The following is an 83,039-nucleotide window of genomic DNA, read 5'->3' on the forward strand; positions in this document are numbered from 1 at the left end:
CGATCAGTACTACTGGGGAAAAGCTAAACTCTGGCACGATTCAAAATGTATTGTTTCTTGTGGTGGCGCACCATTGGAAACTGTCAAGCAATACATCCAAAATCAGTCCGGTGGTAGGTTGTAAAAGAATGGGGTATCGGTCTTCGCAGCGGTAGCGCCTAGCGTAGCGTTAGCGAGGGACGAGCGTCGGAACGAGCGTCACCCCATTCTTTTGCCGCTATCCATCCCCACCGTAAGACGGGTGGGGAATTCCGCGAATTGGTTAAAGGGGGAACGTCAAACCGACAACAAGTAAGTCGGCGACAGAAGTTGAATGTATATAAAGAAATGTGAATTGACGTAGGACAAGGGGCAAGCTGGAAAAGCTTAGCAAGCTGTAACGCACCTTGAATTTATGACGGTGCGTTGCACTACGCGACAAAACACCGAAGATTAAAATAGAAAAGTTGTCCTTAAAGTACCGATGACGGTATCAGGATTATTGCTTTCCTGATTAGGCGATGTTAACCAAATCGTCCCAGCGGTCAGAGAAATATTATCAGTTAACTGATGTTTATAAAAGCCTTCGATATGAAATGGTAGCGAACGAGGGAAAGCAACCCGATTACCATTTAGATAAAATCCTGTGAGGTAAGGTTCTATACCAACCAGTAACCCGCCAAGATTACCTTTTTTCCCTAGATCTGGAAACGCTAAACCTAGTGCATAAGACCATGTATAGTAGTAGTCAGAAGATCCTTTCGGAATGCTAAAGTCCCGACCATTCGTAGTTGTCACCCAGCCATTAATTCTTAAGCTAGGGCTAACCTGATAAGACGCGGCTAAGCCGAAAGAATTATTGTAAGTATTTTCCGGTACAAAAGTATTAGCACTTGAAATTTTTGTACCAGTGATTCCAGCAAAATTAGTATTAATATATTGGGTCAGATAAGTATAGTTATAAGTTAAACCCAACGAGAAGCGATCGCTAGGAGTAATCGTTAATTGACCTAGTACAGAGAAACTACCGTCAAATAGTCCTGCTTTATCAAATGGATAATTTCCTGTACCATTTGCCAAATATCCTAGTGATATCGAAAAAAGTCGATTTAATTTGGTTGTAATACCAACTCCCGAACCAAACTCACTACCCATGCGATAAATTGGGCTGCGTTGGGCAAAGGTAGACAAAGCACCACTACCACCATCAAAGTCTTCAAAGTAAGGATTCAGTGTAGGAGTGTAATCTGCGTGTTCTCCACCATTAGCTGCAACTACTACTTTAGTGCTTCTCCCAATGGGAAAGCTATACAAAAGCGAGTCCAAAACCACGGAGTTGTTATTGGTAGAGCTAAAGGTAGGATTAGGGTTAACACAACAAGCTCTATTATTGGGACGATTACTAATCACGTTAAAAGTTTGGCTGCCTTCAAGGGTTTGAAAAACACCATCAGAAGCAATGGCAAAGCCAGGAAGATTAAAATTACCTGTTTGCAATCGTAGTTTGAGTGAATCCCGACCAGAAAAGCTAGTATTAAGGTTTAAACGCACCCGATTAGCAAAAACAGCATTTTGGCGAGGAGTAGTATCTGTTGTTGCACTATTGACACGGGTAACACCATCATCCCCAGCTAAAATACCGGTCAAGGCAAAGATTACTTCACCTGTCAACTTGGTAGTAGTAGAAAATTGCTGTGCTTCTAGTTTATCTGTGTGGTATTGTAAATTATCCACCCTGCCCCGTAGACTAGCTAGTTCAGTAGCAAATTCTGTTTGCAGTCGCTTCAAAACTTCTAAGTCTTCTTTTCTGGCAAAGTCACTGGTGGTATTTGCAACTAGCTCTTGAATTTTATCTAAACAATTGTTGAGTGCCGCCGCAAATTCGTAGCGAGTTAGGGCGCGATCTCCTCGGTAGGTTTGCTTAGGGGAACCAGCAATACACCCATATCGCTCAACTAGAGATTGCAGTGATTGAAACGCCCAATCTCTTGGTGTAACATCTGAAAGTTGAGAAACTGATGTAACTTGAGCTAATGGCAAAGCATTAGCATCTTCAGCATTATTCTCGTTAAGAACTGCGTTGCTAGGTAATGCTCCCACCACATCAGGGATTCCCATTACTATCCCCAACGCTACTGAACCGATTAAAAACAATTTTAAACCCACTAGATTATTCCTCACAGATAAAAAATCTTTCAGGCTTCCGAGTGATCGATCATGTATTGCCAACTAATAGGATTCCCAAAAAATCCTGTTAATCATCAGTAAACCAAAAAGTTTTTTATAAGCCTTACCATGTGAGGATTCCAGATCAATTGAGTGCGCCCTTGACTGTAGCAGCTTTCAAAAAACCGCTCTGTACAAAATGAGAAAAGTAAGTACTGAGAAGTTTACTATCAATATGTGGGCAGACAATAGAAGTTTCTTCAAGCCCTTTGAGAGTATTTTGACAGTCAAAAGCTTGAGAGGTTAGCAGGAATGTTTCCAAATAGGTCATCTGGGTTCGAGAATTCTTCTCAGTAAAAAGCGATCTAATTGGGATCAAAACATTTTCCTCGGATCTTTCTAACTTGAGTAGCTCTGCTTTCCATGTTTCGTGTGGTAGTACTTGAATTGAGTAACCCAAATTGCGAATTTCGTTTATAAGCTGTTTCCAGGGTAATGGATGAGGATTGGCGATATGGAAAGCTTTTCCTAGAGATTCTCGTTGTTTAGATAGATGTACTATTGCTTTACTGGCATAGTCTATAGGAGTTATATTCACCCATGCATCCAGATCGGGAGCACAGCCAAGTTGAATGATACCTTTGATTATTCTTGCCATCAGGTCGTTTGTGTGATAAGCGCCTGTTTTACTGTCACCTGAGATCATTCCTGGTCTGTAGATGGAAATAGGAATTCCCCGATATTGGGCTGCCATTAGTAACTGTTCGGCAACCCATTTACTTTGGGTGTAACCTCTGGTTAACTCTTCAGGATATGCCAAGCGCTCATCTTCTCGGATCATTTTCCTCCCATGAAAGATAAGAGGCTTCAGTACATCAATTGTTGAGATAAAGTGAACAGGGGTGATTGTGTGATGAGAAGCTAATCTCAAAATTTCTTGGGTTCCCAAGACATTGGTAACTTTTAATGTACTGTAAGGATAAAGGAGGTTCACGAATGCGCCTACATGATAAATCACATCCAGCTTACTAGCTAGCTCTGTGAAATCTTCGTGAGTTAATCCTAATAACGGCTTTGATAAATCTCCTAAAATGGGAACGATTCTAGAACTCAACTCGCTACTCCAAAGCATGTAACGTTCTAGATTCATTTGAATTTTTTGCTTAGCTTCTTCAACACTAGAAGCACGAACAAGGCAGTAAATATCTGCTGGTGTTTGCTGCACCAGCTCGTTTAGGAGAAAGGCTCCTAAGAAACCTGTCACTCCTGTTAAAAGGATAGAATCTAGCTCAGTTACAGGTTCTACAAACTTCTCCTCACAATGAATTGTTGGATCTAATATAACTTCACTGTGCCAGTCTATCTGAGTTTGTTCTTTTATGAAACAGGCATAACCTGAGGATTTAAATAGATCAATGGCTTTGATGAATCCAGCTATTGTCGGCTCCTTGACAATATAGGACAGAGGTAACTCTACCTGCATTGCTCTTTCTATCTGAGACAACAACTGAACTATCAGTAGAGAATGACCTCCCAGATCGAAGAAGTTATCGTGGATCCCAATCGGTTCAATATCTAAAACTTCAGACCAAATTTCAGCAAGGTGCTTTTCTAGCAAAGTAGTGGGTGCAATGTAGGGTTCTGTTAACATTGCTCGATCTTTTCTGGGCTTGGGAAGCGATCGCCGATCAATTTTCCCGTTTGGTGTCAGAGGTAGAGTCTTCATGACTACAAATGCTGAAGGAAGCATATAGTCGGGCAGATTTTTCTTGAGAAAGGCTCGTATATGGGGGACTAAATTAATTTTCTCATTTATTTGGAGAGGATTATTAGCATAGTTATTCCAAGACTTCAATTCTACTGGTTGCTCTGGGATGACAAAAATATTTCTTCGGTCTGTTGTTTCTGACTGGCTTTGCAGTAGCACATCGTAGGTACCAAGATTACTATACTCAGAGCAAGTAACATCGGCACTATAAGGTAGATCTTGGCTGATATTCCAAAATTTTTCAGGATGTACTCCAGTTTGTTCAGTAATTTGTCTCAACGATTCTCGTAATTCTCCTACTGTTTCTAGTCTGTTAGCATTGGCTAATAATTCCACTGCCTTTAGATCGGCAGCAACACGAGCATCAGGCACATTGATAATTTTGAGATTTTTTGGTTGTTTCTGTTGAAGGAATTGGCAAATTTTTGCTAATGTTAGATCTTGTTGTTTCCAATCCCAGCATAGATGCTCTTTATCTGTACAGACATTCGTGTCTACATAAAGAATGACATCAAAGCGGAACTTAATTAATTCGTTTTGAGAGTGACCTCGCTTTAGTAAGGTTTGAACATGAGTGATGCGGGGAATATAATGTTTCAAAGCATAAAAGAATTGTGGATCGATCACAAGTTCTTTGTCACCCAACATTCGTTCTCTAATTTGGTGTTGGAGTTGCTCGCTGGAAAGAGAATCAATAGCCTGATTGAGTTGAACTACTGTATGGAAAGTTTCTAATAAAGGTAAACTGCGAACATCTCCAATAAAAATCTGCCCCCCTGGTTTGACCAACTTGGTACTCTTTTCTATAACCTGGAATAAATAATTCACACTTGGAAAGTACTGAATCACTGAATTGATGATCACCGTATCAAAGCTACCAGGTTCTAATCCTTCAAGTTCATGAGCAGATTTCTCAGAGACTGTTACATGCGACCACTGGTCTTGGCGGTGTCTTAATTGCTGGTCAATATGGAGAATAGCTTCTGATGAAATATCTGTTCCTACATAAGAACTACAGTGTGGAGCAATCGGAAACAGAAGTAATCCTTTTCCACATCCGATCTCTAAAACTCGTTGAGGATGTAAAGATAGAATACGATCAACCGTGCTATCTACCCATTCACTCACTTCCTCGGCTGGTATGGGTAGACCAGTAAAACTATCATTCCAGCCTGCCCAATCGTCTGGTGAATTACAGTAGTTAGCATTCCAAACCTTCTTCCATTCCTGAAGTTGCTCAGAAAAAAAACGAGAACGATCAATTGGTCTTAATGAGTGCAACTCATCTGAGTCAGTTTTAGGAACAACATAAGCAACCAATCGTTTATTTCCGGGTTGATCCTCTCTAGCAATGACTACTGCTTCTTTTATATATGGATACTGACTTAGAGCTGCCTCAATATCTCCTAATTCAATTCGAAAGCCACGGATCTTAACTTGATAATCAATTCGACCAATGAACTCAATATTGCCATCTGGTAGATAACGAGCTAAATCCCCAGTTTTATATAAGCGATCTTGTGGATCATCACTAAAAAGATCAGGAATGAAGTTTTCACGAGTTAGTTCTGGACGGTTGAGGTAACCTCGTGAAACACCATCACCACCAATGTAGACTTCTCCTGGTACACCAACAGGAACGAGTTTAAGTGGATCATTTTTGCGGCGTGCTGGCTCTTTTAGCAGATAGATTCGTGTGTTAGCAATGGGGTGACCTAAGGGTACGAAGGTGCTACCAGGTTCTACTTTAGAAATCATTGACCAAATAGTGGTCTCGGTAGGTCCATACATATTCCACAAACAACCACCCTTTTCCAGCAGTTGATTAGCAAGTTTTGGGGTTAGGGCTTCTCCACCACATAGCATCTTCAGCTGCTTATTGCCTTCCCATCCGGTTTCCAGAAGGAGACGCCAAGTTGCTGGGGTAGCTTGCATGACTGTAGCGTCAGATTGAGCCAAAATTTGTGATAATTGTTTGCCATCAGCAACAGCTTCACGGCTAACCAATATTATACGAGCACCTACAATTAAGGGTAAAAAGATTTCTAAGACTGCAATATCAAAAGAAATTGTGGTAACTGCTAATAATACATCGCTTTGGATCAATCCTGGTTCTTCGCGCATAGAATTCAGGAAATTTACGACCGCACGATGAATAATCTGAACGCCCTTGGGTTTCCCTGTAGAACCTGAAGTATATATGGTATACGCTAAATTATTAGCACTTACTTGACTATCGAGATTTTCTTTGCCATATTGGGTAAAGACTTGCCAATCTGTATCAATACACACAATTTTTACATTTCCCAACTGTGGTAATCGCTTCAGTAAATGCTTTTGAGTCACAAGTATTGGCATTTGTGAGTCCTCGATCATGAATTCCACACGGTCTTGGGGATAGGTAGGATCAAGGGGTATATAAGCTCCACCAGCTTTCAGTATGCCAAGCATTGCGATCAACATTAAGAGCGATCGCTCAACACAAACCCCAACTAAAGTTTCTGGTGTTACCCCTAAGCTTCTCAGGTGATGTGCTAGTTGATTAGCTTTCTGATTGAGATCTTGATATGTTAATTGTTGGTTTTGAAAAATGGCTGCTACAGCATCAGGGGTTTGTGAGACCTGAAATTCGACTAATTGGTGAATACAACTGTTTTTAATATCACCGAGCATAGGTTTTTCTATGTAACTAGTGTAGAGTTGGAAAACTATCGCTCTTGCACCAGTCTTGGAAAAAGAATAAAATTTCCTTATTTCAGGTAACAAAGAATTAAGGTTTCACTCCAGAGTGACCGAAGAGCGATATATACGGTTCATATGGTTAGAGCCTCAAATAACTTAGGAGCGCAAATTTAACAATTTACAATTCTGATATAACGTAGAATCGTGCGTTATGGTCTGTTAAGGAACCCTAATTTTGAACTTTATTTAATGCACATTCCTGAGTTCCGTTTATGCTTCTAAACGATTCAAGGAAAATGAAAAAGTTTAAAATCACATAAGGCCTTATCTATCAGTAACATCCCTGTGGAGATTCAATAAATAAAAGCACTATAGCCGTGTAAGAGCTTTTTGAGCTTGGACAGCCTCTTTGATTAGGTATCAGTTAAACAATTCATTAGACGGAATATGCGCTTTTGTTTTCTGGGGCTATTTATTAGAGGCTATACTAAATCACCTTCAAAATAGCTCAAACCCCTTGCCCCGCAATAAAAATGAATATTATTTACTTATATCTGAGGGATTTGGCAGTGCTTTAAAGTTTTCACCTTAATTTTGAAGGCAAGTTTTGACGTTTAACTAAAAATTGAGCATAACAGATAGTAAAGAATTTTTTGAACATTTTTAGAAATCTATTTACATATTATTTGTATGCTTTACTTGATAGCAATAGTAAATATACTATATGAAAATGAAAATATTTTAATGTACGCTTTTTATAGGTGCTTTTATGATTTTGTCGTATTTTCACAATTATAAAAATCCAATTTCTCAAAAAAATATGAAATTACTACAAAGACTCTTAAATCTTTAAATTTTCCACATCCTCTGAAAAGTCAGCTTACATTTAGAGTTTAGTCGCCGATGAAATTTCAGTTCAGTACTACGAATGAAAATCCTTATCTCTTCTACTTTCTGCGGTCGCATAGCTTCCTTATTTCCAGAATAGCCTAAACAATCTTAAACGCTCTAGTGCTGCTGTGTTAAGCAATCATGAAGATTACTTGAATTCTTTTTTTTATCTAAGTCTTATGTAAGTTAGTTAGGCTCCAAACAGCCCAAAATCTTTAAGGTTAGTAATTTATATATTTATTCAAGATAGTCTTAATTTTATACTCATAAATACGGAGATTGCGGATTTCTAATGAAAGTAGTTATATCACGGATGCCAATCGAAGCAGTCAGAAAATATATTGGTTAAACATAGAAAAATATCACTTAGACAAATTAGAGAGTCTTTAAGTATATCAGGATATGATTTTTGTGAGAACTCTTATGAAAAGAGAACTGCGTGGGTGCTTAACAACACAATTAAATTTAAAAAATATTAATTTTTTAGAAGTTCATTTTTAAAGAGTTTCTGGGGCTTCAAAGAAATTAATATAATCTGGTCTCATTGTGTCTACTGACTTAGAAACAAATATCAATATTAATTGATGACTAAAAATTTTAATAATTTCAGGGAAAAGTTCGTGCAAACTCGAGAAACAAATTTAATATTGATTGTGGATGATACGCCCACAAACCTAGAAGTCCTTTCAGAAGCTCTGGCTGACGCCAATTTTGAAGTTGCAGTTGCAACTAGCGGAGAAAGTGCTATTAAACAAGTTGAATACGATCCACCAGACCTAATATTGTTAGATGTAATGATGCCAGGAATTGATGGATTTGAAACTTGCTATCGGCTTCAGCAAAATCCACTGACAAAAGACATTCCAGTCATTCTTATGACTGCTCTTAGTGATACGGTAGATAAAGTTAAAGGTCTTTCTCTAGGTGCCGTAGATTATATTACCAAGCCATTTCAGCAAGCAGAAGTCTTAGCTCGTATCCAAATCCATATTAAATTGCGACATTTGAATGTCACACTAAATAAGCAAAATATTCTTCTACAACAAGAAATCACAGAGCGTAGTGCTGCAGAAAAAGCCTTACAGCAGTTAACTCAGGAATTAGAGCAAAAGGTTATAGAACGAACTCAAGCACTTTCTGAAGCGTTGTCTAATCTGCAAAAGGCTCAGGTTCAGCTTGTACAGACAGAAAAGTTAAACACACTTGGTCAGCTCGTGGCAGGTATAGCTCACGAAATTAACAATCCAGTTAATTTTGTACACGCAAATCTTGAATATGTCATTGATTATGCTGAGAACTTACTGGAGTTATTGAAGCTTTATCAAAACCAATCTCCTCATCCTAGCCCAGAGATTTTAGCTTTAGCTAAAGAAATAGATCTGCAATATTTAAGCGAAGACTTACCTAAAATCCTCTGTTCTATGAAAGTTGGAACTACACGAATTCAGAGTATTGTCCAGTCTCTGCGTAACTTCTCCCGCCTTGACGAAGCTGAACTCAAAGTCGTCGATATTCATGAAGGTATAGAAAGTACACTTATGCTTTTTGGTAGTCACTTAAAGTCAAAACCAAACAAACCAGCCATTCAGGTTGTCAAAGAATATGGTGACTTGCCTAAAGTGGAGTGTTATGCCGGAAAAATGAATCAGGTGTTTATGAATATTCTCAGCAATGCCATTGATGCTTTAACAGAAGCTATGGAAAAAAATCATCCCGATTGTATCCACTCACCTATGATTCGGATTAAAACAGAGGTTCTCTTAAGAGATCAGATTAGTATAAGAATTTCTGACAATGGTGTAGGAATACCAGAAAATTTTCAAAAGCGAGTTTTCGATCCCTTCTTTACAACTAAACCAGCAGGTAAAGGTACAGGATTAGGGATGTCTATCAGCCATCAAATTGTAACTGAACTACATCATGGCTCGTTGCAATGTGTTTCCAAGCCAGGCAAAGGCACGGAATTTGTCATTGAAATTCCTATTCAGCCGTTACAGGTTCCTTGCACCAGTTTAGTACAGAATTTTGTTAATTGGTAGCTAATTAAGAGTACAGACTTAACTTGGGCTTGTCTTATGTTAACCAATTATAAAAACTTAGTCAATATAAAAAAGCAACGTCATGTAGTTTCCGCAGAGCAGTAGCTATGGAAGTTCAGAAAAAACTCATACATAACTCTATTGGTTCTAGGCTATTTTTTTATGTATTAAGTGGTGCCTTGGTAGGATTAGGTAGTATGTCCTACTTCTTCTATCAAGCGCTAGAAAGTCGAGCTAAGAATGAAATTAAAGGTAACTTAAGTACACAAGTCAAGTCAGTTGAAGGGTCACTCGCTAGAGTAGAACAGTCTATGCGCAACCTATCTGCTGCAGTTAAAACTATGCAGCATCAAGGAATCAAAGATCCACAAGCTTATAAACAATTAGTTTTTGATGTATTTCAAGAGCGTTCGCCTCTAACAACGGGTCTTGGTATTGGTCAAACACCTTACAAACTTGTGCCAGATACTCAATGGTATTGGCCATACTTTTATATTGATCAAAAAAGTCCTGGTCAAATAGGTGAAATTCTCCCACCACCTTATAGTCATATCCGTTATGCAGAACTTTTTAAGGAAGATAACTATGAGAAGCAAACTTATTATCAGACAGTTGTAAAAGCAAGAAAAGATATATGGTATGAGCCTTATAAATGGTATGGACTGACTTTAACAACTTACACAGGCCCTATAATTACTGATAATAACAATTTAATTGGTGTAACGGGATTAGATATTAATGTAACAGCTATAGGCGAAAAAGTAAAAGTGCCTGTGACAAAAGGCGGTGGTTACTTTGTCATTATCAGTGAACATGGAAATTTGTTAGCATATCCTCCAGCACCAGAAAAAGCTAAGTCATTGGCAACATATAAGGACATACCAGAGTTAAGGGATATATGGCAACAGATTGAAACCAATGATGATGGCTTTATTCAAGCAAAGGGTAAATACTGGGTATTCCAAAGAGTCAAAGGTCCCAACTGGTTAATGCTAGCAGTAGTGCCTCAGTCAGTTGTAGTAGTACCTGTATTATCTATTGCAGTTGGTGGTGCTTTAGGTGCTGGGATGGTACTAGCGTTAGTTGTTACCTTGTTCATCCGTCAACTTAATAAGCGTTTACAACCGATTCTTGAAGAGTGCCAGAAGCTGGCAGAAGCTGATGCTCAAAGGGCACTTCGTTTAGGCCAAGACGCTACAGCAGTTAATAATAACTATAAATTTGAAAATTTTGAATCGCAAAATGCTGATGAAATAGAAATTTTATCACAATCTTTTAATCAAATGGCAGCCCAATTAAAGGAGTCATTCGAGGATTTAGAACTGCGCGTTGAAGAACGCACAATTGAACTTAAAGAAGCGAAAGAACTAGCTGATAGTGCTAATCGAGCTAAGAGTGAATTTCTTGCGAACATGAGCCATGAATTAAGGACACCCCTGAATGGAATTTTAGGCTATGCCCAAATTCTACAAAGCTCAAAAAATATGTCCGAAAAACAGCATAAAGGTATTAATATTATTAATCAATGTGCCTCTCATCTTCTGACATTAATTAATGATATTCTTGACCTCTCGAAAATCGAAGCCCAGAAAATGGAATTGTATCCTACAAGTTTTCATTTTCCTTCTTTTCTCCAGGCAGTCTCTGAAATTTGTCGAATTAAAGCTGAGCAAAAGGGTATCATTTTTGTTTATCAACCCGATGAACTACTGCCAACAGGTGTTCAGGTTGACGAAAAAAGGTTACGCCAAGTTCTAATTAATCTATTGGGTAATGCTATCAAGTTTACTGAAAAAGGTAGTGTCAAATTTATAGTAAAAGTCCTGGAGATTAAAAATAGTTATTCGGGTGAACCATCTACCTACCACCTACGATTTATCATAGAGGATACTGGTGTAGGTATGACTAGTGAACAAATAAAGAAAATATTTTTACCCTTTGAGCAGGTAGGTAACGTTAAAAAACAATCTGAGGGTACTGGATTAGGTTTAGCTATCAGTCAAAAAATCGTTGAAATGATGGGCAGCACTATAGAAGTAAAAAGTCAACCAGAAAAAGGGAGTATTTTTTGGTTTGATATAAAAATTTCTGAATTAATAGAATGGGTAGATAAATCTAAGATTTCTCAACATGGAAAGATTGTTAGTTTTAAAGGTGAAAAACGAAAAATTTTAGTAGTGGATGATCGTTGGGAAAATCGCTCTGTTTTAGTTAATTTATTGGAACCTCTTGGTTTTGAAATTGCGGAAGCAGAAGATGGTCAGGAAGCATTATTAAAAATTGCTGAATCTATACCTGACTTGATTATAACAGATATTAATATGCCTGGAATGAATGGATTAGAGATGATACAAAGTTTGCGAAATTCTTCAGATTGGAGTCATTTAAAGATAATTGTTTCATCAGCAAGTGTGTTCGACTCTGACAAGCAGAAAAGTTTAGATGCAGGTGGCGATGACTTTCTTCCTAAGCCTGTACAAGCACCTGAGCTATTTGAAAAATTACAGATTCATCTAGCATTGGAATGGGTTTATGAAGACACTATAACATCATTACCAGTGGCAAAAGAAACAGTTATTCCTCCATTGGAAGTACTAGAACAGTTGTATGAACTGGCGTTAAAAGGCCGAATTAAATCTATTCAAAGTGAGTTGAGCAAACTAGAACAAGAGGATATTAAATTTAAACCATTTATTCAAGAAATTCAAGATTTAGCTCAAAATTTTCAAATAGAAAAGATCCAAAATTTGATGCAAAAATATATCAAATCTTTGTAAGGGCGAACGCCTAAGCATCACTTAATGCCCCTACAAACTCTATCTGTCGCGGTCTTCTAGAGAATTGGTATTACTCCTACAATATTAAGGTGATGGAACTGCTGTTCTATTGTCAGGGACAATCTGTGGTTGATATGAAAAGACCTCTCGGCTACGAGATTTTACAGTCACCTTCAGCCAATGCACTTCGTTGTTGCCGTTCCCCTGATTATCACCAAATGTCTCAACACGAGTAAAGTTCTCGATACGTCTACCTTGAGCATCTTGAAATGGTTTGTCAACACGGTAGTAGTGCGAGTCGCCGTGTACATAAGCAACTGGTTTACGGAAAGCAATTACTTCTTCGCGCAACGCTAATAAAAAGCTTTGAAAGCCATCAGGTTGTCCATCTGTTTCAGCGAGTGTCTTCGGATCTCGCAAAGGTGCTCTGGTTCCGTCGCTTAGATCCCACCCTGGATCACCTTGAGTGATTAACATAACCGCTACAGAATTACGTGCCTTTGCTACTTGAAATGTTTCTCTCAACCATGCAATATTAGCTGCATTTCGCGCTGCATATTCCTCTGGATCAGGTCCTGTGTCACATAGGTTATTGCACGAACCTTGGACATTGAGTGTTGCATAAGTCACCTTACCAACCGTCCAACGACGGTTCTCAACACAGGGGACAGAGGTGTTCTTTGCACTCAAGCATAGCGGTGCAGTCTGCACCTCCTGAACTAGCCGACGCTGTCCAAGGGAAAAATTCGTGCTGAAGAATACTTGACGCTCGTAGTCGAGACGCTCACGTGAGTTGAAGCCACCGTTTGATGGGCGATCGCAATCAGTCCAATCGTTGTCGCCTGGGGTAAAAGCTGCTGGTGCCTTCAAGCTATTGAAGTAGCTGAGCGCCTGAGAATAAACTGCATTGCTACAGGTGGTTGGTGTGGTTGAGCCGTCTGTAGAGTTGCCTGCCTTGATATCGCCGTCGTGAACCGTGAAGGCTAAGTTTTGGGCATTCATATCAGCGATGAGGTTCGGAACTCCAACCGTCGCTTGAAGATCTGAGTACGGCAAATCGCCCCATAGTCCGATCTCATAGCTATCGTTTTCACCCTCGTACTCATTCTTGCTGGCAGTCGCCACATTAGCTACGGAACTTGCCAAGAACGGTACAGTCAAGGCTAATAAACATATCTTACGCAGCCCACTCACGGAGGTGACGCGTTGAAATAATGAGTACTTAGAGTTTGTCATCATCTATATCCTTAATCATTCTTCGGATCCGTGAGCAGATTTTGGACGATTAGTCCTAGCTCAGGCGATCTGAGTCAAAGAATTAGATTACTGGATGGTCGATGAAGGACAGTTTATAGAGCGGTTAAGAGTTCGGTTTTTTGCACGTACTTTACAGACACTTTACAGAACAGGATGGAAATTCATCTCGGCCAGACTCTTGTAATTCTCGTTCTAGTTCCAGCAAGGTTGGTGTGAGAATAGGGAGAAAAGCTACTTCCCTCAATCGTCGGGCTGTTCCACTCGGCTTTAAATAGGCGGTATTGCCCTTTGCTTCTAACTCCAACCACACTGAATCTAAAGCTAGTCTGAAAAGCCCTAACCTTAGTTCTAATAATTCTCGTAAATCAGAGGTTTTAAAACTTGATAAGCTGCTCAATTTCCAAATTTGGGGCTCTATTTGAGTTAGGGTGAGGGTATTATACTTTAACCGATTAGCTAACACGTCTTCGTTAGAACCGTCTATACTCTGCAAAGTTTCCTCAATTGATCGCCGTGCTATCCCCAGTCCCAACCCGCACTGCAACATGAGAAATACTGGACGAATCTTCGACAAGAACGAATCAGCATCTTCACTAATAATCCACTTACGAGACAAACGCACCTGATTGAGATGTAAGGTACTAGTCAATGACCCTTGCAATCCCAACAATTGTAAGTCTTCTCCCCGTTCCAATCCTTTGGCTTCTGAGGGAACAGCAATAATAAGTTTTTCTCCAGTGCTTGCTTGCGCTGCGATCGCTACCACAAAATTATGAGGTTGTAGATTCGATACCCACGGCACAACTCCATCCAGAACAACTGTCTGTCTATCTAAGGATGCTTTAACTTGCAGTGGTTCAAGTCCTACTAGATGTTTCATTGGATTGGAAAACGCCACAGTTCCGGAGCGATCGCCTTGAAGTATTTTTGGTAGTATTTGATGCTGCAACCAATTATTTGAACTCGACGAGAGGATCTCAATAAATGTTCGCTGACACCAGAAGACGAACCCACTGGTCAAACATTGTTCTGAAACCTTAGAAATTTCTTCGATTGCTCCTAGTAGTCTTCCACCACTCCCACCCAAGCTCTCTGGTACACCATAGGTTAGCCGCCCTACCTTTCCAAGTAAAGCCAAAGACTCTGCCACGCTAGATCCAGGTGTCCCATCATTTAACCATCCAGCCCTTTCCGCTAAGGATAACTCTATAGTCCCGTGCTGGCTAAGCATTACGTCTCTCCTCAATATACATTTAGGATTTCACTCAAACGAATGGCAGAAAGCCGATCAATATTAAAGAACAAAGGTGGGGGGTTTTGACTATCGCTTTTGCCTTGAACTTTAACCTCATTCCTCATTCCACTTTAAAATACATATTTTCGGTAGATTTTTAGTACATTATGATATGTACTTTGCCATGGATTCCCTAGAAAAGCAAGTAGGTCAAGCAAAAAAAACTTTGCCTGCACAGTAGACATAAAAGTTAACATTACAAAACTCAATTAAACGTTGTCTATGTACCTCTGTTATGGGATACTTCTTTTTATAAATACGGCAAGCCGCTAAATTTAGCGTATCTTACTAGATAAATAGCCAAAAAGCAACAGTAACGGGTTACGCAATCTGTACTTTTTGTTTACGATGCTGGTTGATTGCTGTCTTTAGCTCATTAACATTAAGGAGATTCAAACAATGGTGTTAGATGCATTTACAAAGGTAGTCTCTCAAGCTGATACCAGAGGAGAATACCTCAGCGATAATCAGTTGGATGCTTTGCTGAACTTCGTTAGAGAAGGAAATAAGCGCATTGATGTTGTCAACCGCATTTCCAGTAATGCTTCGACAATTGTTACTAATGCAGCACGTTCTTTGTTCGAAGAACAGCCTCAACTGATCGCTCCAGGAGGAAATGCCTACACCAATCGTCGTGCAGCTGCTTGCTTGCGAGATCTGGAAATTATCCTGCGCTACGTTACTTATGCTATCTACACAGGCGATCCCAGCGTATTGGATGACCGTGCTTTAAATGGTTTAAGAGAAACCTATCTAGCACTCGGAACTCCAGGTGCTTCTGTTGCTGTGGGCATTCAAAAGCTCAAAGAAGCATCAATTGCGATCGCTAATGATCCCAATGGCATTACTCGCGGTGATTGTAGTGCGCTAATTGCAGAAGTCGCAACCTATTTCGACCGGGCTGCTTCCGCTGTTGGCTAATCAATTCTGATTGAGTCATTGCGATCGCTCATACGACCAATGACAAACTTCAATTCAACAAAACCTTTCTAGAACAACATTAAGGAGAACAGAAACTCATGTCAAAAACACCTTTAACTGAAGCAGTTGCAAGTGCAGACTCCCAAGGTCGTTTTTTGAGCAGCACCGAATTGCAAGTTGCTTTCGGACGCTTTCGTCAAGCAGCAGCTACTCTAGAAGCAGTTAAAGTCTTGTCAAAGAAAGCCCAAACTCTTGCTGAAGGTGCAGCAAATGCAGTTTACCAAAAGTATTCCTACACCACTCAAATACAATCTCCCAACCATGCCTATGACAATCGAGGAAAAGCAAAATGCGTCCGTGATATAGGCTACTACTTGAGAATTATTACCTACGCATTAGTCGCTGGTGGTACTGGTCCAATTGACGACTATCTAATTGCGGGTTTGGCAGAAATCAACAAATCTTTTGAGCTATCTCCTAGCTGGTATATCGAAGCACTCAAATACGTCAAGGCAAATCATGGCTTAAGTGGTGATCCTGCTGTTGAAGCCAATTCTTACATCGACTATGTAATTAATGCTTTGAGCTAGAGTTTCTTTGAAAGGTTTGTAGTGACTCTGCTTTAAAGACTGAAGTTTTGCTTGCAAATGCATCTATTGCGTAGTAAGTCTTAGAGTAGTTGCTCAGATTCTGACTCCACAATGTTTTGGCTAAGCAGTCAGCATTGGCTAAAATATTGTGGAGTCTAGATTTAGTGGGCTACTCGGCTTGCTAGGCAATTTTCTTGTTTGTGTAGTTTTTTTGCAATCAAAAGCAGTAAGATGGTTAACGACTTTATAACCAGGAAATTTGCAACTATGTCATGTCAATCCTAACGGACAAGAAAAAGCGCAATTTATTTATAAAAATTCTTTTAAGTATAGCCCTAATATTTATAATATTTTTCCCTTTTGTCGTAGTCGATGCTGGGGAAAGAGGTGTCTTAATGAAATTTGGCGAAGTCCAAAACAAAATACTAGGAGAAGGATTACATTTAGTAATCCCTATACTTAACAAAGTTCAAAAATTAAGCATACGTGTCCAAAAGCAGCAAATTTCGGCAGAAGCATCTTCAAAGGATTTGCAAGAAGTGTATACCGATGTGGCACTGAACTGGCACATTATTCCTAAAGAAGTAAATTTACTTTATCAAGAAATTGGTAACGAAATACAAGTTATAGACAAGATTATTAATCCAGCAGTTGAAGAAGTATTGAAAGCAGTAATGGCAAAATACACTGCGGAAGAAATTATTACTAACCGGGGAGAGGTGAAAGCTGGTGTAGATGAATTATTAACAAAGCGTTTGGTTAATTATCATGTAGCAGTTGATGACATCTCCTTAGTTCACGTTCATTTTTCTCAACGTTTTAGTGATGCAGTTGAAGCCAAGCAAATAGCAGAACAAGAAGCCAAAAGAGCGGAATTTATTGCTTTAAAAGCCATAAAAGAAGCAGAAGCAAAGGTGAATTTGGCAAGAGGAGAAGCAGAAGCTCAAAGGTTAATTAAAGCAACTTTGACAGAGGATATTTTGCGAAAGCAAACAGTCGAAAAATGGGATGGTCGATTACCTCAAATCTTAAATGGTGGACAACTAAAGTTTGATGTGAGTAAGTATTTGAATTGAATAGGGCATAGGGCATGGGGCATGGGGCATAGGGCATGGGGCATGGGGCATAGGGCATGGGGCATAGGGAAAAGCCCTCGCATCTTGCTTGCTTAGCATATTAAAGTGGTGTTCAGCTAGATTGTATAAGACAAAAACATAAAATTATTGTAGTGCGGGCCGGACAGCCCGCGTCCCATATAAAAATTAAATGCGCAACGGTTTATTGTATCTCTTGCTTTTCATCAGTGACGAGATTAAGCGCACTTGAAGGTGGGTTAATTACAATATAAACTCCTATTACCCAAGCTAGAGACACCAACCATCCGGCTAAAATATCACTGGGAAAATGAACTCCTAAATATAATCGTGTCCAAGCAATAGTTGGTACAAATAAAATCCCAAAAACCAAAGCTACTAAACGCCAACGCGTTTCCCAAGCTAGAATAACTAAAAGTGCAGCAAATGTCATACTTGCCATTGCATGACCGCTAGGAAATGCAAAACCAACTTTGTGATATGTTGACTCCCAAAGATGGGGACGCGCACGATGTATAAATTCCTTGGCTGCGAAGTTAATAATGGTACTCCCAAGACCTGTGGTGATAAAATAACTACCAAGTCGCCATCTCTTTTGGAAAAATAACGTTAAAGCAATTAAGAGCAAAATTGGGGTGAGCGTTTTTGGTGAACCTATCTTAGCTAAGATAACTGCTAATACATCCAGGTAAGGCTGTGCTGTTTGATGTATTGCAAGTAATATTGGTATATCCCAAGGAAAACCAGCTTCATTCTGCCAAATTTTGGCAGCGAGAAGTTCAAATATTTGTAAAGGTAAATAAACCCCTAGAAAAAGTAATAATAAAGAACTCCATTTTTGAACCCATAACTTACCAGTAAATTTAGTTCCAGCCTCTATTTTATTTTCTATAGTTTCTGAGTGAGCTTTTAGTTCAGGCAAATTGTGGTTGTCGATATTCATGATTAGCTATAATTAGAGTAATAAAAATTCGATATGAATTCGGAATGTTGAGTTATGAATAACTTATTTTTGTTAGGAATGGTATTCTTAACCATTTCGGTAATCGGACAATCAAAATTGTTCTTTTTAGAAATAAATCCAGGATGTTTTGGTAGATTATTAGCTTTAGTTATTGGGGTTGTGAGTTTATATTTTGCTTTAACTCAAGGAGCGATTGCACTTCCGAATTTTGACATTTTAGTAAATTTCATACAAAACCTAATACCAGATTTGACAAATTTTCTGAAACAAATACAATTGAATGATTGATGATTTAGGCATGAGAAAAATGTGATATAAATAACGAATCATTTTGCTCATGCCGAGTTTAAATACAAGGATATTTAGTCAATTCCATCCATGTACAATTAAATGTAAGCTCCTACAAGACTATAGCTTAAGCAACTTAATACTAATAAGGTAATCATAACATAAATAAAATTTCGTACCCACAGGAAAGCCAACAGAGAAATTATGACCCGCAAAATAGGAGTTGCCACAAGTAGCAATAATCCTAATTGAATAATAGCTCTATCACTGCCCGCTAAAACGGCTTTCACTACAGCAATCGGAGAACAAAATTGTGATGGTTCTCCTCTAAAAAACCTATAAGTGACTGGTTGATCCCATTGATGAACTAAGTATATTATACCTCCGAATAAAACTACAGCACTAGCCAGTAGAACCCCAAGCTTGAGTAAATTACTCAGTAAATTTTCTAGCTGCTCTTGGTCTTGCGTTTTAGTAAAATTTTTATTATCATAAAACACAAACTCCGCATTATTTACTGTTTTTCTTAATGCTTCTACTTCGGTATCTACTTCCTCTGGGTGTAAAACTAAAAGATCAACTTCATCTTTAGAACTTGTTGAAGACACAGGACGCCAGAACAAATCAAAGTTAGCCATTAATTACACCCCTATAAAACTGTTGTAGACCATCTTCAGAGCCATTGCAACTAATACAAAACTAAAGATAATTCTTAAAACTTGAGTGTTTGCACCAACAAGAATTTTTGCCCCTAAAAAAGCACCAGGTAATACACCTAACATTACAGGCATTGATAAACCGGGATCTATGTACCCTCTTGTTAAATAGACTCCTGCTGATGCTGCTGCTGTCACCCCAATCATAAAATTGCTAGTAGTTGTAGACACCTTAAACGGGATACGCATGACGTTATCCATTGCCAACACTTTAAATGCGCCTGAACCAATCCCCAGTAAGCCTGAAACTATCCCAGCAATAAACATCACAATAAATCCACCGGGAACAGCATGAACTTGATAAGGAATTAATCCATCGGCAGTAGGATAAACACTATTTAATTGTAAATAATTTGCACAAATATCTTGAGATTCATTTTCTGGTTCTTCGCGTTTAGGTCTTTGGGAAAGATATGCAGAATACAGCAAGATAATTGCTAGCACAATTGTGAGTGATTGTACAGAAATTCTTGTTGCAATTAAAGCTCCAATAACCGCTCCTACGGTTGTAGCCACTTCTAGAAACATTCCCAATTTTAAATTAGTATAACCCTGTTTTATATATGTAGATGCTGCTCCTAGAGAAGTAGCAATTACTGATACCAAAGAAGCCCCAACCGCGTAGCGAATATCAACACAAAATACTGAAGTTAACAGAGGAACAATAATAACTCCACCACCTAAACCTGTTAATGCACCGATTAAACCAGCAGTAAATGAACCAACCCACACTAGTAATGAAAATTCCAGAATGTTCACACTTCCAACCTCTTAAGAAGATTCTGTTTGTAGAGACGTTATATCAAATAGAATTCAGGAGTCAGGAGTCAGCAGTCAGAATAAATACTGGTTTAAAACCTCGTCTGCTCGTTACTGAGACAGGAGTTGAAACTTTTCTTAAAAGATCGTCCCTTTATGGGTAAGCTGTTGCGCATTTAATTTGTATATGGGACGCGAACAAGATGCCCGCACTACAATAACTTTACGTTTTTGTATTATACAATCTAGCTGCACACCAGCTTAGTGCATTCTGACTCCTGAATTCTGTCTCCTGACTCCTTTTTATTAACGTCTCTACATTTTGTAAATCCTAATCAGCTTCTTCCTCGCTATTCACAAGAACATCAGGAATTCTTGCAGCAATATTTGTTTCTGAGACATTAGGGATATACCAGTTAATATCACCAGCTTTGAAAACTTTCTTAGGAGTTATATTTAACTCTAATGTACCCGTTTCAGAGTTACTTTTGGCTATCAATTGGGTTCCTTTTGGAATTTTGATCGCTGCTGCACCAGTTATGTCTTCAGCATTTGTACTTAAGCCAGCAATTTTGCTGTCCTTAGCCAGGTAAATACCTTGACAATCCCATCCTCTTGGTGTCGTCTCACCAGAACTGAGAAAATAAAGTGCGTTATCAAACTCAGATTTGGGTTTTTCTGGTTTGGGACCGTAGATAGCAATTGTCTTTCCTGTTTCATTACGACACTGACCCCAGTTAAATCCTCTTTCTAAAGCATACTTCTGAAAGGACAACTCATCTATTTTTTTTTGGATGTCTTGGACTGGGATAGATTCTGTCAGGGTTTTTCCAGATTCTGCTGCTGATAGTTGGTTTTGCAGAGCCTTAAGGGATTTTGTAACCTCTATATAATAAGGACTTTTTGTGATTTTTGGTGCATCAGCTAATGATGGTCTAGCAAAAAGAAAGTTCAAAGCGATGATTAAGATAACTAAAAGGTAGTTGAGTAATTTCATGGCTGTTTACTTCTAGATCAAAAATTTTACATTTCTACAACCCAGTTAATCTTCTATGGGGGCGTTGGGAATTTGAGTGCTAATATTTGTGGCTGTTAGGTTAGGTATTAACCATGTAGTTTCGCCGGTTTTAAACACTTTTACAGGAGGGATATTTAACTCAATTGCACCTGTATTGACATTTGTTTTTGCAATTAATTGAGTTCCAGGTAAGATTTTTAAGGCTAAGGGTTCTGTTAGTTCTTGCAGTTTCGTATCTCCTGGAATTGAACTGGCAAGTTTGACTCCGGCTGGTAAGTAAATACCGTCACAATTCCAATCGTCATCTGTTATTTTTCCATTCCCTAAATAATACAGGGTAGGCTGTTGATTGTTCTTAGCTTTATGGGCGTAAACTCCTAACGTTTGACCTGTCTGGTTACGGCATTGAGCCCATTCTAAAGCTGTTTCTAGTATATACTTCTGTAAATTTAGCTCCCCTATTTTTTGCTCAATTTGTTCTGGGGTATATTCTGTTTGTTCTGGTGCTGCTTTGGCTTGAATAAGATCGTCAAGTGACTTAGTAACTTCTGCGTAATCAGGAGTTTGTGTCAGCTTTGGTGATCCTGCCCAACAAGGTTGGGCAATGAGAAAATTAACAACCAGAGTACAAACTACTAAAAGTGTTTTAAAAAGTTTCATCTTGATTCTCCTAAGGTGATGAAAAATGTCTTGATGTCGAAAAGTGACGTTATCTAGTTGTGGGATAGTGATATCATGGTGTTTACTTACTACAAAAGATACAACAGATGCAATTGCAAATCAATGTAAGTTTTAAGATTTACATATTACCAAATTATTTGGTAACATACATTAATTCTCTTCGCTCTCTGCCGTTGGTTTATATTTTTTGACTATGCCCATGATACACAAGCAGCTAGCCAGTAAAGCTAGTGGATGTAAAGCCTCACTTTCTAAAATAATAAATACTCCTAGTCCTACCAATACGAAGGGAACAAAATTATTACCGTATCGGTTTAAAATATCGGCGATATTTTTTTGACTAATGAGTTTATAGCTGGTATAGCACCAAACTCCTACCAGCAAGAAGAAAATGCAGAGAATAATCACTAGTCTGATGAGATGACTATTTGCAAATAGCGGTACGTAAATGCTGATATTATCACTGCCATTGGCAACCGTAATCGCTGCTACGCTATAAGTTTGTGGAGAAAGAAAGCTAGAAAAAGGAGAGCTTTCTCGCTGTGTTAGTACATCATTGGCTTCCTCTGACTCATCACTATCTTGATTTAACCAACTATTTAAACCAATTGCAATTGGTGCCAGTCCCAGCAAACCTATCCAGTGGTCTGGTAATACTAAACCACCGAAAAATCCAGGAAGACTTGCAATTACTAAAACACTAAACCCAAGAAATTGACCAATAATGATATGCCGAATACGAAAGTTATTATTTATTTGTGAAAACCACAGCGATAAAATCAGTAAATCATCTAAATTTGTGGCTGTAAATGCTGTTATTCCCGTAGGAATTGCGGTAATTAATTCTTCCATCGAACCATCTTGGATTAGTTAATAGTAGGGTGTGTTAGCGAAGCGTAACGCACCTGTTCGCGAGGTGTAACGCCTAAGTTCTCGCAGCGTTACAAACTTCGTTTGTCGCACCGTACAAATCAATTTTTATTGATCGTCATCGAAGCGGGTATGAATTGCATCGATTGCTTTGACCATTTTCTTAACCATTTTGGGCGATCGCGCTCTTTGGAAAATGAACCATCCACAAGCTACAGCTAGGTAAACGAGAAACATGTAAGGGAACAGGTTATATGGTGCTTCGGGAACTGGAAATAAGGTACTACCGGGAATACCAATGCTACCTAACAAGGGGATGAACATGAAGGCGATGGAAAGTAGTGAACATACGATATCTCTACGATGTAACTGATTAATCCTGTAGAGGTAGATTGGTGCGGCGATCGCCATCAAAATATAAACAGTGACAAACCCAAAACTGGCGATCGCACCTAAATATCCCATGCTATCAAACAGCTTGATGTTGAACATTGACATCACTGCTGGAACCAAAAAAGTCAGGAAAGAACTCATCGTCACAGCGATATGAGGAGTTTTGTTGGCTACATGTGCATTTCCTAACTTTGCATGGAATAAACCATGGCGCGCCATCAAAAAGAATATTCTCGCAGCCGGATTTATACTACCCAGAACGCAAGCAAAGAAACTCGCAAGTGCACCTAACGTGACTAATTCACCCAGCCAGCCTAAACCAATTTGTTGTGAAAGATAAGTAAGGGGTTCTTCGGCATGGGTAATGTCTGCTCCCGATCTGTGGAATGCGAAAACTTCAACGTAGGTTGTGTAGATAAAGAATAAACCTGCAAGAATCACGCTTCCTAAAACTGCTCGGGGAATCGTTTTCAGTGGACTTTTTGCCTCATCCCCCAAAGTGGTTGCACTCTCAAACCCTGAAAAGGCAAACATCACCAATACTAACCCACTGCCAATACTTCCTGGTTTTACATCCTTTAAACTCAACTGGGCTAAGTCTATAGCAAAACCGTGATGAGCCCAGATGATGAAACACAAGATACTGATCAACGCGATGGATAAACCTTCCAGCCACAGCATTGCTACTGCTGAAAGCTGAATATCTCTGTATCCCGCATACCAAGCGATCCCCGCACCTAATGCCAGTAAAGTAATACTGGACGGATGAACCCCTAAATGACCAATAAATGCACCACTAAGGTTTGCAAACCCGCATAACACTGACATTGCGGTAAACAGATAAGCTAGCACCAAACACCAGCCACAAATTACACCTGCGGTAGGACCTAAACCTTTGACAATGTAAGAATACAACGAACCAGGAGAAGCAGAACGGCTGGCAAATTGATTGATGTTGATACTAACAAACACCAACCCTATCAAACCAATAACCATACTCAACCAAGTACCATTACCGGAAAGCGCGACAATCAAGCCGATATTGGATGCTGCTATAGTAGTTGGCGCGATAACAGCAAAAGACTGGGCGAGAACTTCCCCAAAAGAAAGACAATGCGACTTTAAGCCATGAAAACTCTGTACCGGAACTCTTTTCCGGTCAGCATTAAAATTAAATTCTGTAGACATCAGAAATTCCCTTGAAATTCCCTTCGTAAGTCTGTCGAACTATCAGCAGCGGCATCGCTATTAGTTCTTAAGGTCTAATGTAACTCCTGTAAAAAATAAAATCAAACACTCTTGCTTTTTATATTAATAAATAAAAGTAATTGAACTTAGATGCATCTTATGATCAAAAATAAATTTTTTTCATAACAAGCAAATAATCGTTAGCTAATGGGCTTTCGCGGTGTAAACGACACTGAAAAAGCCAAGAAAATATGAACGGAAGATAACAGTTTTCTGCTTTATAAGCACATATATTCTATGTATTATTACGCCAGTATAGTTGCTGCATTTTCAAAGTGAACTATCACTTAGCCTTCATTGACAAAAATCTGGGTATGTACGGAATGTAGAGAGCAACTACTTTGAATTTTTTCAGGTATATAAAGAATCACTTGTATTACTCGAAAAAAACCCTAAGTTAATACACCTGTAACGCCAAATACATCTTCTTAAATGCAATCGCAATACTGCACGGGTTTTGCCGAAAACTTAAATTTAATGTAGGTTGGCTTGAGGAAGGAAACCCAACATTTATAAGGATTTGTTGGGTTTCGCTGTCGCTCTACCCAACCTACGATTTTCCTTAACTGTAACGCCAAATACATCTTCTTAAATGCAATCGTGTGTTTACGAATAGATTCTTAAACTTATTTGTAATAAACCACAGTAATACAGTCAAAAATATGTAATTTTACTCGGAAACACCCAACCTATTCCCTAGTCAACCGCTAGGGAATGCAGACATACATTCTACACTTTTGTTTGGAATTTTCTTGTGTAGGTATATCCGTCTGAGGTTGGGCAAGAAAAAATTTATTGATGCTGATAAAGGGTAAGGCAGCCCCGATGAAAATTTTTTCATCGGGGCTGCCTTAATACCATTTTCTGTGTTGATCACCAAAATTGGACAAGAACCTATCTATGTTGATATTTGACATCTGTTATTAGGTCGAATGGAGGACGAAAACTATCGATTTAGCTTAGGTTAGATGCCGTTCGCTAGCTAAAACGTGCCTAACTCTATAAGCGCTACCAATAACCGTAAGATTTTGACTTTTAAAGGACCGGCCTCTAAGATCTTGCCCAGAATAGTATAGAGCCATACTTTGTCAAAAAGATACTAACATCTGCATTTTGATACAAATCCTGGTATGAATATTCTGAATTTTAGGAAAAATCTACAATTAGAGACAAATTTATATCAGTGTCTACGCTCTGCTACGAGCATTTGCCCGGACAGTTTAGCGGGCTAGAGATTGGGCTATGATGAAGTCCCTGGGATACATCCATGCGAGTCCCCTATGTAGGTTGCCTGAGCCAGGAAGTCACCCTCCTAACTGCGCTACAAAACGGTGCATGAAGTCTTTAAATTCACACGGATCATCAGTAACTTGGTGTTTGTGAAACACACACGATAACCTAACGTGCTTCTATATTTATCATTGCTATCGCTACGCTACCCTCTATACATTTATGCTCTCTTCTATAATTATGAGCGATCGCCAGGACAAAATAGCGACGGGTTTTCATATAAAACTAAAAATCCACAAATTAACAGTAGTATATATTTATTTTACTCATTTAATCCAAACAAATCTCATAAATCGGTAGAGAAACAGAATTAATTTTAAAATGAATTTATGTAAATAGTTCCAAATTTAAATAAGTGGGTGTTTCTAGGGATTTTCCAACTTATCTGGATTCACCCAACGATCAACAAACTCGTTGTTCTTTTTGCGCACTCTGACTAGTACTTTCTTTGAGCCTAGCTTCACTACTTCCACAACAATTCTCTGGACATTGCTAGAGTTTGCACGAGGTTTATAAAGCCAAACGATTTTTTGCCCTACCAAATAGTTAGGATATTTGCTGCCGTCTGTAACTTCATCTGCCAAAGTGTTTAAAGGGCTTGCTAGATTGATTAAAAGCACCAAGACGACGAAGGCTATTTGGACAAGTTTCATAAAAACTCACGATACGTCTGAAAAATGTTCACGTAAGCGTCACCCAAAGACGAAGCTTTCACCTTTAGGCTGGGGTACTGACAACCGTTACATTCGTAACAGGGTATTCAACGGTAACTCGATGTCATCATCCCGACTTATATTCTTGGCCAGTGCGATTAATTAGATTTAAGATTTTGTCCTTAATCTTATGATTTTCCTCGGATAAGAGCAATTACTTTTACTTATTTATATAATAAATACAATTTATCAAACACGCCTCTTTTAGCTTAAACTGACCAGAGCCATATCTAATCAATGCGTTTGGATTAACTAAGAATAAGTGGCGTTTGCAAATTCATTGTTATTACTCGGTTATCTGCTTGATCTACTTCCTCTTCTCAAGAGACAAAGATTCTAGCTGAAAGATTATACTGAGTTTTGGCATTCAAATATTTTTACAACCAATCACTTATATTTATGATTTTAAAAAAAAAGAATATTTGATTGTGCTCTAGGGAAAGCGTATGTTTAAAGTATCAAGTCCAATATATAGTCAATAAACTAAAAACGTGTAGATTTTAGTGATTTGTAGTTTCCCTAGAAATTGCACATATAAAAGAACACTACTTTAGACAGTGCTTACGCGATCTACTAAAAGTACAGCAGTAAGCCTGCTAATAACTTTTAATTGATTTAGCAATAATCTGATTCTGTTTATCTCGACGGGCTTAGGTGCATTTATTATCTCAGGCAGAACTTTGCTGGCTCCAATCGCTTTGACAGTTATATTTAGTTGTTTATCTTTAATTGTGACTAACTCAAAATGATTTAAACTTCTAGATTTAAGACTTCAATCATATAAAAGATATGAAAATTTATCCTCTTTCTTTTGCGGTGTTAGTGCTTATAATGAACTTAGTAGTAGCTTGCCCATCTTGGGCTACAACAAACCTTTCTTTAGTTAATCATCCTGACTACTTTGAAGTCGGGCAAAAAGTCATTTGGCTTTACAAAGCTCGTCCTGATGCTGCTGATGTTCAAAAAATTCCGGCTGAAGTGGTCAAGTTAAGCTCCAAGCAAGTCCAAATTAGAGTACGCAGAAACAGTAGCGAGTTCGTCAATCGATGGGTCAATCCTAACAAACTTGAGAGCTTTCCTCAGATAGAAGACTCAACATTGCAGTAAATCGAAACCTATGCAAAAATTATGGAAAAATTTCCCTAGATTCTGGTTTTTTACCGTTTTATGTAAACGTTAAGCAGGTATACTTTCAATATGTATAAATTGCAAGCAACGGAACCCTTTGAAAAGGTGTGATACCTTATAATCTTTCAACATTTGTCGTTCATTTCAACATTCAGATTACCGTGTACGCAAGGGATAATACCTTTTTTCCGATTATTAAAAATCTCAGACAAAGGAGAAAAATATGCAGTTCATCAAAATTATTCTTGTTGCTCTAGTCTTTATCTTGAATCTGATAATTGTTCAACCTTCTTGGGCAGGTAAGGATTTTACCAAAGGGGCTGACTATATTGAGGTAACTCAGGCACTCAATCAACTTTTAAGTGTTAAGAATAACCCTGAACAAGCAGGCTATACACCTGAAGAATTTCAAGAACGACTATCACAATTGCAGTCTCAGAAGTATGTGATGGAAACCGCTAAAAAGCGTGCGCAATGCCATAATGAAACAGGTAGAACTTTGGGTATTTATGCCAATAAACCAAAAAAATACCCAACGCAACTCTACTTTTTAGCAGCAGGGCAAACCACTGATGATGACTGGGATTGCGATGGCATATACTTACCCGCAGGTTCTCAAGTAGTTTTAAGTCCAAATACTCAAGTACAAGAGTTAACTGAACCAATCGCTGTAAAGTTTGTCGATGGTACCCAATCATTTGCTAGAACCAATCTAGCTACCGGTGCAATTGAATTCAGTGTTCCACCAGCGAAAGTTTTTAAGGTTGGCGAAGTCAACTGGTTACTTCCTACATTATCTCAGGCAGATATTGACGTGCAAGTTCCCAGTCCACAAATCATCGACTAATACTTGTCAAGCACACAATTTTGATGGGATAAGTTCATCAGTCTAATTACCTCATAATTTCTAATTCCTCCTGAGCAGTAGGGATTTTTTATTAATCTAATCTACAATCTACTGTGCTTTCAATATGTTTTATGCACTTGTACATTTCCCAGCGATTATCACCAACGATATCAATCAACTCAGGAAGGAATACGATCCACAAGTTAATTGGATTGCTCCCCATATTACAGTTGTGTTTCCTATAGAAAGCGTCCTAGAGGATGAACAGCCTCTCATTGACCACGTTGAAAATGTTTTAAGAGCGTGGAAGCCATTTCCTATTCATCTCCAAGGACTTGCGGAGTCCTCTGATAATTATTTATATTTAACTTTGCAAGAAGGAAATAGTGAGGTAGTGACCTTATAAATGTTGGGTTTCGTTCCTCAGCCCAACCTACATTAAACTTAATTTTTTGGATTAACCGAGTAATATTGACAATCAATTCACATTTGTTCATATACATTGAATTTTTCTCCCCAACTTACTTATGTCCTCTCGACTCAGCCCCTGCACCAATAGACGCAGATATCACTTGTCTGATCAAGCAAATGTAACATTAGTTCTTACAGATCAAGCATAACATCACATTTTATTTCAAAAAGTGACCATGTGTGGAGAGGTTTTTGGTTTTCCTTTTTCTCTTCCCCAAACTTCCTGATCTAAAACTCCTAATGGCACCCCTTCAATAGTTGCGGACAACACTGTATGTACATGCAGTCCGGTTGCTACTGGGCTACTGAGCGATCCTCAATCTCTTGTGCTTTTGTGAGTGCTGTAATCAAGTTCTGTTGTATCTTGTATCGCCAAAATCATTGCATACTGTTTTATCCGCTCTATTGTGCTTTCAATATAGACCCCATTTGACATCTTATGAGGTTTTGAATTAAGGTACTTCTTACCATCCAAAATCCAATGCTAATGGGCTATTCCAGCGACCTTACTGATGCAGAATGGGAAATTTTTGAACCCTTATTGCTTGAGAGATTACCCACTAAGAAGCAGACTAGACCGACCAACTGGACAAAGCGAGAGATTTTCAATGGAATTCTCTATCAACTGAAAAATGGGTGCAATTGGCAAGACTTACCCAAAGACTTCCCCCATATTCTACCGTCTATTGGCACTTGCATTCAGTGGCGAGCCGGTGGGGTATTCGAGGAACTGATGAGTGTCTTACATGGACAAGTGCGTGAACAGGTAAAAAAAACCGCGCTGGACGACGCCCGTCATCATTGACTCCCAGGCAGTGAAAAATACCTGCAATGCCAGTGTTGAGTCAGCCATGTTTTTGCTTCTACAAAGCCACCAACGGTATTAAAAGGCATCTGGCTATTGACACCCTTGGATTTCCCTTCTTTACACACTGCACTCGCGCCAATGTCTCAGACGATACTGGCTTAATTGAGACGTTGACTCTCAACATCGAGTACTTCAAGTCAAAACAAGAGCGATATTCCCAAGAACACCATCCTGTTAGATCACGGTATCACCCAGAATATTTAACTCAGGAGTTAGAGCGGATTTACCCAGAGATAATGACCAAAATCCAATTTCAACTTTCTACGAAACCCTCAAAACAAGAGAAAGCAGCACAAGGAAAATCTGGATTTGTTCCGGCAATAGCCTTTCGGGGTAATCGAGCGCTCCAATCCTTGGATGGAGCGTTGTAAAATTCTGGTTAAGAACTTTGAACGAAAGAAAGGCTAGTGCCACTGCCAAACTCAACCTCTGCTTCATCAGGCTAATGATTAAGAGGCTTGCAGATCCGGACTAAGATGTCAAATGGGTTCTATACGGTCGCAAAATTGCTGACGCTTGATTCGCCGATTTGCCCAAAATTCATATATTGCTTGAACTGCTGCTGGATCTCTCCCTGCAAGTGGGATACTCTCGTTCGGTTGCACTGATAAATCTTCGACAATTTTTATGAATCGCTGATTTCGCCTTTTATCTGCCAAATTAGCGGACTTTAGCTCTTCTAATACCCAAATTATCTTTCTTTCCTCACTTTTCAAGGTTTTGTCTATTGTTCATTCTCTTTAGACTTCACCCTGAAACTCCACCCAACAGCACCCTTATGAGATCAGCAAATAGCCATCACGCTCCCTGCGATGCTCATGCACACCGCCGCCAGATTGCGATCAGCGCTTCGCGATCACCCCCAAAAACAACAGCGTTCGATTCTCTCAATCCTGGATGACGAGGATTCTAATCCTTTAATCCCTTCTATGCACATTTATCTAATCCTTTAATCCCTTCTATGCACATCCAGTTCAATCCCATTCTATCCCGTTCACTTCCTCCCCATAATCATTCACTCACCAATTTGTATACTTTTGTTTCTTTTTGCGAAGCGAAGTCAGCCTCAAATCGTTACTTCATCGAGCTTCCACCTTTTTGTCACCCTAATTTTCTTCTTATAAGCTAATTGTTACTTCTGTTTGCACTAGTCTATTTAACTTTACTTTTCTTCGTATTCTCTTGACTTTTCCAAACTACTTCTGCTGCCTCGTTCTCCGAAAATCGCTGTTTGTGCTTCCACTGTTTTGACTACAACTCCCGCAGCATACCCTTTTTCGCCTTTCCCTTACTTTGTTACGAAACATGTGACTAAAGCATAGCCTCACAAAATCGCGTTGCTCGCCGAAAGCCTTAAGTTGAAATTAACTTGCCAAAGTTGCCTGGTGTCAGCTAGTTAAAATATGCAAACTGTATTTGTATAAGAGCTACAGAGTTATTTGCTAAATAACTCTTAGTGTGACCAGTTATGCTGCTAATGAGCAACCAGTAACTGAGATATCGCGAATTAGAGCTACTGTTATTAAAAAGTAAAACACGGTAAAAACTCATATGTATGATGTTGTGATTTGTGGGGGGGGGGCTGGCTGGTCTCAGTTTAGCGAGACAATTAAAGATGACCATGCCGGAACTGTCGGTTTTGATTTTGGAAAAAACATCCGGTGAGGTGCCAGTGTCACCTTACAAAGTTGGTGAATCTCTAGATGAGACCAGCAATTTTTATCTGTCAAATATTTTGCAACTTGAATCCTACCTCCAGGAACATCAACTGCATAAATTAGGACTGCGGTGGTTTTTTGGCGGTGGTAACCTACCTCTAGAAACTAGGCCCGAAATTGGGCCTCCTGAATTTCCCAGTATTCGCGCCCGTCATGTGGATCGCAAGGCTTTAGAAAATCACTTGGTGCAGCTAAATAAAGAAAGTGGTGTCGCTCACTTCACAGGTGTATTAGTCAAGGACATCCTCTTATCTGAGGATGACTCACCTCATGAGGTTCTGTACACCCAGCAAGGGGGTAATCATTTCACCGTCAAATGTCGCTGGTTAGTAGATGCAACGGGGCGTCGGCGGTATTTACAGTCTAAACTCAACTTGACCCAGCCCAGCGGCCATCGCGCTAATGCGGTATGGTGGCAACTTGAGGGTAAACATAGCCTAGATAAGATGGCAGACGATGCTGATTGGCTATCACGTAACAATCACCAAAGATGGTTCTCTACTAATCATTTGATGGGTGATGGCTATTGGGTATGGGTCATCCCTCTCATTACGGGCAATACCAGTATTGGTATTGTTGCAGCAGAGGAGATGCACCCCTTATCCAAACATAGCAATTATCAATCAGCAATGAAGTGGTTAGAAGAACACGAACCACACTTTGCCAAATTCATCCAAACTTCTACTGCTCAAAACTTCCTCGCGGTGAAAGATTTCTGTTACCACTCCCAGCAAGTTTTCTCTGAGAAGAGATGGTCTTGTGTTGGTGATTCTGCTATCTTTACGGATCCTTTTTACAGTCCAGGGGTAGTCATGCTGGCCTATAGCAACTGCTTGACAGTTAAAATGATCGAACTGGATCATCAGAATCAATTAACTGCAGAGATTGTCCAGCAATTCAACAACCTATTGCTACGTGACATCGGCCATAATTACCTGCAAATTTATCAGGATAATTATCCAGTATTTGGTTCATTCAATGTGATGTCAATCAAACTATTTTGGGATGCGGTTTATATCTGGTTTTTCCCAGGAGCGTTATTCTTCCAACAGCACTTTACAAATCTAGAAGTGTTGAGCAATTTTTCCCGCATAGCTCAGCGTTATTTGGCCTTGAATCAAAGGGTGCAAAAACTTTTCCAAGATTGGGGTCAAGCCATCAAATCCCAAAATTTTCCTTGTTTTTTAGCTTATGATATTAGCTACAAACCAACCTGCCTTGGGAAGCCACGAGCGAATGGAAAGCGGTTCTTCTTTGACATTTTCAAAGAAGCTCATTTTAGCCTGGTGGAGAAAAAGGATACGCAGCAATATTTGGCTGACTTGGAGGTACAAATGCAGGAATTGGAAATCTGGGCGCAAGTCATCTTTCGCCATGCATTGAACCAAGTTATGCCAGAAAGATTGAGTCAATTTCCCGAACCCTTTTGGGTTAATGTCTGGGCAATTGGTCTAAATCCAGAAAAATGGGAAGAAGATCGCTTATTCCAGCCTGAAACTGAACCCCAAGTAGACCTGCGAAATTACATCCTGGCGGAACTACCTGACGATCATTATCCGCCAGGTGCAGAACCAGTAACTACTTCTAGTGTTGATAATCCCGCTTACGTCGCAGCCGTCAATTAGGGTGAAGTGATTAAAGCAATGCGAGTTCGACAAATATAAAAAACCCCTCTCCAAACCTCTCCCCTGCGAGCGGCGTCTGTGCCAACTTGTAGCAAGTGGCTTTAAAGGCTAAATTTTCGTTGGTAATCAAGAGACATCTCCGAAAATGAATCTAGAACCTTTGTGCAGCTTGGGCTGATACCTAATTTCTGGAGATGTCTTGTCTAAGGATATTTCTGACCCTTTCAGCGTCGGAGAGAGGTTGGGCAAAGGTTCACCGAATTCACTTTAAAGCAATCACCTTGGTAAAAACTCGGATAACCGCTACAACATCCTTGTTAACCTTTTTTCTAGCCAACCTAGGAGATACTCATGACCCTGGAATTACAATCTTCCATACAATCAAAAAGCATAATCACACCGCCTGGTCCACGTGGATTACCCTTAGTCGGCTCCTTGGCTCCCCTACTGGGTAAACACCTACATGTCACCTTGAATCAACTAGCCAAAGAGTACGGTAACATCTTCCAGATTCGCATGGGTATCCGAACTGTGGTTGCACTCAACGGAATTAAGACCATCACAGAAGCTTTGATAAAGCAGCAGAAGAATTTTATCAATAGAGCGGATTTTGAATTCTTTAGCATACCAGCTGATGGAGGATTGTTTGAGGCTAAGAGTGGGCAAGCCTGGGAAAAACATCGTGGTATAGCAGCTAAAGCCATGCGTACTTTTGTGATTGATAAGTCAGACCGTGTTGAACATCATATTATGGAAGAAGCCGCCAAACTAGCAGATAGCTTCTTAAACTATGACGGTCAACCTTTCGATCCTGATATACCCTCATCTCTAGCTGTTGGGAGTATTATTCACAGAGTATTATTCGGCACAAGAGGTTCTTCTGAAGATCCGGATTTTGTTGCGACTGCCCGCATTCTCCAGCTCTTTCCTCCCGTTACTCAAAGAATCCTCATTAGCGAATTCTTGCCGAAAATACTTCGACCAGTATTTTTTATCTTCAATCAAAAATCATTACAAGATTTTCAGGATGTTCCTGCTACGGTAGACAAATTGGTTTCAAAGAATATAGAGCAGCATCGTAACTCATTCGACCCCGACAATATACGGGACATGACCGATGCGTTTTTGAAAGCTGCCAACGATCTAAGTGAGTCTGACAAAAAAAACTTCAATTTAAGCGAAAACCATATTCTTAGGGGAACATTGATGCAGCTAACAGGAGCTGGATTGGAGCCTGTGTTAATTCAGTTGATTTGGGCTTTACTTTACATGATTGCCTATCCAGATATTCAGGCGAAAATTCAGCAAGAACTAGATGAAGTGGTTGGCTTGGGACAACAGCCATGTTTAAATCATCGTGGCAAATTACCATTTACTGAAGCTTGTATTAATGAAATTCTTCGCCACTCTTCTATTAGTCCTATTCCCTTCCTTTATGCTTCCACCACTGACACGACTATCAATGGTTACTCTGTTCACCAAGGTACTCCTGTAATTATAAACCTTTATAGTTTGACACGGGACGAACGCTATTGGCAAAACCCTGATAAATTTGATCCGGATCGATTTTTAGATGAAAATTGTAAGATTAGAAGCGATCTTCTCGATAAGTTTTATCCGTTTGGTATTGGACAACGTCGATGTATGGGAGAGTATCTAGCGCGTCTTGAAATCTTTATATTTTTTACGACTCTTATGCATAAGTGCAAACTTGAAAAGGTGCCTAGAGAGAAGTTGAGTTTGGAGCCAAAACCAGGATTCTTTATGCGTCCACAAAAGTACAACATTATAGCTAAATCCCGCTTCTAAGCTAACTTGCGTTGAGTTTTCACGCACAAAGATTGTGAAAAATCAACTTTAGTCTAATTGTCATTTACAGCACCTAGAAATGAGTAAATCAGAAAATCTAAAAGATGTAGAAATAGAAGTTGAGAAGTTGGAGGGAAGGCACCGACGGATATTTGCCCAAATCCAGATTTCTTATCCATTAGAACAAGTCTGGCAAGTTATCACGGACTATGAAGCTTTTGCTAAGTTCATGCCCAATTTGAAGGAGTGCCGACGTTTAGAGCATCCGACTGGAGGCATTCGCTTAGAACAAGTTCGCACTTTAAGCTTTCTGGGCTTGAATTTTTCTGGTCGATCTGTTTTTGACATCGCAGAGGAATTTCCTGACAAAATTCATTATCAGCTAGTTGAGGGGGACTTAAAGGCTTTCTCCGGTGACTGGCGATTAGCTCCTGCAAATCTAGGCGAAAAAGCTGGAGTTGTTCTCACGTATAACTTTTCAATTTTGCCCAATCCCTTGCTCCCAATAGTGGTAGTTGAGCGCGTCTTCAGCCATGACGTGCCAGTGAGTCTGCTGGCGATTCGTCAGCGAGTAGAAGATTTGTTTGGATCCGGATCGAAGTAAATCAAAGTGAAATAGTACCAGAACAGGAGGAAAATTATGAAAGCTATTCTACAGTTAATTCTAGAAAAAAGACAGGAATTTGAGAAGCTACCTTGCTTTGAATTTGTTCGGGATGAGACAATTAGCCCAGAAGAACGACTAATTCTTTATCCATGCATTGCGGCCTTCGCTTTGAATTTTCGTGACCTCAACCGATATGATTATCGTGATGATAATTCGAGCGACTACTATCAAAAAATAATCAACATCCATACTCAAGAAGACGCAAAGCATTGGGAGTGGTTTTTGAACGATCTGGAACTACTTGGATTTGATAAAACCATGCGCTTTTCAGAAGCCTTGCGCTTTGTTTGGAGCGATGACCTGCTGCACACACGCCGATTGTGTCACAATATAGCGGTTCTCTCGCACGACCTAGAACCCGTTATGAAAATGGTCGTTATTGAAGCTATGGAAACCGCCGGCCTTGTTATCTTTCATGCTCTGGCAAAGCCAGGGGAGTCCATAGCCAAGGCAACTCGACGGAAATACTTGTATGTGGCTGACTCGCATGTGGAAGTCGAAACCGGTCATGCTGTGGGCACTGAGAATATAATAACCATCTTAGAACAAACGCAGTTGTCCAGTGAGCAAGAGGAAAAGGCTAAAGAGATCGTGAACAAAGTATTCCAATGGTCTACTAACTTAATAGGAGAGTTCGAGCGATACGTGAAAGCTCACCGCAGCGAGAAAGCACAGCCGACCGCAGCTTATTAGGCAATACAATTCAGATAAGCCCAAAACCCTGATTTAGAGTTAGAGACGCGATTTATCCCGTCTTCAAAGACCAATTATCTACGCCAATAACCCTTAACTGAACAGTTAGGGGATTTCACGAGTTTTTAGCCGGCGATGGAGCTAGGATTACCTATCGTAGGATCGAGTTACCCCGAGAAGACATCTTCGATGGACTTAAACAGCAGTTCGTCTATGTCTATACGTCGGATGACATAGACAACACGCAGCTTTTCACTCGAAGCTCCCCTGGCGTTGTGGTTCTGGATTATAACGACGATGGCGATGAAGTCTTTTTCCTCAACGAGATCAGCGTCTTTCTACATGGGTCTGGGGACAGTTTCCATTGACGAGCGAGTACGGTTCGTTGTTTAGTCCTGTAAGTAGCAAGTGTACAATAACTTACGCTAAGGCTGTAATCAAATCACAGCAATGGTTTCAGAAGCTATGATTTGTAAAGTGTCGTCTAAAAAAGAACAAACAATATTTGAAGGTAGAAGATGACCCATCATCCCCCAGAACCATTTCGGATCAAGATGGTTGAACCCATCAAACTGCTTGATCGCGATGCCCGCAAAGCTGCTATACGCCGTTCTGGTTACAGCCTGTTCGGTCTGCGCTCGGAGGAAATATTCATCGATTTTTTTACAGACTCTGGCACCACCGCGATGAGCCAGACGCAATGGTCAGCTATGTTTGAAGGTGATGAAGCCTATGCTGGGGGAAGCTCCTATTTCCGGCTGGCAGAAGTGATACATGACATTTTCGGCTTTGACTATTTTTTGCCCACCCACCAAGGTCGCGCAGCAGAAAATATTTTGAGTACCTGTATGGTCAAACCAGATCAATATGTACCTTCTAATATGCACTTTGATACTACCTATGCGAACATCCGCGCACGGGGTGGTCGCCCTATTAACTTAGTCATTGACGAAGCCCACCATCCTGGTTCTTATCACCTTTTTAAAGGGAATATGAACATTCAAAAATTACGAGCCTTTATCGAAGAGGTAGGACCAAACCAGATCCCTTTTGGCATGATCACAGTGACAAACAACGCTGGAGGAGGTCAACCCGTTTCGATGGAAAATCTAAGAGCAGTCTCCCAGACATACAAAGAGTTTGGAATTCCGTTTTTCATCGATGCTTGTCGCTTTGCAGAGAATGCCTACTTGATCAAGCTACGGGAACCAGACTATGCAGATAAAACACCGCTGGAAATCAGCCGTGAAATGTTTTCTCTAGCTGACGGAATAACCATGAGTGCCAAAAAAGATGGCATGGTAAATATCGGTGGCTTCATCGCCATGAACGACGAATTACTGTTTGAGCAGGCACGCAATGAGTTGCTCCTGCGTGAGGGTTTTCCCACCTACGGTGGACTGGCGGGTCGGGATTTAGATGCCATGGCGGTTGGTTTTCATGAAGTACTCCAGGAAGATTATCTTGCCTATCGTTTGGCACAAACAGCTTATCTGGGAGACCGTTTACGGGAATTAGAGATTCCAATTGTTGAGCCTCCTGGAGGACATGCAATATATATAGATGCTGGACGGCTATTACCTCATATCTCCCAAAAAGAATTTCCTGCTCACGCTCTGACAGTGGAACTCTATTTAGAGGGTGGAATCCGCACAGTAGAAATAGGCTCACTCTCTTTTGCTTATCCTGACCCAAAGACCAACCAGATGGTATATCCCAACTTAGAGTTGGTTCGTCTAGCGCTCCCAAGACGAGTATACACCCAAAGCCATTTGGACTACGTGGCTGAAACATTAGGCAAAACCGTGACGCGGTGCGCTCAAATACCTGGCTACCGAATAACCTACGCGCCTAAGGTGTTGCGCCAATTTACTGCTCAGCTTGAGCCTATAAAATTAGACGCTCATCCGTCAGCAACATTGTAGAGACTTCTATGTTTCCAGATTAACCAAAACTTCCGAGAATTGAACAAGACAGTCCCGATGAAAAAATTTTCACCGCCAGGCATGTAAGAGGAATATTCCCTACTCCCTCTTACAAGTCAGAAGGCGGGAGGCAGAGGGCAGAAAGTTCCGTACATTCGGCGATTCAACGCCACTTGAACCGGAGCCACCAAATTTCCAATTTGGTGGGGGTCTTAAACCCTTGGTCCTTTCAGTCGCGCAGAGGGTTCGGGTATTCAGAGAAGGGGATGAATCTCTTCTGCCCTCTACCTTTCCTTGAAAATTCTTCTTAATAGATGAGTAAGTGAGGTAAAACCTAATGTTAGAAGTTTGTATTATTGGCTTTGGATTTAGTGCGATTCCTTTGGTTCGTGAACTAGCTCGTACCCAAACAGAGTTCCAGATCATTTCTGCAGAGAGCGGCAGTGTATGGGATCGTTTGAGCGAGAGTGGACGTCTAGATTTCAGTCTGGTGTCCAGTTTTCAAACCAGTTTTTATTCATTTGACCTGGTAAGAGATTATGAGAAAGATTACTACCCGACAGCTAAACAGTTTTATGAAATGCATGAACGATGGCGTAGCGTTTATGAAGAAAAAATTATTAGGGATTTTGTTACTAAAATAGAGAACTTCAAGGACTATAGTCTGATTTCCACCCGTTCAGGAAAAACTTATGAAGCAAAGCATGTTGTTCTTGCGACAGGCTTTGATCGACTCATGAATACATTCTTGAGTAATTTTGATAACCACGTCTCCAATAAAACTTTTGTGTTTGATACAATGGGAGATTCGGCTAATTTGCTTATTGCCAAACTCATACCCAACAATAATAAAATTATCCTGAGAACCAATGGGTTTACTGCATTAGATCAGGAGGTTCAAGTACTTGGAAAACCATTTACTTTGGATCAGTTAGAATCTCCCAACTTTAGATATGTTTCGAGTGAGCTTTATGATAGGTTGATGATGAGTCCTGTCTACCCAAGAACTGTAAACCCAGCAGTTTCATATAATCAATTTCCCTTGATCAGACGTGATTTTAGTTGGGTCGATAGTAAGTCGTCGCCTCCAAACGGTTTGATTGCTATAAAATATTGGCCCATTGATCAGTATTATTATCACTTTAATGACGATTTAGAGAACTATATTTCTAAGGGGTACTTGTTGAATGATATAGCGATGTGGCTTCACACGGGTAAAGTGATTCTTGTTCCCTCTGATACCCCAATCAACTTTGATAAAAAAACTATTACTTACGCAGGGATTGAGAGATCATTCCATCAATATGTTAAAGGGGATGCTGAACAACCTAGACTCCCCACCATCCTGATCAACGGAGAAACCCCATTTGAATATCTGTACAGAGATACCTTTATGGGTGTCATTCCTCAACGGTTGAATAACATTTATTTCTTGGGATATACTCGCCCATTTACAGGGGGGCTTGCAAATATTACTGAAATGCAAAGTTTATTCATTCACAAACTTATCACTCAGCCCCAGTTTCATCAAAAGATACATCAAAACTTGAGTAAGCGAATTACGGCTTACAATCAGCATTACTATGGTGCCGCCAAACCCCGTAAGCATGACCATACAGTTCCCTTTGGCTTTTACACAGAGGATATTGCAAGGTTAATCGGGATTCATTATCAACCCAACGAGTGTCGTTCTGTCAGAGACCTACTCTTCTACTATGCTTTTCCCAATAATGCCTTCAAGTATCGCCTGAAGGGAGAGTATGCTGTTGACGGAGTTGATGAGTTAATTCAGAAAGTCAATGACAAGCATGACCATTATGCCCAGGTTTTTGTTCAAGCCCTAAGCATTAGAAATATGAACTCAGACGAAGCTGCCGAGTGGGATCATTCAGCCAGACGTTTTTCCTTCAACGATATGAGACACAAAGAAGGCTACAGAGCATTTCTTGATACTTACCTCAAAGCCTATCGTCAAGTCGAAAATATATCTGTTGATGACACTGTTGTAGATGAGGAGTGGAATTTCATGGTCAAAGAGGCTTGTCAGGTTAGGGACAAGGTTGCTCCTAACATTGAGGAAAAAACTCACTACTCGAAAGATGAAGACGTTAACAAGGGAATCCGGTTGATTTTATCTATCCTGGATTCAGATATTTCATCTCTGCCTGACTCCAACGGTAGTAGGGGTAGTGGTAATTTGAAGGAGGGTGATCGCCTATGTAAGTTTGAAGCTCAAAGTATAGAGTTCATCCGGAGGTTGCTTCAACCTAAAAACTACGAGCTACTTTTTATTCGTGAATCGACGGTGTCTCCTGGTTCACACAGACATGGAGAGACTGCATAACGAAAACCCACTCCATGTCGCTCGATCCCTCATTGCTGAGTTGTGTTAACGCTCTTTCATCACTTTCGCTCCTAGAAAAATACTAATTTAACAAAAATTTATTGTCTAATTTATGACTCCTGCTTACGAGTTACAACTGAGGGATTTTGTGGAAATTCACCACTATCTTTGGCTAATTTAATCGACATTCAATACTGCTCGGCTAAGCCCTTTGTGGTCATCATAGACAACGATATTTCAAGGTTTTCAGGCTACTTTATTTCCTTAACCGAGCAGTATTGGAATCACTATTATCCTCCGCACTTTGGCACTCAAAACGATATGTTGATCCAAATGTTACAACACCATCCCACGAAAAGTTATTTACTCTTTTTTGGTATAAAAATACACCAAAAAATACTCGGCTTTTCAGACCTTTAGAATGTTAAGAAATATTTCGCTAACAGTATCCATTACTACTCGCCCCCCTTAACCAATTGTTGTGTCACATATTCCATCACGAACGGTTGCAGAAAAAAACGATCGCCGCTTTTTTCAATTAATGACCTTTGCAATAAAGATTTAATTGCCGAGGGTACGAGATGCTGGTAAGTAAATGTGACTGTATCAGCAGCTATCTCGGTAAGGGATACTGGTTCTCGATTGATTGCCAGCCAATACATTACCTCTTTTTCTACCACTGACAAACGCTGGAACTGACTTGACAACAAGTTACCGATCTGCTCAAAAATTAATATCCCTTGTTCCACATACTGCAAAACAGGGGTAATCTTACCATTGAAGAGTTGTTGAGTTCCGGCTGCGACTATTTTTAATACCAGAGGATTACCCCCATAATGGTTGATGAGTACTTGCCATTCTTCTTCTGTACCTGTGAATTGTCCTTTGTGCTGAAATAACTCTTTTCCTGCAGTAGACTCTAATCCTTTTAATTGGAAAGATTTTACTTTTGATCTATCTCCTTCTAGCAGTGCTATTTCTTGGGGTTTTTCTCTGGAAGTCACCAAAACACAACTACTATGCGTGACTTCGCCAATACACTTGAGTAGTTGACCATATCCCTCATAGTCTGGGCAATATTGTTCGTCTTGAGTACTAGAAAGAATTGTCTCTACATTGTCTAATATCAGCAGACATCGGTGCAATCGCAAACATTCCATCAGCTTTGATAGTTTTCCATCAAAACTTTCAGGTAATACCATTTTTTTTCCTAATGCCCTCAGACAAAATTGCAGTATGTTTGTCAATTGCTCCTCTACTAGTGGTGCATTCTGCAGACTGCGCCACACCAGCACTTCAAATTCACTTTTAATTTGCAATCCTAACTTAACAGCTAAAGTGCTTTTACCAATCCCACCAATTCCCAATAACGCGACTAAACGACATTTTTCTTCTAATATCCAATGCTGTAGCTGCAATAATTCTTGACTGCGACTATAAAAGACAGACACATCTGGGGATTTTTGCCAGTCATACTGGTGATTCGTGCCTCGCACTTCCAAATTTTCAGGTGCGCTTGGTCGAGTATAATCATCTTTACACAACACCAAATTAAAGGCAGCGAAGATAGACTGCAGCGAACTTTTGTCTACAGTTTCTAAACGCCTTAATATTTTGGATATAGTGTGCAATGCTAAGTGTGTGCAATCGCTCAGTTCTTCTAAAGAAAAACTCTCTCCAGCATTGTTTTTCCACTCTGCTTGAGCTTTGGCTGTTTGAAGTTTATTCCAGCCTTTGAGGGTTAAGATTACACCTCGATTACGTCGACATTTTTGGTGTTGCATTACTGATTAAAAATGATGATGCACGGGTTTTTACTTTAGGTGATTTCCGAGAAAGAAAATACCTGGGAAGTGCGAGTTGCGACTTCGCTCAACTCACGATCTCTCAGTTGGTTGAGCGAAGTCGAAACGAACTGCTGCGGTATATTTATTCCTGTAAATCAGCTTATTTTATCCAAAAAATCTCTGCTATTCTCCCTCCCCCAACCGCTGTATGCGCCCAGTTGGTACCCTGTAAAAGAGTTTAAAGAGTGGTGATGCTGCAACCGTTGTGACTATGGCCATAAGTACTAATATGGTAAACAATGTTGGAGAAATCAAGTGATTCTCTAAACCAATATTGGTTAGAATTAACTCGATTAGACCACGAGCATTCATTAAAGCACCTATCATTGCTGCTTCTCGAAAATTTCCGCCACCTCCCAAGAAGGTAGCTAAGGAACAGGCTCCTCCTTTGGAGACAAAGGCGATGGTGATAGTTATGACGGTGACCCACAACAGGGATGGTTCGACAAGTAATCCAATCTGCGTATTGAGACCGGAGTACACGAAAAATATTGGAAGTAGGAGTGCTGCATCTAAATCCTCGATCAACCGACACACTTCATTTGCAAACTGTCCCCGTGGCATGACTGCACCCACCATGAATGCGCCAAATATCGAATAAATACCAATCACGTCCGTAAACCATGCACCAAGCATTAAAATCAAAAACAACACACTCAATATTCTTCTAGTGTTGTTTTTGATATTTGGGTGATCAAAAAGCCGAAATATCGGACGACCAAAAAAGAGCATAGTTACTGTGAAAACTATGCCACCTCCAATAGCTAGCACAGCAATGGCTGGAGAGTTTTTTGCAGTGGCTAGGACGATAGCAACCAAGATCCACGCTACGGAGTCATCAACTGCTGCTGCACAGAGAGTTAAAGTGCCAATTTTTGTGTTGGCAATACCGCTTTCATAGATAATTCTAGCAAGCATCGGAAACGCAGTTATCAACATGGCAGATGCCATAAATAGTGCAGCCTGCCATGGTGCAATGTTGGCTGGGAAGAGTCTAATATCGTGCGATAGAATAAAACCTAGCGTTCCTCCAAATAGCATAGGAGTTAAAATGCCTGATATGGAGAGGGTGCTAGCCTGCTTGAGATGTTTAGATAATAAAGCAGTATTTAATTGCAAACCAATAATGAACATGTAAAGTACAAGTCCAAGTTGGCTAAGGGCAAATAAAATAGTCATCGAGGGATGAGTAATGCTGGTTCTAGCACCATCAAAGGTGAGTGTGAGGGAAGTTGGAAATAGTGATTTTTGTAGGCTAGGTGCGATAAGACCAAAAAAAGATGGTCCCAACAGGACTCCAGCTATCATCTCGCTAACTACTTGTGTTTGTCCCAAGTAACGTAGCAGTAGACCAGCTCCTCGACTGACACCTAAGATGACTACAAGCTGTAAAAATAGGCGCATAGCCAGTTCTTGATTGGATGGCATATCAAAAATCCGGTAGTGTTATCAAACTGACGGAACGACAAAGTATGCTGAAAGGTTTGAAATGCAGAGAGTATAGTAACTTATGGTAAAAAAAGTAAATCTAGCTTTTTCAACAAGACCCACTTTTTGATAATGTTAGTAATATTTTACCAAAAACATCTGCAAAATTAACTGAGTGCCACAGAATATTTGTTGCTTCAGATGCTCATTAATCTTCTACAATCGATTAAAACAGTTAGCGTAGAAGTCATAGCGACATCAATGCCAATGCCCATTTTATTTGAAAGTAGAAGGAAGAAAATACAAAGATTTTTATCATTACCAAACCTTTCAATAGAAGATCTCTGGTTTCCAATTGTTACAACTTGGTTGTCAACATATTGTGAACCAGAAAAAATCGTTTATGTGGTAATAGATAGGACTTCTTGGAGCCGGATAAATCTCTTCGTAGTTAGTGTCCTTTAAGACAAAAGAGCATTCCCAGTATATTTTTCTCTATTACCGAAATTAGGGAATAGTAATCTTGATAAACAGACAGAGATTTTATCACAAGTCTTACCAATTTCTCAAAAATATAAAATACGCTTGAGTAATAATTCTCATGATCAAGCCAACACAAGATATCCTATGCTCAGCAAATCGCATCCAGGGGTGTTTTGTCAAGCCATTTGGAGAAAAATCTCTCTCTTGATACACAACTACTCGCATTTTCTGTAATTCATATTTCGGTAAAGATTCAGGTCAAAAGGGTATTGATAAGTGTGACATCTAAGGCAGACTATGCTCCCACACATTTTAAAGTGGGCGAACCGGGAGTTATTACCCGTGAAGTATTTTTACAACCTGATGCTCAAGGGATTTCCTCTGATACGATGAAAATAACTGCTGTAGAAGTTTTCCTCCGAGGCTAGGAGATTTCTCAACTCGAGACTGACATTTCCATTTCTGATAGGTATTCACACAATATTTCTCGAGATAGATTAGTTTGTTCAGGTACAAGCAGTAAGCACCACAAACAATAAAAATTGCAATACTCTAGCTAGCCTACAGGCAATTTTTGATTAATCAAATTTCAGATTCCAGAGTTCATCACCACGAAGTCGTTATGACACAAATACAGCCCCAAGAACTAGACAAAGAGACTCAAAAGCAACAAAGTCCTCCTAAAAACGGGGGAAAGCAACTATACAAAAAAGATCGCCAGGTAGACAAACCTCACAACAAACATAGACCTAAACCATTGTTGCTTTTGGGGGTGATCGCACTCCTCGCTGGTCTAGGGTACGGTGTCTACCGGATATTTTTTTCTCACCCTGATCCTGGCTTATTTTTAAGCGGTCGAATAGAGGGTCACGAGACCGACGTATCAGCAAAAATTGGTGGTCGGATAGCCAACGTAGCCGTCAGAGAAGGAGATATTGTTAAGCCTGGCCAGCTATTGGTGCAAATTGACGATGCTGATCAGCTTGCACAAGTACGAGGATCAGAAGCAAAAGTACGATCGGCACAAGAAAGCTTAAAGCGTTATCGCCAACAGTTACCAGTATTAGAAGCTCAACTAGAGCAAGCTAATTTGACTACGCAGCAAGCTAAACAAGATAGTTTGGGTAAAGTCAAACAAGCACAGAATTCACTAGCTGTATCTCGTGCTCAGTTAGTGCAAGCCCAGGCTAATTTAACGTTAGCACAAGTTAAACAACAACGGTACAAGAGCTTAGCAGCACAAGGAGCAGTAGCAGTTCAAACCCAGGATGAGTATGATACTAGCGCACAAACAGCGCAAGCCACTGTTAATGCTGCTCGTCAACAGGTACAGTCTGCGGAAGGGACACTGATTCAAGCCCAAGCAACTCTCCGCAATCAACCAATCAAAGCAGCAGCAGCATTACAGATCGAGAAACAGATTGTTCAAGCCCGCACTGATATCGCCAAACAAGAAGCAGACCTCCAAGATGCCCAAGCTACACTGGCACAGAGCAAAGCAAATTTAAATTACCTCACTATTAACAGCCCATTGACTGGTAGCGTCATCACTCGCTCCGTAGAACCAGGAGAAGTCATTGCAGCAGGCGCACCATTGTTGACAATTGTCAATACTAACTATCTATACCTGCGTGGTTTCATTCCTGAAGGAGATATTGGTAGAGTTAAAGTTGGTTACCAAGGCTTAGTTTATTTAGACGCCTTTCCAAAACAACCATTACAAGCAACAGTCACAAGAGTAGATCCCAAAGCCAGCTTTACCCCAGAGAACACTTACTTTAAAAAAGACAGAGTAACTCAAGTCTTTGGTGTGGAACTCACTCTAAAAAATAACCAAGGTTTAGCAAAACCAGGAATACCTGCTGATGGACGAATTTTAGAATCAGGAGTCAGGAGTCAGGAGTAAGAATCCATCAAATGGCGATTTCTTCTCAACAAGTCTGAAAACAGCGTGTAAGCGATGCGACTTAAACTCCTTTGTTTCTCCATATGTTTCGTGAAAATGATGTAATAATTCTGACTCCTCATTTATGGCAACAATTATTCAACCTAGTCCCCAACAAAAGGGTATCAAAGTACCTGTCATTTCTGTTCGAGATCTGCGCCACTTTTATGGCAAACAAACCAATGAAGCTGTAGCTGGTCTTAACTTAGACATCTATCAAGGCGAGATTTTTGGGTTAATTGGACCAGATGGAGCAGGTAAAACTACGACGTTTAAGATTCTATCAGGTGTCATGCCGCAAAAGAGTGGTATTGTTGAAGTTCTTAATTCCCAAGCCAGAGATGTCCGCTTGCAATTGGGCTACCTCACCCAGCGTTTCAGTCTTTACCAAGACATGAGCATTCTAGAAAACTTACGCTACGCAGCAGGTTTGCATGAGGTGAGTGACGCAGCGTTCAAAACTCGTAGCGAACGCTACCTAGAGTTATTGGACTTAGCACCGTTCAAAGAACGTTTAGCTGGTCGGCTTTCAGGAGGAATGAAACAAAAACTTGCTCTGTGCTGTGTACTCATTCACCAGCCAAAAATTTTGCTCTTAGATGAGCCGACTACAGGCGTTGATCCAGTGTCGCGTCGCGAGTTTTGGGATATATTAGCACAGCTTGCTATGACTGAAAATATAACTACAGTTCTCGCTACCCCATACTTGGATGAAGCAGAACGCTGTTCGCGAATTGCTTTAATGTATGAAGGCAAAATACAGCAGTGTGATACACCTGCTAACGTGAAAGCGAGTTTGGGTGTGCGACGGTTAGAGGTTTATCTACCCATCGCCCAATTAGATTACGCAGCAGAGATTTTGAAGAATAATGTTGATTTGCAGGATACAGTTTCTGATGTACAACGGTTTGGCGATCGCTTGGATGTGCTGACAGCCCAACCTCAAGAAACGACAAAGCGAATTAAACACATCCTAGAACAGCAACAGATGGAAATCCAAAATTGTGTGATCGATAGCCCAACGTTAGAAAATACCTTTGTTGCCCGCCTGCGGGAACTCAAAGGTGAGAATTTTGCTGGTGACTATCCCCGAATTTTCGCAGCAGAACAATTGACAGGAACAGCGATTGGTGCAGAAAATCTCAATAAAGTTTTCGGTAATTTCCGAGCAGTAAAAGATATTAATTTAGACATAAAATATGGCGAAGTCTTTGGTCTTTTAGGGGCGAATGGTGCAGGAAAGACTACCACAATCAAAATGCTTTGTGGATTGCTCAGTGCAAGTTCTGGAAAAGTAAGTCTAGTGGGAGAAACAGGTCACTTGCGTAGTGCTAGCGTACGCCAGAAACTTGGGTACATGTCACAAAAATTTACTCTCTACGACGACTTAACAATAGGACAAAACCTAGAGTTTTACTGTGGTGTTTATGGTATACCCCGCCGCCATCGCCGAGTTAAAAAAAACTGGGTACTCCAGATGAGTGACTTAGAAGGTCAAGAAGATAGACTAACAGCCGACTTACCAGGTGGTTGGAAACAAAGAGTAGCTTTTGGTGCAGCAGTCATGCACGAACCAAACGTAGTGTTTCTTGACGAACCAACCTCTGGTGTTGACCCCCTAGCAAGACGAGAATTTTGGCGTTGGATTAACCAGTTTGCAAGTGAAGGGATGGCAGTTTTAGTCACTACCCACTATTTAGAAGAAGCCGAACAGTGCCACCGTTTGGGATTCATGGTAGCTGGAGAACTTGTGACACAAGGAACCCCACGCCAAGTCAAGCAAGAACAACCAGGACAGTTAGTCGAATGGGAGTGCGAACCCATGCAACAAGCTTCAGATCTCCTTAAGCAGAAACTTGACCGCAGACGTGTATCTATTTTCGGTTCTCGTTTGCATACAATCTTAGATGATCCACAGACTGAGATTCCTCAAGGAGAAAATTGGCTCAAAGAAGCAGGAGTAAAAGTGCAAAGCCATCGAGAAATAAAATTTTCTCTTGAAGACGTATTCATCAATGTAGTCGAACAAGCACGCGAACGTGGTTTAGATGTACCAAAAGATTAACAAATTGTTATTGGTTAGTGGTTAGTTATTGATTATTCTTGATTATTAACAACAACCAATAATTAACAACCAATAATTAACAAAAAACTATGCGAACAAAACGCATCTTTGCTCAGACTATTAAAGAGCTAACACAATTAGGACGAGACAGACTGTCATTAATAATGGCACTCTTGTTGCCATTAATACTACTATTGCTGTTTGGCTTTGGGTTCTCATTAAAGGTGAATCAAATTGACTTTGCGATTCAGGATCTAGACGGTACACAAATTAGCCGAGAATATATTGCTACCTTTGAACGCACCACCAAATTCAACATAGTTGCCTATGGACCAAATATTAATGTGCTGCAACTGTTAAATCAAGGAAAAATCGCAGCCGGCTTAATCATCCCTCCAAAGTTTACGCGAGACTTTCTACGAGCGCAGCGTAGTTCTGAAGCACAAGTTTTGCTAGATGGGACAGATTCCAACACTGCAAACATTGTGAGAGGATATGCCAACGCAGTCACTAATGCTTTTGTCGAAAACCAGAGGGGTAGTAATGTTGTTCCCGTAAGTCTTCAGTCACGCCTATGGTACAATCCAGGGTTAGAAAGCTTGAAATACATTGGTCCTGGAGCTGTAGCGATTACCGTCACCCTATTTCCTGCACTTCTGGCTTCTTTAGCAATAGCTAAAGAGTATGAACAAGGAACTATCCTCCAAGTTTATGCATCTAGCCTAACAAGTATTGAATATTTACTTGGTAAAGTAGCAGCATTCTGGCTAGTAGGAATGGCGGAGGTATTGTTAGTAAACTTAGAAGCATGGTTAGTCTTTGGTCTGCGGTTTGCGGGTGACCCCACCCCTATGATTATTAGTTCAGCTATCTACATTGCTTGTGGAGTTTTTTGGGGTATCCTTCTTGGCAGAAATACTCAAGTACAAAGTGCTGCGATTCAAGCTGTTTCTTTTACTGCTTTTTTGTTGTCACTCCAACTCTCCGGCTACATCTACCCAGTATCAAATATCCCAATCGCCATTCGTTGGATTTCCTACTTAATACCAGCTAGACACTATATTCTCATCACTCGTGATGCTTATGCTCGTGGTGTAGGCTGGTTAGGAGTTTGGTTTCCAGTCTTGGCTTTGGCGCTGCTGGCTAGCTTATTTTTCTTTTTGGCTTGGCGTCGATTGGAAAGTATGCAAGTCGATTCTTAGAGGTTGACAGGCGTTGGCCCCTACCATGGGCGGGAACACTCTCATGTGTGGAAAATCTTTCGTTGAAGCGCTATTAATTCCTACTTCATATCTGATGATTTCTGTCAATGCGTATTTAGATGGTAGCTTTATTTGCGCCAATCTCTACTATAGCAGTGCTAAATCATTCGTGAAAAAAACGAACACACCTGTGTATACGTATATATCTGTCTTACCTCTTCCCTGTTCCCTCCCTAAGCCAAGAATTTTACAACTCATTTAGGATTGCTATAGCCCTCTTCTGTCACTCTCCGAAAACTCTTGTCATTTCTGAATTCTGGAGCTTTTGTATGGCAAGCGATCGCGCGATTATTTTCTAATACTAAAGACAAGACCCATTTTTCTCTAAAAGAATAGCTTGTATTGATTGCCTCATGAGGGTTTTAGAGGCTATTTATAAAGTAAATCTTAAGCATCGTTAGCACCAAAAACCTTTAATTTGCCTAGGTTGGGTTGAGGAACGAAACCCAACATTTTTAGGATTTTGTTGGGTTTCACTCCGTTTAACCCAACCTACAGAGTCTTAATGTTTACTTTATAAATTATCTCTTAGCGATCGCCCTCCTGGAAAGTGACAGAAGAGGGATAGATTAAAGCATTTTTACATCAGGCTGAAACTATAGCACAGGAGCAAAGATATGATAAAAAAAGGATTTACAAACTTTATAGACGCGATTTTAAGCAGTCGATTCTGGGCTTTATTTCAAAAAGAATTTAGTCAAATATTTCGTAACCGTCAACTCCTCATTCAAATGCTAGTACCTCCTACTGTCTTTTTGATGTTGTTTGGCTTTGCTCTCAATCCTAAGTTTCAAAACTTGAACGTTGGTATCACTGATTACAGCCACAGCAGCACTTCCCGTGAATTTATCGAAATATTCCAGCAGACTGATGCTTTTGTTATCAGTCATTACTACACTGCTCAACAAGATTTGCTTACTGATTTAGCAAAAGGCTCGCTCACTGTTGGGATCATTATTCCGCCTGAATTTAACTATGACATTGCCCAGAGGCGTACAGTTGAAGTACAAGCACTATACGATGCTGTTGATGCTAACACAGCAACCATTGCCTCTAGTTACGTTAGTCAATTGGTAAGTGACTATAATACACGTCAATTAAATAATGCACCTCAATTAGCTAAATCTTTACGTCAAAGAGTGACTGGTTCTGGAGTTTCTACCAATAATGCTTTGTTGAGTCAAAGCATCACTTCTAACTCAACAACTAACACACAACAAAATAGCTCTCTACAGCGCCAACAAGTTGAAGTTACGGCAACAGCGTTGTATAATCCCGGTCTGGAAAACTCTTGGTTTATCGTGTCAGGGATATTTGGGGTTTTACTTACGGTTATTGGTTCCCAAGCTGCTGCATCATTAGTGGTGGCTGAAAAAGAGGCAGGGACTATCGAGCAATTAGTTATGACTCCAGCTTCAAATACAGAAGTAATCCTTGCTAAGATCAGTCCATTGGTTGTTCTGCTAACAGTCGATCTTTTCATTGCTCTTACCATAGCAAAACAGGTCTTTGGTATACCATTTCGGGGTAATTTACCAGTGTTCGTCGTAATTGCCGTACTTTACTTCTTGGTGGGAATTAGCATTGGTATCATAATTGCGACCTTCTCAAAAAGCCAGCAGCAGACACAGTTGTCAGCTTTTTTTATCAATCCGCCTTTAGTTACTTTATCTGGAGCGATCAGCCCAATCTCTTCAATGCCTACGTTTTTGCAGTGGCTGACTTATCTCGACCCTCTGCGTTATTTTATCGAAGTTTGTCGCGGAGTGCTGCTCAAAGGAGTTGGTCTTGAAACACTTTGGTTTCAAGTACTAATGTTGCTCATTTTCGCCATAGTTTTGATGACCTTAAGTGTCCGTCAGTTCCGAAGTCAGTTAAGCTGAAGTTACCCCTCTTCTGTCACTCTCCGAAAACTCTTGTCATTTGTGAATTCTGGAGCTTTTGTATGGCAAGAGATCGCGCGATTATTTTCTAATACTAAAGACAAGACCCATTTTTTTCTAAAAGTATAGCTTGTATTGATTGCCTCATGAAGGTTTTAGCGATCGCCCTCCTGGAAAGTGACAGAAGAGGGGTAAGTTAGCCAAAAAGCTGATTCTCTGTTTTTTAACTCCATAGGCTACTCCGACAGGGAGATTGTCCACATTAGCTGATAATGCTAATAACAGCGATGAAAATACGTGTCCCATTTAAATCATCCTTGTTTGAGGTACGTAGATGCGACAGTGCAGGAAGTTGCAATTTATATTTAAAAATCAGCAAAATCTTTGTGTTGTGCTTTGTCCCTTGTCTTTAGTCGTTATATTTTCTTCGAGATGTGTATTAAAACTTAGTTTTACTTTAGGTTTATAATGAGTATGAATCAAATACTATTTTTTATCAAAATAATAATTAAAAGTAATTGTCTATAAGTACCACAATAATAGCCGCTCAGAGGATTGTAGGGGAGGCTGTTTGCGGTATAGATTTTATTCTGCTGTTGTGTTGTCGCACAGTGCAACGCACCATTCCAAGCTTTCGGTGCGTTACGCTGCGCTAACACACCCTACAACACTACTGAGATTTTTTCACAAATCAAACCGGATGCCTGTACATTGAATTTTTCTCGCCGACTTACTTAAATGCAAGTTATTGTTAGTTTTAAATAAGACACATGTTAAAGTATTAGAAAAAAATAACTTTATTGATAGGCTAATAAAACCGAAGACAAGCGATAAAAAAATGTAATTATTCTGTTCACGAATAACATTTATTCTAAAAAAAATTAAAATAATCTTTAGTTTATCTAAATATTAGTTTATCTAATATTTAGATAAACTAACATTGGTAAGTGAATTACATCTCATAGCCGTGAGGGGTTAAGATTAAGATATCCCTCATGCAATTAACCCTGGCATAACAGGTCTTGCTGAAAATACATGATGCGTCAGTTTTACTTGTTTTGTATTCATCTTCAGCGCGAGGAAAAGCATGAAAAATACTCAAGTAGCAATCAACGAACCACTCCGCGAAACAGCTTGCAAATATAACCAGAAAAAACGTACTGGGAAGAAAAAACTCACTTGCACAAAGCCACCACAGCCTGGTGCAACTCAAGGAAATTGCCCTTTTGATGGAGCGATGGTTTCTGTCGGAGCTATTACTGATGCTGTTCATTTAGTGCATGGTGCTGTTTCCTGTACTCACAATCCGTGGGCAACTCATGGTAGTCTCTCGTCAGGCTCGCAATTATACCAAACTGCTTTCACTACCGACTTTACTGAGGGTAATATCGTTTTTGGTGGAGAGAAGAAACTATACAAAGCTATTCTCGATATTGCTCAACGCTATCATCCTTCTGCTATTTTCGTTTACGCTACTTGTGTGACTGCTTTAATTGGTGATGATATTGGTAGTGTCTGTAAATTAGCTGCAGAAAAAATTAATCTCCCTGTTGTTTATGTTGATGCGCCTGGATTTCTTGGGAGTAAAAATTTAGGGAATCGCATCGCTAACGAAACTTTATTGAATTATGTAATTGGTACAGCAGAACCTGAGTTTACCACACCATTCGATATTAATATTGTTGGTGACTATAATGTTGCAGGTGAAACGTGGAATGTTCTACCATTGTTCGAAAAAATGGGGATTCGAGTTCTTTCCAAAATTACAGGTGATGCTCGTTATCAAGAAGTTTGCTATGCTCATCGTGCCAAATTAAATGTAGTACTTTGCTCAAATGTAGTTATAGAAATGGCACAAACAATGGTAGATCGCTACGAAATTCCTTATATTGAAGAGTCTTTCTATGGTACGACAAACTTAAACCATTGCTTACGTAATATTGTGGCAAAATTAAGCCTATCCTTGGGAGATAGTGTTGTTGCCCTGGAGCTTAAAGAACGTACAGAAAAGTTAATTGCCCAAGAAACTGCTGCTTTAGATATTGCCTTAGCTCCTTACCTTGCCGATTTAAAAGGTAAGCGGATTATTCTTTCCACTGGTGGTGTAAAAAGCTGGTCACTTATCTTAGCAGCCCAAGACTTGGGAATGGAAGTTATTGCAGCTACCGATGGAAAAACAACAGAAGAGGAGAAAGCGAAAATTAAACAATATCTTGGTAAAGATGGAATGGTTTTGTCTGACACAACTCCCGAAGCACTCTTAAAGGCATTAAAGCAAACAAAAGCTGATGTGTTGATTGCTGGCGCTGGTAATAAATATACAGCACTCAAAGCAGGAATTCCTTTTTTAGACATTAACCATGAACGTCACCAGGCTTATGCTGGTTATGCAGGTTTGGTAGTACTAGCACGCGAACTGCATGAAGCTTTGTTTAGTCCAATCTGGGAGCAAATTAGCAAACCTGCTCCTTGGGATGAGAAAATTAGTTCTTCAAACCAAGCGACTGGTTTAAGAATTAGGTGATTTCCGAGAAAGAAAATACCTGGGGAGTGCGAGTTTCGACTTCGCTCAGTTTCGACTTCGCTCAACTGACGATCTCTCAGTTGGTTAAGCGAAGCCGAAACCAACTAGGGCGGTATATTTATTCCTGTAAATCACCTTAGATAGCCGTGTAATCTAAAAGTGTAGTCAACCGGAGTTAACCATAACTTCTCGTTTTTGCTCTCCTCTGTGAGCGCTCTACTGAGATCAAGAATCGTAGATTCAACCGAGTAGGCGTAGGATGGTAGGAAAGACCACAAGGAACTTACACAGCCCCCGTGATAAGATTGGAAACGGTTAGCCACCGATCTTGCTTGCAATCTTATCACACCCAGCCTTTACAGGCTTGGCTTTTCGGAAAGTGCCAGCTTTCTCTAATGCGAGTACTGGCTGTACAAAAGAGCGAGACAAGAACTTTAACCCGATATTGCGAGCTGCATTCAACCCTGAGTTGCCGCGCTCCCCTGTAACTGTGGCAAAACACTTTCCCCCATACTGATATGGTTCGCACAATTCCAACAGAGTAGGTAAATAATGATTTCCTCTCCAAACTTCTACGCCGTTAACAGCGCAAAGTCTTGATGTATCTCTGGGGTTGACTCTGGCAGTAAGAATGGCATAACGCTGATACGCGATACGACGCACATTGTCTACAATTTTACCTTTGAGCCAATAGGCACGTTTTTGATTAGAGCGTCTTGAGTACTTGCCGCGACTTGGTTTCAAATTGGCAAGATGCTCAAATACAATAACTTTGCAGTTATGACGCTGGGCAAATTCTATAATCTCATTAGAGATTCTAAATCCTTCGTTGCGCTCTTTACGAGATATCTTTGCAAATCGGGTACTAGCAAAGCCTTTATTGACTATACCAGTCTGTCTCATTTTACGTGCAATTCTTCCTAAATCACGCTTCCTACAACTGACGTGGGCTGTATGACCTTTTACAGTCATGCGGCTAATTTCGTTTACAACCCCGTTATCGTCGGACTCAAGAATACTGCATGTAGCTATACTTCCATCTAGATCTAAATCAACACAACAGATGCGTAAATCTGATTGTTGAATAACAGTTTTTAATCCTCCTGTTGCTGGTACATATTTCTCTACAGTGAAATCTAGATAAGCTTTGCCACCTTTTAAAGTGATAGTTGGAGATGCTTTCTCCCAACAGTCTCCAAAGTCGTAACCTTGATATTGAAACTTAACCCAAACCCAAGTGTTATCTCTACGGATTTTGAGCATAATGCTTGAGCCAGTGTCATCTTTCCACATCCCAGTGTAAAAAACTGGATTGAAGTTAAACGCCCTTGGTTGCACAGGTGGACGATGTTTTTTATTTCTTGGTGGTCGAGTACTCCATTTGTCGTAATGGGTTTTCCAAGACTTATAAGCACCAATAGCTTTTCTAATGGCAGCACGACGAAACGCCGAAGGTGCATCATAAGGTATTGGGTACGCCGCTTCTTCTCCTATTGTTAGCCCTTCGTACACTGTGTAATACTCGTCCGCTTTGCATGTCCCTTCTGGATGAGTGGCAACAACAGCGAAGTAGAATGACACCAAATCGTTAAAAGCCGTTTTAGTTTCACCCAAATCTATACCATCCCTTAATAAAGTAAATCTGGCTGTTTTGGATTCAATTGAATAACCTTTTTTGCGCTTTAGTGACATAAAACTCCTTTAAGTCGACCTATTTGCATTATACACCGTTTGACTCCGTTTTTGCAAAATCATCCAAAAGCTTTTCTTTGTATTTTCTAAGGAAATAAAGTTTTGAGCTAAAACAATGCATGATCGACATAAAATCCTGCATTAACTCTTGATGAGGGCTTAGCTCTGTCTTTCCTAAAACCGTTATCTTGCATCCATTGAGTTGACAAAACCACTCTACAAAATCAAACCCAAAGCGACACAGCCTGTCTTTATGTCCTATAACTATTTGTGACACCTCCCCTTCGGCAACTCGCTGCATTAGTGCCATAAACTTTCTCCGCTTAAAATTCATCCCTGACCCAATTTCTCGGATCACCTCTGCGTCTGGTGCGCGTTTTGAAAGCTCAATAACTTGAGTATCAAGATCATCTTTTTGAGAGTGAGTTGATACCCTGCAATAAAGAATCGTTTTTTCTTCCGGTTTGGCTTGCACTCTGGAACTTAAAGACGATGCTAAGTAGCGTCTCTGTCCTCCAGGCGTGCGAATGTATTCTATTTTCCCTTCGTCCGCCCAATTAGCCAAAGTCTTTGGGTGGTATCCGTACATTTTTTGTGCTTGAATTGGTGATAAATATTTCATGAAGTAAATTTCTCGGTTTACTCCATTATACTCCAAGATTCAGTTTTCTAGTGTTACGTCAAAATTAATTACCTGTTTGTTGATCTCTTCGTGGAGGCGTACCCTTCCCGTTGGTAAGGATACGCTCCTACATCATTTATATAGATGTCGATGAGTGCAACGGCTTACTTCTGGCAATTGTGCACAGAACCATAATGCCCCTAACATACTCAGACTACCGGAGACAATCAAGGCATTAGTTGCGCCAAAATGATCTGCCAAAGTTCCAGCAAACAAATTCCCAAAAGGCATTGTACCTACCATTGCTAGAGCATAAAAACTCATCACCCGTCCACGCTTATCCTCTGCAACCAAGTTTTGGATAATCATATTACTGCTTGTGACCAGTAGGATGGTAAAGCAGCCTGTAAACACAAGTATGATTATCGATAGTTCAACTTGACGCGATAGTGAGAAGGAGATTTGACTCATCCCGACCAAAATTTGAGCCGCTACAATCAAACGCTCTAAACCTGCAATCCCTCGTCTGAAACTCAGATACACACAAGCGAACAAGGATCCTATTGGCGCTGAGGTACTTAGGTGAGCCATTGTAGTTGCATCACCATTTAAAATCTTAGCTGCAAAAACGGGCATGAGCGAGATATGAGACATCCCGACTAAACCCTGTACTGTTAGGACTAATAAAATTGCTCTAATCGCCTGAAACGTCGTGATATATTTATACCCCTCACCCAATTTCTGCAAAGCATCTCTAAGGTTTGTAAGAGCCTGCATTCGTCTAGCTGGAAGCCGCATTGCTAGCAAGCTAAAAATTGCAGGTATATAGCTGATAGTATCGTAAAGAAAACAATATTTTACACCAAGCGTCGCAATCAAAATCCCGCCTATAGCTGGTCCCAATACCAGAGAAGAACTTAACATCACTGAATTCAAGGCAATAGCATTACTCCAATCAGCGCGATCATCCACCGTTTCCGTGACGATTGTATGGCGCACGGGCACATCTAATCCCTTGAGTAAACCATTGAGAGCACTCAGTACTAATAGAATCGGAAAGGTAATCCAATTCGTAAAGGTGAGAATTGTTAAAGCGAGGGAAACGCTAATTCCCAATATCTGTACCACCATTAATAAGTCCCGACGACTCCATCGGTCAGATAATATGCCAGAACAGGGAATTACTAATAAGGTAGGTAAAAACTGCACAAATCCTGCTACTCCCAATAACCAAGCCGATTTAGTCAAATCGTATACCAGCCAGGGAATGGTTAATTGCTGGGTCATAAATGTCCCAGACATTGATAACAACTGTCCGCCAAAAAACAAGCGAAAATTACGCCAGCGAAAGGCAGGTAAATAGTTCTCGATGAGATTACTTATGCGTTTCCCTGACTGTCTATTCCAAATTTTCATGAGGAAAATTTTATATGCTGCTCTAATAATTAGGTTATCTAATTATCTAAGATAATCGCTATCGTTTATCTATGTGAGCTAGATTACTTAAGCAGTGAGGCAATTGAAGAGCCTTGTAGTCTCAAAAGGCTCATAGGAAAATCCTATTCAAATCTACGATAAATTGGTAGATTTATAGTAAAATAATATTAGTTATGCTTCCACCATGGGAATTTTGCGATAGCAAAGCGCTGCCGCCCACGGCAGATTGCATATCGGCACAATTCCCATTCAAAGAGGCAAGTGTAAACACCAAACCACAGATAATCGACATCGGTCACAAGTGTATCGAAGCTAGTTTCTCTGCCCAAAAGTGACTTTGCTGCCATCAGTTGCTCATATTAGTCGTAAATCTAAGGAGATCAAACTATGACACTTACCGCAACTCGGATTGAGATTACACCCACCGGATCTGCTCTTGGTGCTGTGATTACCGGAGTTGATGCCAGTCATTCTCCAGAAGCAGAAGTGATTCTCCTGCTCAAGCAGACGTGGCGCGATCGCCATCTCCTGATCTTCAAGAATCAGACATTAACCGATGACCAATTGTTAGCATTTGCCAATTACTTTGGCGATATTCTCCAACAACCCGCCTACATCCGCAAAGGGGAAACAGAAGAATACCTGCCACCGTTAGTTCTCACTCTCGCAAATGCTGCTAACGAAGAGAACTCAGTCAACATCCGACCGAACTATCGCGAACTTTTACCCCACATCGATCACTACTGGCTGCCTGTGCCATCTAGCGGATCCTTCCTATACGCGGTAGAAGTCCCTGAGAATGGTCCCGATACTTATTGGGTGAATTTAGCTCAAGCTTATGAAGAGTTAGATGATGCCACAAAAGAGCAAATTGCTGGCTTGCAAGTTCGCTACTTCAATTTTTATGGCAGCAAAGATCGCGATGAGTATGGAGAGCCTAAATATGCAGCTGGACGAGAAGCTCAACCTGGCGAACGAGTTGCAATCCATCCACTGGTGCGCACTCACCCAGATACTGGCAAAAAAATCCTCTTCTTGAATGCTGCAAGCGATGTAGACATCATAGATTATGACCATGCAGAAGGAGCAAAACTAATTGCGCGGTTGTATGAACACATCAAACAACCCCGATTTGCTTATCGGCACAAGTGGAGCAAGGGCGACTTGCTTTATTGGGATAACCAGGCAACAGCTCACTACCGTCCTGAATTTGATGTCAATGCCACCCGTGTTCTCAAACGGGTTAGCCTTCGAGGTAGCCGTCCGTTCTAAAGGTTTAGCAGTCCAAAGATCTTGCATGAGGTAACTAGAGGTATTTGGTTAGGGGCGAGTTCCGATAGCTTTATGCCGTTGGTCATGATGTGATGCGGTTAAACCCGCCCCTCTTATTTAAAAGTCTGAGCAACCCGCATCAACAACAAGGGATTGAGAAATCATGATTAAACCTTATGTCAGGAAGCGATTAATTTCCAGGCGAGATTTGCTTTACACGTTGTATGGGTTGACTTCTTTCAGTATATTAGTGGGCTGTGGGGTAAATGCTGGCAGTAAAGATCAGAAGACGACAGAGAACAAAAACATAATTGCGAGTAATGGCAGCACCACTAATAGCAAAACTAAACGTATTCGGCTTGGCTACACAACATTTGGTGATTTGACAAGGGAAAAAGGTGTAATCGAAAAGCGTTTAGCTCCTTTGGGAATCAATGTTACCTGGACGAAATTTGTCTCTGGACCGCCCTTGTTGGAAGCCTTAAGCGTGGGTAGCATTGATGGAGGACAAGTTGGAGAAACGCCACCGATCTTTGCCCAGGCTGCTGGCAACGATCTGGTTTATTTAGTAAACATCCCCGCCGGGACGGGGGAAAGCTATGGGATTATTGTCCCCAAGGATTCTCCTATTAAAACCGTTGCGGATCTTCGGGGCAAGAAAGTTGCTTATGCTAGAGGAACTGCTCTGACATATTTTTTGGCGAAAGCGCTGGAAGAAGTTGGCTTGAAGTTTAGCGATGTTCAAGGTGTGAATTTGACTGTTGCCGATGGGCGAGCAGCATTTTTAAACAAAACTGTTGATGCTTATGTAGCGATCGACCCTACATTGATCAAGTTTCAACAAGACGGAACGGTGCGACTGCTGCGAGATGCTCAGGGAATTAAAACACCAGGCTCTTTCTACTTATCTTCCAGGGATTTTGCTACCAATAACATTGACCTGTTCAAAGCAATTCTGGAAGAATACTACGAAATTGGAGAGTGGGCAAATAAAAACAGGCGGGCGACGGCTGAAATCCTTGCCCCACAGTTAAAGATTGATGTGCCAACGATGGAAATAATGCTATCTCGGCGAAAGTACAATATGCAACCCATCAATGAGGAAGTATTGCGGGCGCAACAGGAGGTTGCTGACCTTTTATACAAGTTAAAAATCGTGCCAAAACAAGTTGATGTCCGGCAAGCAACCCTAACTTCTCAGCAATATGCCGCAATCATTCCTGAGAGTATTAAAAATAGGGCATGATTGTGTGATGTTGCTTCCCAAGAAAAACGGTTTGGGGATCAAGTGCTTTTGAAGTATTTAAGAATTTGCAAGCAATGCTCAATCGCTAATACAAGTTCAGACAAATTAATTTTATGCTGTCCAGCAACACTATCCTGTTCAGAGATGAAAGGTATGTGAATGAAGCCACCTATAGTGTCAATTCCTAATAGGTTAATTTGACGTAATGCCAAATAATAGACGTGATTGCAAACGTAGGTTCCTGCATGATTAGATATTTCGACTGGGGTACCCTTTTTTATTAACTCATTTTTTATATGCAACAGTGGTAAAGTAGAGAAATATGCCACTGGAGCATCATCCACAATCTTTTTTCCCTCAAGAGTTAATCCCGCATTATCAGGCAATGTGCAGTCGTCCAGGTTTAGCGCAACTCTTTCAAGATTAAGTATGCTTCGACTTCTTGCGACACCTAAGCCTAAATAAACTTCAGGTTTAATCTGACTCATTAATTCTTGAATCCGCTCACCTGCTGCCACAAATTCAGTTGGTAAAACTTCTCCAGTTACTTGAATGTCATGCCAAGATTTCGCTTTCGCCGCAATTTCTTCAACAATCAATTGCGAAGGGTTCATTTTTAAGTTCGCAAATGGGTTAAAACCTGTTAGCAAAACTTTCATGTTTTATATGTTACTCTAATAATTAGATTAGCTAATTATTTACGATAATGGCGATCAGTATATCTGTCCAAGCTAGCATACTGAAGGCGTAGTTAAGACTATCTATACGGGGGGCTCATGAGCGAATTAAAGCAACTGAAACTGGGTGCCTTCATGCGCCCGGTAAGCATACACACCGGCGCTTGGCGCTATCCAGGGGCTTTGCCTGATGCCAATTTTAACTTCCCTGCATTGAAACAATTCATCCAAAAACTAGAGCAGGGCAAGTTCGACGCATTCTTTATGGCGGATCACTTAGCTGTGCTTAATATGCCAATTAACGCCCTTAAGCGTAGCCACACCGTCACCTCCTTTGAGCCCTTCACTCTACTTTCTGCTCTCGCCAGCGCCACCGAACACATCGGCTTAGTAGCTACTGCTTCCACGACCTACGACCAGCCTTACCACATTGCTCGTCGCTTTGCTTCTCTTGACCATATCAGCGGGGGTCGCGCTGGGTGGAACATCGTCACCACAGCAAATCCCGACGCAGCACTCAACTTTGGTCTTGAAGTTGAGATAGAGCATGACGAACGCTACTTGAGGGCTAGGGAATTTTATGATGTCGTTACAGGTCTTTGGGATTCTTTTGCTGATGATGCATTTATCCGAGATGTAGAATCAGGGATTTATTTTGATCCCGCAAAAATTCACGTTCTAGGTCATAAGGGAAAATATCTCTCGGTGCGTGGACCATTAAACATAGCTAGACCTGTCCAAGGTTGGCCGGTAATAGTACAAGCGGGTGCATCTAATGCAGGACGACAATTAGCCGCCGAAACCGCCGAAGTTGTGTTTGCACCTGCTGGTAATCTGGAAGCAGGTAAAGCTTTATTTGCTGACATTAAGGGAAGGGCACGGGCAATTGGACGTGACCCTGAAAGTATAAAAATTCTTCCAGGTGCTTTGGTGATTGTGGGCGAAACTGTCGAAGACGCGATCGCCAAGCGTAAACATTTGGACAGCTTAGTACATTACGATAGTGGTATCGCCAGCTTGAATAGTGCCCTTGGTTACGATGTTTCGGGTTTCGATCCTGATAGTCCCTTACCAGAAATTCCGCAGACCAACGGTGGCAAGAGTGGACGAGAACGAGTGATAGCGCTGGCGCAACGGGAGAACCTAACCATTCGACAGCTCGCTCAACGAGTCGGTAGTTACAGCGGCTTAGCTTTTGTTGGTACACCCAAAACGATCACCGATGAGATGGAGCAATGGCTAAACGAGGAAGGATCTGATGGTTTCAACATTATGTTCCCTTTTCTTCCTGAAGGGTTGAACGATTTCGTAGACAAAGTTGTTCCAGAACTGCAAAGACGTGGGATCTTCCGGAAAGAGTATGAAGGGAAGACGCTCCGGGAAAATCTTGGACTTGCCCGTCCTGCTAACCAGTTCTTTGAAGCCATAACCGCATCTGTAACCTAGCGCGATCGCCTTACTCCGTTTGAGTGAGGAGTTTCTCAATTTGTATTATCTGCTTCTGAATTGCTTCTAGCTTTTCTGATAGACTAGCGTTCTTTCATCGCTTTCGATAGGGGAAAATAGGAATAAAGCAGAATAGCCCTTTGCGGTCAATTTTTGGGGTGATATTTTAATTCTTTTTTAACAAATCCCAGTAAAGAATTGTCTGTCTAATACGTGATAGCAATAAAAGTTCAGCGACTCTCCCTATAACAGTTCATAGTGTCAGGAAATGCCGACAATTAGATAGAAAAAATTACTGTTATAGAACAAATAATACGAAGCCATCATAAAACTACTGTATTTACATAGGATTTGTTTAAAATAGATACACTTGTTAGTAAGGAAAGCTATCAAATCCTTCCAAAATATAGGTTTTAACCTGTATAGTTTCACAATTCTCATTAGTTCTATCTACACAGTTGGATACTCAAATTCAATTCCTAGTTTCTCTAGTACATAAGTAGTTTTTCCAGGAAATTCACCTCTCCTAAGAACACAAAATACTTACATTTATATTTTGCACGATATAAATTTGTAATTGTAGACTAACAAGTAAATTTCACGCTTCACCTATGTACAATAGCATTTTTAACTTAACTCTTCCTCGTGGGGATATCGCTATTATTGGCGGCGGATTAAGCGGTTCTCTGGTTGCAGCAAATCTTTTGCAAAATGCAACCACTCCAGTGTCAATTAAATTGATTGAAAGGAATCCTGAAATTGGTAGAGGAGTTGCATACAGTACACCTGTTGAGTCCCATCTGCTGAATGTACCAGCAGGTAAGATGAGCGCTTTTGCAGATAAACCAGATCATTTCTTAAATTGGCTGCATAGTCAGGGTTATGAGCAGGTGAGTGCATCAACGTTTGTACCGCGTAAGATTTATGGGGATTATATCCAGGCAATTTTGAACCAAGCACTAGAAAATGCTCCGGCTTATGTACAGTTAGAAAAGATTGTTGATGAAGCGATCGCCATTCAAGCAAAAGATGATGGGACAAAAGTATACCTACGTAGTGGACAAAGCTTACACGTCCAAAAAGCTGTACTAGCAGTCGGGAATTTCCCAGCCTCTCTACCAAAACCAATCGCCTCTTTAGGTAAGAATAATCCCTATGTTAGGGATGCGTGGTCTAGTGATGCAATTTCTGATCTCAAAGCGGAAGATTCGATTTTGTTGGTGGGAACTGGGTTAACGATGGTTGATGTAGTTGTTGCACTTCATCAGCAAGGATTTCGAGGAAAAATCCTTGCTGTCTCCCGTCATGGATTAATGCCACAGCGTCATAAATTAACAACTCCCTATCCTATATATATAGCTCCAGAGACTGCGCCAAAAACTGCGCGGGGATTAATGCATTTAGTACGTCAGGAAGTCAAAAAAGCAATCACCCAGGGACAAGATTGGCGCGCAGTCGTAGATGCAATCCGTCCAATAACTCAACTACTTTGGCAAGCACTACCACTAAGAGAACAGAAACGATTCCTACGCCACATAAAAGCTTACTGGGAAGTGCACCGACATAGAATTGCAGCCGACATTGCCGAAGTACTGGATAAGGCGCAAATAAGCTACAGTGCAGGTAGAATTCAAAATTGCCGACAGTTTGAAGATGGTCTAGATGTAACAATTAGAGAGCGGGGAACAAACGCAGATATTGTTTTGCGAGTGAACCGAATTATCAACTGTACAGGTTCAAACTGTAACTATGCTTCTTTGCAGCATCCACTAATTAGTAGCTTACAAGCACAACAGCTGATTCATTCTCATCCATCATCAATCGGTATCGAAACTGCTGCTAATGGTGCTGTGATTGATGTACAAGGAAACGTCTCCCAAAGACTGTATACTATAGGAACACCTCGCAAAGGAAATCTTTGGGAAACAACAGCCGTTCCCGAGATTCGCGTTCAGGCTGCGAATTTGGCACAGGAGTTACTGAAATCTTTTCATGCTAGACCTTACGCTAAGTCTAGAGATTCTTTCGCTGAAGATCATGCGAGCAAGTCGCATCAACCTGCTATGTTATTTCGTCAACTCTTCGATCCAGAATCGAGTACCTACACATACCTGATAGCTGATACTGAAACTAAAGCAGCGGTCTTGGTAGATCCTGTATTAGAACGGGTCAACCGAGATCTACAAATATTGCGAGAATTAGGATTAACTCTACAGTACTGCCTAGAAACCCATATTCATGCTGATCACATTACTGGAACAGCTCAACTGAGTCAATTTACAGGTTGTTTAAGCGTGTTTCCTGAGAATGCTGAGACTGACCGTGCAGACAGATATATTGGAGATGGTGAAATCTTGCAACTCGGGAGCATAGAAATTCAAGCGATCGCCACTCCTGGACACACCAACAGTCACATGGCTTATTTAGTTAATGGGACTCATTTATTAACCGGAGATGCATTGTTTATTCGAGGTTGCGGTAGAACTGACTTCCAAAATGGAGATGCTGGATTACTGTATAACGTCGTCACCCAAAAACTATTTACTCTACCAGATGATACATGGGTGTACCCTGGTCATGATTACCAAGGACGAACAGTATCTACTATTGGGGAAGAAAAGCGCTGGAATCCCCGGTTTGCGGGACGCAGTCGCAGCCAGTTTATAGAGCTGATGAATAGCCTAAAGCTACCTTATCCCAAAAAGATGTCCGAAGCTGTGCCTGCAAATCAGCATGGGGGTAAAGTTTTAGTCACATTGGACTATCAGATTTAAATCCATCATGCTAGAAAAAGGGGGGTGTCTGGTCAAATCTTCCATCGAACGATTTTTGATTGTAGGGTGCGTTACGCTTCGCTAACGCACCAATTTAATTGCTTGCTGTCAACGAAGATATCGCTGTTAGTACTTAAGCCTCAATCTATCTGATGTAACAAATAAGAACCAGCATTCTTTGTGCTAAAAATGATAAACAAAAGTAATTAATCTTACACTCAAAAATAAATAATTTTCCACAACAGGAACGTAAGCCTTACTCAATGAGCTTCTGAGCTTCAGGCACACTATAAAATTAAGAAAAAATTAAATCTGATCTGACAACTTAATGCTTCAAAAGGACATCTATTTTTAAGTATTAATACGCAAAAACAACTTGTTTACCTTGAGGTTAAAATGTCTCTTTTATCTCCAAAAATCGAGGCGTGCATTTAATGGAGGGAATAACTCTTTTAAGCTGTGTTGGGGATAGAAAAAATTACCTATCTTACTCGACAAACTCCCTGAGTTAACAAAGTTGTAACGATAACTACATTTTCTCTATTGCGATTGTGTATTTACGAATAGATTTTTAAATTTATTTGTACTAAAGTACGGTAAGTGAATCGAAAATATGGAATTATTATGGACAATACACAGCAAATAAGTATAATTAATATACAAAATGAATCCGTAAAAAAATCAAACAAAGACGGGATAAGCCTCCCAGTAATTCTCAAAAAAATTAGAGGAGGCTTTTTTTTGGTACTTGGATTTTTACTCTCCCCTGTGTCTTGGTGGAATGACCTATTTTTTAACCTACCGATCGCGTACGGTTTTGGCTATTTGTGTAGTTTCTTCTTCAAAGACTTGTTTTTGCCATGCGCGATCGCCGGATACTGGCTTTCCAATGTCTTAGGTATTCTTTTGATGCAAGCTGGAGTCATGGATGTATTACCCAATCAAAACCAAGAACGTAACCTAAAAAAAGAATTGCTGACAGGTTTAGCATCCTCCACAGGATATACTTTGGTGATCCTCACACTGATCTACTTCAAAATTTTGGACACACCTAACCTATTCCCCAGTAGCTAACTAGGCAATATACCCATACCTTTGTGACGATGTCAATCCAAGATTCCCGGTCTTCTCACGCTCTCGGGAATCCCACTAAGATAAAGCCTTAAAAGAATAATATGGATTTTTTACTATTACCTGTACTCAGCTTTCTAATCGGCATCATCGTCGGCTTAACTGGAATCGGTGGAGCATCACTCATCACCCCAATGCTCATATTTATCTTCCAAGTACCTCCTGCTGTTGCAGTCAGTTCTGATATCGTCGCAGCAACAATGATGAAAATCGTCGGAGGGGTAAAACATTGGCAACAAGAAACCCTCGACTGTCAAGTTGTTAAATGGTTGGCATTAGGAAGCGTACCTGGTTCCCTTGCGGGAGTGGGAATTTTATATCTAATTCGCCAAATGGGAATCGCCAACTTAGATGAAATCCTTCTGCGTTTATTGGGGTTCATGATTCTGGTAGTCGTCTTTTTAGGACTCGGACAGTTAGTTATCAAAGGATTTTTCCCTGATTTTGAATTACCTCAACCGCCAAAGTTCGATTTAAATACTTCTGTTGGACGCATTCAAGCAATGAGTGTAGGAGCAATTTTAGGATCAATGGTGGGAATGACCAGTGTTTCTTCGGGTTCTTTATTCGCAATGGTGTTGATTGCGTTTTTTCAACTCGACTCCCGCAAATTAGTTGGTACAGATTTAGCCCAAGCAGCTATTTTGCTCTCATTTACATCTCTTGGACATATTCTTTTAGGAACTGTGAACTGGGGTTTAGTGATCCCTATTTGGATAGGGACAATTCCAGGAGTCATGTTAGGTGCAAAGCTTTGTCAGCTAATGCCTCAGCGTGTTCTTAAATTTGCAATTTATACACTACTTATAGGAGTTAGCTGTAAGTTAGTTTATTAGGTCCACGTATATTTTTAATTTCTAAATAGGACTTCGTACCCCATTACGGGATTAACAAACTAGTAAAGAGCGTTAAGCTCTGATAATAGTAATAGAACGACCATTTTTTGTATTTACAACTTGAGTATTTAAACGTTCTGCTATCGGTAAAGCTTTGGTGCGTACATCGAAAATAACCAACCACCCACAATTTACTCCTAGTCGAGCCAAATAAGAATCTAACTGTTCAATACCTGACTCCATTGGATCGCCCTTTTTATCTCGCCAAGCTTTTAACTAAATCCCTAATGTTATATTTCTATATTTCAAACATAAATCCATTCGGTCACGTCCAATGGCGTACTCCCGTTCTAAAGTTCTACTCCCGTTAACCACACGATGTAAAAATGCCATGAGTACCAAGTGCGGTGCAATCTCATGATAAGCAGCGCTACCAAGTAATGGCTCTCCATGCTGTCTCCAAAATACCAAAAATGCCTGCAACAAAGCATCTGTGTCTAACTCACCGCTAGGAGTTAACCAAATGGGTGCAATTTGAGGTAGCGAAGCCATCGGTGTTACTGTTAACACTCTCGGTAACACTTCACGGTAAATTGGATTAGCGATCGCCAGTCCTCCTAGTGGATCCATTTTGCATAAACCCAAGTCGATAACAAACTGGATATCATCATTGGGTACATCTCCAAGTTCCAGTCCTGCTAATATTGGCTCAATAATTGCCTTTACTCTTGGTTCTCTCAGTCGTTCAGCAAGGGAATCGAGATGAGTATCTTGCCTTACTATCAAGATTTCCTTTGCAGAGTTCACATGTTCCGGTGTTATGGCGACATTTGTCTCTGTTACCATCTCTTCAACAATTTCTTTAGCAAGGGCATTTACTAACCACGGTTGTCCTTGAGTCAAATAAAAAGCTGTCTCAATAGCCTCTTGTGTAAAAACTTGTCCGGTATCTTTGGTATGCTGTTGATATAAATAGTGAATGTCAGCTTGACAGGGACCTGCGGTATTAAACCAACGAGACATAGGGATATGCGGCGCGATCGTGCTGCATTAAGTTTAACAGCAGGAATTGTAAGCAGTTAAGCTTTAGCAAAATTATCAAGTGGCCTTCTCTTCTCCCAAGGGAGACGCTGCTTGTCACGCTTGCTTAAGCGCAGGGGTACGAGACGCTTCCCGCTCTTCGGAGAGGCTGCGCCCGACGCGCAGCTATGCCCGCAGGGCTTTACGCGAACACACGCGGGCAGACGGTTCGGACAAAGTCCTAAGTGCATTAAAAATTACAATGAAACTAGTTATAACGAAATATAACAATTTTAGAACTTTTCCTTACATAGCGGTCTGGAATATGTTAACCTGAAAAAGATGAGAATTAATTCGGTGATTCTGTTTGTTAATTATATTAATTGGCTTGTCTCCGAAATCTAAATCTCCACACACTAGGATTTTGGAGACAGTACTATGTCCGTTTATGTAGGCAACCTTTCTTATGAAGTTACAGAAGCTGGTCTACAATCTGTGTTCGCAGAATATGGTTCTGTAAAGCGCGTTCAGCTACCTACTGATCGCGAAACGGGGCGTTTGCGCGGCTTTGCTTTCGTAGAAATGAGTTCAGAAGCTGAAGAATCAGCTGCTATTGATGCACTAGATGGTGCTGAATGGATGGGTCGTGACCTAAAAGTGAATAAGGCAAGACCACGGGAAGATAGAGGTTCTTTCGGTGGTAACCGAGGCGGCGGCAATTTCCGTAACCGCTACTAATAGAAATATAGTAATCTCTTGTAGATACTGAATCTAAGAGGCAAAAAGTGTTCACAGTATGGTGTCACTTTTTGTTCGTAGCCCCTCATACAGAAATTGAGGGGCTTTTTGTCGCTTAATTGAGGGTAGACAAGAAACTTTTGTTGGCGATGGCTAATTTAGCCAGGAATAATCTGAACAATCAATGATCGTTTATCGAGTAACTGGATTTTACCAACTTTATTGAGATCCTCTGCAATCCGCTCTAGTAGTTCTCCAGCGCGATCGCGATACTGATGTTCTCGACCTCGTAAGCGAATTAAAAACTTAACTGAATCACCTTTACTCAACCATTGAATAGCTTGCTCAATACGTATTTGGTAATCAGACGTCCCAACATTCGGACGGAATCTAACTTCCTTGACTACTGGTCTAGAACTTTGGTTTTGACGCTTTTTTTGCTGGTACTGAAATTTTCCATAATTCAGAATTTTAGTCACAGGAACTTCTTTAGCTTCGGAGACAACGACTAGATCAAGATCCAGACTCTCAGCTAAACTCAGAGCTTCTTTAGTGTCAATAAGACCACGATTGTTATTTTCATGGTCTATTAACAAGACCTGAGGTGACTTGATTTGATGGTTAATGAGTTGTTTATGGACTACGATAATATTTGCCTCTGGGTAATTTACTACTAGGCTAGCACAACGCTTACTAACTTTCCACAGGTTAGTCCTTTTACATCAGTGTTGATGAAGTCTGAATTTGCAGGACGAAACTTCAAAGCTAAGGGACGGATGCAGTACAAAAGTTCGCAGTTTAGCTTCCCAATGTTGGAGAAACTTTTGTAAAAGTTTTTGAGAGTGGTTTTTCCCGTTCCCGTTGGTGTTAGTGAGATTCCGGACAAAATATAACACCAAATCGTCAACTATAGGTGCGCAAAATTCAGCAGTAAAGTCCCACTCCAAGGGAGGCTCATAAAGGGTAGAAAAAATTTTACCTTGCCCTAATTTACAAAGCAGCGTCAAAAACCTGCTGTGCAGTGAGGTTGAGTTGGGGAAAGGTGGGGGATACGATTCGATTATTCCCAGTGAACTTGGTGACTTCGTACTCATCTCCTATAAGCTGACATACCGAGAAAGTAGGCTGCTTGGGATCTCCGATAAACCGCTTACCCCCTAACGCTGCATAATCTGCAATCCAGAATTCAGGGATACCCATTTCCTCATAATCGGCAAATTTCAGGTGATAGTCATCCCGCCAGTTGGTACTAACGACTTCGACAACTAAAGGTACAGATGCTGCTTGAGTAACTGTTGACTGTTTTTGAAAAAGAGGTTCGTTGCCAAGATTATCAAGATTTAGTAACAATACATCAGGTGAGTAAGCAGATTTAGCAGAAGGTGTTTTAACAAAAGCAGTCTTGGGGATGCGGTAAGGCAACCCTATCCTGACATACTCTATAGTTATTTTCTCAGCTAAAAAGCCAACAACTTTTTCATGGTCTCCGGTTGGGGGTGCCATCTCAATAATCACTCCATTATGTAGCTCGTATCGCACCCCGTCGTTGGGATACCACTCAATAAATTCCTCGAAGGTTACTGTTTTGGGTAGAGTCGTAGTCATAGAATTTTACCAAAATAGTACGGGAGGGTGAAAGCCGACGCGGGGGGACGCCAGTCGCTACAACTTTGGGAACCAAAGCAACGCGCTGGCTCATTTATCCCCCGTGAGTGATCGGATCGGGTAGTGACTTAATCCAATCCTGCACCACCTCTGAGACGGATACGCCCAGTTTATCAGCAAACGCTTGCACCTTTGCTTTTTCTCGTTCTGTGACTCGGACTACAATTTTTAATTCTCTTGCCATTTTCCGGAATCTTAATGACTCAGATGCCGAAAAAGGAGTGTAGGCGATCGCATACAACAAAAGGAGGATGAATGACCAACGCCAACGCACAAACAGAAGACTTAAACACACCCTTACAATATTTTTGATGCATAGCAACATTTACAACAGTTTTGAGACAAATGAGGGAAGAGGTACACCGATAGTCCAAGGGCGTAGCCTTCGGCTTCTCGCAGAGTACGCCGTTCGCTCCTACTAATGTACCTCACGCACCTCGAATGCGCTGTAAGGATATAGGCTTTGAAACCCTTGCCAGATAAACATTCTTGTTTTGTTTGATATCAAAAACTTCTGAGAGTAGCAGTCAAACCAACGATCCCAATAATCTTGTTGATTTGTCAACTTCGCGATGAGTTTATCGTAAGTAGCAAACCAGCTTTCCCAATAATCGTTGGGTTGCTTCACACAACCGTTGTAGGTTGGACAAGAAGCTTTACACTGAGGCACTGTATATACAGTATCAACGCAGTTTTTACAAAGGTTGGGGTCAATCCAGGGACGCTCATCAATCATCTTGATCGCGCCTACAGGACATTCGGATAGACAAATATTGCAGGAAATACACTGACTAGTAATTTGGTAAGTCATGACTATGTTCCTCGTAAGTTTGTTAGTAGTTAGTGGTTAGTTAGTTATTTTTTACACAAAATAACCAACCACTAATCATTAACAGTCCTTATTCCATTGCTCGTAAAACTCACTAGCGACCTTTTCAATCACGTCGTAAGCTTCAACAGCTTGAATTCCAGCGGCTTGCAATTTTTCCTTGGGAGATTCACCCATCTTAGAAACCAAAACTGCTTTGCAATCAGCGATGGTGTTGATGATATTTTCTAAGGTAGCTTTCTCTCCATATCCACCTTGGCAATAATGGTCAACTCTACGATGACCAACAAAGCGAACTCCATTGCTATCGACTTCATAAATCTGGAATTCCTTTGCATGACCGAAGTGCTGGTTGACGATTCCACCACCTTTTGTTGCTACTGCGACCAATATCTTGGGACTGTTTTGTAAAGCCACGTTAGTACGTTGTGCTTTTTCTTTGGCTGCTTTGAGTTCTTCTTTAAACTTCTCAATACCTGCGTGAATTTCTTGACGCTGTTCAAGGTTATATTCTGGAGCCATGTTCAAGAATTTATCTTTGGTAAATTCCAGGCTGCGGTCTTCACCCAATAACCCTACTGCATCTGCCCGACATTGACGACAATGACGCATCATTTTCATATTACCAGCGCACTGGTCTTGCACTTCCTTAAGTTCTTTAGGTGTGGGACCGCGCTGACCCGTCAAACCGAAGTGAGTGCCGTGTTCTGGTGCAGAAATCAGAGGCATAATATTGTGAAGGAATGCCCCTTTTGAGCGAATCACCTTATTGACTTCTACTAGGTGCTCGTCATTAATACCCGGAATCATTACCGAGTTGACTTTGCACAAGATATCGGCTTCTTGGAGAGCTTGTAAGCCTTCCATCTGCTTTTCGTGCAGAATTTTGACGCCTTCAATACCTTTATAACGTTTACGGTTATAGTGAACCCAGGGATAAATCTTCTCTCCGATTTCTGGATCCACCATATTAATAGTAATGGTGACGTGATCTATATTTAGTTGCTTGATGCGATCGACATATTCAGGAAGCATCAAACCATTGGTTGAGAGGCAGAGCTTGATATCTGGTGCTTTATCGGCAACTAATTCAAAGGTACGGAAAGTTTTTTCTGGGTTTGCGAGTGGATCTCCAGGACCTGCGATTCCCAATACTGTCATTTGGGGAATCTTACCTGCAATCACCAAAACTTTATGTGCTGCTTCCTCTGGGGTTAGCAATTCGCTTACCACTCCAGGACGACTTTCGTTAGCGCAGTCGAATTTCCGATTGCAGTAGTTGCATTGAATGTTGCAAGCAGGTGCAACTGCAACGTGCATTCTTGCATAGTGGTGATGAGCGTCTTCGCTATAGCAGGGATGATTGGCAATCCGTTGTTTAAGTTTCTCATCCATTTCCACGGTGGTGCTGCTGCTACATCCGCAACCACCGGATTTTGTTTTGGTTGTTGGCTCCGTAACTAGAGAGGTAACGAGTCCTGTAGACTGTGGTGTCATTGAATTTCGCAAAGGTCGGGTACTGATGCTGCCACTGTGGGAGATGCTATTTGTTTTACCCAGGAATGGAAGTCACGTTACTGTAAGAGAGGCTTACAACCTAAGTTTCTTTAACTGGTGTGTGTCAGCTTGTGAAACAAGGCGTGAAATCTTTGCTTACAGGCGCGACTTCGGTTCACAGGGGCATGGTGCTACTTCATCATCCCTCCACTCACTTGGAAGCGCTTTTGTTTTTGATTAGCGCGTTAAGTGCTTGGCGATATAGGTTTTATATCAGTTGTTTTAAACAGGGCTAGTAGGTTTGCTCGATATAGAATTTATTGAATTGATTAAGCTTGTACTCACAATACAAAACCCTGATGCTTAGCACATCAGAGAATTTTAAAAAATTTTTTTGGGTAGAGGTACTAGTATTTTTAGGATGGGGTACGAGTGTTTATGAAGGAGGGGGCAGGTATTTGTGTACTCAAATAAAACTCAAGCCCAGCAAAGGTTTGAGCCAAATTTTAGCTTTTTTTAATCTATCTAGCCTTGTACTCAAAGGCTGATAAAATGTTACCCGGAGTACTAACTGAAGACCGATTTTTTCTTCAGAAATCTGGAGTAGTCTACATGCGTCTACTCCAGAAATGTGCGAAATTCAATTCTGTATCCAACATATCATTTTTTTTTGAGAAAAAATTCAATTTATATTTTTTTAATCTTCCTTGTAAGCGGTTCTATCCCATGCAGTAAAAGGCTTTGAGTCCTTTATTAAGCCCGCATTAATTATGGGAAATGGGCATGGGGCATGGAGCATAGGGCATAGGGCATGGGGCACGGGATAATTGGTACAGGGCAGAGGAGAAAAATTATAAGTGACTATGCAAAACTAATTATCTTTCTTGGCGCTGGAATCGCTGTTCCACAAGTATTTCAGCCGGTGTGAATATAAAATCGATTTTGCGGATGTACTTATCGGTAAATCTTGAGCAAGAAGGAACTTCTATAAGCTTTTTTCTCCCAATGCCCCATACCCCATGCCCGATGCCCATTACTCCTTGAGTACACCAATACTTATTCCTGCCCCCCAAAAATACTAGTACCCGACCTCAGAAATACTAGTACCCCTACCCCAATAAAAATTTTCTATTGCCTTTACATAAAAGTTTGGGGGTTATGAGTACAGCCTTAATCAATCCAATAAATTCAATCAACGTCAGATATACTCGAACATTTGGAGCCTCCTGCTATAAGCAGAAAAACAGAGCACGGCTCTTTTCACTCTCACAGCACCAATGCAACAGACTCTAGACCGTACTAGGAATTCACAAAGCAAAAAAATGTCAGATTGTGTCAGTAACAACTATCTCAAAACCCTGCTTTCTGGCGTTTTTTTTGAGCCGCTCTTGACTGATTTTCTCATTATCTTTAAGCGTGATCCAGCAGCACGTAATTGGCTAGAGGTTTTGCTGTGCTATCCAGGATGGCATGCAATCTGCTTACATCGTGTTGCCCACTGGTTATATCGTCATAAAGTGGGTTTTCTTCCTCGTTTAATTTCTCATTTAGGACGATTTTTAACCGGAATTGAAATTCACCCAGGAGCACAAATTGGTAAGGGTGTGTTCATCGATCATGGTTTGGGTGTTGTCATCGGTGAAACGGCGGTAATCGGAGACTATACACTCATTTACCAGAATGTTACTCTTGGTGGTACTGGAAAAGAAACCGGTAAGCGCCATCCTACTTTAGGCAACAATGTCGTAGTGGGAGCAGGCGCAAAAGTTTTGGGTAATATTCAAATTGGCGATCGCGTCCGTATTGGTGCTGGTTCAGTTGTTTTGCGTGATGTTCCATCAGATCACACTGTCGTGGGAATCCCTGGGCGCAATATTTCCAGGTCACAGGAGAAAAATCTATCACCTTTAGAACATGGCAAGTTACCCGATATAGAAGCTACTGTGATTCGCTCGTTATTGGAACGTATTTCCCGGCTTGAACAGCAGTTGCAAACTCTCAACAATCACTCTCAACAAAAAGAATTGGTAATAAAGGAACGTTAATTATGTTGCAACCATCGAGTTCTGAAGTCGTAGGCGAGTATATCTTGCAAATTCCTTTATGTGATCGCTGGCGAATCTATCACCGCTTACAAGAGTTGATGATTCCATGTTGGTGTTCAACGGATGGTTCTTTGCGAGTGCGGATTAATAGTTCTTTAATGGCTATTCTCGTTCGTAGCACTCTAGTGCAATTTATGGCAACTCGCCAGGAACTAATTGATTGGCTAGAACACTGTTGGCAGTTGCCAAGTACCTGAGTAAGTTATGTCAATCATCCCTGTTTCATGTCTCATTAGTACAACTGACTAGTATATATGGTGGCTTTAACTTCCACTAAATTGTATTAGACTGCTTGTGTAATTTTGTAGTAAAAATGTCAAGTAACTTAGTATGTCAGCTAGCTACAGTGATAAAAAATTTATCAATTTTTTGCAAAAAGAGCTAGAACTTTCAATGGGCGATATTGATGTCGCATGGCGAAAATATAAGCTAGAAAATGCTCCATTACCAATGCTTCTCTGGCAGTATGGCTTAGTCTCCATTGAACAGCTAGAACAGATTTTTAATTGGTTGGAAGACCAAACTTAGAAGGTAAACAAGAAACCAGAAGGGTAATCGTTTTGGATACTTGTGTTAAAGGTCATAATTGAATTTTGTGTTCTTTTATTTTCCCCAATTCCATGATTATAACTACAGCAATAATGCCATGGTTTAATGTATAAGTGTCTTCTACAATACTTAATTACATCTTATCATGACGGGTTAATAAATTCTGATAATTTAAAGATTTTACTTTATCTTGTCTAACAACATACAGATTAATTATTCACATTCCTCAACAATTACAAATGAAGAGTTAGTAACTTAAAGTTGTAATTGATTTAGTTTATGTACAAATACAGAAATTTATGTTTCTACAACTGTTAATTGATAAATTGGCTAAGAGGCATTTTACAGATGGATCAAATTATAATAAACGACATCACACTCCGTGATGGCGAACAAGCAGCTGGTGTTGCCTTTAATTTTGAGGAGAAAGTCGCGATCGCTAAATCACTCGATGCTCTCGGTGTTGATGAGATAGAGGTTGGCATTCCTGCAATGGGTGCAGAAGAAACACGAGCGATCGCAGCAATCGCCGACTTAGGTTTGCAAGCAAAATTGCTAGGTTGGAACCGCGCCGTCATCTCAGATATTCAGGCTTCTATATCGTGCGGTTTAAAGCGAGTGCATATAGCCGCTCCCGTCTCCGGAATTCAAATTGCCACCAAATTTCATGGACAGTGGCGCGTTACCCTACAACAACTAAGAGACAGTATTAGTTTCGCCTTAGATCAAGGTCTTTGGGTAGCAGTAGGAGGAGAAGATTCATCTAGAGCCGATGAAAACTTTCTCTTAGATGTAGCACTTTATGCTGAAGAATTAGGTGCATCACGTTTTCGCTTCTGTGACACAGTAGGTATTCTTGACCCCTTATCGACTTTCGCAAAAGTTCAGCGCTTGGTGATGGCTCTATCGATTCCTGTAGAAGTCCATACCCATAATGATTTTGGTTTAGCAACTGCTAATGCTCTTGCTGGTGTTCAAGCTGGAGCTTTATCAGTCAATACAACAGTAAACGGGTTAGGTGAAAGAGCCGGAAATGCAGCTTTAGAAGAAGTTGTGATGGCGCTCAAACATATTCACGGTATTAATTTAGGGCTTGACACTCCTCGTTTATTAGATCTTTCACGGATGGTGGCGTCTGCATCAGGCTCTAACGTTCCACCTTGGAAAGCAATCGTTGGTGAAAATACCTTTGCTCACGAAGCTGGGATTCATGCTCATGGTGTACTCCAAAATCCTATTACGTATGAGCCATTTGCTCCTGAAGAGGTAGGATGGGAACGGCGTTTAGTAGCAGGTAAGCATTCTGGTCGCCATTTGGTGTTTAACGTTCTACAGCAACACGGTATCATTCTAAACCCAGAAGAAACAACTTCTGTTTTGGAAGCAGTACGACAACAGTCGATAGAGAAAAAGCGTGGTCTAACGACAGAAGAACTATTAAATTTAGCGCACGAAAAAAGATATTCCCATGCAATTAGATGAGTTAGAGCTAGACCAACCGCCTGTTTTTGGGATTGGCGACAAAGTTCGTGTTCGTAAGCTAATCAAAAACGATGGTACTTTCCCAGGTCAAGAAATTGGGGCGTACTTAGCAAAAAAGGGAGATATCGGCTATGTCGTCAGTATAGGTACATTTTTGCAAACATCCTATATTTATGCTGTACATTTTTTGAATACAGGATTTATTGTAGGTTGCCGCAAAAAAGAACTAGAACTAGTTGAACATAACCCAGAAAATACTGCTCCCCGGAATACACCATATTAGGGAATTTCACGCACTCAAAAGGGACAACGGAACAATAGAAACTTTAGTTCCCTTAAAACGTTTCACGAGTAAATCTATAAAATAGGAACACTTTCATGAAAGTCATGCTGCGCCAAAACGCCTCTGGAACTTTAGTTGTCTACGTTGCTAAGAAAGATCTCGAGGAAGAAGTTGTTAAGCAAACAGAAGGAGAAGATGGAAAGATTTTGACTTTGGCAAATGGTTGGGAATTAGCATTTGCTAGTTTGCCAGATATGGTAGATTTACCACAGACAGTTGAGGCTAAACGGCTAGCGTAAATAATGCTGTAAGCAAGTATTATATTTCACTGCTTACATTCCTAATCACAGGATGCGGTTTTATCCGTGATTAATAAAACCCAAACTGGACATCGACACAATCCCCAATCGAGAAGTAGAGAATGCTATTTCCCCCTACTTCTAATTGGTGTGATGTGGTCATAGATGAGAGCCAGCTTGGGATTAAGTGCTTTGAATTTGCAGTTGGTGGAGTCCTATGTGACTTGAAGAAGATTTTGGCCAGGTGTTAGAAGGAGAAGTTGGCCAAGTCATAAGCTGAAATACCTGTAACTTCGTATTTGAGATGAAGACAGAAATTAGGATTTTGTCAGAAGAAAATGGACACAATCCTAAAAAAGAAGAAGAAAATGGACACAAATCCGGTAAACTAAAAAAAACCAAACTCTAACCAATCAATGCTCACAGAAGAAGAGTTTGACCAATGGTGCAGTCAAAAAAGGCTTGCCCAAAACACCCGCGCTCTTATAGCTCAGATTCGCCAAGTACCACCATCTCGGCGAGTACAAGGCAACTATGGCAATGTTTGTGGGAATTATTGTAGTGAAAAAATGGGTCAGACTATTCAGTTCGAGTCTCACCGGGGGGAGTTAGCGCATATTATAGACCAACTAGAGCATAACCGAGAAGTTTTAGAATATTACGACCAACCACCGCCTATAGAATTAAACTACTTTTCAAAAAGCGCTCGTCAAGTTCGTACAAGCCATACTCCTGATTTTTTCGTAATCGAAATAAACTGGGCTGGTTGGGAAGAATTTAAACCGATTAGTGAATTGCGCCTAAAAGCACAACAACAACCCAATCGCTACGTCCAAGATGAAAAGGGAAATTGGTTTTGTCCACCAGGTCAGGAATATGCGAAAAAATACGGACTTAACTATCGGGTCAGAACAGATCTCGAACAAAATACAATACGGTTGAGAAATTAATTCAGTGCTTATCTGAGTAGATTTGTAAATGAGGAAAATACGCTCTCATTGCAGGATGCTGCTTGTCAGTATCCAGGGATGGAGCCAACCCTGTTAGAGGCTTGGGAGCGTTTCAAACAACCCGCGAATCAAGTAAGCGCGTCTGAACGTGGGAAGACTCATTCTCCCCTGGAGCGGATCTCTAACAAGGTGGAAACTACTCAACCAGATAAGCTAATAGGGCTAAAAGTTGAGGGGTAAGATTTCTACCAGAATCTCCGTGTCTTTAGACCGGAGAGAGGTTCAAAGAAGTCAGTTTTAACTAAAACCAGTGACGATGGAATATTACAGCGTAAAGTACGTGCCTACGGCAATTTTGCAGAATACGTACCGCTCGCATTGATATTCATTTTGGCACTTGAGTTGATGCATTCTCAAAATTGGCTTCTGTGGTTTCTTGGTAGTGCGCTCACAATTGCTCGTATCGCCCATGCTTGGGGCGTGATTACAACTTATGGTCCCTCGCCCGGACGTGCCTTTGGTTTTTTCCTCACCTGGCTGGTGTATATTGTCGGTGCTGCTGCTTGTGTTTATTACGGATTTGCTGGGATCGTTCACAACTAAACCCATGTTCTGGGGCGTACGCGATTAGCTTGATCAACCATGAGAATTTTCTCCATTCCTGTAGATAAACGTGCCATATCCCGCAAAACTTTTTCTAGCCCTTTTCTGAGATGCAATTCCTCAAAAGGCTGTCCCAAAATTGAGATAGAGGAAGTAGGTGAGAGTGCTTGAGAAGTGACTAGGTGTAAAGCTGTTTCCAAAATCTGTATTGTCAGTTGATAGCGATCCAAGCTGTTAAGAGTAAGTGCTTCGATTGCCATTGAAGCCTCTTTGAGTTCTTTTGCACCTGGTGCAGAAGATGAAGAATCAATCAGTGTTCTGGCAATTTCGACGCGCGATCGCGTATACAAATTAGAACTTTGCGGTATACGTTCCAAAGCTGCCACCGCTTTATTTCTGTCTCCTATTGCACACAAGCAACGAGCCAGACCAAACGCAGCTGAAGTATAACTAGGGTCTGTGCCAGAAACTATATTATACATTCGAATCGCTAGTTGAAAATTACCCGCCTTTTCAGCTGCTAAGCCAAGAGCTAATTTAGGAGCAAGTTCTCCTGGCAAATAAGAGTACACTTTGTCAAAAGCTTCTTGTGCTTCGTTGGCTTTCTCCTGTGCCATAAAGCTTCGTCCCTTACACCACCACAATCGCCAATCTTGAGGGTGTTTCTTTTCAAATTGTGCTAAAGCTTTTTGCGCCTCATTATAATTGCCAATTTCAATCAGGGTATTTAGTAACCGTAGCAGTGCTTCTTGAGAGCTAGGAAATTGCTTGACAACTTGTCTCAAGCTAGCAGCTCGCTTACTTATATCAGGAATAGCACCTGCGTTAAGTACTGCGTTAAAAGCTATGTCTGTGGCGTCAAGCATCAGAATTGGCAACTGCTGGTAGTCAGCTTTAATTGGCTGAAAATCGATGTTATTTGTTAATGTCAGCATATCTCCGCCGAAAAGGTTGCTACCCGAGGGGTGAGGTGTGTTTGTTTGTTGAGCTACTATCTCCCGTAACACACCTAGCAACTGATCTGCCATTTCATCAGCAGACTGAAAGCGATCATCAGGATTTTTGGCTGTTGATTTCAGTAAAAATCGATATAGTGACTCTTGTTCGGCAAATAGTGGTTCTTCTTGAGGAGTAGGAAGGGTATATAAATGCTCTTTGGTAAAGCCTTTGATATTAGTTAACAGAACAGCGAGAGTCCTACCAATAGTAAATAAATCGGATGCAACAGTTGGTCCTTCGCCTGCTTCTGGCGCACTGTAACCTACAGTACCGTAGATGTCGCCGTCAGGATCATCAACGCGTCTGACACCACCTAAGTCAATTAACTTCACGTCGTTATCTTCAAGTATGACGTTATCTGGCTTGAAGTCACAATACACCAAACCCAAGGAATGGAGGTACGCAAAAGCACTTAAAATTCGGTGGATATAGGATATTGCTTCATCTACTGGTAACGCTCCCCTCTGTTGGCGAATTTCTTTCAACGTCTTGCCACCAACATACTCCATGACAATGAATCCTTCACTGCCATAGTTGACAAAGTTGTAGATGCCAACAATATTAGCATGCTTCACTGAAGCTAAAAATTGGCGTTCTGCTACCGCAACTGCTGCACTAGCTGCATCTTCAGTGTTGAGCAATCCTTTAAGAACGACGTAACGAGACAGAACTCTGTCAAAGCCCAAGTAGATCCAGCCTAGTCCACCATAGGCGAGAGCACCCTTAACTTCATATTGTCCACCTACTAAGTCGTTAGGTTTGAGAGAGGGTATGAAGGAATACTTTTGCCCACATTTGGGACAAAAACCTTTCTCCCTATTTAAACGGTTGTTACAGTTTGCGCAGAAGCGTTTATTGTCAGGAACCTTTGCTTCTGCCATAATTGCTTTTTCTGGTTCCGTCGAAGGCAATTCTGGAACCGATACAAGTCCAGCACCAAGATGCTTGCGGTTGCTTTTTCCACCAGATTGGCTTCCACGAGAACTTTTAGACCGGTCTGTATGCGGTGAAGAACCTGTTCCTGTCGTTATACTGGCACTTTTGGTATTTTGTTGGGTTTGTTTGGTAATGTTTTCATTTAAAGAAGTATTGATTTCAGCAAGCCCGCAAACGTTACAATAGCTATCCTCAATAATCCCATTACATTTGTTGCGCTTACAGCGATCGCCGTCCATTAAACTTTCCTTTATTTAGTTAAATGAACTTGTTTTAGCATTTATGAGAATAAGGCGGCAAATAACCATTGAGGCGTTTTTCGTATTGAGATACTAACTCCGCCGCTTTATTTAAAGGTGTTGGTCGAGTATAAAGAAGCTGGTGAGCTTGAGAAGCTAATTCAGACAAAATAGTATCCTCTACTCGTCCTCTTGCGAGTGCTTTAGCTTTGAGAGCTTCTAACCGTCCCCGGAGTTCTGCTCTTGTATCTAAAGGTGCCTTGTTTGCTAAGTACACAGCTTCCACAGATGCAATATATTGTTTCGCCTTGATGGTCCAGTTTTCTAAACCAACTTCCACAGGTTTTACAGAACCTTCCACGAACTTGGTTTCTAGTCGCCTTAGCCAGGAAGAAAGCGCTTCTATTTCCTCAATTGCTAACGGCTTTTGCAGCATTGAATGCTCAATCACCTTTAAGGTACTTTCGTCAAAAGCTGCTGTTGCGTTGGAATGCAATTCTAGTAATTGTGATTGTAGTTGATGCGCGATCGCGAAGTTCTTGCGTAACAGATCCTGCTGTTTAGCTGCCTGTTGGAGAAACAATTTTATCTGTGCTATCTGGGGGTAAATTTCTTTGGCAAAATCTGCCCTAACTCCTAGCGGATCTCGTTCAATATCAAGACGTAAAGAACTTATTTTTTCGCGAATTACGGGAAGTTCCTGTAAAGAATTTATTTTAAGAAAGTTAGCTAATGTTTGTAACTTGTGGATCTCGTCTTCCGTATAGCTTAGCAGTGGTTGTAACCGGCACCAAGCTTCGTCAACTGCTAAAACAACTTGCTTTGCCGCATCATAAGCGTTCATCATCAGCACAAGTAACTTTTGTGGAGCGATCGCATTAGTCGTCTGTGCAGCAGTTAAAAGTCCTCTGTTTGCCAATGGAGTGTGAACAACAGCTAACTGAATCGATGGTTTAGTCAAAATTTGTTCAATTTCCTGAAGTTTTTGTGGTGAACCCAAAAATCTTGGTATTGATGCCCGTATTTCAGCTGCTTGATTGATTGTTTTCACAAGCAGATCAAAGTAGCCAAACAAATCATTCATTGCTTCTAGGGCTGAAGTCACGCGGGCTTGCGTTACTCCCGTAAGTTGTACCTTAGAAAAACCAGAAACACCAGCAAGACGCTGGTATGTTGGAAGTCCGTGTAAGTCTATAAGGTTCTGACTCACAAGATCAATTTTCTTTTTCCAATCGGCTAACAATTTGTCAATTTCTTCAAGATTCATCCGTTGATTTTTGGTAAGTCCACAATTTAACTTATGAGTTACGTTGTAACACACACAAAGCTTGTAACAACTTTAACAAGAAAACCATCCCAAGTCAGCATTCAGCATCAGTTTACAGTTCTGGGATAGATACAACATCAGCTGGTTTGATATTATTAATAAGATGAGCAAAAGCAGCCCCAAAAACCGAAAAAACTGTCAGCACCCCGACCTAAAGGACGGGGCTTCGTGCCTCCCCTCTAGGGATAGCTGACCCGCTTAAGTGCAAGAGCGCACTACGTTATTGGGAAGTGTTTAAGTTCCTACCTACAGATGCGCAGCCAGTTTGTAGCTCTAGAACCAAGTAGTTAAACAGGCTTACCGGGTTAAGCCAGTGCTGCTTGGATATGAAAGTAAACGAATGTAAAGTAAAGTTACAGGCTAACAAAACGCCTAATTCATAAACAATCTGCGTCAAATCCACGCAATCATAAAAACATGACAGCAACCTTACAGCGCAACAAGAGTGCAAACGT

At 40.7% G+C, this 83,039-nt stretch carries 67 protein-coding genes and 3 pseudogenes; 41 read left to right on the plus strand and 29 right to left on the minus strand.

What is annotated here, in order from left to right:
• Positions 1–124, plus strand: a 124-nt coding sequence (locus G4P69_RS17450; RefSeq protein WP_208342993.1) for a transposase, incomplete at its 5' end; no start/stop codon positions are given.
• Between the two features lie 308 nt (positions 125–432).
• On the opposite strand, the gene G4P69_RS17455 is transcribed toward G4P69_RS17450, so the two are convergent.
• Together G4P69_RS17455 and G4P69_RS17460 are read right to left on the minus strand one after the other, a co-directional pair.
• Positions 433–2,145 carry an iron uptake porin gene (locus G4P69_RS17455; RefSeq protein WP_208342760.1) on the minus strand — a complete coding sequence of 571 codons (1,713 nt, stop codon included), beginning with the start codon at positions 2,143–2,145 and terminating at the stop codon, positions 433–435.
• Positions 2,146–2,290: 145 nt separating this feature from the next.
• Entirely contained in the window at positions 2,291–6,586 is a 4,296-nt protein-coding gene (locus tag G4P69_RS17460) for an amino acid adenylation domain-containing protein (RefSeq protein WP_208342764.1), read from the minus strand.
• 1,520 nt (positions 6,587–8,106) lie between these two features.
• Between G4P69_RS17460 and G4P69_RS17465 the strand changes: the two genes are divergently transcribed.
• Positions 8,107–9,525 (plus strand): hybrid sensor histidine kinase/response regulator, encoded by a 1,419-nt coding sequence (locus G4P69_RS17465; RefSeq protein WP_390692429.1) that lies wholly within the window; start codon positions 8,107–8,109, stop codon positions 9,523–9,525.
• Between the two features lie 107 nt (positions 9,526–9,632).
• A complete protein-coding gene (locus tag G4P69_RS17470; RefSeq protein WP_208342766.1) occupies positions 9,633–12,302 on the plus strand; it encodes a hybrid sensor histidine kinase/response regulator in 2,670 nt (889 codons plus the stop codon).
• Positions 12,303–12,386: 84 nt separating this feature from the next.
• Here the strand turns inward: G4P69_RS17470 and G4P69_RS17475 are convergent, their stop codons facing one another.
• Positions 12,387–13,541, minus strand: a complete 1,155-nt coding sequence (locus G4P69_RS17475; RefSeq protein ID WP_208342767.1) for a hypothetical protein — start codon at positions 13,539–13,541, stop codon at positions 12,387–12,389.
• 148 nt (positions 13,542–13,689) lie between these two features.
• Positions 13,690–14,790: an acyl-CoA dehydrogenase family protein gene (locus tag G4P69_RS17480; RefSeq protein ID WP_208342768.1), complete on the minus strand. Its 1,101-nt coding sequence runs from the start codon at positions 14,788–14,790 to the stop codon at positions 13,690–13,692.
• Between the two features lie 462 nt (positions 14,791–15,252).
• Between G4P69_RS17480 and G4P69_RS17485 the strand changes: the two genes are divergently transcribed.
• From G4P69_RS17485 to G4P69_RS17495, 3 genes are all read left to right on the plus strand, one after another.
• Positions 15,253–15,774: a phycocyanin subunit beta gene (locus tag G4P69_RS17485; RefSeq protein WP_243902459.1), complete on the plus strand. Its 522-nt coding sequence runs from the start codon at positions 15,253–15,255 to the stop codon at positions 15,772–15,774.
• A 98-nt stretch (positions 15,775–15,872) separates the two neighbouring features.
• Positions 15,873–16,364 (plus strand): phycocyanin subunit alpha, encoded by a 492-nt coding sequence (cpcA, locus tag G4P69_RS17490; protein ID WP_208342770.1) that lies wholly within the window; start codon positions 15,873–15,875, stop codon positions 16,362–16,364.
• A 272-nt stretch (positions 16,365–16,636) separates the two neighbouring features.
• A complete protein-coding gene (locus tag G4P69_RS17495) occupies positions 16,637–17,440 on the plus strand; it encodes a prohibitin family protein (RefSeq protein ID WP_208342772.1) in 804 nt (267 codons plus the stop codon).
• Positions 17,441–17,642: 202 nt separating this feature from the next.
• Here the strand turns inward: G4P69_RS17495 and G4P69_RS17500 are convergent, their stop codons facing one another.
• Complete coding sequence (locus G4P69_RS17500) at positions 17,643–18,401, minus strand: phosphatase PAP2 family protein (protein ID WP_208342773.1); 759 nt, start codon at positions 18,399–18,401, stop codon at positions 17,643–17,645.
• A 54-nt stretch (positions 18,402–18,455) separates the two neighbouring features.
• Here G4P69_RS17500 and G4P69_RS17505 point away from each other — a divergent pair, with 54 nt between their 5' ends.
• Positions 18,456–18,710 (plus strand): hypothetical protein, encoded by a 255-nt coding sequence (locus G4P69_RS17505; protein ID WP_208342774.1) that lies wholly within the window; start codon positions 18,456–18,458, stop codon positions 18,708–18,710.
• Between the two features lie 98 nt (positions 18,711–18,808).
• Here G4P69_RS17505 and G4P69_RS17510 read toward each other — a convergent pair whose 3' ends face one another.
• From G4P69_RS17510 to G4P69_RS17540, 7 genes are all read right to left on the minus strand, one after another.
• A complete protein-coding gene (locus G4P69_RS17510) occupies positions 18,809–19,348 on the minus strand; it encodes a DUF1634 domain-containing protein (protein ID WP_208342775.1) in 540 nt (179 codons plus the stop codon).
• A gap of 3 nt (positions 19,349–19,351) precedes the next feature.
• Positions 19,352–20,185, minus strand: coding sequence for a sulfite exporter TauE/SafE family protein (locus G4P69_RS17515; protein WP_208342776.1), 834 nt, complete (start codon positions 20,183–20,185; stop codon positions 19,352–19,354).
• A 331-nt stretch (positions 20,186–20,516) separates the two neighbouring features.
• Positions 20,517–21,182, minus strand: coding sequence for a hypothetical protein (locus G4P69_RS17520; protein WP_208342777.1), 666 nt, complete (start codon positions 21,180–21,182; stop codon positions 20,517–20,519).
• A gap of 45 nt (positions 21,183–21,227) precedes the next feature.
• Positions 21,228–21,863: a hypothetical protein gene (locus G4P69_RS17525; protein WP_208342778.1), complete on the minus strand. Its 636-nt coding sequence runs from the start codon at positions 21,861–21,863 to the stop codon at positions 21,228–21,230.
• Positions 21,864–22,034: 171 nt separating this feature from the next.
• On the minus strand, positions 22,035–22,736 hold the full coding sequence (locus G4P69_RS17530; RefSeq protein WP_208342779.1) for a cadmium resistance transporter: 702 nt from the start codon (positions 22,734–22,736) through the stop codon (positions 22,035–22,037).
• Between the two features lie 126 nt (positions 22,737–22,862).
• Positions 22,863–24,335 (minus strand): APC family permease, encoded by a 1,473-nt coding sequence (locus tag G4P69_RS17535; RefSeq protein ID WP_208342782.1) that lies wholly within the window; start codon positions 24,333–24,335, stop codon positions 22,863–22,865.
• A gap of 1,715 nt (positions 24,336–26,050) precedes the next feature.
• The gene (locus G4P69_RS17540) at positions 26,051–26,338 is read right to left on the minus strand and encodes a hypothetical protein (protein WP_208342784.1); all 288 of its coding nucleotides are present in this window, start codon (positions 26,336–26,338) and stop codon (positions 26,051–26,053) included.
• 891 nt (positions 26,339–27,229) lie between these two features.
• On the opposite strand from G4P69_RS17540, the gene G4P69_RS17545 reads away from it, so the two are divergent.
• The 5 genes from G4P69_RS17545 to G4P69_RS17565 all read left to right on the plus strand — a co-directional run bounded on the left by G4P69_RS17545 (position 27,230) and on the right by G4P69_RS17565 (position 30,083).
• Complete coding sequence (locus G4P69_RS17545; RefSeq protein WP_243902460.1) at positions 27,230–27,505, plus strand: hypothetical protein; 276 nt, start codon at positions 27,230–27,232, stop codon at positions 27,503–27,505.
• 244 nt (positions 27,506–27,749) lie between these two features.
• Positions 27,750–28,373: a hypothetical protein gene (locus G4P69_RS17550; RefSeq protein WP_208342788.1), complete on the plus strand. Its 624-nt coding sequence runs from the start codon at positions 27,750–27,752 to the stop codon at positions 28,371–28,373.
• 124 nt (positions 28,374–28,497) lie between these two features.
• Positions 28,498–28,779: a 2'-5' RNA ligase family protein gene (locus tag G4P69_RS17555; RefSeq protein WP_208342790.1), complete on the plus strand. Its 282-nt coding sequence runs from the start codon at positions 28,498–28,500 to the stop codon at positions 28,777–28,779.
• Between the two features lie 552 nt (positions 28,780–29,331).
• A complete protein-coding gene (locus G4P69_RS17560; RefSeq protein WP_208346769.1) occupies positions 29,332–29,649 on the plus strand; it encodes a transposase in 318 nt (105 codons plus the stop codon).
• A 26-nt stretch (positions 29,650–29,675) separates the two neighbouring features.
• Positions 29,676–30,083 (plus strand): hypothetical protein, encoded by a 408-nt coding sequence (locus G4P69_RS17565; RefSeq protein WP_243902850.1) that lies wholly within the window; start codon positions 29,676–29,678, stop codon positions 30,081–30,083.
• 108 nt (positions 30,084–30,191) lie between these two features.
• On the opposite strand, the gene G4P69_RS17570 is transcribed toward G4P69_RS17565, so the two are convergent.
• On the minus strand, positions 30,192–30,428 hold the full coding sequence (locus G4P69_RS17570) for an IS4/Tn5 family transposase DNA-binding protein (RefSeq protein WP_208344491.1): 237 nt from the start codon (positions 30,426–30,428) through the stop codon (positions 30,192–30,194).
• A 62-nt stretch (positions 30,429–30,490) separates the two neighbouring features.
• Here G4P69_RS17570 and G4P69_RS39955 point away from each other — a divergent pair, with 62 nt between their 5' ends.
• The 7 genes from G4P69_RS39955 (at position 30,491) to G4P69_RS17600 (ending at position 40,493) form a co-directional block, all read left to right on the plus strand.
• On the plus strand, positions 30,491–30,613 hold the full coding sequence (locus G4P69_RS39955) for a hypothetical protein (RefSeq protein ID WP_279606304.1): 123 nt from the start codon (positions 30,491–30,493) through the stop codon (positions 30,611–30,613).
• A 669-nt stretch (positions 30,614–31,282) separates the two neighbouring features.
• Complete coding sequence (locus G4P69_RS17575; RefSeq protein WP_339385381.1) at positions 31,283–33,055, plus strand: NAD(P)/FAD-dependent oxidoreductase; 1,773 nt, start codon at positions 31,283–31,285, stop codon at positions 33,053–33,055.
• 351 nt (positions 33,056–33,406) lie between these two features.
• Positions 33,407–34,864 carry a cytochrome P450 gene (locus G4P69_RS17580; protein ID WP_208350636.1) on the plus strand — a complete coding sequence of 486 codons (1,458 nt, stop codon included), beginning with the start codon at positions 33,407–33,409 and terminating at the stop codon, positions 34,862–34,864.
• A 79-nt stretch (positions 34,865–34,943) separates the two neighbouring features.
• Positions 34,944–35,468: an SRPBCC family protein gene (locus G4P69_RS17585; protein WP_208344495.1), complete on the plus strand. Its 525-nt coding sequence runs from the start codon at positions 34,944–34,946 to the stop codon at positions 35,466–35,468.
• A 36-nt stretch (positions 35,469–35,504) separates the two neighbouring features.
• Positions 35,505–36,224, plus strand: a complete 720-nt coding sequence (locus tag G4P69_RS17590) for a hypothetical protein (protein ID WP_208344496.1) — start codon at positions 35,505–35,507, stop codon at positions 36,222–36,224.
• Positions 36,225–36,742: 518 nt separating this feature from the next.
• Positions 36,743–38,149 carry a tryptophanase gene (locus G4P69_RS17595; RefSeq protein WP_208344497.1) on the plus strand — a complete coding sequence of 469 codons (1,407 nt, stop codon included), beginning with the start codon at positions 36,743–36,745 and terminating at the stop codon, positions 38,147–38,149.
• Positions 38,150–38,486: 337 nt separating this feature from the next.
• Positions 38,487–40,493 (plus strand): NAD(P)/FAD-dependent oxidoreductase, encoded by a 2,007-nt coding sequence (locus G4P69_RS17600; protein ID WP_208344498.1) that lies wholly within the window; start codon positions 38,487–38,489, stop codon positions 40,491–40,493.
• Between the two features lie 455 nt (positions 40,494–40,948).
• Here the strand turns inward: G4P69_RS17600 and G4P69_RS17605 are convergent, their stop codons facing one another.
• Entirely contained in the window at positions 40,949–42,277 is a 1,329-nt protein-coding gene (locus G4P69_RS17605; protein ID WP_208344499.1) for an NB-ARC domain-containing protein, read from the minus strand.
• Positions 42,278–42,463: 186 nt separating this feature from the next.
• Positions 42,464–43,768: a cation:proton antiporter gene (locus G4P69_RS17610; protein ID WP_243902605.1), complete on the minus strand. Its 1,305-nt coding sequence runs from the start codon at positions 43,766–43,768 to the stop codon at positions 42,464–42,466.
• A 171-nt stretch (positions 43,769–43,939) separates the two neighbouring features.
• On the opposite strand from G4P69_RS17610, the pseudogene G4P69_RS39295 reads away from it, so the two are divergent.
• The 6 genes and pseudogenes from G4P69_RS39295 to G4P69_RS17635 all read left to right on the plus strand — a co-directional run.
• Positions 43,940–44,350 (plus strand): annotated as a pseudogene (locus G4P69_RS39295) (IS4 family transposase); the annotation flags it as partial.
• A gap of 179 nt (positions 44,351–44,529) precedes the next feature.
• The gene (locus G4P69_RS39300; RefSeq protein WP_243902606.1) at positions 44,530–44,679 is read left to right on the plus strand and encodes a hypothetical protein; all 150 of its coding nucleotides are present in this window, start codon (positions 44,530–44,532) and stop codon (positions 44,677–44,679) included.
• Between the two features lie 194 nt (positions 44,680–44,873).
• Positions 44,874–46,157: an HlyD family secretion protein gene (locus G4P69_RS17620; protein WP_208344500.1), complete on the plus strand. Its 1,284-nt coding sequence runs from the start codon at positions 44,874–44,876 to the stop codon at positions 46,155–46,157.
• 124 nt (positions 46,158–46,281) lie between these two features.
• Complete coding sequence (locus tag G4P69_RS17625) at positions 46,282–48,261, plus strand: ATP-binding cassette domain-containing protein (protein WP_208350637.1); 1,980 nt, start codon at positions 46,282–46,284, stop codon at positions 48,259–48,261.
• Between the two features lie 89 nt (positions 48,262–48,350).
• Positions 48,351–49,463 carry an ABC transporter permease gene (locus tag G4P69_RS17630; RefSeq protein WP_208345628.1) on the plus strand — a complete coding sequence of 371 codons (1,113 nt, stop codon included), beginning with the start codon at positions 48,351–48,353 and terminating at the stop codon, positions 49,461–49,463.
• Between the two features lie 677 nt (positions 49,464–50,140).
• A complete protein-coding gene (locus G4P69_RS17635; protein ID WP_208345629.1) occupies positions 50,141–51,406 on the plus strand; it encodes an ABC transporter permease in 1,266 nt (421 codons plus the stop codon).
• Between the two features lie 144 nt (positions 51,407–51,550).
• Here G4P69_RS17635 and G4P69_RS17640 read toward each other — a convergent pair whose 3' ends face one another.
• Positions 51,551–51,712, minus strand: coding sequence for a hypothetical protein (locus G4P69_RS17640; protein ID WP_208345166.1), 162 nt, complete (start codon positions 51,710–51,712; stop codon positions 51,551–51,553).
• A 781-nt stretch (positions 51,713–52,493) separates the two neighbouring features.
• Between G4P69_RS17640 and nifE the strand changes: the two genes are divergently transcribed.
• Positions 52,494–53,930 carry a nitrogenase iron-molybdenum cofactor biosynthesis protein NifE gene (nifE, locus tag G4P69_RS17645; RefSeq protein ID WP_208345167.1) on the plus strand — a complete coding sequence of 479 codons (1,437 nt, stop codon included), beginning with the start codon at positions 52,494–52,496 and terminating at the stop codon, positions 53,928–53,930.
• 315 nt (positions 53,931–54,245) lie between these two features.
• On the opposite strand, the gene G4P69_RS17650 is transcribed toward nifE, so the two are convergent.
• The 3 genes from G4P69_RS17650 to G4P69_RS17660 all read right to left on the minus strand — a co-directional run bounded on the left by G4P69_RS17650 (position 54,246) and on the right by G4P69_RS17660 (position 57,660).
• A complete protein-coding gene (locus G4P69_RS17650) occupies positions 54,246–55,622 on the minus strand; it encodes a hypothetical protein (RefSeq protein WP_208345168.1) in 1,377 nt (458 codons plus the stop codon).
• Positions 55,623–55,650: 28 nt separating this feature from the next.
• Positions 55,651–56,244 carry an IS607 family transposase gene (locus tag G4P69_RS17655; protein WP_208345169.1) on the minus strand — a complete coding sequence of 198 codons (594 nt, stop codon included), beginning with the start codon at positions 56,242–56,244 and terminating at the stop codon, positions 55,651–55,653.
• A 132-nt stretch (positions 56,245–56,376) separates the two neighbouring features.
• Positions 56,377–57,660: an MFS transporter gene (locus tag G4P69_RS17660; protein WP_208345170.1), complete on the minus strand. Its 1,284-nt coding sequence runs from the start codon at positions 57,658–57,660 to the stop codon at positions 56,377–56,379.
• Positions 57,661–58,068: 408 nt separating this feature from the next.
• Here G4P69_RS17660 and G4P69_RS17665 point away from each other — a divergent pair, with 408 nt between their 5' ends.
• Entirely contained in the window at positions 58,069–58,953 is an 885-nt protein-coding gene (locus tag G4P69_RS17665; protein WP_208346301.1) for a TauD/TfdA dioxygenase family protein, read from the plus strand.
• Between the two features lie 163 nt (positions 58,954–59,116).
• Positions 59,117–60,199 carry an aliphatic sulfonate ABC transporter substrate-binding protein gene (locus tag G4P69_RS17670; RefSeq protein ID WP_208350640.1) on the plus strand — a complete coding sequence of 361 codons (1,083 nt, stop codon included), beginning with the start codon at positions 59,117–59,119 and terminating at the stop codon, positions 60,197–60,199.
• A gap of 38 nt (positions 60,200–60,237) precedes the next feature.
• Here the strand turns inward: G4P69_RS17670 and G4P69_RS17675 are convergent, their stop codons facing one another.
• On the minus strand, positions 60,238–60,858 hold the full coding sequence (locus G4P69_RS17675) for a pyroglutamyl-peptidase I (protein WP_208346419.1): 621 nt from the start codon (positions 60,856–60,858) through the stop codon (positions 60,238–60,240).
• Between the two features lie 117 nt (positions 60,859–60,975).
• On the opposite strand from G4P69_RS17675, the gene G4P69_RS17680 reads away from it, so the two are divergent.
• The 4 genes from G4P69_RS17680 to G4P69_RS17695 all read left to right on the plus strand — a co-directional run bounded on the left by G4P69_RS17680 (position 60,976) and on the right by G4P69_RS17695 (position 67,063).
• Positions 60,976–62,322, plus strand: a complete 1,347-nt coding sequence (locus tag G4P69_RS17680) for an LLM class flavin-dependent oxidoreductase (RefSeq protein ID WP_208350643.1) — start codon at positions 60,976–60,978, stop codon at positions 62,320–62,322.
• Positions 62,323–62,933: 611 nt separating this feature from the next.
• Positions 62,934–65,096, plus strand: coding sequence for an FAD/NAD(P)-binding protein (locus G4P69_RS17685; protein ID WP_208345414.1), 2,163 nt, complete (start codon positions 62,934–62,936; stop codon positions 65,094–65,096).
• Between the two features lie 624 nt (positions 65,097–65,720).
• Positions 65,721–66,170, plus strand: a complete 450-nt coding sequence (locus G4P69_RS17690) for a hypothetical protein (RefSeq protein ID WP_208346535.1) — start codon at positions 65,721–65,723, stop codon at positions 66,168–66,170.
• Positions 66,171–66,271: 101 nt separating this feature from the next.
• Positions 66,272–67,063 carry a sulfite exporter TauE/SafE family protein gene (locus G4P69_RS17695; protein WP_208350645.1) on the plus strand — a complete coding sequence of 264 codons (792 nt, stop codon included), beginning with the start codon at positions 66,272–66,274 and terminating at the stop codon, positions 67,061–67,063.
• Positions 67,064–67,135: 72 nt separating this feature from the next.
• Here the strand turns inward: G4P69_RS17695 and G4P69_RS17700 are convergent.
• Positions 67,136–68,047, minus strand: a pseudogene (locus G4P69_RS17700) (ATP-binding protein); the annotation flags it as partial.
• A gap of 474 nt (positions 68,048–68,521) precedes the next feature.
• Between G4P69_RS17700 and G4P69_RS17705 the strand changes: the two are divergent.
• Positions 68,522–68,821, plus strand: a complete 300-nt coding sequence (locus G4P69_RS17705) for an RNA recognition motif domain-containing protein (protein ID WP_208346320.1) — start codon at positions 68,522–68,524, stop codon at positions 68,819–68,821.
• Positions 68,822–68,979: 158 nt separating this feature from the next.
• Here the strand turns inward: G4P69_RS17705 and infC are convergent, their stop codons facing one another.
• The 5 genes from infC to nifB form a co-directional block, all read right to left on the minus strand.
• Positions 68,980–69,528: a translation initiation factor IF-3 gene (gene infC, locus G4P69_RS17710; RefSeq protein ID WP_279606305.1), complete on the minus strand. Its 549-nt coding sequence runs from the start codon at positions 69,526–69,528 to the stop codon at positions 68,980–68,982.
• A gap of 283 nt (positions 69,529–69,811) precedes the next feature.
• Positions 69,812–70,426 carry a Uma2 family endonuclease gene (locus G4P69_RS17715; RefSeq protein ID WP_208350647.1) on the minus strand — a complete coding sequence of 205 codons (615 nt, stop codon included), beginning with the start codon at positions 70,424–70,426 and terminating at the stop codon, positions 69,812–69,814.
• Between the two features lie 94 nt (positions 70,427–70,520).
• A complete protein-coding gene (locus G4P69_RS17720) occupies positions 70,521–70,811 on the minus strand; it encodes a hypothetical protein (protein WP_208350648.1) in 291 nt (96 codons plus the stop codon).
• A gap of 93 nt (positions 70,812–70,904) precedes the next feature.
• On the minus strand, positions 70,905–71,297 hold the full coding sequence (locus tag G4P69_RS17725; RefSeq protein ID WP_208346629.1) for a DUF362 domain-containing protein: 393 nt from the start codon (positions 71,295–71,297) through the stop codon (positions 70,905–70,907).
• Positions 71,298–71,375: 78 nt separating this feature from the next.
• Positions 71,376–72,812: a nitrogenase cofactor biosynthesis protein NifB gene (nifB, locus tag G4P69_RS17730; RefSeq protein WP_208350655.1), complete on the minus strand. Its 1,437-nt coding sequence runs from the start codon at positions 72,810–72,812 to the stop codon at positions 71,376–71,378.
• 1,277 nt (positions 72,813–74,089) lie between these two features.
• Here nifB and cysE point away from each other — a divergent pair.
• From cysE to G4P69_RS17770, 8 genes and pseudogenes are all read left to right on the plus strand, one after another.
• A complete protein-coding gene (gene cysE, locus G4P69_RS17735; protein WP_208346341.1) occupies positions 74,090–74,857 on the plus strand; it encodes a serine O-acetyltransferase in 768 nt (255 codons plus the stop codon).
• Between the two features lie 2 nt (positions 74,858–74,859).
• Positions 74,860–75,114, plus strand: a complete 255-nt coding sequence (locus G4P69_RS17740; protein ID WP_208346340.1) for an Asr1405/Asl0597 family protein — start codon at positions 74,860–74,862, stop codon at positions 75,112–75,114.
• Positions 75,115–75,247: 133 nt separating this feature from the next.
• Positions 75,248–75,445: a DUF2949 domain-containing protein gene (locus tag G4P69_RS17745; RefSeq protein WP_208346339.1), complete on the plus strand. Its 198-nt coding sequence runs from the start codon at positions 75,248–75,250 to the stop codon at positions 75,443–75,445.
• Positions 75,446–75,814: 369 nt separating this feature from the next.
• Positions 75,815–76,948 (plus strand): homocitrate synthase, encoded by a 1,134-nt coding sequence (nifV, locus tag G4P69_RS17750; RefSeq protein WP_208350662.1) that lies wholly within the window; start codon positions 75,815–75,817, stop codon positions 76,946–76,948.
• Positions 76,935–77,231: a nitrogen fixation protein NifZ gene (locus G4P69_RS17755; protein WP_208350664.1), complete on the plus strand. Its 297-nt coding sequence runs from the start codon at positions 76,935–76,937 to the stop codon at positions 77,229–77,231. The genes nifV and G4P69_RS17755 overlap by 14 nt, the downstream gene beginning before the upstream one ends.
• Before the next feature lie 95 nt (positions 77,232–77,326).
• Positions 77,327–77,530 (plus strand): putative nitrogen fixation protein NifT, encoded by a 204-nt coding sequence (gene nifT, locus G4P69_RS17760; RefSeq protein ID WP_208350666.1) that lies wholly within the window; start codon positions 77,327–77,329, stop codon positions 77,528–77,530.
• Positions 77,531–77,946: 416 nt separating this feature from the next.
• Positions 77,947–78,480, plus strand: coding sequence for a TnsA endonuclease N-terminal domain-containing protein (locus tag G4P69_RS17765; RefSeq protein WP_208350669.1), 534 nt, complete (start codon positions 77,947–77,949; stop codon positions 78,478–78,480).
• 318 nt (positions 78,481–78,798) lie between these two features.
• A pseudogene (locus tag G4P69_RS17770) lies at positions 78,799–79,083 on the plus strand (MAPEG family protein); the annotation flags it as partial.
• Here the strand turns inward: G4P69_RS17770 and G4P69_RS17775 are convergent.
• The 3 genes from G4P69_RS17775 to G4P69_RS17785 form a co-directional block, all read right to left on the minus strand.
• Positions 79,080–81,257 (minus strand): serine/threonine-protein kinase, encoded by a 2,178-nt coding sequence (locus G4P69_RS17775; RefSeq protein WP_208350676.1) that lies wholly within the window; start codon positions 81,255–81,257, stop codon positions 79,080–79,082. The pseudogene G4P69_RS17770 and the gene G4P69_RS17775 overlap by 4 nt on opposite strands.
• 34 nt (positions 81,258–81,291) lie before the next feature.
• The gene (locus G4P69_RS17780; protein ID WP_208346194.1) at positions 81,292–82,524 is read right to left on the minus strand and encodes a hypothetical protein; all 1,233 of its coding nucleotides are present in this window, start codon (positions 82,522–82,524) and stop codon (positions 81,292–81,294) included.
• A gap of 280 nt (positions 82,525–82,804) precedes the next feature.
• Positions 82,805–83,039 (minus strand): hypothetical protein (locus tag G4P69_RS17785; protein ID WP_208350679.1); only part of this gene is annotated, 235 nt, incomplete at its 5' end.

The sequence above is a fragment of the Aetokthonos hydrillicola CCALA 1050 genome, from assembly GCF_017591665.1.
Lineage (GTDB): Bacteria > Cyanobacteriota > Cyanobacteriia > Cyanobacteriales > Nostocaceae > Aetokthonos > Aetokthonos hydrillicola.

Bases quoted from the DNA above. Each gene is read 5' to 3' on its own strand.
- G4P69_RS17690 (WP_208346535.1), top strand. From the start codon at position 65,721: ATGGACAATACACAGCAAATAAGTATAATTAATATACAAAATGAATCC.
- nifT (WP_208350666.1), top strand. From the start codon at position 77,327: ATGAAAGTCATGCTGCGCCAAAACGCCTCTGGAACTTTAGTTGTCTAC.
- G4P69_RS17775 (WP_208350676.1), bottom strand. From the start codon at position 81,257: ATGGACGGCGATCGCTGTAAGCGCAACAAATGTAATGGGATTATTGAG.
- G4P69_RS17765 (WP_208350669.1), top strand. From the start codon at position 77,947: ATGCTCACAGAAGAAGAGTTTGACCAATGGTGCAGTCAAAAAAGGCTT.
- G4P69_RS17535 (WP_208342782.1), bottom strand. From the start codon at position 24,335: ATGTCTACAGAATTTAATTTTAATGCTGACCGGAAAAGAGTTCCGGTA.
- G4P69_RS17625 (WP_208350637.1), top strand. From the start codon at position 46,282: ATGGCAACAATTATTCAACCTAGTCCCCAACAAAAGGGTATCAAAGTA.
- G4P69_RS17470 (WP_208342766.1), top strand. From the start codon at position 9,633: ATGGAAGTTCAGAAAAAACTCATACATAACTCTATTGGTTCTAGGCTA.
- G4P69_RS17530 (WP_208342779.1), bottom strand. From the start codon at position 22,736: ATGGAAGAATTAATTACCGCAATTCCTACGGGAATAACAGCATTTACA.
- nifV (WP_208350662.1), top strand. From the start codon at position 75,815: ATGGATCAAATTATAATAAACGACATCACACTCCGTGATGGCGAACAA.
- G4P69_RS17720 (WP_208350648.1), bottom strand. From the start codon at position 70,811: ATGTTGCTATGCATCAAAAATATTGTAAGGGTGTGTTTAAGTCTTCTG.
- G4P69_RS17505 (WP_208342774.1), top strand. From the start codon at position 18,456: ATGAATAACTTATTTTTGTTAGGAATGGTATTCTTAACCATTTCGGTA.
- G4P69_RS17520 (WP_208342777.1), bottom strand. From the start codon at position 21,182: ATGAAATTACTCAACTACCTTTTAGTTATCTTAATCATCGCTTTGAAC.
- G4P69_RS17670 (WP_208350640.1), top strand. From the start codon at position 59,117: ATGATTAAACCTTATGTCAGGAAGCGATTAATTTCCAGGCGAGATTTG.
- G4P69_RS17560 (WP_208346769.1), top strand. From the start codon at position 29,332: ATGGGCTATTCCAGCGACCTTACTGATGCAGAATGGGAAATTTTTGAA.
- G4P69_RS17705 (WP_208346320.1), top strand. From the start codon at position 68,522: ATGTCCGTTTATGTAGGCAACCTTTCTTATGAAGTTACAGAAGCTGGT.
- G4P69_RS17555 (WP_208342790.1), top strand. From the start codon at position 28,498: ATGTTTTATGCACTTGTACATTTCCCAGCGATTATCACCAACGATATC.
- G4P69_RS17475 (WP_208342767.1), bottom strand. From the start codon at position 13,541: ATGATGACAAACTCTAAGTACTCATTATTTCAACGCGTCACCTCCGTG.
- G4P69_RS17500 (WP_208342773.1), bottom strand. From the start codon at position 18,401: ATGAATATCGACAACCACAATTTGCCTGAACTAAAAGCTCACTCAGAA.
- G4P69_RS17595 (WP_208344497.1), top strand. From the start codon at position 36,743: ATGACCCATCATCCCCCAGAACCATTTCGGATCAAGATGGTTGAACCC.
- G4P69_RS17565 (WP_243902850.1), top strand. From the start codon at position 29,676: ATGCCAGTGTTGAGTCAGCCATGTTTTTGCTTCTACAAAGCCACCAAC.
- G4P69_RS17460 (WP_208342764.1), bottom strand. From the start codon at position 6,586: ATGCTCGGTGATATTAAAAACAGTTGTATTCACCAATTAGTCGAATTT.
- G4P69_RS17485 (WP_243902459.1), top strand. From the start codon at position 15,253: ATGGTGTTAGATGCATTTACAAAGGTAGTCTCTCAAGCTGATACCAGA.
- G4P69_RS17650 (WP_208345168.1), bottom strand. From the start codon at position 55,622: ATGTCACTAAAGCGCAAAAAAGGTTATTCAATTGAATCCAAAACAGCC.
- G4P69_RS17510 (WP_208342775.1), bottom strand. From the start codon at position 19,348: ATGGCTAACTTTGATTTGTTCTGGCGTCCTGTGTCTTCAACAAGTTCT.
- G4P69_RS17605 (WP_208344499.1), bottom strand. From the start codon at position 42,277: ATGCAACACCAAAAATGTCGACGTAATCGAGGTGTAATCTTAACCCTC.
- G4P69_RS17585 (WP_208344495.1), top strand. From the start codon at position 34,944: ATGAGTAAATCAGAAAATCTAAAAGATGTAGAAATAGAAGTTGAGAAG.
- G4P69_RS17715 (WP_208350647.1), bottom strand. From the start codon at position 70,426: ATGACTACGACTCTACCCAAAACAGTAACCTTCGAGGAATTTATTGAG.
- G4P69_RS17655 (WP_208345169.1), bottom strand. From the start codon at position 56,244: ATGAAATATTTATCACCAATTCAAGCACAAAAAATGTACGGATACCAC.
- G4P69_RS17755 (WP_208350664.1), top strand. From the start codon at position 76,935: ATGCAATTAGATGAGTTAGAGCTAGACCAACCGCCTGTTTTTGGGATT.
- G4P69_RS17745 (WP_208346339.1), top strand. From the start codon at position 75,248: ATGTCAGCTAGCTACAGTGATAAAAAATTTATCAATTTTTTGCAAAAA.
- nifB (WP_208350655.1), bottom strand. From the start codon at position 72,812: ATGACACCACAGTCTACAGGACTCGTTACCTCTCTAGTTACGGAGCCA.
- G4P69_RS39955 (WP_279606304.1), top strand. From the start codon at position 30,491: ATGAGATCAGCAAATAGCCATCACGCTCCCTGCGATGCTCATGCACAC.
- G4P69_RS17540 (WP_208342784.1), bottom strand. From the start codon at position 26,338: ATGAAACTTGTCCAAATAGCCTTCGTCGTCTTGGTGCTTTTAATCAAT.
- G4P69_RS17635 (WP_208345629.1), top strand. From the start codon at position 50,141: ATGATAAAAAAAGGATTTACAAACTTTATAGACGCGATTTTAAGCAGT.
- cysE (WP_208346341.1), top strand. From the start codon at position 74,090: ATGCAACAGACTCTAGACCGTACTAGGAATTCACAAAGCAAAAAAATG.
- G4P69_RS17695 (WP_208350645.1), top strand. From the start codon at position 66,272: ATGGATTTTTTACTATTACCTGTACTCAGCTTTCTAATCGGCATCATC.
- G4P69_RS17665 (WP_208346301.1), top strand. From the start codon at position 58,069: ATGACACTTACCGCAACTCGGATTGAGATTACACCCACCGGATCTGCT.
- G4P69_RS17630 (WP_208345628.1), top strand. From the start codon at position 48,351: ATGCGAACAAAACGCATCTTTGCTCAGACTATTAAAGAGCTAACACAA.
- G4P69_RS17620 (WP_208344500.1), top strand. From the start codon at position 44,874: ATGACACAAATACAGCCCCAAGAACTAGACAAAGAGACTCAAAAGCAA.
- cpcA (WP_208342770.1), top strand. From the start codon at position 15,873: ATGTCAAAAACACCTTTAACTGAAGCAGTTGCAAGTGCAGACTCCCAA.
- G4P69_RS17725 (WP_208346629.1), bottom strand. From the start codon at position 71,297: ATGACTTACCAAATTACTAGTCAGTGTATTTCCTGCAATATTTGTCTA.
- G4P69_RS17495 (WP_208342772.1), top strand. From the start codon at position 16,637: ATGTCAATCCTAACGGACAAGAAAAAGCGCAATTTATTTATAAAAATT.
- G4P69_RS17600 (WP_208344498.1), top strand. From the start codon at position 38,487: ATGTTAGAAGTTTGTATTATTGGCTTTGGATTTAGTGCGATTCCTTTG.
- G4P69_RS17640 (WP_208345166.1), bottom strand. From the start codon at position 51,712: ATGGGACACGTATTTTCATCGCTGTTATTAGCATTATCAGCTAATGTG.
- G4P69_RS17740 (WP_208346340.1), top strand. From the start codon at position 74,860: ATGTTGCAACCATCGAGTTCTGAAGTCGTAGGCGAGTATATCTTGCAA.
- G4P69_RS17675 (WP_208346419.1), bottom strand. From the start codon at position 60,858: ATGAAAGTTTTGCTAACAGGTTTTAACCCATTTGCGAACTTAAAAATG.
- G4P69_RS17590 (WP_208344496.1), top strand. From the start codon at position 35,505: ATGAAAGCTATTCTACAGTTAATTCTAGAAAAAAGACAGGAATTTGAG.
- G4P69_RS17610 (WP_243902605.1), bottom strand. From the start codon at position 43,768: ATGCCATCCAATCAAGAACTGGCTATGCGCCTATTTTTACAGCTTGTA.
- G4P69_RS17680 (WP_208350643.1), top strand. From the start codon at position 60,976: ATGAGCGAATTAAAGCAACTGAAACTGGGTGCCTTCATGCGCCCGGTA.
- G4P69_RS17660 (WP_208345170.1), bottom strand. From the start codon at position 57,660: ATGAAAATTTGGAATAGACAGTCAGGGAAACGCATAAGTAATCTCATC.
- G4P69_RS17525 (WP_208342778.1), bottom strand. From the start codon at position 21,863: ATGAAACTTTTTAAAACACTTTTAGTAGTTTGTACTCTGGTTGTTAAT.
- G4P69_RS17550 (WP_208342788.1), top strand. From the start codon at position 27,750: ATGCAGTTCATCAAAATTATTCTTGTTGCTCTAGTCTTTATCTTGAAT.
- G4P69_RS17580 (WP_208350636.1), top strand. From the start codon at position 33,407: ATGACCCTGGAATTACAATCTTCCATACAATCAAAAAGCATAATCACA.
- G4P69_RS17780 (WP_208346194.1), bottom strand. From the start codon at position 82,524: ATGAATCTTGAAGAAATTGACAAATTGTTAGCCGATTGGAAAAAGAAA.
- G4P69_RS17545 (WP_243902460.1), top strand. From the start codon at position 27,230: ATGAACTTAGTAGTAGCTTGCCCATCTTGGGCTACAACAAACCTTTCT.
- nifE (WP_208345167.1), top strand. From the start codon at position 52,494: ATGAAAAATACTCAAGTAGCAATCAACGAACCACTCCGCGAAACAGCT.
- G4P69_RS17480 (WP_208342768.1), bottom strand. From the start codon at position 14,790: ATGCTTAGCCAGCACGGGACTATAGAGTTATCCTTAGCGGAAAGGGCT.
- G4P69_RS17685 (WP_208345414.1), top strand. From the start codon at position 62,934: ATGTACAATAGCATTTTTAACTTAACTCTTCCTCGTGGGGATATCGCT.